The organism is Shewanella sp. BC20 (assembly GCF_003129585.1).
Taxonomy (GTDB): Bacteria; Pseudomonadota; Gammaproteobacteria; order Enterobacterales; family Shewanellaceae; genus Shewanella; species Shewanella seohaensis.
In genome coordinates, this window is record NZ_NHRI01000006.1 from 1 (window position 1) to 115,343 (window position 115,343).

The window sequence follows — 115,343 nt, forward strand, 5'->3', positions numbered from 1 at the left end:
TTCAGTAAATTTCCTTACCTACGTAAGAATAAACTTTGGGGAAATCATTTTTGGCAGAGAGGATACTTCGTCGATTCGATTGGAATTAACGAGGAAATAATCCGTAGATACGTTAGGCATCAAGAGAGAGTAGAGAGGCAAGAGCAGGGTCAACTTGCTCTTGAATAAAGGCCACCTTTTAGGGGGTTAAAACAAAGCCACCTTCTTCAGAAGGTGGATTCTTTACATGGGGAATTTAATTAGGGCGTGTTGACGTTTCAGGGTTATTTTTGCAGCTATGTGGCTGGCTTTTATGCAAGGCAAAGTCCGTGCAGTGTAGTTATTCTACATAAACGGACGATAACGCAGCAGAAACGCCAGCCAAACGCTGCCCGAAGGGTTCGTCTAGCAAGCTCGTTCTCTTTGTCACTCGTCATTTGAGTAGAATAACTACACATCATTCCTCGTTTCGCGAGCACGTGCTTGCCAGAACGAACAAAATCTAATCTCGAAACGTCAACACGCCCTAGTGAATTAACAAAATTGTGTCAGTAAATCGTTCACAAACATGTGACCTTTACTGGTTAATTGCCAATGTTCAGCCGATTCGGTCAGTAAACCCCGTTGTTTGGCCTTTTCCATTCCCTCTTTCAACGTATCTCGGTGTAAACCAGTTCTGTCTTCAAACTCTTGCTTAGGAATAGGCGTCATTAAGCGCAGACGATTCATCAAGTATTCGAGGGCGCGATCTTCTTCGGCGACCTCACTCTGCTCGAAGTGATAGTTGTCGGCAGCTAAATAACCCTTAGGGTGTTTGATTTTGACCGTGCGGATAATGCGATTTTCTTCGGGCAAGGTCACTTTGCCATGGGCACCGCAGCCTATGCCTAAATAATCGCCAAACTGCCAATAGTTAAGGTTATGCCTGCATTGATAGCCGGGTTTGGCATAGGCCGAGATTTCATACTGCTCATAACCGAGTGCCGCTAACTTTTGTTGCCCTTGTTCGTAGATCTGCCAGAGATCTTCATCGTCGGGTAGTTGCGGCGGTTTTGAGTGGAACAGGGTATTGGGCTCAATCGTCAGTTGATACCAAGACAAATGCGGCGGATTGAGCGCCGCCGCGGTATCGATATCCGCCATGGCCTCAGCAAAACTTTGATTCGGAAGTCCGTGCATCAAATCCAAGTTAAAACTTAAATAACCCGCTTGGCTGGCTTTTTGGGCGGCGGTTTGGGCTTCGTTTTGATCGTGGATCCGCCCCAGCAGATTGAGCTTATCCTTAGAGAAACTCTGTACTCCAATGGATAACCGGGTGACCCCTGCGGCGCGGTAGGCACTAAAGTCATCGTGCTCTAGGGTGCCTGGGTTGGCCTCCATGGTGATTTCAATATCGTCACTAAAGGGAATTAGTGCATTGGCACCATCCAATATCCGTTTGATTTGATTGGCATCAAACAGAGACGGTGTTCCACCACCAATAAAAATAGTGTGTAGCTTACGGCCTTGTACTAAGTGCAAGTCTTGGCGTAAGTCAGCTAGCAGCGCATCCACATAGGCCTGCTGGGGTAATTCGCCATTTTGTCCATGGGAGTTAAAGTCGCAGTAAGGACATTTTTGTACACACCAGGGGATATGGATGTACAAGCTCAACGGCGGCAGGGTTAACTGAGGTGACACATTCACTGACATTATTGGGCGTTCCCGTCGGTAAATACGCCTTTTTCCTGCATGGCAGCAATCAGTTGCACTAAAGCTTTACCACGGTGACTCAAGGCATTTTTCTCGTCACTGCTCATTTGGGCTGCGCTGCAATCATGGTGTTCTGGAATAAAAATCGGATCGTAACCATGGCCGTTGTCACCCCGTTGCACGAAATCGATTTGGCCTTCCCAAGAGGCTTGGCAAATGATGGGCGTTGGGTCCTTGGCATGGCGCATATAGACTAAAACACATTGGAATCTGGCCGTACGCGGCGCAGGATTATCCTTTAATGTGTCTAAGAGCTTTAACACATTGTCTTGATCCTTGGCATTTTCCCCCGCATAGCGCGCAGAGTAGATGCCCGGCGCGCCTTGGAGTAAATCGACTTCTAATCCCGAGTCATCGGCAATGGCGGCAAGTCCAGTAATTTGCGCTGCATGTCTGGCTTTGATAATGGCGTTTTCGACAAAGGTGGTGCCCGTTTCGGCCACTTCGCTAACGTTAAATTGGCTTTGTGGCAGCACTTTTACGCCATAGGCGGCGAGCATTTGATCGAATTCGGCAAGTTTACCTTTATTGCCACTGGCGAGGACGATTTGTTGCATGGAATACCTATTGGATTGGGCGCTCTTGTCTGTGTGTCACTGAGAGTGAACATTGAGCGATGTCATTGGACTGTATGCGGCAATGATACCCAAGCTGAGCGGTAAAGGACAGAAAAAGGCAGGGCGATACTTGGTATCGCCCTGCCTTATGAGGTTGAGATTATTCGACGTAGAATTTTTGCTTAAACTGCAGATTGGTGTTGAGTTGGTTGCCGTGTTTGATGGCGATGTTGAAATTGATCTCTTGATCGTCGCGGTAAGGAACTTCGGCGATGTAGTAAATAGCCTTACCCTCACGGATCTCTCTAAATTTCAAATCGATACGCGCATCGAGTAGGTTATTGGCCACGCCAGTGATTTCAACGGGCACTGCGGGCGAGCCTTCTTCACTCATATCTAATACGGCAATGTTAATGATGCCTCTGTAGCTACTGCGTTCGATGCCATAGGATTTTGCTATGCTCGGGGTTAAAAAGGTGCTGCCCAGCGCCATGTAATGAATGTCGAAATTACCGACGGTTTCTTTTTGCTCGGCATTAGCGACGCCACACAGGCTTGCGGTCAAGGCGAGCATAATAAGGAGATTACGTAACATGATGTTGTACCTTCATATGAGGGATTACTTGAGTATAGGTCGCGGGAAGGAGACTTCCAACGGTGCGTTTATTCGAGCAATGTCGCGATTTCTGCCGGAACGTTTTTGGGCGCGCTAATCCGTACTTGCTTATGACGTCCTAATTCGCCCTTAAGGATGTGAACATCGCTTTTCGGGACTTTAAAGGCCTTGGCTAAATACTTGCTTAAATGGGCATTGGCCTTGCCATCGATAGGCGGGGCGGTAATGGCGACTTTTAACTCATCACCGTGTAGCCCGACTATCTGATCGCGACTCGCTTTTGGTTGAATATACAAATTAAGCAGCAAGTCGCCTTGCTGCATAATGACTGCGCTCATTAAATCACGGCCCAAAATGGTACGTATTGCGCCAATAGCATGTTGATAAAGTTCATGCCAATAATCACCAACATCACCGACAAATCTAAACCACCAATGGGCGGAATGATACGGCGCACTGGTGCCAAAATGGGCTCTGTCAGTTGACCCATGATCATCACAATGGGGTTATAGCCTTGATTGAACCAGCTTAAGATGGCGCGAATGAGCAGCATCCAGAAGAGCAAAACGCCCGCCTGTTTGATTACAGTGACAAGCGCAAACACAAAGAACAGCACGATATCAATGCCACCACCGGCGATAAGGCTTAACAGCAGTACTTTGGCCATCACGACTAATAGGGCGAGTACAAATGAAGAAGTATCGAATCTTCCCATTGAAGGAATTAATCGACGCATAGGCGCGATCAACGGGTGAGTGGCTTTGACCACAAACTGGCTGAAGGGATTATAAAAATCGGCACGGGCCAAGGGGAGCCAGATCCGTAATATCACCACCATCAAATACAAATCGAAGAGTGTGCTGATTAAAAAGGTTAATGCATTCATCGAGATTTCTGCCTATATGAGTCCGATTAAAAACGCCCGCGTTAAAAGTGAGTCATCCAGCAATTGCTAGATCAAAAAGTGTTAGCCATTTCCTCTGCACGTTTGATGCAGTTTTCCATAGCATTTTTGACCACACCACGAAGATCCGCCGCTTCGAATGTGGCGATGGCTTGCGCCGTTGTGCCGCCCTTCGAGGTGACATTCTCCCGTAAATTACCCAACGTAAGCTCGGGATTTTGCTTTGCCATCATAGCAGCACCGAGGGCCGCTTGCTGTACTAAGCTTCTGGCTTTGGCTTCATCCATGCCCATTTGCTTGCCGGCATCAATCATAGATTCCATCAGCAGGAAGAAATAGGCCGGAGAACTACCCGCAAGGGCAATGACTTGATTAATGTCAGATTCCTCATTCACCCACACAATTTCACCACCGCTAGACATCAAGCGTTCGGTAATGGCTTGTTGGGCATCAGAGAGGTGCTGCGGGGCGTAGAGTCCCGTCATACCGACACCGATTTGCATTGGGGTGTTTGGCATAGTGCGAACTAGTGTGATGGGCTGTGCTAAATACTGGTTGTAGCGCTCTGCTTTAATCCCCGCTGCAATGGTAATGACCAGCTTGTTAGACATATCAATGCCTTGCAGTGCTTGGCAGACTTGTTCCATCAACTGTGGCTTAACGGATAATACGATGACATCGGCATCTTGGGCGGCGCTAACATTGTCTTGGGATACACGCACACCAAAGTCGGCGGCGAGGGCATCGAGTTTACCTTGGCTAGGGTTGGTGGCTTGCACTAGTGCAGCAGGATAACCGCTACGAATTAAGCCGCTGATAATACTGCGGGTCATATTGCCCGCACCGATAAAGCAGATTTTTTGTTGACTCATGTGTACCCCATAATGTCTGGCCTAGGCTGAGTGGATAACATTCAGCATTAATATCATTGAATTAGCGTTATTAGGCCGGATAAAAATTTCTATTTAATGTTCTCTAACAGTATTTGGGCTTTAGCCTCTAAAAACAAGGCTAAAGCCGATATTGCTGACTCGCCTTTGGCTATCTCTGTGATTTCCCTTAGCATCAATCGTACAGATGGATTAACCCGTAACGACTAATTGCGGGTCGTCTCTTTTGCGCCATAATCCCGTTCACCAAAAATTGCGCTGCCGATACGCACCATGGTTGATCCGCACTCAATAGCGATGTCTAAATCATTACTCATGCCCATAGAAAGCGTATCGACAGCGGGATAATGCTGCTTTAGCGTATCGAATAACTGTTTAAGCTCGCTGAGTTCGCGGCTTTGCTGCGCAGTGTCATTGGTGGCGCTGGGAATTGCCATTAAACCCCGCAGTTGTAAATGGGGTAATTGGCTGATGCTATGGGCCAGCGGTAGCATTTGCTCGGCATCGATACCGGATTTAGTGTATTCATCACTGATATTGATTTGAATACACACATTGAGCGGCGCAAGGTGTGCTGGGCGCTGTTCATTGAGACGCTGGGCAATTTTCTCCCGCGAGAGGGTGTGCATCCAGTCGAAGTGCTGGGCGACTAAGGCAGTTTTATTGGATTGCAGTGGCCCAATAAAATGCCATTCAATATCAGGGTGTGTGCCCTTTAGCGTCTCAATCTTTGTCACACCTTCTTGAACATAGTTCTCGCCAAAGCAACGCTGGCCCGCATCATAGGCTGCTATAATATCTTCAATGGGTTTAGTCTTACTGACGGCAAGTAAGCGAATACTGTGAGGTAGGCGTGCGCATTTTTGCGCCGCTTGCGCGATCCTGCACTGGGCGACTGCGAGTCTGTCTGCTATTGTTGTCATGATGTAATTATCTGGTTGCAAGGATATCCCAAACTATGGAAATCACTGAGTTATTAGCCTTTAGTGTAAAACACAAAGCCTCGGATCTACACCTCTCTGCAGGGATATCTCCCATGATCCGTGTCGACGGTGAAGTGAGAAAAATTAACCTGCCCGCGCTCGATCATCAGGGTGTACACAGCCTTGTGTACGACATTATGAATGATAAACAGCGTAAGGACTTTGAAGAGCATTTAGAAATCGACTTTTCGTTCGAAGTCCCTAATTTAGCGCGTTTCCGTGTGAACGCCTTTAACCAATCCCGCGGCGCTGCGGCGGTGTTTCGTACCATTCCCAGCGAAATTTTGTCGCTCGAACAGTTAGGGGCGCCAGAGATTTTTAAGAAAATTTCCAGCTTTCCCCGCGGCTTAGTGCTTGTTACTGGACCTACAGGTTCGGGTAAGAGTACCACACTTGCGGCCATGGTGGATTACATCAATGAGAACCGCCACGACCATATCTTAACCATTGAAGATCCTATCGAATTCGTTCACCAGAATAAGCAATGTTTGATTAACCAACGGGAAGTGCATCGTCATACCCACAGCTTTAACGCGGCGCTGCGTAGTGCACTGCGTGAAGACCCTGACGTTATCCTCGTGGGTGAGATGCGCGACCTCGAAACCATTCGTCTGGCGATGACGGCGGCCGAAACGGGTCACTTAGTCTTTGGTACCTTGCACACCACCTCGGCGGCTAAGACCATCGACCGTGTGGTTGACGTTTTCCCTGCTGGTGAAAAGGACATGGTGCGTACCATGTTATCTGAATCATTACAGGCGGTTATTTCGCAAACCCTGATTAAGAAAATCGGTGGCGGCCGTGTGGCTGCCCACGAAATCATGATGGGTACTCCCGCTATTCGTAACCTTATCCGTGAAGATAAAGTGGCGCAGATGTACTCAGCCATTCAAACGGGGATGGCCCATGGCATGCAAACGCTCGAACAGTGTCTGCAAAACTTAGTGAACCGTGGTCTCATCACCCGTGAGGATGCCATGGCGAAGAGCTCAAACAAACAAGCGACGTTTTAAGGATTTATGATGGATGTCCGTCCGTTTTTAAAAGTCATGGTGGAGCGTAAAGCCTCGGACTTGTTTATTACCGCAGGTTTTCCGCCGAGCGCCAAAATCGATGGTGAGTTACGCCCGTTAGCCGAGAGTGCCTTTACGCCCGCGCAGTCTTTGGATTTTGTCGAGTCCGTAATGACTGAAGCGCAAAAGAAGGAGTTTCACACGACTCGCGAGTGTAACTTTGCTTTTGCGGTTAAGGATTTAGGTCGTTTCCGCGTCAGCGCATTCTGGCAGCGTGAATCTCCGGGATGCGTAATGCGCCGGATTGAAACCAAGATCCCTGAGGTAGAAGACTTAAAACTGCCACCGATTTTAAAAGATCTGGTGATGAGTAAACGTGGTCTTATCATCATGGTTGGGGGAACGGGAACCGGTAAGTCAACCTCCTTGGCGGCGTTAGTAGGTTATCGTAATGCCCATGCCCGTGGTCACATCCTCACCATTGAAGACCCGGTGGAATTTGTGCACGACCATCGCAAAAGCATCATCACTCAACGTGAAGTGGGTATAGATACAGAATCTTTTGATGCGGCGCTGAAGAGTTCGCTGCGTCAGGCGCCCGATGTGATTTTGATTGGTGAGATCCGTACTCAAGAAACGATGGAGTTTGCGCTTTCTTTCGCCGAAACGGGTCACCTCTGTATGGCGACACTGCACGCGAACAACGCTAACCAAGCGTTAGATCGGATCATGCACTTAGTGCCTGAGAGTAAACACCAGCAGTTGCTATTCGACTTGTCACTCAACCTGCGCGGCATTGTGGCGCAGCAACTGGTGCCTAAAGTCGATGGCACAGGACGACGGGCGGCGATTGAAGTCTTAATCAATACGCCACGTGTCGCGAGTTTGATTGCTAAAAACGAGCTGCATTTGCTCAAAGAGACCATGGCCAAATCGAATGAACAGGGCATGCAGACCTTCGACCAAGCCTTGCTGCAACTCTATATCGATGGGGAAATCAGCTATGCCGATGCGCTTCACCATGCTGACTCGCCAAACGACTTACGTTTAATGATCAAACTGCAAAATAAAGAGCCTACCAGTTCAAGCTTTATGGAAGGCGTGACCTTGGATATGGATTAATCCTGTCTGCGGTGATGTTAAAGCAGCTCCCTTGAGCTGCTTTTTTTATCGCTTAAGCCAATCGATAACTCGCTGTAGCTTTTATTTTTTTATTCAATATGATCTCTATATTAGTGAGTGACGTAATAGAAAATAACGAGTTAGCCAATCTTGGCGCGCCCAATGAGAAGGACATTATGATAAAACTCCCCTTAGTTATCTTTGCTAGCCTGTTAAGCACTAGCGCATTTGCGGCAACTTGCCCGAGTTATCTTGATGTTGAAGTGCGTAAATTGCACTCGGATGAGAAGATTAATCTGTGTGAATTGACTCAGGGCAAGCCAGTGTTACTGGTCAACACCGCGAGTAACTGTGGTTACACTCCGCAATTTAAGGCCCTCGAAGCGCTTCATAAAGAATACAAAGACAAAGGCTTAGTGGTGATTGGTTTCCCTTCCGATGACTTTTTTCAAGAAGAAAATGATGAAAAAGACACGGCTAAGGTGTGCTACATCAACTATGGTGTTACCTTCACTATGCTCGCGACATCGCCCGTGCGAGGCAGCGATGCTAACAGTGTATTCAAATACTTAGGAGATAAAGCTGGCTCGCCTAAGTGGAATTTCTACAAGTATGTCGTCAGTGGCGATGGCAATACTGTGCAGCAGTTTAATTCTAAGGTGAAACCCGATAGTGCCGAGCTTAAGCAGGCAATAGAATCAGTGCTTTAATGCCCAATTTATTCATTTTACTTATGTTAAGAGGCTACTTTGGCTAGGTTTTCAGGATTATCAAAAGAGATGGGTCACGCAAAGCGTGGCAAAGTGGGTGTGTTGCTACTTAACCTTGGCACACCCGATGCGCCAACGGCATCGGCGGTGAGGCGTTACCTTGCGGAGTTTTTATCCGACCCTCGGGTGGTCGAAATTCCAAAACTCCTGTGGATGCTAATTTTACATGGCATAGTGCTGCGCGTTCGCCCAGCCAAGTCTGCGGCGCTCTATCAGAAGGTCTGGACTGAAGCGGGTTCACCACTGATGGATATCAGCTTGCGCCAAACCGCTAAATTATCAGAAAAATTAACGGCCGATGGACATCAAGTATCAGTACATTTAGCCATGCGTTATGGCAATCCTTCTGTGGCGAGCACCTTACAAACGATGCATCAACAGGGGATTGATAAGCTGGTGGTGTTACCGCTCTATCCGCAATATGCGGCGCCGACAACCGGCTCGGCTTTTGACGCTATTGCAAGGGAATTAACCCAGTGGCGCTATCTACCATCGTTGCATTTTATTCACACGTATCATGATAACCCCGACTTTATTACCGCATTGGTGAACTCAATTCGTGCCGACTTTGAGCAACAGGGTAAGCCGCAAAAGTTAGTGCTTTCTTACCATGGTATGCCGGAGCGTAATCTGCACTTAGGCGATCCTTATTATTGCTTTTGCATGAAGACCACCCGTCTGGTGGCCGAGCAATTAGGGCTTACAGCGGATGAGTTTGTGATGACTTTCCAATCTCGCTTTGGTAAGGCTAAATGGTTACAACCTTATACGGATGCAACCATGCAGGCGTTACCAAGCGAAGGTGTACGTGACGTGGCGATTGTGTGCCCAGCGTTTAGTGCAGATTGCTTAGAGACCTTAGAAGAGATCGTGGGTGAGAATGGCCATATCTTTGCTAATGCTGGCGGGGAGAAGTTCCGTTACATTCCGGCACTGAACGATAATGATGACCATATCAGCATGATGGCTAACTTGGTTAAACCTTACCTGTAAGGTTTATAAGTGCAGAAATAAAAAAGGATAGCTTAGGCTATCCTTTTGTTTTTATGATTTATTATTCACCGAAATGATTTTCAAAATAGCTTTCGACAATCAATACGGCTGACACTGCATCGACTTGACCTTTGGTGAGGGCTTTAAAGCCGCCGAGTTCAAATAGCCGAGCTTTTGCATCTGTGGTGGTCAGTCTTTCATCCTGAGTGACAATTTTGACCCCAAACTTAGCGTTCAGTCGGTTGGCGAACTTTCTCGCCCTGTGGGTCATTTCCTGCTCTGTGCCATCCATATTAAGTGGTAAACCTACGACGACTAAATCGGGTTGCCACTCTTTAATGAGTTTGCCGATTTCATCCCAATTGGGGATTCCATCGACGGCTTTAAGGGATAGCAGTGGTGTGGCGCTGGCGGTGATTTGTTGCCCTATGGCGACACCAATACTTTTTGTCCCAAAATCAAAACCTAAAACGGTTTTTGCGTTCATCTGTATATTCACTCGTCACAATAAAATCGGCTAGGCGTGGCCCGCCTGTGATGACAATTGCCAAGCATCAAATCCGAGCGCGCGGCTCGCTTGTTGCCATCGTTCCTCGTGCTTGATATCGAAGAGCAAGGTCTGATCGGCAGGGATAGTCAGCCATGAGTTATCGGCCAGTTCTTGCTCCAGCTGGTTTTTGCTCCAACCCGCATAACCTAATGCCACAATAAATTTTTCTGGCGAGCGTTCGCTGCCAATCGCCGTTAATACATCCCTTGAGGTGGTGAGCATGAGGCCAGAGCTTAATTCTGTACTGTTGGCCCAATAAGGCTGGGATGTATGCAGGACAAAGCCTCTATCTTGCGAAACGGGGCCACCCATTAACACCTGCGCGCCCAGTGCCAGATCGGTCGACACTTGCTCAGCCGGTAAATCCATCTGCTCGAGCAATGAGTTTACTTCAATGCCCAGCGGTTTATTAATCACGAGCCCCATGGCGCCTTTTTCATCGTGCTCACATAGATAGATGACGGTGCGCTCAAAAAAAGTGTCATCGAGCGACGGCATGGCGATTAAAAAATGGTTCTGCAAACTCTCCATTAAATGCTCCGTTCAGCCCACAGGCGTTGACCAATAGATTAAATCCAGCGGCTTAGGCTGGTGGCGTATCAACCGCCGGCTAATTTGACTTTGTAGTTTTGTTTTTCGAGCAGTAGTTTTAGTTGCTCACGATTGTCGGTTTGCACTTCGATAGTGAAATCTTTGACTGTGCCACCACAACCACATTGTTTTTTAAGGGTTTGTGCCAGTGCTTTTAAGCCCGCTTCATCAAGCCCTAGGCCTGAAATGACCGAGACACCTTTACCTTTGCGGCCTTTGCTATCTCTGTGGATACGTACGATCCCATCGGATGCTGGGATAGCTTTGGCTTCTGGCTCGGCAGTAATGCGGCCCTTATCTGTGCTGTACACTAAGGAAACGTTGGGATCTACTCTCATAAGTCATCTTTTATCTGAATATATGCCGCTTAAGTTTACCAAACTCAACGTCTTTCGGGGAGGTAAAAAAAGGCCACTGACAGAGACTGAAAGTGGCCGAAGGTCAATGCTAGCTCTTTGCAGGGAAGTAGCATGTTTAAAAAGCAGACTTAGAGATGCTGCAATACCATAGCGATTAATGCCAATGCGGTTAGTAGGGCGCAGGGCATGATAAAACGATGCAATTTAGGCAGGGCGATTAAGCAAGCGGTGGCAACAAACCCAAAGGCGGCAACCGTGGTGTAATTCACCCCGTTCGACACAGTCTCAAAGACGAGCCAACTCAATACGACTAAAGGTAAAAACAGCAGCATCATGGGGAGATGAGGTGTGAGCTTACTGTTATGGGGATCGGCTGAGACTTTTTGCGGTGCGAACCAGAAAATCGCCGATGCCACAATCAATGCGCTAATGAACCAGTACATGTTATTTATCCCTTAATCGCTTTAAGTGATAATCATTATCATTTAAAGTGATTGCTGAAGTCAAGCTGAATAACACACTGCTTTTTCATCATATTGAGTTGTAGAACCGTCCATTGCTCTGTAAGCTAAATTTATTTTCGGCTTATTTGTGTTCGATAAGAACGACCAAGGAAATCATCATGAAAAATATAATTGTAGGTTTAGCCGTACTGGCACTGAGTGCCTGTAGTTCGCTGAAGTCGGGTTGGGATTTTGACCCTAGCGCCAATTTTACTCAGTACAAGACCTATGCGTGGGTCGCACAAAAGACCGATGCTTCGGGTTATCACCTCGATGGTTTAATGGATCAGCGCGTGCGAGATGCGGTGAACTCTCAGCTTTCATCTAAGGGCATGACCTTGGTCGATGCGAAAGATGCCGATGTATTAGTGAACTATCTGACCAAAATCGATAAGAAGATTAATGTCGATACCTTCAATACCAATTTTGGCTATAACCCTTACTATGGCCCAGGTTGGGGCTGGGGCGGTAACATGCAAACCCAGACCACAGTCAGAGAATACGAAGTTGGCACCCTGATCATTGATTTAGTTGATAATAAAACAGCTAAGTTAATTTGGCGTGGCTCAGTAGCTGATACTATCCGTGATAAAAATACTCCTTCGGAAAGAGTACAGCTGATCAACGAAGCGGTAGGCAGCGTGATGGCGAATTTCCCGCCAAAGCCTGAAAACAAATAATTTACTTTTAGTCTAAAAAAGCGGCCTTTTGGCCGCTTTTTTGTGGCCAAAATTTAGGCTTGATTGACGTTAAGATGAGTTTTCTGCAAATTTATATATTTTAATTGATTTTGCTTTATTAAAACTTATCAAAAAATAAGCTTAATGGAAAACGGGGAATAGCTCGTTCTTGGTTAATGTATTGTTATTGAAGGGTTGTAGCGTTACGTGATATTGAAAAGTAGAAATGACTAATGCACAAATACTACCAATAGATTAAATATTCTAATGACAAAATTTAAATAATCTCATTATCCAGTCCGTGGATTATCAGGCAAAATCCGTTCTTTATGCATGGGTAATAAGTAGTTTAAATGCAAGAAGCGCAATTTATCGGATTATTATGGCTGATTGGAATTTTGGCCGAGGCCATGACTGGGGCATTAGCGGCTGGCCGTAAACAGATGGACTTATTCGGCGTGGTTATTATTGGCTGCGCGACGGCGATTGGTGGTGGCACCCTAAGAGACATGCTGCTTGGAAATTACCCTTTGATTTGGGTCGAAAATGTCCATTATCTGATCGCGATTGCATTTGCCTCTTTGTTAACGGTTGCGATTGCGCCAGTGATGCGTTACCTGTCTAAATTATTTTTGGCAATTGATGCCTTGGGTTTAGCCGTATTCTCGATTGTTGGCGCACAAAAAACGCTAATGTTAGGGTTTAGTCCAACGATTGCTGTGGTGATGGGACTCGTCACTGGGGTATTTGGTGGGGTGATCCGCGATATTCTCTGTAACCAAGTGCCTTTGATTTTTAAGAAAGAACTCTATGCGGTGATTTCACTCTTTACCGCAGGCTTATATATCACGCTCAACGCCTATCAATTGGCGGAGTGGATAAACCTAGTGGTCTGTTTAACGCTGGGCTTTAGCTTGCGAATGTTAGCACTGCGTTACCATTGGTCTATGCCGACTTTCGATTATCAAGCCAATGGCGACCAACATACGCACTAATAAAAATGGGGCATTAAATGCCCCATTTTTATGCTTACTGCTGTGCTTGAATGGTTTTTAACGCTTCAAGCGCGGCGTCGTAATTGGGATGTTCGGAAATATTGGGGACTAGCTCCTGGTACTTAAGCTGACCTTCGGCATCAATAATAAAGATGGCTCGAGCGAGTAAGCCGTAATCCTCAATCAATAAGCCATATTTCTCGCCAAAATCACGCCACACTGAGTCGGAGAGGACTTTGATTTTGTCGACATTCTCGACCTTACAGAAACGTTTTTGAGCGAAGGGCAAATCTGTACTGATGGTCAGCATGACAACATCATCGGAGAAGTGACTGACTTCACTGTTAAAGCGCTTTGTTTGCAGCGCACAGACACCAGTATCTAAACTAGGTACGGCGCTGATCAGTACAGTTTTGCCTTTAAAGTCACTTAAACTAATAGGCGTAAATTGTTCGTCGACAACTTTAAATCGTGGCGCCATTTGCTCAAGCTTAGGTAATTTCCCTGCGAGAGTGACAGTCTTGTCGCCCATCATCACTTGGGGTTTATCATTGGCGATAGCGGTGGGGCTGAGAACCATTAAACTAAAAACACAGCCAGCGGCTAGAAACGAAACATACTTTTGCATTTTCTCTCCCGTACTCAGGTATGTTGTGCACATAGGCTTAAGGTACGACAAAACCTAAACTATCACCATAAAAAAGGCCGGTAATTACCGGCCTTTTAATATGCTTGCTGATTATTTGCTCTCTGGCAATTGCTTCACATGAATATCCATTTGTGGGAATGGAATTTCAATGTTTGCTGCATCGAGTGCATTTTTGATCTGTTCTAAAATTTGGAAACGCGCTGTCCAGTAATCGGCGGTTTTAACCCAAGGACGAACCACAAAGTTGATTGAAGAATTCGCCAATTCAGAAAGGCCTACAGTGTAACCAGGCTCTTTCAGTACGTATTGGTTGTTATCTAAAATCTCTGTTAATACTTTTTTGGTTTGAGCGATATCCGCAGAATAAGACACGCCAATCACTAAATCGATGCGACGATTTTCAGAGGCTGAGTAGTTTGTGATAGTGCCATTCATGATTGAAGAGTTTGGCGCCACAATTACTTTATTATCAGGGGTGCGTAATTTGGTTGAGAAAATGGTGATTTCATCAACAGTACCGGCAATACCTGCTGCTTCAATATAATCACCTACGCGGCATGGGCGGAATAGCACCATTAATACGCCTGAGGCAAAGTTAGACAGAGAACCTTGCAGTGCTAAACCTACGGCTAAACCTGCGGCACCGATAACAGCGACTAGAGAGGCTGTTTGTACGCCAATTTGGCCTAAGGTGGCGATAATGGTGAACACAAACACCACTGCCCAAGCTAAGTTAGCCACAAAAGACACCACAGTTGGGTCAATCTTGCGACTGTTAAGCAACTTGCGCACTAACTTTTGTGCGACGCCAGAAAAATATTTACCGACGAAGAAAATAATGAGGGCAAATAAGATTTTTAAGCCATAGGTCATGACTAAATCTGGCGCCTGCTTTAATAAACCTTCGAGGTTATCCATTAAATTACTCCCTAAAAATACGCTAACAAAACTAGTTATTATTGACGATAAATTGTACTCGTCGATTTAATCTGCGACCTTCGCTGGAATGATTATCCGCAACCGGTTCAGATATACCTTTACCGACAACGGTAAAGCGATTTGGATTGAAGCCGTAGTCTTCAACCAAAATACGTTTCACATTTTGAGCCCGTCGTAGTGATAACTGATAATTAAACTCTGGTGTACCGACAATATCCGTATGTCCCACTAAAGTTAATCGAGTCTCAGTATTCGCGTCTAAAAAAGCTTTCACTAAGGCTAAAGCTTTCCATTGCGATAAATCTACTTCGGCGATAGCAAACTCAAAATACACAATCGCGGTCTCAATATTATGACAATCAGCGGCTGAATAAGTACTGGGGTCATTGAGATCACATTGAATACTGCTGGATTTTACTTCGGCTTGGTAAACACAGCCATTGGCCATCACTGTGGTGTTTGCTGGTGTGTTAGGACAGGCATCCTTAATATCGGGAACACCGTCTTGATCTGTATCTTGCCATGCATACGCGGGTAACATCTGGCTTAAGCTCAGCGCTAAACACGTTAATTTAATCCATTGCATTACGGATATATTCACCACAAATCACCTTGTATTTTATCTTGGATAGTTAAAACCACTAAGAGATTTGCATTGCATTAGCATGAGCATCTTAGTCGGGTATTCTATCTTTTTATCGGCCTAACGCCAAGTTTTGCCCGTTATTTGATGCAAATCAATTGCATCAGCATAGATAACATCGGCTCCTTGTTGATTTTATCGGCAGACATAAAGGCAAACTATACAAATTTTTCCTTTGAGGCTAGAGTCGCACTTACGCGATGAATATCCGCGTCGGGGATAGGCAGAAGAAGTCGAGGGCAAGATGATAGATTTACGCAGTGATACCGTGACCCAGCCAACAGAGGCGATGCGCTTAGCCATGTCAAGGGCTGAAGTGGGTGATGATGTTTATGGTGATGATCCGACCGTTAACAGCTTGCAAGACATGGCCGCCGAGATGTTCGGCTTTGAGAGTGCGCTGTTTACGGCATCTGGCACTCAGGCCAATTTGCTTGCACTGATGGTCCATTGTGAGCGTGGGGATGAATACCTCTGCGGCCAGCAGGCCCATAACTATAAATTTGAGGGCGGCGGCGCGGCGGTACTCGGCAGCATTCAGCCGCAACCGTTGACCAATCAACTGGACGGCACTATCGCCCTGACCGATATTGAAGCGGCGATTAAACCCGATGATATTCACTTCGCGCGCACGCGCTTATTGAGCCTAGAAAACACTATCGGGGGTAAAGTATTACCCCAGACTTACCTAGCTAATGCGCAGGCGCTGGCATTTCAGCGTGGTTTAAAAATTCACTTAGATGGTGCTCGGGTTGCTAATGCTGCCGTGGCGCAGGGGATTGGGATTGCCGATATTGCGGGGCATTTTGATTCTGTCTCCATCTGTTTGTCCAAGGGATTGTGTGCGCCTGTTGGCTCACTGCTCCTAGGCGATGAGCGCTTAATTAAAAAGGCCACGCGCTGGCGTAAAATGCTGGGCGGTGGTATGCGTCAGGCGGGGATTTTAGCGGCGGCGGGTAAATTAGCACTCACAGAGCAGGTTGAGCGATTAGGCGAAGACCATGAAAATGCGGCGTATCTTGCCCAGCAATTGAGTCAGTTGAGTGAGTTTGAAATCGATTTGGCCGCCGTACAAACCAATATGGTGTTTGCAAACCTCGCGCCCCATGTCGATGAGAAAGCCCTAGCTAAGCGTTGCCGTGAGGCGGGGATCCTCATCAGCCCTAGCCGTACTCTGCGCTTTGTGACCCATAAAGATGTCTCGCGTCAGGACATTGATAAAGTGCTGCAAGTGTTTAAATTACATTTGCAGGCATAACCGGCGTGACGCCCAAGTGAAAGCTTGGGCTTTTTTATACCTCTGGCTTGCTATATCGTGGATTTTAAAATCAAAAGTCGAATTGTGAGCCAGATGCTAGGCGAATTTTTTTAAGCCTATCTATACTAAAAACAATAAGTTCACATCATTGAGGTCATGCTGGGTTGAAACCTAACAATAATACTAATAAAGGGGTCGATTATTGGACAAAACGGATCAGTGAATTGGAAATGCCAGCGCTCTGTTCCACCGTCCAAACGTTAGAAAAGCTTGCCAAGGATGACGTGTCGTCTCTCGCCTTACTCGGGCGAAGCGTGATGCACGATAACGCCCTCACATCCCGCATCTTACGGGTTGCCAATAGCGCGATTTACCATAAGGGTAGTACCCAAATTTCGACCGTGAGCCGAGCAGCGATAGTGCTAGGGTTTGATGCTGTGCGTAATATCTGCATCACGGCCCAGCTATTATCGAGCCTTTTAGAGAGTAAGAATCTCGCCCCCGCAGTTTATCAACGCCTCATTAAATTAATGGCGAAGGCATTTCAAGCCGCCATGTTAGCGCGGATGATGCTCAGTGATTACGATGAGGATATTCAGGAAGAAGCCTTTATTGCGTCTTTGCTTTACCACATTGGTGAGAGTGCATTTTGGAGTATCGGCGGCGAGTTTACCGAAATCTTAGACAACCAACTCAGTGCCAGTGAAACCCCGGCCGAAGAGCGTAGCGTCATTCGTGAAGCTTTGGGCACCTCATTTTCGCAGCTGACGCAGAGTATTGCGCGCCACTGGGGCTTAGGGGAGTTATTGATCCAAGCAGTGAATTATCCTGACGATCAACGCCCTGAAATTCGCTCTATTTTTCTTGCCGATAAGCTTTGTGAAATTCTCTCCCAAGAGGTGATAGATAAAACCGAGTTGGATAAGCGTATCAGCCAAGCCGCGCATTTTACTGGGCTGGATGAGAAAGAATTAACCCTGAGAATGCAGCGCTGCACCAAGGCGACCCATAAATTAGCCGAAGCCTATGGCGCCAAGGTGTTGATTGACTATCTGCCTGATCCTAAACGCATCAATAAGCTTGAGCCCAGCGTCCCTGAGGTAGAGTTGCCCGTGTTTGAGGCCAACTTGAATGTGCAATTGGCTAAGCTGCGTGAACTCACCGCCTTTGCAATCAACAAAGCCGATTTTAATCAAATCATGCAAACCGTGCTCGAGGGGATTTTAGAAGGAGTTGGTGTGGACCGCTGCGGAGTTTTGCTCTTATCTCCGAGCCGTAAACAGCTGCAACCGAGGATCATGCTCGGCCGAGACGCCGAGGAAATGAAGCAGCAGTTTATTATCGAGCTGAGTGATAGGAAGGGGCTATTTCCGCAGGCGATGGAACACAAGGAATGCCAGTGGGTGGATAACCCCAATGCCAAAAAATGGCTAGAACAATGCAAAGAACTTAAGACTCAGTTGCCTGAGTCGGGTTTTTTGATGGCGCCGCTCTTAGTGGATAATAAAGTGATCGGTTTTTATTATGCCGATAGGGGGCCTTCACAACGAAGCTTTAGCGAAGTGGATTTTCAAGCCTTTATCCACTTCTCGCAGCTGGCCAATGTATGTTTTACCGTGTCGCTAAAATAGTGACTTACTGAGCGTTTTTAATTTCAGCGGTAATGTGTTTGGCGATTGCATTGGGGATGGGAAAGCTCAAATGATATTGGGCAATTTTCCATTCCCCATTGGTCCTGATTAAGGTGCCAGTACCGCGACTCACGCCATAACTTGGGCTGTTGAGCAGTTCATCGAACAGGATAACATCACCATGCTGTACTAAATGGCGGCGAGTTAAATCGTAGCGCCAACCTTTGGTTGGGCGCGAATAGCGTTCAAACTCGGCCATGCCCCAGCGCTCAGTCGCATCGGTTCCAATAAAAATACCATCCAGACGATAGAGGGCAAAATACTTGTCCCAATCGGCACTGCTCGAATATTGATTCAATTTATTCAGCACTTCGGCGGCCGCCTGCTCATCGGTCAGCGTTATTGCGGCTTGTTCGTTGGCAATGGCCGTTTGTGGATGAAAGCATAGGGCGCCAAGCATGAATACGCTGGCGCTGAACAGGGCAAGACGTTGGCGAGTGCGTGTCGAATGGGCGCGCTGCTCGGCGCGAGTGGAGATTGTCATCGAAAATTCCTTATCGTTATGGTTATTAGGCTAATCGCTATGTTGATTCGGTCAATGCCAGTTTATCGGATCGAGTTGATAAAAATGGCTCAACTCTCGATAAAGTGCCGGATGTTCAAGATTAAGCGCTTCTGGCTTTTCAAAAAAGACCTCGGTGACTACGGCAAAAAACTCCGCAGGATTGGTGGCACCATAGTAATTAAACAGTGACGGGCGGCCAAGGGCGGCAGCTTGCACTAACTCATTAAAGGCCTGACTGAATACGCTCGACCACGACAGGTAATCTTGGCGGTGTTGTAAAATCGGCGCGCCATTGGCGTGACCATCTTCTTGATCTAATTGATGGGCAAACTCGTGGATCACTACGTTGTTGCCATCATGGGGATTGGCTGCGCCCTCAAGGGTGTTCTTCCACGACAGTATCACTTGGCCCTGCTCCCAAGATTCCCCCGCCAGCACATTTCGTTGCTCCCAAATCAAACCCGCGGGATCTTGGCGCTGGCTGTCGACAATAAAGGCATCGGGATACACCAATATCTGCCTAAGATTGGGGTAAAAGTCGGTGTTGCGATTTAGCAAAAGCAGGCAAGCTTGGGCGGCGATAGTGACGCGAATTTCATCGGTTATTTGCAAATCGTCGCAGCCAACGAATCGTTTCTCATCCAAAAAAACTTGAATGTGACGCTTGAGTTGTAGTTGAAGATCCGCGGGTAAGGCGTGGAAGTAGGGCAATCTCTTTTTCAAAATCGTTCGCCAAGCCTTAGGAAAGGCGCTGGCCATCACGCGCTTACGGTGGAGCGTCTTGCGCCAGCGGCTCGACGCCAGCCAAGCGATTGCACCGAGACCAAGCATTAGGGTAATGAAAACGGCGAGCATGACTTCCTCAGTGCAATATTTTCCTTAGGTATATTAGCTAATGGGGATTCAGTGAGGCGAACTCAATGCTTTGGCTAAAAATAAATCGATACAGCGAGTTATTAATTACCAAACTCTGGATGTCGTAGTGCTTCGGTGCGATTGCGTCCGGCTTGTTTGGCCTGATATAGGGCTTCGTCCGCATCGGAGATGATTTTATTGGCATCGAGTGACTGTGGCGGTTGCCAGCAGGCGACCCCTAAGCTGATGGTCACCACGCCTGAGTGGGATGAGCTTTGGTGGGGAATGGCCAATTCCATGATGGTTTCGCGCAGTCGCTCGGCAATTCTATAAGCGTCTTCACAGTGGCTCGAGGGCAGTAACAAGGTAAATTCTTCCCCACCGTAGCGGGCAAGGATATCTGTTGGGCGTTGCAGAATCGATTTGGCAGCATTGACGACCTGCTTTAAACACTGATCGCCAACGACGTGGCCATATTTGTCATTAAATTCTTTAAAGTTATCAATATCAAACATCACTATGCTGAGTGGCATATTGTGATCGTTGGCGTAATTCAACTCCTTGTTAATTTGGCTGTCGAGATAACGGCGGTTATAACAGCCCGTTAAGCCATCGGTTTCGGCCATTGCTTTGACTTGCGCGGCGTAGGTTTTTAGGGTCTCTAGCGAGCTGACCATTTGTTGCAGCTCTAAGTTATCGGTAATCGGCATTTCGGTATCGAGTTTTTCATTGGCGATGGCATTCATCGCATCCCGTGTGGCGATCACAGGTTTGATAATTCCCTTGGCGATAAAGTGCCAGCTGATCAGCCAGATAAAGAAGCAATACACTATCCCACCACAAAAAATCAGGATCACGAAGGCAGTGCTGTCGCTCTTGAGGTTAGTGCTTGCCACTTGGATTTCATCTTCTACATGGTTGACTAACACTTGGGTGAAGCTGGCGATTTCCCGCGCGGCATTGGCTTGATAGCCAAAATGCGCATTAGCGATGTGGGTGCTTTTTAAGGCGTTGCGTGATAGTTCAAACAGGTTGTCATTACCCACCATATTTTGCTTTATTTGAGATAACCAGTTGAGATACAGCGTATTATCCTGCGGTATCGAGGCTGCGACGGCCTCCATTTTGAGGAAAAGACGCATGGCATCCCGTTGCAGGCGGTTGAGTCCTATGGTGGTTTGGGTGTTTTTAACTTCATCCAGCAGCACAAACAGGTGTTCACCCTGATGCAAATAATCAGAGATTTTTTGATGCTCATTGAGATTATGGGTTATTCCCGTGAGATTTTTTTGGGCGATAAGCTGGCTATTGAGCTCGTGGCTTGAGTCGAGCTGCGCCTGCATCTCAATGGAAAAGGCCGATGACATTCCCGCGAGGTTTGCCTGAATATTTTGTGCCTGTAATTTGGCCTGTAACGCGCTGTCGGTCAGGGTGTCGAGCAAGGGCAGTTGTTGCTGAAAATACAGCTGAGTGTCAATTGTCCTATTTAATGCCTCATGGATATTGGCCGTATTTTCAAGACTTAACAGCACTTTAGTATCTTGCAGCAATTGTTCCCATTGATGGGTCAACTCTTGCAGTAAGCTGAGCCGCTGCTGCTCGGTATCGTAGTGATTCAGTTCGGTGGTGATAATTTGCAGTCTTTCGCTGTTTTTTGCCAATTGCAGCGCTGTGGTGACTTTGACGACATCGCTGTTGACCAATTGCTCTATTTTGGTTCTTAACTGTTGTGACAATAGGATGGCGATAATGCCATTGAGCAGCGCCATGCCTAGGATGAAATATAAGGCTAGCGTGATTTTATGTTTAAGACTGGTGAGCCGTTTCGAGTTCATTTGTTTTTCTTATCAATTGCAGGCACTTCCCCATAGGTATTCTGCAGGTATTTAATTTTGTTACTTAACTCAATAAAAATATCGGTACTGTTTGCTTCGTGTCGGCTTGCGGCATAGCAAGCATGGCTTAGCTCGGGATAAATCTGCCCCATAGCTGTAGTGGTAAAGTGTCCTACTTCCAATACTTTAGTTGACCAAAACAAGTTTGCTACGTGGCTTGCCTCAAAGGCGCCGGCAATGGCTCTTTTTGAGGCTTGTTTAAATTCGGGGGCTGTGACGACATCCATGCGACAGGGATTACCGCCTCCTAGAGCATAGGCATATTGGGCTTCATAGGTGCCCATGTATTTGAGTAACCAATAGGCGGCTTGTGGATTTTTACTGTCGTAGCTCACCGCAAAAGCGTAGGCGCCGTTATAGGGCATGCCGCCAGGCACTTGGGCCACGCCAAGTCGAGCGCCTGGTATGTTCGCTTCGACTTTAAAGGAGGCGGACCATAGGTTGTTGTAAGCAAAGGGCCAAATCGCCACTTGTCCCGTTGCCATTGCATTGGCTGCTTCGTTGAAGGCAAATTTATCATCTGCTGGAATGGCGTAAGGCATCAGTTTTCGATAGATAGCGCTCGCCTTTATCGCCTCTTGGTTGATTGCAGGCACTTCGAAGTGGGTGATCTGCTTTTGCGGATTGTAGACGGGCCACATCCAAGCGCCCCCTAAGCTCCAAATGATGCTCGAAAATTCATCGTTAATATGGGGCTTATTGCCAGACATTAACGCGAGACCATAAAAGTTATGACTTAGCGGTTTATCGGCGAGGAGTTCACCTGCTTTTCGGGTAAAAAACGCGGCTTGGTCCTGCAATTGGTCGAAGTTAGTCGCGGGTTTTAGCGGATAACCAAAGCGCTGCTGAAACTGCGTTTGTTCGGTTTTATTCTCAAATAAATCAGCGCGGTAATGACTCCCCATCACGTAGTTGTTGTAGGGAATAGCGTGTAACTCACCGTGATAGGACAAAATATTCAGCAAGGATGGGTAATATGGTTCGAGATAGCTTTCCATCGCTTTCTCGCCGTCGGGATCGTAGAGTTTTGCGAGTTCTAATAGGGGGACGGTATAGCCATTGGCGGCCCACTCTTTTGCCCAGCCGGCCTCCATGGTTAGCAGATCATATTTTCCTTCACCTTGCAGCAATGCATGGGTCTGTAGTTCGAACATGCCTTCCAGCTCGGTACTGACCACATTGACTTTAACGCCGGTTTTTTCGGTGAACTTGGGTAACATTTCCTGCGTTAGGTAGTCAGTCCAAAAGCCTTTTTCGGCGACTAAGGTGATGGGCGTTTTGTTCGTGAGGGGGGGAATTTGTGCCAAGGAAAATTCCGCTAAGGCAGGTGCTGCTAGCGTGAAACCCAGTCCGACAAGTAGGAGTGACAAAGGTTTTAACAAGAATAACCCCTCGGATACAAGTGTTAACATGCTAATAAGTAGCATTAATCATCTCGACTGTACAATAAGGATAGGCTTGATAAAAAACTATGTCTTAATTTTTGTAGGGTTTTGAGGCGAAAAAAAACGGTGATCGAATTAACTTGGATCACCGAAAAAGGTTGGGAGATGGCGCGATACTAAGATTTTTTTATTTGCTGCTCGCGCATCTGCCGCAAGGCGGTGGGCAAGGCATAATGTTGTTCAATTAAAAAACGGATCAATTTCGATTTGGATATGTCACTTTCTTCAGAGAGCTTGGCTAAATGGCTGATCGCCTCTTCACTGAGGGAGAACGTCGCTTTTCGGTAATGTGGGCGCTCCTCTTCAATACTCGCATCGAGCTGTCTGGTTGCCGTTTGTGGTCGATGTAACGTCACTACATTGGAAGAATCCAGCGTGACTTCGACTTGGGCTTCTTTGACTAAATCGACCGCAACGGCAGAGCCCGTGCTCGGAAGGCGAGTCTCTCCCATAGCATAAAGGGTTGCGGCATCAATAAACTCATCGAGGGAGAGGGGCTGCGCGCCACCCCTAGATGGCATAGCGTTTTTCTTGAGGTCGCTGAGTCCCATATTGTCCTCTCAGGTGATTTGGCTGAGGTTGATTGATAGCACTGCGTGGTGCGGCCATAGAGGTGTTTGGCCTGAGTAACGCCGTTAACGAGGCGGCGCAGTCAACCTGAAACATTTCGCAGGCAATGGCGCGGATTTCGTTGGCAGCCTTACCGCTAGGCTCAATCTCCATCACGGATAATCCCGATTCTTCGCTATCATCATAGATGTTACGGCTGTAGGTGACCGCATCTAACACATTGATATCGTATGTTTTACAGACTTCTTTTGCCTCTAAAATACGGTTCGCTTGATTCGGCAGGTTAGGGCATTGAGTGATAACGAAAGAGGCATGTAATTTGGGGTTAATCATCTTACAGGTGGCGACGATATCATCCATATGGCTCACGGTTTTTAAGTCGCGGCGTTTTGGTCGCAGCGGCATCAAGATATGCGAAGCCACCGACATGGTCGCCCTTAATGCGAGGTTATCCTGTCCACCACAATCTACGAGAATGAAGTCGTAGTGTTGCTCTAAACTCAGCAAGTCATTACGGATTTTGCCATAAAGTTGCACACAGTTGATGCTAGCAAGTTTTGGATTGTTGTTTCTGGCTTGGATCCAATCGGATGTGGTGCGTTGTGGATCGCAATCCACCATGATGACAGAGGCACCACATTCAGTGGTGAGAAATACTGCGATATTTTGTGCGAGGCAACTCTTACCGCTGCCGCCTTTTTCGCCGCCGACTAACACTATCATGACGAATTCCTCAATGCTTAGGGTATCACTTGGGCGGCTGTTATAAGTGTCGAGCTTTTACCGCACCTTGTTGTCATAAATGAATGTAAACCCTATGTTAATTGAGGTCAATTAGCTGATTTTTGACGTTTTTTTATAAAATGTCGAGCGATTATTATTTGACGTTACAGTGGCGTGTGCCGTTTATTTGACTCTTATATCGAGCAAAGGTAAATAAGGTTAATCTGTGGTTAATTGTATGATTTAAAATGTTTTTGTTATTCTTTTGGGCGTATTTAAGTCAGCGTGACGACTTGAGTCGAGTGCAACGATTGCCTCAGTCTTAATTCTTATATTTCTTTTGTGAATATAATTTTAGATATTTATTCTTAAATATTATTGAAACCTTGTTGTTTGCTTTATGATTTTCAGTCGAAAGTTGTCTTGTCTCTGTTCTGTATGTCATCAAATTGCCACCTAATTCAGTTAGGATTTTCCTATTATGCCGTCTAATCACCTTGATTTTTCTACCATTCGTGAAGGGATGCCAAAATGGATATTAAAATGCTTATGCCTATTGAATTTGAGTTGGTCGAATCTGCACCTTTATTTCATGAGCTGCTGAATCTACGCGATGCTGCGGGGCATCCCTCTATCGGTGTGGAAATGGGGGAGGGTCATCCGTTACAGCCTTTATATTGGGTGTCGATTCGGGTGACGGGGGAACAAGAGAAAAACTCGCCGTCAATCATCGCGACCAGTTGCGTGTATGGCGATAAGGCTAACCATTTGGCGATTGAGGACTTTATTGTTTTACCTGAATATCGTCATTTAGGCTTGGCCAGCATCATGTTAGAGCGGGTGATGACTTATATTGATGAACATGCCGCCCCCGGCACCTGTGTCAGCATCAATGTGCATGGCGAAGAGGAGCGACTCTGCGGCGATTATGGTTTTGTCTATTCTCCCTGCGCCAACCTTGGGCCGAACATGCGTAAAATCTATTCTTAATCTCTATTTCCTGACTCAGGGTAAGTGGATGACTTATCCTGAGTGCGCTTGCCGGGTACTTGCAGGATAATAGTCATATTGTTTTGCATCACAAGTCACTTAGCTTGCAGTATGACTTCATGATTAAATCACTCGTTAACTTTAGGCATTTTTCCGTCAATAGCGTAGCATCCACCTATGAGTGTGTTTTTTGTTTGAAGTGGTAATGCAATGGATCAACAACAGCTTATCGATGCCGTAAATCAGGTGATGCCTTTTGGTAAATATGCCGGTCGCCGCTTACTCGAATTGCCCGAACCCTATCTAGTGTGGTTTCATCAACAGGGTTTTCCAAAGGGAAAGTTAGGTGAGCAGTTAGCGCTGATTTATGAGGTCAAACTCAACGGCCTTGAGGGCATGTTAAAACCGCTATTGAAATGAGTTCCCTACTGAGCGATAAAAATCCTACTTTTGCGATAAGTGTTGTATTTCGTGATAGAGATTGGCGATTTATTACCTATGGCATGTTTTAATGCCGCATATTAGTAAAACACAAGGAACAAAAGGCATGATGGCAAAATTGGTAAAATTAGCGGCTGTAGCAACTTTAGCGTTAGGTATGTCAAGTGTTTGGGCACAGGGCGTCGTTCATGAAGGTACTGTGGTTGATACCATGAATGGTGGCGGCTACACCTATGTTCAAATTAAAGAAGCTGACAACACGTTTTGGGCCGCTGGCCCAGAAGCTGAAGTCAAGAAAGGCGACAAAGTGGCCGTGGTTGAGCAAATGTGGATGAATCAATTCACCAGCAAAACCTTAAACCGCACCTTCGACAAGCTGTTGTTTGTTGGTCAAATCGAGAAGAAATAATCGGTGTCTTAGCAACATTCATGTTGCGATGAGTTCCTAAACCGCCTCGCCTTGTTCGAGGCGGTTTTGTTTACAGCGGCAAAGCTTTTCTTATCGCGTTGATGCTATCGCTCGAATCTAAATCGCGGCAGAATATAGCGATTATTTACACTCTTGGTTGATTACTCGTGTCCGCTGCCAATTCAATCGAAAAGCCAGTCGAAGTCGTCCCCTATCAACGCCGTTATGCGCGTGCGGTGAGTGAACTCTTTCATCAGTGCGTGCATCAAATACAACATGAGCGTTATAACGCCGCGCAACTTAAGGCTTGGTCGCAGGCACCCCGTTCGAGTCAACATTGGCATTTACGCTTAAGTCGTTCCCAAGCATGGATTATTTTGGTGACAGATGCCGTGGGCTTATCTAAGATTTGTGCAGGTTTTATCAATGTCGAAACGGATTTTCACCATAGAGGATATATAGATAGCCTCTATATTCATCCCGATTGGCAACGGCAGGGGCTGGGGGAGCGAGCTTATCGACAGCTAGAACTGTGGGCGAGGGAGCAGGGGTATAGTCAATTGAGTGCCGATGCGTCTTATCTTTCCCGCGGGCTGTTTATTAAACTCGGATTTGTCCAACAGCAGCGCAGCTATCAACAAAAACTGGGCCAGGTATTGCCGAGTTTTTATATGACTAAAAAACTGTAACTGAATGGGAATACACTGCTTATGTGCCCATTGGTCATGATTAACCCATAGGAGTGGACTCCAATGCAGATACGCTTATTTTCTCCTGTGGACGTGGCACAGGTGGCGGCGGTATTTAACGCCAGTGTGATGGAGGGCGCGCAGGAATATTACTCGCTTACCGAACGTTTAGCTTGGGCGCAAAACCAAGGTGAGGCGCGAAGTGATGCTTACTGGCTGGCTAAGTTAGAAGACACCACCACTTGGGTTGCACTTGAAGACGATAAGCTAGTCGGCTTTATCAGTTTAAGGTTGTGCCCCGATAAAGAGCTTGATTGCTTAGTCGGCGAAGTTGATTGTCTGTTTGTTCATCCTGAATATGGTCGTGCAGGTGTAGCGACACATTTATACTTGGCTCTACTCGAAGAGGCCAAAAGCCTTAATCTTAAACGGCTTACTGTTGAAGCTTCCTATCAGGCGCGCCCTTTCTTTGAGAAACAGGGCTTTAATTGCATTCGCCGTAATGAACTACGTCGCTATCTGACCGCCGAAGATCAACAAAACGACAGGGCGCAGGTGTTAGTAAACTTTAGTTTGATTATGTCCTTATCATAGGTTCGCGCTCGAAGAGGCAGCTCTTTTCTGGCCATAGGATGAGTAATAAAAAACCGCCTCGTTTCCTTGGCGGTTTTTTATTGATCACAATATTCATCAGGCTAAGTCAAACACCAGTGCGGTGACTGGGCTGTCAGTGGTGCTAAATCTAACCACTTCTTCGGCGGTGATATGTGCGCCATCCCCAGGGGTGAGCACTTGGTCATTGACCTTAAGCGTGCCTTCCACCAGTTGCACATAGAGCTGACGCTGTGGCTTAAGCTGCGGCATATTCACTTGCTCTTGCGGTGCCAGCATAAGGCGATACAGGGTCGCATCCTGCTGTACTTTCAAGGTGCCATTTTCACCCGTTGGGGTGACCACGGCGGTCAGCGCCGAGGTTTGCTCGAAGGCCTTTTGCTGATAACACGCATCAATGCCTAGGGTGTCTGGTTGGATCCAGATCTGCAAAAAGTGCAGAGACTCAGTGTTTGATGCATTAAACTCGCTGTGATAAATCCCTTTACCCGCAGACATTAACTGAAACTCACCCGCTGGTAGGGTCTTAACATTACCGAAGCTGTCCTTATGGGCAATGGTGCCTGAAATCACATAACTGATGATTTCCATATCTTTATGGCCATGGGTTTCAAACCCTGCGCCCGGCGCAACTCTGTCATCATTAATGACTCGTAGGGAAGACACGCCCATATGCTGCGGATCGTAGTAGCTTGCAAACGAGAAGGTATGTTGGCTCTTTAACCAGCCTAAATTTGCCTGCCCACGGTCCTGCGCTTTACGTATACGGATCATCATTTCCTCCTTATTTTAAGCGTGCAGCTAACAGGTTGTCGGCACTGAGTTTACCCGCACCTGACACGGCCAGAGACACAGTGGCGGCTAACAGGGCTAAACCAAATTCATAACCGTTATTGCTGAGGAACAGACCGTTACCAATGTGGACCGAGAAAATCGCGACCACCATAGTAAAGGACAATACCAGTGCTGTTGGGCGAGTCAGTAAACCGATAATGATCAGCAAGCCACCAAAGAATTCGCTCGAGCCCGCCATCAGCGCCATTAAGTAGCCAGGGGTTAAGCCGATGGAGGCCATCCATTGTCCTGTGCCTTCTAGCCCGTAGCCACCAAACCAGCCGAAGAGCTTTTGCGAGCCGTGGGCCATGAGGATGATCCCGATAGGAATACGCAGGGCCAATGGGGCGAAACTTGGGGCAGAGGTTAGTAATTTTGTGATAAGTGTTTTCATGGGATGTTCCTTAATTCAAATTTTTTAACTATGTCGTTAATGGGTTAGTCGGTGGAGGCTTAGCGTTAATCTCTCCATTGGTTTAAAGTCTAGTCTTGACCTGATGGAAAGAAAATCGGAACATTTTCAAAGTCTATTTCAAAAAATTTGAATAAGAGGTGGCTATGTTACCTGTGATGAGCCTAGATGGCTTGATAGTACTCGATACTATTGATAAGAAAGGTAGTTTTTCGGCAGCAGCCGAATCCTTATTCCGGGTGCCATCGGCGCTGACCTACACAGTGCAGAAATTAGAGAGCGACTTAGGGGTAAAATTATTTGAACGTAAGGGCCAGCGTGCCGAATTGACCTTAGTTGGCCAGCTAGTATTACGCCAAGGGCGGGAGATTTTAGCCGCCACAGCCAGGCTTGAGGAGGCGGTTAGGCAACTCGAAACGGGCTGGGAGTCGGCATTAACCTTAGCCATAGATACTGTGGTGCCCGATTTACCACTGCTTAAACTGATTGCTGAATTTACCGAGTTAGGTAAACAGGTGACCATCAATATCACCGAGGAGTCATTGGGTGGCGGTTGGGATGCGCTGTATTCGGGCCGCGCCGATATTGCCATTGGGGTCACGGGGGAGTTACCTAAGGGGCAATATCACTTAGTCGAAATCGGCATGCTTGAATTCGTGTTTGCCCTTGCGCCTCACCATCCCTTGGCACAGTTTGACCATCCCATCCCGACCGAAGCCCTGTTGCAATTTCCCTCCGTGGTGGTGGCCGACAGCTCAACGGCGCTTGCGCAGCGCTCCAGTGGGTTGTTTGATAGTCGCCAAGTTATTCGCGTGCCGAACATGCAGACCAAGATTAAAGCGCAGCAACTCGGACTGGGGGTGGGTTATCTTCCCAAACATTTGATCCGCGAAGAACTCGCTTCTGGCGCATTAGTCGCGTGCAAGGTTGAGATCCCAAGACCGGCGCAGCCAGTGTTTCTCGCGTGGCGCAAGGGGAATCAAGGCAAAGCGCAGGCGTGGTTTGCCGAACGTTTACCCCATTGCGACTGGTTGTTTTAGTAGATGTTAAGCGTGCGTTTTGGTACTGGATTGAGTGAATCACAGTACTTAACCTTTCGGCTAAGTACTGTGATTAATTAAGAGGATAGAGCTTTGACGCAAATCCCTGACACAGGGCGCTTACACTGAGCGCTTTACATGGCTGGTGTAATGCACATGGGGGGAGAGCAAATCCGCTAAATTGGGGTTGGGCGCCCGATTGAGGAAGCGAATAAAAGCCTGTGGTAGGGTGAGTGTCTCAATCGACTCCTGCCAGCGCGCCTGTAACAGTGGGTGATAACCTTCTTTCCCCGCGGCGGTATAGGAGGTAGAAACACCCACATAGAGCGCATCGGGCTGCACTGGATACCAGAGTGATAAGCCGTCCTGCTGCATCATTTCAAGCTTGAACAAACGTTCCCCTAATGGGCGTCTACCATCGTAGTAATAACGTAATCCATAGGTATAGGGGAAGCTGCCCGCACCCGTGCCGCGCACACTGTTGTTTGTCGCGGCGTTAATTGCCGACTCCAGCGCTTGGTATAAATACTGGCCTTGGATTTCGTATTTGACTAATGGCAATTCGAAGGGCAGCAATTGCCCCAACACATCGGCGAGGGTGAGCCTGCCTTGGGCGACCGATTGCCTTACTCCACCCGCGTTATGCAGGGCAAAGTGGATGCGGGGATCTTCAAGCTTGGCCTCTTGGAACATACTGCGGCTCACCCAAGGGGCGATTTCGCTGCCATGGGGTAATGCCTTAGATGGCAGTCTGGTATGCACTAGATTCTTAGGTACAAGGGCTAAGACTTTGTTTTCCATCTCGGCAATCGCGGGGCGATAGATATCGTGGATCACGCCATGAATATCTTCATCGGCATCATCCCACAATACATAGGGATGCTCATTAAAGCGTTGCTGCACCGCTTGATAGTCGGTGTCATCCACTTGCTCACTCGAACTCAACATAAACTGTTTATCGAGCATAAAGTAGTTGCCACCCTTTAGGTTTATCGCGCGGCCCGCTGCATCAAATTCAATCTCGGCCAAGCCTAAGGTTTCGGCATATTTCCCCGCATGCACGATAGGAGTGCCATTGACCATTTCACCATAGGGAATATTGCTTAACCCCAAGGCGCTAAAATCGCCCTGCAAGGTATGGGTATGGCCGCCGACGATAAGACTGATGCCATCGACTTGTTCGGCAAGCCTTTTATCCTGATCTAAGCCTAAGTGACTCAGCACAATAATGTGCTTGATGCCTTTGGCATGCAGATGCTCGACGGTGCGCGCCGTGGTCGCAATCGCATCGACAAAGTGGGTATCGGGATCGGGTCTGGCGATGTCTTTCATCTGATCCAGAGTAATGCCGATGACGGCGAGCTTTTTGTCGTAGAAAGGCTTTTCGAGGTAGCTGGCAAGCTGAGTATTTTCATCATAGGCCAGAATATTCGCCACAGTACGTAGGTTAGCCGGCTTGCGAATATCCTCTTGGCTCAAGTCCATATTGCCCGCTAGCAGCGGGAAATCGATTTGCTTAGCAAATTCGGCGAGCCGCGCATTGCCTTCATCAATATCGTGATTACCAATCACCATGGCATCGGGTGCGAGTAAATTCAGCAGATGGGCGTTGGCCTTACCCTTAAAATGGCTGAAATACAGCGTGCCTTGGAAACTGTCGCCACCATGCAAAAATAAAAATGGCATTTGGCTTTGTGCGGCGCGGTCACGTGCCTGACTAATCTGATACCCCAGACGTGCATAGCCACCGCTGTGACTGGTGATATCTAAGGCTTTAAGCCCTAGATTGAGGGAAAATTGTACGCGGCTGGGCTCAAAATTCGAATGGGTATCGTTGATGTGCGCGAGTGAGAGTGTGTATCCCTGTGTCATAACCTACCTCTTTTACGGCGGGAGATTATAACCTTCTCCCCAAAAACAAGAAAGGGAGCCAAGCTCCCTTTACTTTAACAATGACTAAATAATGTCATTAACCCGAGCGTGCCTCGTCATCTTCGGCGGCGGCTTCGAAGTCGCCATCATCGGAGAGACGAATGCCTTTTTGCTTCATGCGCTTGGTCCAGAGTTTACGGGCCAATTGCTGCATGTCGGTCGCAGGATCATTCACATCGACAATCTCTAAGCCAAGTAGCGATTCGATAATGTCTTCTTGGGTCACAATACCTTGGCTACTGCCGTATTCGTCAACCACCATCGCAATTTGTGTATTGCGTTTAATCATCCGCTCGAATAACGGCAGGATTTTAGCCGTTTCGGGCACCACAAATAGGCTGCGCTTGAGTTCACCAATCGGTGCGTTCGGGCTGTAACGTTCAGCCAGTAAGACATCGGTACGGGTGATGTAACCGATAATGTCGTCGTGGTCCTGATCGTATACTGGAATACGGGTAAAAGGTTTGTCGCGATATTCTTGTACAAACTCATTTTGCGTCAGCGAAACGGGTAACGAGAACATCACGGTACGCGGCGTCATAATCGCCGTCACAGGCACGTCACGCACCTTGAGCATTTGGGTCAAAATTTTAGACTCTTGCTCGTCTAACTCACCGGATTCGTGACCAATCTTGGCCATGGCGCTCATTTCTTGGCGAATGTACTGACCTTCTTCCCCTTTACCTAGCAGGCGAGTCACCTGTTGCGACATCCAAATCAGCGGCTTAGTGACACGCTTCATCCAAGTGATGGCAATCGACACACTCGGGGCTAAACGGCGCCAGTGATTGGCTCCCACAGATTTCGGAATAATCTCTGAGAAGAATAGGATGATAAAAGTTAACACTCCGGAGAACACGCCGAGCATGTCATCACCAAAAACCTTGGCCGCTTGCGCACCGGCAACGGCGGCACCCACAGTGTGGGCAATGGTGTTTAGGGTCAAAATAGACACGAGAGGCGCTTCGATGTTTTCTTTTAGTTTACGCAACCGGGCGGCTGCGGCACTGTCAGTTTGTTCGAGCGAGGCGATATAACTAGGGGTAACCGAAAGCAACACTGCTTCGAATACACTGCACAGAAAAGAAACTCCGACAGCGACAAGCACTATAATGATGAGGGTTAACATATAGGTGGTATTACAACTCCATAATTTAGGCCAACATTGACCCACGCCGATTCTAGCATAGGAGTGTGGAGTTGCTGGCTAAAATTTTTCTGCGTCTGTATAATTCGCCGCCCTGTTGCAGGTTTTGGTGTTGAGGTTAGTCCTATGAGTGAAAAAAAGATCAATTTATTAGACCTTGATCGTAAGGCGATGCGCGCATTATTTGCGGATCTGGGTGAGAAGCCTTTCCGTGCCGATCAGCTGATGAAATGGATCTATCATTTCGGTGTCAGTGACTTCGAAGAAATGACTAACATCAACAAAGTGTTACGCCAAAAGCTGGCGGCGCGCTGTGAGATTGTTGCGCCTGAAATTTCAAGCTATCAAAAATCCACCGATGGCACCATTAAGTTCGCCATCCATGTCGGCGAAGGCCAAGAAGTCGAAACCGTGTATATTCCTGAAGATGACCGCGCCACTCTGTGTGTGTCATCTCAAGTGGGCTGCGCCCTCGAATGTACTTTCTGCTCGACTGCGCAGCAAGGCTTTAACCGCAACTTAACTGTCTCTGAAATCGTCGGCCAAATTTGGCGTGTTTCCCATTTCTTAGGCTTCGCTAAAGAAACCGGCGAGCGCCCAATCACCAACGTGGTGATGATGGGCATGGGTGAACCGCTGCTGAACCTTGCCAACGTGATCCCTGCGATGGATATCATGCTGGACGATTTCGGCTTTAGCCTGTCAAAACGCCGTGTGACCCTGTCAACGTCGGGCGTTGTGCCAGCATTAGATAAACTCGGTGATGCCCTCGATGTGGCGCTCGCCGTGAGTATCCACGCGCCAAACGATGAATTGCGCGATATTCTGGTTCCGGTGAATAAAAAGTATCCATTGCAAGAGTTCCTTGCGGGGATCCGCCGCTACATCGCTAAATCTAACGCTAACCGTGGCCGCGTGACTGTGGAGTATGTGATGCTCGATCACATCAACGACAGCACTGAACAAGCCCATGAATTAGCACAATTAATGAAGGATACGCCCTGCAAGGTTAACCTTATCCCATTCAATCCATACCCAGGTTCGCCCTATGGTCGTTCATCGAACTCGCGCATCGACCGTTTTTCTAAGGTATTGATGGAATATGGCTTAACTGTGATTGTACGCAAAACCCGTGGTGATGATATTGACGCGGCCTGTGGCCAGTTAGCGGGGGATATTCGCGATCGAACCAAGCGTTTAGCAAAAAAACGCATGCAAGAAAATCAGATTTCGGTCACAATGAATTAACTCTTTGTTTGCACAGATTTATAGGCTTGCCCATGAAGCATGGATTGTCAGGGTTTTCATTAGCAATTGCCCTGTCATTATTAGTGACAGGATGCGTAACTGAGCGTACCTATTCAGGGACTGATATTCCCGTGTCGGAGCGAAAACTCGATAAAGTCGCCGCCGCACGGGAGCGTATGCAGCTCGGTTTAACCTACCTTAATCGAGGTAACTCGGAACAAGCCAAATACAATCTTGATAAAGCAGTTGAATATGCACCAGAGCTCGAAGATGTGCATGTGGCCATGGCCTATTACTATCAAACCGTTGGCGATTTAGTACGTACCGAACAGGCGTATCAAGACGCTATCAATACTAAGGACGCCTCTGGCGATTCCATGAATAACTTTGGGGTGTTTTTGTGCCAACAAAAGCAATACGAAAAAGCTGAAAAAATGTTTTTGGCCGCGATAGAAATGCCCAAATATACGCGTACCGCGTCCAGTTATGAGAACTTAGGCATTTGCAGCCGAGACGCGGGACAAACAGAAAAGGCACGACAGTATTTTCAGATGGCGTTAAAGTATGACCCGAGACGCTCGGTGTCTTTACTGGAGCTGGCTGAGCTTGGGATGGATAAAGGTGATTATGTCGATGCGCAAAACCAATTAGCGCGTTATCACCAAGTGGCAGCCCAGACTCCAGAAAGTTTAACGCTCGGAATAAAAATTGAGCAGGCGTTGAATGATGATGCTGCTATGAAGCGATTTGGCATTTTATTGCTCGCCAAATTCCCAGCATCGCCTCAAGCCAAGCAATACAGAGTTAATTTGCATCAATGAAAGATAACGAAATAAACGCGTCAGTAGAACCAGTTGCAGCGAGTGAAGCTGAATCGACGCCTGATGTAACGCTCGGCACTGTACTCAGAACGGCTCGTGAGCAGATGGGCTTAAGCATTGCGGATACCGCGGTGAAATTACATCTGCGCCCAGGGATTGTTGAAAATCTCGAAGCCGACGATTTTTCCAATATTTCTTCTTCGACTTATGTTCGCGGATACGTCAAAAACTATGCGCGCATGCTGGGGGTGGACAACGCCCTGATTGAGGCATGCCTCGCGCGGCAGGTACCGTTAGTGACGCAGCCTGCCATGCAAAGCTTTTCCCGCAAGACGACCTATCAAGCTCGTGACACTAAATTAAAGTGGCTGAGCTTTTTTATTGTCATCGTGTTACTGGGCTTGTTCGTCCTATGGTGGATGCAAAGAACGACACTAGTGACTCATGTCGATATTTCAAAACCAACCGCTGAAGAGTTAGCCGCGGCGAATCAAACTTTACCGGGCGATGTGCTGCTGACGGAAACCGACGCGAGCCAGCGCTTAAGCGAGATTGCGGTCAATGGCTCTATGGCGACCGATGGTCCGGTAAAAGATACCGACGAGAGCACTATCGACCCTAATATGAACGATTCGGCAGCGATGGAAGCGGAGCAGACGCCTGCTGCCAATTCGGCTATGAATGCGAGCGAATCTAACACTGCGTCGGATTTGGTTGCGAGCAATGCCGTTGCGGTTCCAAGCGCGACACAAAACGTAGCGGCTAATACCGCGCCAGTGCAGAACCAAACTGCATCGAATGTGCCAGCAACTAATACAGCAGTAACCAATACAGCTTCGACTGCGCAAGCCATGCCAGTGGTAGCTGGGCAGTCGAGCATTACTATTGAGCTCACGGGCGATTGCTGGATCAACATAGTCGATGCCAAGGGCAAAGCGATTGTTGACGGCGTCCGTGGTGCTGGTGCGAATATTCAAGCCAGTGGTGTGCCTCCGTTTAAAGTTATCTTAGGTGCTCCCACTGTCGTGTCCACGTTTACGGTCGATGGTAAAGCCATCAGCCTTGCTGAATTTCCTAAGGGTCGTGTTGCGCGTTTGACTATCCCACAGGTTTAAGTCTGGCGCCTGACGCAGAGTACCGAAAAGAGCGTATTGAGTATGTATAACGAAACACCCATAAAGAGACGTCCTTCAACCCGCATTTATGTGGGCAATGTGCCGATTGGTGATGGTGCGCCGATTGCCGTACAGTCGATGACTAACACTAAGACCACAGATGTTGAGGCAACTGTTGCCCAAATCCGTGCCCTAGAAAAAGTGGGTGCCGATATCGTGCGTGTCTCAGTGCCGACCATGGACGCCGCTGAAGCCTTTAAAGTGATTAAGCAATCAGTATCTGTGCCGTTAGTTGCCGATATCCACTTCGATTACCGTATCGCCCTGAAAGTGGCCGAATATGGTGTGGACTGTTTGCGTATCAACCCTGGCAATATCGGTAACGAAGAGCGTATCCGCAGTGTGGTGGAGTGCGCCCGCGATAAAAACATCCCTATTCGTATTGGGGTGAACGGCGGTTCATTAGAAAAAGATCTGATGGACAAATACAAAGAGCCGACGCCGGAAGCCTTACTCGAATCGGCTATGCGCCATGTGGACATTCTTGACCGTTTGAACTTCGACCAATTTAAGGTCAGCGTAAAAGCCTCCGATGTGTTCTTAGCGGTAGAATCCTATCGTTTATTGGCTAAGCAAATTCGCCAGCCATTGCATTTAGGTATTACCGAAGCGGGTGGCGCCCGTGCCGGTGCGGTGAAATCAGCCGTCGGCTTAGGCATGCTGCTTGCCGAGGGCATTGGTGATACGCTGCGTATTTCGTTAGCGGCCGATCCGGTGGAAGAAATTAAAGTTGGCTTTGATATCCTAAAGTCACTGCGTATCCGTAGTCGTGGCATTAACTTTATTGCGTGTCCTTCTTGCTCGCGCCAAGAGTTTGATGTGATCAGCACGGTAAATGAATTAGAGCGCCGCCTCGAAGATGTGACGACTGCGATGGATGTGTCTATCATCGGCTGTGTGGTCAATGGCCCAGGCGAAGCCTTAGTGTCACACATCGGCTTAACGGGTGGACATCGTAAGAGTGGTTACTACGATGAAGGCGAGCGTCAAAAAGAGCGTTTCGACAATGATAACCTAGTCGATTCCCTCGAAGCGAAAATTCGCGCTAAGGCGAGCCAAATGGCTAACCGCATCCAAGTGAAAGACACGACTGAGTAACAGACACAGCCGAATCAACCCATAGGTTAAGCGTTATAAAACACTCAAGCCTTGAGCTAGACCCCGAAACCGACGTGGTCATTTTACGTTTAGTGTTGAACAGCCTATAATGCCTGACATTTTTTATTAATTTAGCGAAAATCGGACGAGTCGATACAGTGGCAAAACAGATCCAAGCGATTCGCGGAATGAACGACATTCTGCCAACTCAAAGTCCTCTATGGCAAAAAGTGGAAGCGGTACTACGTGCGAGCGTGGCTGCTTATGGTTACAGTGAGATCCGCACTCCAATAGTGGAAAATACCGATCTTTTTAAACGCTCTATCGGTGAAGTGACTGATATTGTTGAAAAAGAAATGTATACCTTCGAGGACCGTAACGGTGACAGTTTAACCCTACGTCCTGAAGGCACCGCCTCAACCGTGCGTGCGGGTAATGAGCATGGTCTGCTCTATAACCAAGAACAACGCCTGTGGTACATGGGCCCAATGTTCCGCCACGAACGTCCGCAAAAAGGTCGTTATCGCCAATTCCACCAGTTTGGTGTGGAAGTCTACGGCATTGGTAGCGCCGATATCGACGCTGAAGTGTTGATGTTATCGGCCCGTCTATGGGAAAAACTCGGCATTAGCGAGCATGTGACGCTTGAGCTGAACACCTTAGGTGACCCCGCTGAGCGCGCCGCTTACCGTGAAGCCTTGATTGCCTTCTTAGAGCAACACAAAGACAAATTAGACGAGGATAGCCAGCGCCGTATGTACAGCAATCCACTGCGCGTACTGGACTCAAAAGATCCTCAAGTGCAAAGCATTTTAGCTGATGCGCCTGCGCTGATGGATTACTTAGGTGAAGAATCTTCACAACATTTTGCACAATTGCGTGAACTCCTCGACGCAGTTGGCATCCAATACCGAGTTAACCCGCGCCTAGTCCGTGGTTTGGATTACTATAATCGCACGGTTTTTGAATGGGTTACCAATAGCTTAGGCTCTCAAGGCACTGTACTTGCGGGCGGTCGCTACGATGGTTTAGTCGCTCAATTGGGCGGTAAAGATACGCCTGCCGTCGGTTTTGCGATGGGATTAGAGCGTATCGTTCTGCTGCTTGAAACCTTAGAGCTGACCCAAGATATCCCCGCGGCTGTTGATGTGTATGTCGCTGCGATGGGGGATAGCTGCTTGGTTGAAGCCATTAAAGTGGCGCAGGAGTTACGCTCAACCTTACCGACACTGCGTGTTATGAGCCACTGCGGCGGCGGTAACTTCAAGAAGCAAATTAAGCGTGCCGATAAAAGCGGCGCACAAGTAGCCTTACTCATCGGTGAAGAAGAACTCGCCGAAGGTGTGGTTACCGTTAAATATTTACGCAATGACAACGAACAACAACGGGTCGCTCGAAATGCACTAAGCGCATTTTTAGCTGAACTTACCAAATAAGGGGACGTGCGCGTGGAAATTTATAGCACAGAAGAACAACAAGTTGATGCTATCAAGCAGTTCTGGAAAGATTATGGAACCTCGATTGTTATCGGGGCGGTCGTTGGTTTAGGCGGCCTGTACGGTTGGAACTATTACTCCGACATGAAAATCGTGAAGGCCGAAGAAGCATCACAGGCTTTCCAAACCTTAACCACCAAATCAAGTGACGAAGCGGCCATGCTGGCTGGCGTTGCTGAGTTTTCCAAAAATCACGACCAAAAGGGCTATCAAGCACTGCTGGATCTGATCGTTGCGAAAACCGCGGTTGAAGCGAAAGATTTTGCTAAGGCCGAAGAAGCACTGAAGAAAGTGATTGCCGCTAAGCCTGGTGCTGGATTAGATACAGTGGCAACACTGCGTTTAGCACGCATTCAAGCAGAGCAAGGCCAAATCGGCACTGCGCTGGCGACCTTAGATCAAGTGACGGATAAAGCTTTCTTAGCACAACGTGAAGAACTCAAAGGCGATTTCTTTGTACGCCAAGGCGAAGCGGATAAAGCGAAAACCGCTTACCAAGCGGCAATGGACAATGGCGGTGTTGTGACCAGCCCTGCACTTAAAATCAAACTTGATAACCTAAATCAAGCATAAGGGATCCCTTGATGAAGTCTTGGTGCAAGAACCTGCTAGCCGCTGGGTTAAGCCTAGCCATGTTATCCGCCTGTTCTTCTAGCGATGTAGAAGAAGAACCGGTAAGTGAGTTAACTGCGATTCAGGCGACAGTGTTTCCTGAAGTAAGTTGGAGCGCCTCTGTAGGTGATGGTGTAGGTGATTATTACTCTCGCCTCACTCCTGCAGTTCGTTACGGTAAAATTTTTGCAGCCGACCGTTACGGCGAAGTCGTGGCCTTTGATGAAGCCACGGGTGAGCGCGTTTGGAAAAAAGATTTTAGTGAAGAGTTTCGTGATAATGCCTTAGCCAAAAATAAGGGCGCACGCTTAGCTGCAGGTGTTACTGCCGCGCGCAATAAAATCTTTGTCGGTGGTGAGAGTGGTCTATTGGCCGCGCTGAATGCCGAAGATGGTCAAGTGCTGTGGCATGTCGTGGCTGGGGGCGAGTTACTCTCTAAGCCAACCGTTGCTGACGATGTGGTGGTGGTGAGCACGAGCTCTGGCGCGCTCGAAGCCTTTAACGTCGATACGGGCGCTAAGCTGTGGGCCTATGAGATGCAGTTGCCTAATCTGACCTTACGTGGCACAGGTTCTGCGGCCTATGAGGCGGGTGGTTTCTTTATCGGGACCGCCGATGGCAAAGTCGCCGTTGTGGTGAAAAACAACGGTCAAGCTGCATGGGAACAAGCGATTTATAATCCAACTGGCGGCAATGAGTTTACTCGTATGGCCGATGTGGATATGACGCCGCTGATCTTAGGTGACAACCTTTATGCGGTGAGCTACAACGGTAACTTGGTGTCGATGGAACTGCGTACCGGGCGTGTGATTTGGACGCGTAAGTACTCAAGCTTCAATGAACTAGCGTCTGCCGGTTTAAGCTTATTCCTAGTCGATGATCACAGCCGTATCTACTCTGTGGACAGACGTAACGGCCTAGAATTGTGGAGCAACTCTGAGCTGGCGAACCGTACACTCACGTCACCAGCCGTATATCGCGACTATCTGGTTGTGGGCGATTTTGAAGGTTATCTGCACTTTATCGACCGCAGCACAGGCAGTATTGTCGGTCGTATCCAAGTGGACAGCTCTGGATTATTCAGCCAGCCATTAGTGGTGGATGATAAAATCTACGTGCAAGGTCGCAGCGGAAAGTTAGCTGTTGTAACACTTCCTTAGTTAAAAGTGTTATCCTTGTAGAGCCCCTGGAAGTGTGTTCCGGGGGCTTTTTATTGAAAAGTTTTTTAGAGGCAAAATCATGATCCCTGTAGTGGCCCTTGTTGGTCGGCCGAACGTCGGTAAATCCACTTTATTTAACCGCCTTACGCGTACGCGTGATGCGCTGGTTGCTGACTTTCCTGGCCTAACACGTGACCGTAAATATGGTCGAGCATTCCTATCCGGCTATGAGTTTATCGTGGTGGATACCGGCGGTATCGACGGCACCGAAGAGGGGATCGAAACTAAGATGGCCGAGCAGTCCCTTGCCGCTATCGAAGAAGCCGATGTTGTCTTATTTATGACCGATGCGCGCGCGGGCTTAACCGCCGCAGATTTATCTATCGCTCAGCATTTACGTAGCCGCCAAAAAACCACTTTCGTGGTGGCTAACAAGATTGACGGTATCGATGCCGATTCTGCCTGCGCCGAGTTTTGGTCGTTAGGTTTAGGTGAAGTCTATCAAATGGCTGCTGCCCAAGGTCGCGGCGTGACCAACATGATTGAGTACGCCTTAACCCCTTATGCCGAAGCGATGGGGATTGAACGCCAAGGCGAAGAGGAAGAAGTTGACGAGCGTCAGTACACCGAAGAAGAAGCCGAAGCCGAGCAGAAGCGTCTGCAGGATTTACCGATTAAGCTTGCGATTATCGGTAAGCCTAACGTAGGTAAATCGACGCTGACTAACCGTATCTTAGGTGAAGAGCGTGTGGTGGTTTACGACGAGCCGGGCACTACCCGCGACAGTATTTACATTCCGATGGAACGCGATGGCCGCGAATACGTGATTATCGATACAGCTGGTGTGCGTCGCCGCAGTAAAGTCCATGAGGTGATTGAAAAATTCTCGGTGATCAAAACCCTAAAAGCGGTAGAAGATGCCAACGTTGTGCTGTTGATCATTGATGCCCGTGAAGGGATTGCCGAGCAGGATTTAGGTCTATTAGGTTTTGCCTTGAACGCGGGCCGCGCCTTAGTCATCGCCGTCAACAAGTGGGACGGTATCGATCAGGGCATTAAAGACCGGGTTAAGAGTGAACTCGACCGCCGCTTAGGCTTTATCGACTTTGCTCGCATTCACTTTATTTCGGCGCTACATGGTACGGGCGTTGGCCATCTGTTTGAGTCGATTGAAGAAGCTTACGACAGTGCGACTCGCCGCGTGAGCACCTCTATGCTGACCCGCATTATGCAAATGTCGCAGGATGACCATCAGCCGCCATTGGTGAACGGTCGCCGTGTGAAACTGAAATACGCCCACGCTGGTGGTTATAACCCGCCAATCGTGGTAATTCACGGTAACCAAGTCAGCAAGCTACCGGATTCTTACAAGCGCTACATGATGAACTACTTCCGTCGTTCATTGAAAGTGGTCGGTACGCCAATTCAGCTACGTTTCCAAGAGGGTGATAACCCGTTTGAAAACAAGGTCGAAAAGCTGACTATGAGCCAAGAGCGTCGCCGTAAGCGCGCCCTGAGCCATATTAAAGATCGCAAGACAAAGTAAATCTGCGCTATTGGCTTAAGCGGAACATAAAAAAAGGAACCCTAGGGTTCCTTTTTTGTTGGCGCATTTTAGGCCGCAATCATAAGTCTTGTATCGATAAAATGCTTTATGGTTATGGGCTTAGACGTTGAGTCTTAAGGCTATTGAGTCTTAGCTTTCATCGGTTATTTGCGTTACGGTCGACTGCACCTGCCCATTGAGTAGGCGAGTGTTTATCCTATCGCCAACACTCAGCTGGGCGGCATTGTCTATGACTTGATGATTTGCATCTGTGGTGATGCTGTAACCCCGGCTCAAGGTGGCTAATGGACTGACCGTTTCCAATTGATGGGCGGCGTATTTGATCCGCTGCTCGCTTTGGTTGAGGCTATCCTGCATAGCGTCTTGTAAGCGCGTCGCTAAATAGCTCAATCGATTGGTCTCGAGAGCAAGTTTGTGCTTTGGCGACTGCTGCTCGAGGCGATTTGCCAGTTGCTGCTGACGGCGACTTAAGCCGTGCAATTTGTTAGACAACGCGGCTTCGAGTCTTAATTGCATTTCATCGAAACGCTGCTCAAATTGTTGCAAGGTGCGCTTAGGATCTAAGCGTTGCAGTCTGTGTTCGAGCAAACTTAAACGTCTTTCCTGCTTGAGTTGATAGTGGCTCGCGCTCTGTTTGAGGCGCGAGAGTACTGTGGCTAAGCGTTGGCTCTTATTGTCGCTATCCTGAGACAGTAGCTCTGCGCCCGCAGAGGGCGTCGGGGCGCGAACGTCGGCCACATAGTCACTGATGGTGGTGTCGACTTCATGGCCTACGGCACTGACAACGGGTAGGGCGCTGTTGTAAATAGTATGGGCGAGCGCTTCACTATTAAAACACCATAAATCTTCGAGTGAGCCGCCGCCGCGGGTGAGCAGTAATACATCGACCTCGAGCCGTTGGTTGGCGATATTGATGGCTTGGCAGATATTGAGATCCGCGCTCTCACCTTGTACCTGAGTGGGATAAATAATCACTTCGATAGAAGGGTCGCGGCGGGCAAGCACATGCAACACATCGCGGATCGCCGCGCCCGTGGGGGAAGTGATGACCCCAATACGTTGAATATTTTTCGGTAATTGACGTTTAGTGTCGGCAGCAAATAATCCCTGCGCCGCGAGCTTCATTTTGAGCGCTTCAAATTGTTGCGCCAGTAAGCCATCCCCTGCGGGGAGCATAGATTCAATCAATAATTGATAGTCGCCCCTAGGCTCGTACACGCTGATGGCGCCTTTCACCAGTACCTGTTGACCATTCACTGGTTTAAAGCTCACGCTTTGATTGCGCCCCTTAAACATAGCGCAGCGAATTTGTGAATAATGATCCTTAAGGGTTAAATACCAATGGCCCGAACTGGGGGCTGAAAAGTTGGAAATTTCACCATTTAGCCAGACTTTTCCCAGTTGTCCCTCGAGAATTTGCCTGACTTCACCATTGAGGCGTGAGACGGTATAAATATTATTTTTAGGGACTTGCATGTGTTTTCTCGTGCAAATGGGATTTTTTCACTATTTTCCATTTACCGCTCCCCAGATGCAAGGTATAATCCCGCCGCAATATTTCACCTCTAAAATCCTACTCAACTGGGGAGATGTTGCCTATGCTACGTTTAATTAAAGAAGCGCTAACCTTTGACGATGTGTTACTTGTTCCTGCGCATTCGACTGTACTCCCAAACACCGCCATCCTTAAAACTCGCCTGACCAATACCATTGAATTGAATATTCCGCTTGTGTCTGCCGCTATGGACACTGTGACCGAAGCGCGTCTTGCTATCGCAATGGCACAGGAGGGTGGCTTAGGTTTTATTCATAAAAACATGAGCATAGAAAAGCAGGCCGAAGAAGTTCGTAAAGTAAAAATTTACGAAGCGGGTGTGGTGCAACAACCTGTGACGGTAACGCCTTCAACTACGCTGGCGGATCTTAAAGTGCTGACCGCGAAGAATGGTTTTGCGGGTTACCCTGTGGTAAACGAAGCCAATGAATTGGTGGGTATCATCACTGGCCGTGACGTACGTTTCGTGACTGACTGGAGCAAAACCGTAGAAGAAGTGATGACGCCAAAAGCGCGTTTAGTCACTGTTGCGGAAGGCACTAAGTTAGATGAAGTGCAAAAATTAATGCACTCAAACCGTATCGAAAAAGTGTTAGTTGTCGACGATAACTTCAAGCTGAAAGGCTTAATCACAGTAAAAGACTTCGAAAAAGCTGAGCGTAAGCCGAATGCCTGTAAAGACGAATTAGGTCGTTTACGTGTGGGCGCCGCCGTAGGTGCTGGTGCGGGTAACGAAGAGCGTGTCGATGCGCTGGTTAAAGCCGGTGTTGATGTGCTGCTGATCGATTCTTCTCACGGCCACTCTGAAGGCGTGTTGCAACGTATCCGTGAAACCCGCGCTAAATACCCAGAACTGCAAATCATCGGTGGTAACGTGGCAACAGCTGAAGGCGCATTAGCCCTAGTTGAAGCCGGCGTTAACGCGGTTAAAGTGGGTATTGGCCCTGGCTCTATCTGTACCACTCGTATCGTGACAGGTGTGGGCGTGCCACAAATTACCGCAGTATCTGACGCTGCCGAAGCCGTAAAAGGTTTAGGGATCCCTGTTATCGCCGACGGCGGTGTACGTTTCTCCGGTGACTTAGCCAAAGCCTTAGCCGCAGGTGCATCATGCATCATGGCGGGTTCAATGTTTGCGGGTACCGACGAAGCGCCGGGCGAAACCGAACTCTACCAAGGCCGTGCCTATAAGTCATACCGCGGTATGGGTTCTTTAGGCGCCATGTCTCAAGGTTCTTCTGACCGTTATTTCCAATCTGACAATGCTGCCGACAAGCTAGTGCCAGAAGGCATCGAAGGCCGTGTACCTTACAAAGGCAAGCTTAAGGAAATCATCCATCAACATATGGGCGGTCTGCGCTCATGCATGGGCTTAACAGGCTGTGCGACGATCCAAGAACTGAACGAAAAAGCGCAGTTTGTGAAAGTAACGTCTGCGGGCATGGGCGAGTCCCACGTTCACGATGTGACTATCACTAAAGAAGCGCCAAACTACCGTTCAGGTGCGTAAACGTGTGTGATAACGGGGCGGCGATAAGCCGCCCCGTTATTAAGATTTGTATGCCCTCAAGATTGAACCTCGTAGTCTTGAGCTAAGTTAAAACAATAGATGAGATAAAGGTTATCCATGAGCGATATTCATGAGCATAAGATACTGATCCTCGACTTTGGATCTCAGTACACCCAGCTAATTGCCCGTCGTATCCGTGAAATTGGTGTTTACTGTGAGTTATGGGCGTGGGATGTGACCGAAGCCCAAATCCGTGAGTTTGCCCCTAACGGGATTATCCTCGCTGGCGGCCCAGAAAGTGTGACTGCCGACAACTCTCCCCGCGCACCTGAATATGTGTTCAATGCTGGCGTCCCCGTTCTAGGGATCTGCTACGGCATGCAAACCATGTCGGAGCAGCTGGGCGGTAAAGTGATTCAAGGCGTGGGCGAAGGCGAATTCGGCTACGCTCAAATCGAAATGTTAGCGCAATCGGCCCTGTTTAAAGATATCGAAGACGCAGTCAGTGCCGATGGCAAATCTCTGCTCGATGTGTGGATGAGCCATGGCGATAAAGTTTCGGCTATCCCAGAAGGTTTTGTGGCTGTTGCTAAAACGGACACTTGCCCATTTGCGGCCATGTCTTGTGAGGAAAAACGTTTCTACGGCGTGCAGTTCCACCCTGAAGTAACCCATACCCGCCAAGGCATGCGTATGCTGTCGCACTTTGCCTTAGATATCTGCGGCTGTGCGGCCAACTGGAAACCTTCTTCAATCATCGAAGACGCTATCGAACGCTTGAAAAAGCAAGTAGGCGACGATGAAGTGATTTTAGGTCTGTCTGGTGGTGTGGATTCATCGGTAGTGGCCATGCTGCTGCACCGCGCAATTGGCAAAAAACTGACCTGCGTATTTGTTGATAACGGCTTACTGCGTTTAAACGAAGCGAAGCAAGTCATGGAAATGTTTGGTGACCATTTTGGTCTGAACATTGTTCACGTCGATGCGGAAAACCGCTTCCTTGACGCGCTGAAAGGCGAAGCCGATCCAGAAGCGAAACGTAAAATCATCGGCCGTGTATTCGTTGAAATCTTCGACGAAGAAGCCAAGAAATGCGTTAACGCTAAATGGTTAGCCCAAGGCACCATCTACCCAGACGTGATTGAATCCGCTGGCAGCGCCACAGGTAAAGCCCATGTGATTAAGTCGCACCATAACGTTGGCGGTCTGCCAGACGATATGGAGTTAGGTCTGGTTGAGCCACTACGCGAACTCTTTAAAGACGAAGTGCGTAAGATTGGTCTTGAGCTAGGTCTGCCATACAACATGCTTTACCGCCACCCGTTCCCAGGCCCAGGTTTAGGCGTGCGTGTACTGGGCGAAGTGAAGAAAGAATACTGTGATTTGCTGCGCCGCGCCGATGCGATTTTCATCGAAGAGCTGCACAAAGCTGATCTTTATAATAAAGTCAGCCAAGCCTTTACCGTGTTCTTACCCGTTCGCTCTGTCGGTGTGATGGGCGATGGCCGTAAATACGATTGGGTGGTGTCACTGCGCGCCGTTGAAACCATCGACTTTATGACCGCTCACTGGGCGCACTTGCCATACGATTTCTTAGGCCGCGTATCAAACCGCATCATTAACGAAGTCGATGGCATTTCCCGCGTGGTTTACGATATTTCAGGTAAGCCACCTGCAACTATCGAGTGGGAATAATCCCCTGTCTTGATGACATGATGCATTAACGAAAAGGCGCCAAGTGCGCCTTTTTTATTGGTTATGGGTATAATTGCCCACATTGTTGATTAAAGAGAATCCTTAAGTGGAGCAGACAAAACTTAACCTCAAAATCCTGCATGCGAAGACGCTTAGCTCGGATGAACTTGGCTCTGATGAACTTGGTTGTGATGAAGCTAGTGGTAATGTGCTAATTGGCGAGCCAACTTATCTCAATCAAGCTAGTCTCAATCAAGCGGATATTGAACAAGCTCGAGTCGATGAACATTGGATGCGTGTTGCGATGGGCATGGCGGAAAAGGCCGAGGCGGCGGGTGAAGTACCAGTGGGGGCGGTTTTAGTCAAAGAGGGTCAGCAAATTGCCACCGGGTACAACTTGTCTATCAGTGAGCACGACCCTTGTGCCCATGCTGAAATTCAGTGTTTGCGAGCGGCGGGGCAGACGATCGAAAACTATCGACTCCTCGATACCACTCTTTACGTTACTCTTGAGCCTTGTGCGATGTGCGCCGGAGCTATGGTGCATAGCCGGATTGCCCGCGTGGTATTTGGGGCAAGGGATGAGAAGACGGGCGCCGCAGGAACCGTGCTTAACCTCTTGCAGCATCCAGCCTTTAATCATCAAGTTGAGGTGGCGTCTGGGGTGTTAGCGCAGGACTGTGCTGACCAACTGAGCCGCTTTTTTAAGCGTCGCAGGGAGGAAAAGAAGGCTTTAAAACAGGCTCAAAAGGCGCAGCAGGGGACGCTATCCTAAGGTGTTTTGGGACTCGCTTAAGCGTTAGTCTTGGGCTTGGAGAAACGTAAAAAACAGTTTGTGTCGATTCAGCACCCGGCGATGGCGAATTTTCAGTGTGGTGCGACGGCGTGATGCGCTGTTATTGATGGTTTTTCTTCTCATATAGACCCCGTTTTCAATCTTGTTATTGTCTAGGTTAAGGCTATTTTGCTTTGGTTAACGGCTGTGGGTTAACGCGCAATGATGATTATATTGACCTGTCACTATGACAGTATCAGCAGAGATCTCAGGCGGCAATCCCCCTCGATGCATCTGCTCTATAAAGCAGCGTTTTTAGCCCAAAGCGAGCTCACTTTAGCCTGTGTTGGCTTAATCGAAGATTAAAATCGTGGTTTGATGGCCGTAAAAAAGCAAGGCTGCGGCGTAAGTCAAGTTATTGAGGGGGAAGCGGTTAGGGCTATTTCGGTTTATCTGGGCTGAGGGTGCCGGGCACTGGCGCTGGGCCATCTTCCGAGGCGAGGTCGCTCGGCTCTTCCTCATCGCTATTTTGTTGTTTAGATTGATTATCGACCCAGACTAAGGTGTCGTAATAGCGGCGAATGCTGTCGACGTAATGCACGGCTTCGCTACCACGGGCATAGCCATAGCGGGTCTTTTGGTAATATTTACGCTTTTGCAGCAGTGGCAATACCTTTTTAAGATCCCGCCAGGCGTTGGGATTCAGCTCCATGGACTCGGCGAGTTTACGGGCATCTTCCACATGGGCATAACCGATATTGTAAGAGGCCAGCGCAAACCACATACGTTGACTCTCGGGGATAGACTCGGGCAGACGGTTTATCATATCCCGTAAATAAGCGGCGCCGCCGCGAATACTCTCTTCCGCATCGAGGCGGTTCGTAATGCCAATTTCTTTGGCGGTCGGCTGCGTGAGCATCATCATGCCGCGCACCCCTGTCGGCGAGCGGGCATTAGGATTCCAATGGGATTCTTGATAACTGGTCGCGGCTAATTTACGCCAATCTAAGTCACCTGCGTGGGTTTCGAAAAGCTGACGATAACGGGGTAATACGGTTTCGATGGCGCGTAGGAAGGCGCGGGTATCGATATAGTCGAAACGCTTAACGTGACCAAAGTACTTTTCGTTTAAGTGATCGAGTGTACCGGCGAGTTTTTCTTGGTGCCAAAACGCCAATAACTGACTCATCAAGCCGTCACTCTGAGTGGGTGGCAGTAACCAAACCACATCAAGCTTTTCTTCTAGCACGAGTCCTGAACGCAGATCTGGTAAATAACGGCGGTTAATCTGCACGCTGCTCGAGTCGGCGATGGTGTAGTCGATTTCCTTGTTGGCGATCATCGCTAGCAGCTCTTCGCAGTCTTTATCTGTGACTTGATCCCACACCAGCGTCGGATGGCGCTTCTGTAATTGCGTCAAGGTTTCCACAAAAGAAGAGTCGGCAATGACGGTAATTTTGCCTTTTAAATCTGTGATGTCTTTGGGTGTTGGCATGCCTTCACGGTAAACCAGTACTTGATTGACGCGATACAGCGGTGGGCCTAAACGGAATTGTTCACGCCGCGCAGGGGTTTCTGTCATCCCCGCGGCAATGATATCAATCTCGTTTTTTTTCAATGCTTCATAGAGTTCGGCGCGATTTGTGTAGGGCACCATTTTTAAGGGCACATCGAGATACTCGGCAAACAGCACCGCCATATCGTAATCGAAGCCGCTGTTGCCTTGGCCCGAGGTCATATAAATTTGCGGGCCATAAAGGGTGCCGACCCTTAATTCGGTGAGTTTATGGGGGACATATTCTGTTTCTTCCACGGTCACTTGCTGACACGCCGTCAGTAAGAAACCTAAGATAATCGCGAACAGAAATCGAGTCATTAAACACACTTTATTAAATAAAATCAAAATGATGAACAGTAGAAGGTCAGTGAGGTAACAAGGATAAACGGGCTGACATTGCTGTGATTATATCCGTTTGTCGCCAATTACGTAAAAAAATCGTACCGCATGGAATACGAAGGAGGGGAAAGGGCCGCTTTTTATCTTAATAGGAAACACTGTTTTACGTAAGGTCACAGGTGATTTGTGACAGACATTTCCTTATAATAGCGCCATCTCTGACCCCTGCAATTATAAATATAAGGTGAATTGACGTGATGGAGATCATCCGCGGAGCCCCAGCACTCTCGACGTTTAGAGTGCAAAAGCTAATGGAGGCCTGCGTAAACGCTGCGCTTCCGGTACGCCAAATCTATGCTGAGTATGTTCATTTAGCGGATTTGAGCGAGTTGCTTGAGACCAATGAGCGTGAGCAACTTGAAAAAATTCTCACCTATGGACCAGCTATCGAAGCCCATACCCCCCAAGGTTCACTCCTGTTTGTTACTCCCCGCCCCGGCACAATTTCCCCATGGTCTTCTAAAGCCACTGATATCGCCCACAATTGTGGTTTAGGTAAAGTGAAGCGCTTAGAGCGTGGTGTTGCCTATTATGTGGAGTCAGACACTTTGACTGTCGAGCAGCAACAAACCCTCAAAGGGTTATTGCACGACCGTATGGTTGAAGTGGTTCTGGACGATTTTGCTAAGGCCGATGTGCTGTTTAAGCGCACTGAACCTGCGCCTTTCAAGAGTGTGAACGTATTGGCTGAAGGTCGCCGTGCACTTGAAGTGGCCAACGTCGAAATGGGTCTGGCGCTCGCCGAAGATGAAATCGATTATCTAGTCGAAAACTTTGTGCGTTTGAACCGCAATCCAAACGATATTGAACTGATGATGTTTGCTCAGGCTAACTCTGAGCACTGCCGTCACAAGATTTTTAACGCAGATTGGACAATTGATGGGCAGGCGCAGCCTAAGTCTCTGTTCAAAATGATTAAAAACACCTTTGAAACCACACCAGACCACGTGTTATCTGCCTATAAAGATAACGCCGCAGTGATGGAAGGTTCGGTTGCGGGACGTTTCTTCCCCGATCCAAACGGTGTTTACAGCTATCACACTGAACCAATGCACGTACTGATGAAAGTGGAAACCCACAACCATCCTACGGCAATTAGCCCATATCCAGGTGCGGCGACGGGTTCAGGTGGTGAGATCCGCGACGAAGGTGCAACCGGTCGTGGCTCTAAACCTAAAGCGGGTTTAACTGGCTTTAGCGTATCGAATTTAAAAATCCCAGGTTTTGTACAACCATGGGAAGGTAGCTACGGTAAGCCTGATCGTATCGTCAGTGCGCTGGACATCATGACCGAAGGCCCACTTGGCGGCGCGGCGTTTAACAACGAGTTTGGTCGTCCAGCCCTGTTAGGTTACTTCCGTACCTATGAGCAAGAAGTCTCTAGCCACAACGGCGTAGAAGTCCGTGGTTATCACAAGCCCATCATGTTAGCCGGTGGTTTAGGTAACATCCGCGAAGAGCACGTACAAAAAGGCGAAATCACCGTGGGTGCTAAGCTGATCGTACTCGGTGGCCCTGCGATGAACATCGGTCTGGGCGGCGGCGCAGCCTCTTCTATGGCGTCGGGTCAATCGAGCGAAGATTTAGACTTTGCGTCGGTTCAGCGTGAAAACCCAGAAATGGAACGCCGCTGTCAAGAAGTGATCGACCGCTGCTGGCAATTAGGCGATAAAAACCCAATCCAATTTATCCACGACGTGGGCGCGGGTGGTTTATCTAACGCTTTCCCTGAGTTAGTTAACGATGGCGGCCGTGGTGGTATCTTCAATCTGCGCAACGTGCCATCGGACGAGCCGGGCATGAGCCCGCTGGAGATCTGGTGTAACGAATCGCAGGAGCGTTATGTGCTTTCGGTTGCTGCCGAAGATCTGCCTTTATTTACGGCGATTTGTGAGCGTGAGCGCGCACCGTTTGCGGTAGTGGGCGAGGCAACGCAAGAGCAGCATTTAACCCTAGCTGACAGCCATTTCGATAACAATCCTATCGATTTACCACTCGAGGTGTTATTAGGTAAAGCACCTAAGATGAGCCGTAATGTGGTATCCGCTAAGGCAGTTTCACCTGCACTTGAGCAAAGCAACATCGATGTGAAAGAAGCGGTTAAACGCATTCTTAGCCTGCCAACCGTGGCGGACAAAACCTTCCTGATCACCATTGGTGACCGTACGGTAACGGGCTTAGTGAACCGTGACCAAATGGTTGGCCCATGGCAAGTCCCCGTGGCTGATTGCGCGGTAACGGCGGCAAGCTTTGATACCTATGCCGGTGAAGCCATGTCTATGGGTGAACGTACGCCGCTGGCTCTGCTCGATTTTGGCGCCTCTGCCCGTATGGCGGTGGCCGAATCGATTATGAACATCGCGGGTGCGGATATTGGTTCGTTCAAACGTATCAAACTGTCGGCTAACTGGATGTCTGCCGCGGGTCACCCTGGTGAAGATGCGGGTCTTTATGAAGCGGTTAAGGCCGTGGGTGAAGAGCTGTGTCCAGAACTGAGCCTGACCATTCCTGTCGGTAAAGACTCCATGTCGATGAAAACCGCATGGCAGCAAGACGGCGCGAACAAAACCGTGACGGCACCAATGTCGCTGGTCATTTCTGCCTTCGGTGTGGTGCAGGATATCCGTAACACGGTAACGCCTGAGCTTCGCAGTGATAAAGGCGAAACCTCGCTGTTATTAGTCGACTTAGGCGCTGGCAAAAATCGTTTAGGCGGTTCTTGTTTGGCACAGGTTTACGGTGAGTTAGGCGATATCGCGCCAGACTTAGACGACGCAGCTCTGTTACGTGGTTTCTTCGAAACCATGCAAAAGCTGGTGGCGAAGAAGTCGGTTATTGCATACCACGACCGCAGTGACGGTGGTTTATTCACGACGTTAGTGGAAATGGCCTTTGCCGGTAACACGGGTCTTGCTATCGACTTAAGTGCACTGCAAGGTACTGACGTTGAACGTCTATTCAATGAAGAACTCGGTGGCGTACTGCAAGTGAGCCGCGCTGATGCCGAGCTTATCGCTGCGCAATTCGCCCAAGCAGGCGTACCTTGCCACATGATTGGTACTCTGGCGAATGACCAACGCGTAACCATTAAAGATGGTGCGCGTGAAGTGTTCAGCGAGACACGTGTTGCACTGCGTACCTTATGGTCTGAAACCACTTACCGTATGCAAGCGCTGCGTGATAACCCAGCCTGTGCATTAGAAGAGTTTAAGCTCAAGCAGGATGAAACCGACTTAGGTTTAACGGTTAACTTAAGCTTCGATCCAAGTGAAGACGTTGCTGCGCCGTACATCCTCAAAGGTGCTGCACCTAAGATGGCTATTTTGCGTGAGCAAGGCGTTAACTCCCATGTGGAAATGGCGGCCGCGTTTGACCGCGCAGGTTTTGAGAGCCGTGACGTGCATATGTCTGACATTCTGTCAGGCCGCATTAGCCTCGAAGAGTTCCAAGGTCTGGTGGCCTGTGGTGGCTTCTCTTACGGTGACGTATTAGGTGCGGGTGAAGGTTGGGCTAAGTCTATCCTGTTCAACGCCCGTGCTCGCGATGAGTTCTCACGCTTCTTCGAGCGCGACTCAAGCTTTGCCCTCGGTGTGTGTAACGGTTGCCAAATGCTGTCTAACCTGAAGGAAATCATCCCTGGTAGCGAGCACTGGCCACGTTTCGTGCGTAACCGCTCTGAACGTTTCGAAGCGCGTTTCAGCTTAGTTGAAGTGCAACAAAGTCCATCACTGTTCTTCCAAGGTATGGCGGGTTCACGTATGCCTATCGCCGTGTCCCACGGCGAAGGACATGCAGAGTTTGCTAGTGCGCAGGCGTTGGCCTTAGCTGAGGCTTCTGGCACTATCGCGCTGCGTTTTGTGAATGGTAAAGGTGAAATTGCCACCCAATACCCACAAAACCCGAACGGTTCGCCAAACGGTTTAACCGGTATCTGTACTACCGATGGCCGTGTGACACTGATGATGCCACACCCTGAGCGTGTATTTAGAACGGTTGCAAACTCTTGGCACCCAGATAACTGGGGTGAAGACAGCCCATGGATGCGTATGTTCCGCAATGCGCGAGTTAACTTAGGCTAAGGTTTTTATTGAGAAAACCACGACTTAAGTGAGCAAAAAAAGGAGCGAAATTTTTCGCTCCTTTTTTATATATAAAACGCATCTTTAAAAAAGATAAGGTATTTTAAGATCTTAGTCTTATATTTGTTAAACCTAATAAAATGAAGTTCAATAATATCAATCTTAAAGACTAAATACCCCTTAATAAGTAGTTCACACAAGTGAAACAAAACTGACTTGCTTTAATTTAGTCACTGTACTTGCCCGTATTCTCGAGACATAAAAGCAAAAAGCCCCCAACTCATCGAGAAGGGGGCTCGTTTTGCGCTAACAAAACTTCAAATCAAATCAGTATTATTTCAGAGTAAGCGGTGAACGATTACAGCTCACGAGCTGTATAAAGTTCAACAAAAACACGCTTATAGCTGTTAACCAGACGTTCAAATAAGTTTGTCATATCTCTTTCTCCACACCAAAGTTAGACCTATGTGCGCGGAGTTGGGCTTGCCTGGGGCGCTTCACCAGTCACATCAAACCGTCTCCTTAACACAGGAGATATATTAACCAGCTTAAGCCGTATTCTCAAACGAGAAAAAATACATTTTATCATTAGTAAAACTAATTCATTTAAGTTTTAAATTATTCTGATTTTATATTTAACTATATTAAAAATGTTTATTTTTAATGGTTTAATTATTTTATTGATGATGAAGTAGATGGTGTTTTATTAGTGTAAATATTGTTTTAAATTTGTTTTTAGTGATTTTTACTGCTTATCCATTGGATTTTTGCTCAAGTTGGTAAAAACTAACTTTTTAATTCAGTTTAGTATGTTCTCTACCCCATAATTATGACTCTGTCAATAGTGGGTAAAAGTGAAGTGTGTGCCCCGTTGCAAAACCCATCTAAAGCCCTGAGTTTGATTGATTTGAATCAAAGGCGGGTGGTATAAAATACTCACAAATGAAAGCGATTAAATATCTTAACTATCTGATATTTATATCGATGGGATCATTTGTAGGATTGGGTGGTGAGGTGAAAGTCTCAAAGCCGAGCGATAGTGTGACTAGGGTCTCAGTATGCGAGGGAAAAGGGGATTTTTAAGCCTTGCTGCTTCGATGTAATGAAAAAGATGAAATTTAACGGTTTATACTGAATTCAGCTATAAACACAAAATGAAAACTCACTATCCTACAAAGGCACTTGCTACGAATGGCTCAAGTAGTCGTAGCAATTGGACGCACCACGTAAGGAGTCACCGATGATTGTTGAAGAGGTTGTTGAGCTATCACGGTTGCAGTTTGCGCTGACAGCCATGTATCACTTCCTGTTTGTTCCCTTAACCTTGGGGTTGGCATTTTTGCTGGCTATCATGGAATCACTCTATGTGATGACTGATAAACAAATTTATAAAGATATGACTAAGTTCTGGGGTAAGTTGTTTGGTATCAACTTTGCCTTGGGTGTTTCAACGGGTTTAGCGATGGAATTCCAGTTTGGTACTAACTGGTCTTATTATTCGCACTATGTGGGTGACATCTTTGGTGCACCACTGGCCATTGAAGGATTAATGGCGTTCTTCTTAGAATCGACCTTCGTGGGTATGTTCTTCTTCGGTTGGGATCGTTTCTCTAAGCGTCAACACTTAGCGACAACCTGGTTGGTAGCCTTTGGTTCCAACTTCTCCGCATTGTGGATTCTGGTGGCAAACGGTTGGATGCAAAACCCTGTGGGTAGCGTGTTCAATTACGAAACCATGCGTATGGAAATGACCAGCTTTGCTGATGTTATCTTCAACCCTGTTGCACAGGTGAAGTTTGTTCACACTGTGGCTTCTGGCTATGTGACTGGCGCAATGTTCGTATTAGCGATCAGCTCTTACTACATTCTGAAGAAACGTGACTTACCTTTTGCACGTCGTTCATTTGCAATTGCAGCCAGCTTTGGTATGGCGTCTATCCTGTCTGTTATCGTTCTGGGTGACGAATCAGGCTATAAAGTGGGTGAAGCGCAGCGCGTTAAGTTAGCGGCAATTGAAGCTGAGTGGCATACAGAGCCTGCTCCTGCAGCCTTTACTGCAGTTGGTTTCCCAAATCAAGAAACCATGCACACCGATTTCGCGGTTAAGATCCCTTACGCTATGGGTATCGTGGCAACACGTTCTTTAGATGAAGAAGTGACAGGTCTACGTGACCTAGTGGCTGAACACGAAGTACGTATCCGCAACGGGATGAAAGCTTACGAGATGCTGGTGAAACTGCGCGCTGGTGATAAGTCTCCAGAGTTACGTGAAGCGTTCGAAGCGGCGAAAGTTGACTTAGGTTACGGCTTACTGCTGAAGCGTTACACCGACAATGTTGTAGATGCGACTGAAGAGCAAATCAAAGCGGCAGCGAAGGATTCTATCCCGAATGTGGCACCGATTTTCTGGAGCTTCCGTGTGATGGTTGGCTTAGGCTTTGTGATGTTGTTTGTGTTCGCGGCGGCCTTCTGGCAAAGCACACGTCATCAGATCGAAGAGAAGAAATGGGTACTTAAAGCAGCACTCTTTAGCTTGCCATTACCTTGGATTGCTATTGAGTGTGGTTGGTTTGTGGCTGAATATGGCCGTCAACCTTGGACCATCTCTGAGGTGCTGCCGACCTTTATGTCTGCTTCGAGTTTAACGACTGGGGATCTGTGGTTCAGTATTATTTCGATTTCACTGTTCTACACTGTGCTGCTGGTGATCGAGATATTCTTGATGCTTAAGTTTGCCCGTCTTGGCCCTAGCAGTTTAAAGACTGGTCGTTATCACTTCGAGAAACTAGAAGCCTAAGCAGAGGATTTCATTATGTTTGATTATGAAATATTGAGAGTTATCTGGTGGGCTCTGATCGGCGTACTGTTCATCGGATTTGCGGTCACTGACGGTTTTGACATGGGCGTGGGTGCACTTTTACCGATTATCGGTAAAGACGATACCGAGCGCCGTATTATGGTCAACACCATTGCTCCCCATTGGGACGGTAACCAAGTATGGTTAATCACCGCAGGTGGTGCCTTGTTTGCGGCATGGCCTATGGTGTATGCAGTGTCTTTCTCTGGCTTCTATGTGGCCATGATGTTAGTGCTGTTTGCCTTGTACACTCGTCCTGTAGGATTTGACTATCGCTCTAAGATTGAAAATCCAAAATGGCGTAAGTCGTGGGACTGGGCGTTGTTCTGTGGTGGCTTTATTCCACCGCTGATCATCGGTGTGGCCTTCGGTAACTTACTCCAAGGTGTGCCATTTAATTTCGATGAGTTCCTGCGTGCGACTTATCACGGTGGTTTATTTGGCCTGTTGAATCCATTCGGTTTACTGGCGGGCTTAGTGAGCGTGAGCATGTTTATGATGCAAGGCGCTGCTTGGTTACAAATGAAGACCGACGGTGAGCTGCGTGTACGTGCCGCGAATGCGACTCAGCTATGTGCACTGTTAGTGGCAGTATTATTTGCCGCTGCGGGTGTGTGGTTAGCTAATGGTATTGATGGTTATGTTATCACTTCAACCCTTGACCACCATGCACTGTCTAACCCAACGCTGAAAACCGTTGCGGTTGAGTCTGGCGCTTGGTTAGCCAACTACGATAAGTATCCTATTACTATGCTGTTCCCAGTATTAGGTGTGGCATTACCACTGCTGGTTATCCTAGTGAGCCGCTTAAATCGTTCAGGTTTTGCGTTCTTATTTAGCTCGCTGACTGTGGCTATGGTGATCTTAACTTGTGGTGCAGCAATGTTCCCATTCGTTATGCCATCTTCATTAGATCCTAACGTGAGCTTAACCATGTGGGATGCGACTGCGAGTGAAATGACATTAACTGTGATGACTTGGGCGGCGATTATCTTCGTTCCAATCGTGTTAAGTTACACTGTATGGACTTACTTCAAGATGTTTGGCCGCTTAAACCGCAAACATATTGAAGATAACAAAGCCTCACTCTATTAGAATTAAGGAGCATCTACTATGTGGTATTTCACGTGGATATTAGGGGTTTTGTTAGCCTGTTCTTTTGGTGTGATCAACGCCCTGTGGCTTGAAAACACGGAGAACATGGACCGCTCAAGCGATGACGCTGAGTAATAGCTAACCTCCTATAGCTGAACCCTTTAAAACCCCGCAACAGCGGGGTTTTTTATTACCACGTGATTAAGCTTAAGGGATTCGCTAAGGTGGCTTGATTTGCTGAAATATGTTGTGCCATAACAAGCAACAATCAGGAAGCAAGAAGAAAGACGTTAGCTACGTGTTTACATAAGAAACACGGCTCAATTTGATTTTGCTGCGCTGCATCGATATGCCTCACAGCTTATTAAAGCGTTAGTTCAAGTTTATCTGAAAGCTTATGCTCAATTGCCAAAGCCAAAGCCAAAGCCAAAGCCAAAGCCAAAGCCAAAGCCAAAGCCAAAGCCAAAGCCAAAGCCAAAGCCAAAGCCAAAGCCAAAGCCAAAGCCAAAGCCAAAGCCAGCAGGTTGCAAGAAGTAATAACGTGATAGGCGTTTCGCGAGGTTTACCTTGCAGTTTTGCTGCATGGATTTAGCAATGTCGACTTAACTGAATAGATGTAACTTAAGTAGAAAAGTAAAAAAATACCGCCCTAGTGGGCGGCATCTTAACAAAGCAATGGTTTGACTTAGGCTTTAAATTGGCAGATTTGTTGTTTAAGCGCGACGGCGAGGGAGGATAGATCATTCGCCGAGTTCACTGTTTCGGCCGCTCTGTGCTCACCTTCATTAGCCAGTTCGCTTATCTGGTGCAGATTATGGGTGATCTCTTGGGCAACGCTGCTTTGCTGCTCTGTCGCCGAGGCAATATTGCGTGAGCTAATCGCCAGTTCGCCAATTCTGCGGGTGATTTCCTCCAGCTGCTTGCCGGTTTCTTCCCCTTGATTAGCCGATGCAATACCCAGCTGGTGGCTCTGCGCCATTTGGCTGGTGGTCGTTTTCACTTGAGATTGCAGCTTATCAATGGTTTGCGAAATTTCCAAAATGGAAGATTGTGTCCGCTGGGCTAAGGTTCGCACCTCATCGGCGACCACGGCAAAGCCTCGGCCCTGTTCTCCTGCGCGGGCCGCTTCAATGGCCGCGTTGAGTGCGAGCAGGTTGGTTTGTTCGGCAATACTGTTAATCACCTCGGTGACTTTACTGATGGCTTCACTCTCTTGGCTGACTTTTTCGACGGCCTGATGGCTACTACTGAGCTGTTGGCTTAGTTTCAACAGATCCTGTACCACTTGGGTTTGTTGCTGTTGGCCTTCTTTGGCAGCGATATCCACTTGCTGGCTCTGGTTCGCGCCATCTTGAGCGTGGTTGGCGACATCGCGGATGGAGGTGGACATTTCTTCAATCGCGGTGGCGATTTGATCCGTTTGTTGCATCAATGCCTGGGCTTCTTCACCGTTTTGCTTAGCAATCCGCTGTGCTTTAGAGGCTTGCTGTTCAATGCTTTGCACCGAGGCTTGCAGTGCACTGATTAATTGCCGCAATTCCGATGACATGGTCGACACGCTGGTGGTGATCTTGTCGACTTCGTTTTGACTATCGTAGGCCGATGGTGGAAGTGGATGACTAAAGTCCCCCGTCCCGAGGATTTCCATATGGCGCTGCAGCGCATGCAAAGGCTTGAGTGAGCGGATTAGCACAAAGGATAGCAGTACGGTAATAAGTACAATACCCGTGACCGCCACTATGGCGTTGATGGTGAGTAGCAGTAGGCTCTCTTCATTTAATTCGTTTGCATTCACTTGGCCAATCAACATCCAATTCCACCCATTCACCGTTTGGGTGTAGGCAAACATAGGTTGGTTTTTACTGTTGGTGTAGCGAAACTCCGATTGATCCTGTGTGGCTTGGCTAAGGGTTAATCCATCGAGCATGGACTCAGTTACTGGCTCGCCCGCATTAAATTTGGGATTGGCGACCAACACATTGTCGGCTTTGCGCATCAGCAGGAAGCTACCGGTTTCTTCTAGGGTGATTTTATTTACCGCGGCTTGTAACTGTGTGAGGGATTGAGTGATTTCAAAGCCGATATATAAGATCCCAATCACTTGCCCTTGGGCATCCTTAATTGGGCGATAGACTGTCATGTAGTCTTTACCGAAGAGTTTGGCGTAGCCTTCGTAAACTTCACCTTTGATAAGCGTTGGATAACCGGGATGGGTTTTACCGAGGAAAGTACCTAGGGCACGGCTACCATCGGCCTTTTTTAACGAGGTCGCAATCCGGACAAAGTCATCTCCATCACGCACAAACACAGTCGCGGTTCCGCCTGTGAGGTTGGCAAAGCGGTCAACTTTACTCTTTGACGAGTTAATTTGTTCTTTTTCATGTAGTAACGCAGGTGTGCTGACGCCGAGCACATTCACGGTTTTATCTGGGCGACTAAATTGGCCAGGGTACATTTCCTTAAAGACATCGGCATTGCGTCTTGCTAGTTGCAGCAAGCTATCGTATTGCAGCTCAAGCATGTCGGAGACGGCGTGCATCTCGGCTTTCATGGCACTGATGCCTTTATCTTCGAGCACGTTTGACGCGGATTTGTAGGAGAGGGTACTCAGTATGCAGAAAATGATCAGGGTAAGGATAAAAGCGAGGGCACCAATCTGTTTCGCAATAGGCCAATTTTTATAGTTCATTGTACGATCCTATAGGGTAAAGGTTAACGCTAATGTAACCGAACTTTTACGTCGTGGTCTTGATATGGGTCTAAGATTTTCTATTATTTATAAATAGTTCGCTCACAGATACCAGTGTAGACCAGTCTTTACTTTAGTCGATAGAAATATACATTTGAGTGGTAGGAAGAGTGGCGTAAGGCGAGCGTTGAGGGACTAAACGGAAGTATCCCTATGGTTTACTGCGATTGAGTTGATACCAGAAACAAGGAGTGACACTATGCTAGGCGAAAATCACGCATTGATTTATGAGTTCCCAGATTTTGTCGAACATATTCAAAAGCTTAAAATGAGTAATGCCATTTTTGCCACTATGGCGGAGCGCTACCATGAGCTAGACCATAAAATCCGCGCCCTTGAATTAACTAAAGTGCCCACCGATGATGAGCACTTTGTTGCCTTAAAATTAGAACGACTCCATCTTAAAGATAAGTTATATCAATACCTTGTTCATGATGCGATTTGAGACGATAACGCCGGTGTCGGAGCCGTACTGCGCGTTTTCATCAGTAACAGATACATGGTTGGTACCCAGACGAGCGACAGTAACGTCGTGAGTAACGTCCCGCCGGCAATTGCGATGGCAAAGGGAGGCCAGAAGCCACCACCTGCAATAATAAGCGGAATAAACCCGCCGACCGTGGTGATAGTGGTCGAACTGATATGACGACCGCAGCTGCTGACCGTGGTGATGATCACCTCTTTATCACCCGCACGGGCATTGTCGGTATCTTCCAGCTCGGCCAAAATCACAATCGCCGCGTTAATCGCAAGCCCCATTAGGCCGAGTAGGGCGATGATGACTGGAAAGCCAAAGGGATAACCAAACACATACACCGCAAGCAACCCAAGCCCCGCCGACTGTAATGCGCTCAGTAAAATAATCGCTGTAAGCCTAAAGGAGTTAAAGGACAAGACGACCGTGGCCAGCAGCAGGGTAACGACCAAAATCAGATTGGAGAGCAGATTGCCGACCGCCTCATTGCGTTTAGCGCTTTCGCCGCCGATTTCTATTCGATAACCCGCTGGGAGCGAAATCGCCGCGACTTTATCTTTCACATCGTTTAATACTTGAGCGGGCAATACACCACTGACGATATAGGCTTCAATCGTGTTGACGCGTTGGCCATTACGCCTAGGGATCGCCCCGCGACTGACTTGCACCTCATTGTGGGACAGCGCAGATAAGGGCACGGCTGTGCCTGAGGGGGTAACTAGCTGAATTTCTGAGAGGCGACTGGCTTGCTCGCGGCTGGTGTCGCCCAAACGCACTCGAATCGGCAAAGACTCGGTCTGTTCGAGTACACTGCCGCCGATAACGCCCGTCGTCGCCATTTGAACTTGTCTGGCGATATCCGTCAGGGTTAATCCACTGATCAAACTCGCATCTTCGTTCACTTGTAGCCACACCTTAGGAGCGCCGGCGCTCAACGTTGCGCGGGTATGAAGCACATCGGGCGTGGCGGCTAAGATATTGCGCACTTCATCGCCGAGTGAGCGTAAGGTTTCAAGGTTAGGGCCAAATATCATTAACTCGACCGGCGCATTAAAGGGCGGGCCTTGCTCAAGTTTACGCACTAACACCTGTGCTTCGGGAAAGGCCTTATCTAAGGTTTGCTGTAACGCTGGGATGAGGGCGTTAGCGCGCTCAAAGTCACTGGCTTTCACCATGGCCTGAGCATAGTTGGTGGCTCCCTGTTGGCGCTGAGTTAAGTTGTAATAAAATGAAGGCGTATTGCCACCCACAACCCAATCGACTTGAGTGATGCCCTCGATTTGATGCAATTGCTTATCCATCAACTGTACTTGGTTTAAGGTGTTTTCGAGGCTGACATGGGGCGCGAGATACAGCTCAATTTGGAACATATCCCGATCCGACGGCGGGAAAAACTGCTCAGTCATTTTGCCGGAGGCATAAAAACCTAGCAGGGGAATTATCCCGATAAACGTAGCGCTCAGTAGTGGGCGATTTAACGCAAATCTTAGGCTTGCTTGAAAGTAACCACTTACTAAAGGCACATTGATGCCATGTTGGTACCAGACAGGATGTTTACCTTCGAGGCTAAAGCGTCCCGCAAGGCCCGCAATCAAAGTATGGGAAATCACATAGGAACCCAGCAGGGCAAACATCACCGACATGGCGATGCCACCAACAAATTCCCCCGCTGCACCCGGCATCAGCACGATAGGGGCGAAGGCTAAAATGGTGGTAATGGTTGACCCGGCTAAGGGTAGCCAGAGGTGATGTAAGGTTTCACTTACCGCGCTTAAGCGACTCATCCCCTGTTGGCGACGCTGGGCGATGGCATCGACGATCACAATGGCATTGTCCACCATGATCCCAAGGGCGACGACTAGGCCTGTGACCGACATTTGATGAATGGGTAGGCCGATATATTTCATACAGGCCAAGGTGAAGAGGGCGGTCAGGGGGAGTGACAGGGCAACGATAATCGCGTTTCTTAAGCCTAAGGTCAGCAGTAAGACCGCCAGAATAATCACAAACCCTTGTAATAGGTTGACGATTAATCCGCCGAGACGTTCGCTGGTGTAGCTGTTTTGCTCAAACAGCCATTGCACTTTGATATTGGCTGGCAGCTCCTGATTGAACTCATCGACCAAGTGTTTGACTTGTCCTTGCCAGATATCGACGCGGGTATTGTTGAGCATGCGCGCTGCAACAAACACGCCCTGCTCGCCATCGACTAGGGCGATGCTGTCAGCGGGGGTTTTAGGTTGACGGCTGATGTGGGCTATATCCCCTAAACGAATAATTTGTCCCTGCGCATCCACTTTGAGTGGCACTTGGCGAATACGGCTTTGGGAATCGAGCTCACCCGAGACTTCGACGAGGGCGCGAAAGTGATTGTTATTGATCTCGCCCGCGGCAATTTTACTGTCGGCGCTGCTTAAGATTTTCGCTATGGTTCCCGGCGTTAATTGCAACTGGCTCATCTTATAGCCATCGAGCTGGACCAGGATTTCCTCCTCGGGCGCGCCGTAGAGTTTAACGAAGTCGGTGCCGGATAAGAGCCTGAGCCTGCTCTGTAATTCCTTGGCGTAGCGGTTGAGCATATCCACCCGTGGTTGACTGCTATCGTTCCACACTAGGCTTAAAATAGCGGTGTAAGCGTAACCGACTTGATCGTCTAAGGTCGGTGTTTGTATGCCATCGGGGAGGGTGTTTCTGGCATCGGCTAATAGATCCCGCGCCCTAGACCAGACAGGATCTGTGTCAGTAACGGTATCTTTAAGCTCCAATTGGATCACCGAAATACCGGGTCTTGAGGTGGATTGAATAAGCTTAATTTCCTCAAGGCGACGTAATTGATTCTCTAATACTTCGGTGACAAGCGCCTCGACCCGCTCGGCTGAGGCGCCAGGATAAGGAGTGATGACAGACGCAAATCGGTTGGTGATGTGTGGATCTTCGGTGCGTGGCAAACTGGACATAGCGCCAAATCCCGCGACCAGCAGTAGGGCGATCACTAGGCTGACTAAGCGACCATTTTCGACGAAGGCTTTAATCATGATTACCTCGTCGACGCGATGGAAGAAACGGCTTGACCCACCACTAACTTATGTAAGCCTTGGGTCACATACTGTTCGTCGGCCTTAATCGCGCCTTGAATGTAGGCCATATCTTGAGTGGTGTAGAGGATATCGACATCGCGACGCTCTATCTGAGTTGAAACGCTATCGGTTGTTGAATGTGAAGGCGGCGAGGTTACATAGATATTCCAGCGGCCGCGGATCCCATCGATAAGTGCCGATACAGGCACCCAATAGCCCGCTTGCTCGACGGTTTGTTGTTGATGCAAATAGGCGATTTCACCGTTGATCACATTGGCATGTTCCGGCAGGCTGATTCGCAGCTGAAGAGTGCGACTAATGGGGTTTACCTCGGCACTGATCCCGGCAATCTTGGCGGTAAATTGCTGATTATGCACGCTCACTGTCACATTCTGCCCATTGACGAATTGCTGGGCGACCGCGACTGGGACACCGATATAGGCTTCGGTATTCACACTGCCGACTAAGGTAAACACTGGGCTGCCTGCGGCGACCACTTCCCCTAGATTGTGTTGCCGCTGGCTGATAATGCCATCGAAGGGCGCAAGTAGCTGTGATTTATCGCGTTTTAGTTGGTTTGCCCGCTGTGAGGCCAATAATCGGTTTTTGGCGGCTTCGAGACTCGCCAGTTGTGTACGGTTCTCGTCGAGTAACTGCTCTGAGACATAACCCGATTTTTTAAGCTCAAGATTTCGGTTGAGGGTGCTGGTGGCAAGGTCAACATCGGCTTGGGTTTGCGCAAGGCTAGCTTGGATCTCCTGATGCTCTGCATCGAGCAAACGGGTATCGAGCTTGGCCAATACTTGCCCTTGCGTCACCTTAGCGCCGCTATCGACAGTTAGCTCACTCAGCTTACCCGATAGTTCGAAGCCGACACCCGTGGTATTGCCGGCGCGGATCGTGCCAGTGAATACTTGCTCACTCTGATAGCTAGTCGACAAGCGCAGTGGCGCCGTCGTCACGGTTTGCAATTGCGTGGCGTTGGCATGCTCTGTCACTTCCTTTTGACAGGCCGTTAAGGCGGTGACGGCAATCACGCAAAGGTAAAATGCACGCCAAGAACGTCGGGCTGCTCGATCCATTTGAATCCTTCCGTTGTAAGCTTAAAGTTAAGTTTATGTAACTAGACTTGTTAGTCTAGTTGTGCGGAACTAGACTGTCTAGTCTATTTTATGCTTAACTAATACGAATTAATTATGTTGCTACCTTGAGTGAAGATATGACTCTGTCCTCTGATATTCCGATGAGCCGCAGTGAACAAAAGAAACAGCAAGTGCTTGTTGCGGCCATTGACTTGTTCTGCCGCCAGGGATTTCCCCATACCAGTATGGATGAAGTGGCGAAGCAGGCGGGCGTGTCCAAACAAACGGTGTACTCCCACTACGGCAGTAAAGATGATTTGTTTGTGGCGGCGATTGAATCCAAATGCGTTGGCCACAACTTAAATGCCGACTTACTCAGCGATCCAAGTCAACCTGAAGCCACCCTCACCGAATTTGCGCTGCAATTTGGTGAGATGATTGTTAGCCCTGAGGCGATTACCGTATTTAAAGCCTGTGTGGCGCAATCGGAGAGCCACCCAGAAGTGTCGCGATTGTTTTTTGAGGCGGGGCCACAGCATATGCTTGCGATGCTGACAAAATATTTAATCGCCGTAGAGGCGCTTGGGTTATATCGCTTTCCACAACCGCATCATTGTGCGGTACGTTTATGTTTAATGCTGTTTGGCGAATTAAAACTCAGGTTAGAGTTGGGGCTTGAAACCGAGCCTTTATTGGGGGAGCGTGAGCAGTATATTCGGGGTTGTGCCGAGATGTTTTTGAAAGCCTACCGAGTGTAACGGCGTTAAGCGGTTAGTATCAGTTTGTATCTTCTTCGAAAAGAGTGAACTTTTGTTTCAAATCGAGCGTATTATTCGCGACAAATTACTCACAGTAACGCAAGGAGCAGGCGTGACTAAATCACTTGATTCTCGAGTCAGCATAAAGCCCAGCCTAATGTATATAGGATTGGGATTAATGCCTTTTTTAAGTTATGCCGTGTCCGCGGCTGAGGCGCGTCAACAAGCGCAATATAAACCGTTTAAGTTGAGCGTATCGCAGATTAGTACCCAGAGTGCATCGGTTGCCAATGGCGATACAGAGTTGCAGCGGGACAGCTTATTACTCAACGCCAGTGTCAATATTCCTCTGGATAAACAATGGTCTATTGGAATGCGTGTCGGTTACGATAGGCTTGATTACGATTGGCGCAATATCCGTTTAACGGGGGCGAATAACGCCGCAGGCCTGTTTAGTGATGCGGGTGAAACCTGGGAAAATATCGACCGTTACCGCGCGGGCCTATCCCTTAGCTATCGGATGGATAAGCATTGGTCCTTTATGTTGTCGCCACAACTTCAATATGCCTATGCCGATACCGCATCGGCGAGCCATGCGCAAAGTTATGGTGTGGTTGCGTCGGCCATGTATGCCTTCGAGTCGGGCAATATGCTCGGTTTTGGCGTTGCGTATTTAAACGATATCGATGAAGTGCGCACTATGCCTTATCTGGCGGTGAGTTGGCAGATTAATGAGCGTTGGCGGTTAGCTAACCCCTTCCAAGCGGGATTTAGTGGCCCTGCGGGTTTGGAGCTGAGTTATCAAGTGAGCCCTGCATGGAATGTCGGCTTTGGTAATTCACGTCGCACCGAGCGATTTTTAGTCGCCGATAAGGATACCGTGGTAGAGACTAACGAGTGGGTGAGTTATCTGCGTGCCGGTTGGCAAGCTACGCCGGCCATTGCGCTGAACCTTTACGCGGGTTACTACTTCAATGGTGAATTGGAAGTCACCCATCAAGCGGCACTCGATATGGATAACCAAGGCGCTGCCGCCTTGGATCTCGAGTTCCGATTTTAATTACTGGCCCAGCATGGCCTCTTTGAGGCTCTTCTGGGCTGGTTTTTCCCCTAGCCAAATTTTGAGTAAGGCCTGGCGGAACATTTCCCCTTCAATCGTGGCTTGTTCTTGACCATTTTTATAGGCGGTCACGCCACGGCTTTTGTTGGCGACCAAGGTGAATTGGTCGCCTTCTTTGATTTCATCCTTAAATAGCGCCATAAAGGCGTCAATTTGTGGCTGAATGTCGGTCGTATTATCGGCGGTCGCGTGCTCAAAACCTTCGGTTATCGCATCACGCATTTTCTCGGAAGTAATCATTCCTGACGTAATATTGAGGCGAATCGCCGCAACCGGGGCATTGATCACCTCTGTCATGGTTTTGCTCGGGGTGGGGACATACAGACTACCCACATACAAATCCATAAAGAACTTGCTGCGAACACCAACGCCATTCAATTGCAGCGTCTGAGCGTCGAGCGTGATGGTATCGGCGACTTGGACACCAGAGACTTCTTTGGCTTGGGCGAATAGTGGAAAAAGCAAAGCGGTAGTTAGTGTCAGGGTTGAGAGTAACTTCATCATACACCTCATATTTTTTTAGTTATGGTCGTTGAGCGTAACCATGGGATTAACGGCTCAAACGAAGATTATCTGTTGATTGCCAAGCGATACTAATCGAAACCAAAGAGGAGCGATAGCCTAATCTGTGCAAGCTATCGCTTAGGAGGTAAATCAAGTTGGGCTGCTTTCTTTTGAGGGACAGCTTAAAAAAGTAAAAAGTCGGAATTATTGGTTTGAGCCATTCGACTTATTGGTAGACGTGGTTAGCCACGAACACCTAATTTATATTGGCCATTTTGTTCAAACATCACCGCTTGTTTTTGTTTAGGGGAGATCAGAATTGGGCCATCATCGAAAAACAGAAAGCACTTCCAGTTGCGGACAAAGACATCCCAACGAGTCTCAATCACTTGATATTTTTCGTAGCAAAAAAAGACCTGAGTATCGTCTGGCCACTGGATAAACTCGGCCAACATCTCGGGTAGGCTATTATCTTCACTGTCCCACGCACTCTGCCAATGATCCGTTTTGACCCATGCGTTGGCTTTAGCGGCCCAATCCCCTTTAGTAAACTGTTCGGCGCGGCTACTTTTATTGCTAATCCACTGATTCCAAACCAGCATGGCGCTTTTGTCTGTCAGCGGCAGAATGCCAGTCTTGTCATCATCGCTCACAGGCAAGTCTTTATGGTTAAAAATCCACTTTCGGCGATAGGTATCTAAAGGTATATAGGTATGAGCCAAAAAAGCTGTCCTCGGTATATTACGGATTATTCAGGATGAGTGGGTTACGCGAGGTAAGTATACTTTTTTGAGAAAAATTAGGAAATGAAGCCGTTAAATCTAACTCTAACTTTACACTATCTGGTCTCTCCACAGGGACTCGAACCCCGATCGGCCGCTTAGGAGGCGGCTGCTCTATCCTGTTGAGCTATGAAGAGACGCAAGTGATTATACTGGTTTTATCTTTGATTAAAAGGCTTATGATTTAGTTGGTTAAATCTTAAGCGCGATGTCGTTTATCTGTACATTGTAAGCTGCATTTTGGTCAACGAGGACCGCGGTTGCACTTTCTTCGCTGACTTGTTCGATTTTTACCGTTGCTCGGCTCTTGGTGGCGACGGCACGCATTTCGTTGAGTCTATCGGGTAAGTTTTGTTGTAACACGACCTGGAATTTATCGCCAACTCGAATGCCGTGTTTGCGACCCAAGTTAAGGATAATTCTATCGCCTTGACGGCTGACGACTTGTCCTAATAGTGGTCTGCAATTGAGCGTGTTGTCTATATCTCGAGTTGCTTCTTGCATGATTTGGCTGATATTTCTGCCATAGGATGAACGCCAAAATCGGTCACTATTAGGGGCTATGATGGCCTGTTCTTCAAACTCCCACGGGGCAGAGGTACTGTAGGTTTTGCTCCATACTTCCTCGCCGCTAATGCCGTGATAGAGACTGAGTTTAAATTGGAATTGTCTGAGTGGCGCTTCATCCCACCATCCCATAAAGGTAGATTGCACAGGCTCTGTCGATATATCGATGATTTGTGGCAATAAAATATATTGGCTATCGGTGATTTCGCTCAACCAGCTTGGGAGTCGATAGCCACGGATATCGACCAATTCTTGTGCGATATCAAGCCGTTCTTTGGCATGGATATGGCTAAAACCAGTAGATGAGTAGCCATCAATACTATTACCCAGTTTCTCGGAGATGACTTCTTCAAATCCCGATAATTGTCCGTAGCGTAACTGTGCTCGGTCTTTTATTTGCGCTTGGGGAATTAAGATGGCGGCCTTTAATTGGCCTGCCGGGCATTGCTGGGTTGGGTCATCATTGAGATCGAGCCTGAGGGATACATAGATTTTATTGCCTTGAATACGCTCGCTCACCAATTGAATGCTAATCGCCTGGGCATAACGATTAATCGCAAAGCTGTTTTGCGTTAAGTTGCCGTTAGTCGTTTGTTGCTCGCTGGTGATTTGGATACCGGTACTGAGCGTGGCATAACTCACCGCTTGATTGATGGCTTCTTCACGTGCTTGGGCGATGTTGCCATTGGTGATCACCGCTTCTCCACTGGCCTCGACCCATTCGGCGTTTGCCGGTGCAGCAAATAGCAGTAGGCTGCTGATTATGAGCAAGTTCTTTCTTAGTATGTTCATCAATAAGCCCTTAACTAAAATTGCTGGGATGAGTCAGTTTACTGGCAGTGCTTTATGGCTCTAAGCAAATTGTGTGCCTGATTTATCGTGGTAAAGGGATAAAGTTATCAATAGATTTGTCGATAATCTGAAGAGTTCATGAAGAGCAATATTTTGACTTGGTCTAATACTTGCTTGCTTTATGGCAAAGATTGCGGCTCCCACTGGGCCACATTGATACTGATGACGAGGTTACTCCTATGCTTAAGCGTGCATTCATTCCTCTGGCACTGTTAGTGCTGGTTGGGTGTGCGACTAAACCCGTGGCACCGCCCAAACCTAGCTTAGCTGACGGCAATGGTTTGCCGCCTACGGCGACAATTAATCATCTAGCACTGCGCATTGTGACTGAGTTAGTCAAGCAGAATGATGCCTTGCGTCCCGACCAACCTATCGTTGTTGCCACGCCCGTGTTAGTGGGGAATTTGAGTAGCACCAATGCGCTGGCGCAGCAGCTCCAGCAAGGGCTAATGACGTCTTTGCATAGCTTTATGTTTAATGTGGTGGATTTGAATTTAGGTGATGGGCTGAATGTGACGGCTGATGGCGATTTTATTTTGACGCGCGATTGGCAAAAGCTTTCGACCAACTTACCCATTGACCATGTTGTGGTATCGACTATGAGCCCCACGACCAATGGCATGGCAATCAACACTCGGATTGTCACCCTGAGTAATAATCGCGTGGTCTCAGCCTCTCAAACTTATGTGACCCAAAAAGAGTTGAGCAATTACATGCTGCCTTCTGAGCAAGTTATCTCTCAGGATGGGATTTTATATCGCCAGTCGAGCCCTGGTATGAATGAAGTGCGAGTGCTAGGAGATGGAAAATGAAACGCTACCTATTCATTGTTGCGGCGCTCCTACTAACAGGGTGTGCTGCCAAAGATAAATATGTTCAGTGGGAAGATGTACCGCCAAGCAGTTTTCCTAAGCTGACGGCCATAGGTTATGCCCCGCTAGCGACTCAACCGGCTAAAGAGCAGTCCCAACGAGTATTGATGGCGATGCAGGCCTCAAAAATCGTGGCTTATCGTGAACTTGCTGAACAAGTGTATGGACAAAAGATCACCGCCAATAGCAGTGTCAGTGATTGGATGCTGACAGATGACAATGTTAAAGCTTCTGTGACTGGGGTGATCCGCGGCGCGAGAGTGGTAAAAAGCTACCCGGCAGGGGATCATTATGTCACTGAGTTGGAGCTTGATTTTGCCAAGGTATGGCAAATTTACCAACAGCAGAGCCGCCCACAGAGAATTAAAGACGTTACCTATTTTTAGCACTAGGGCAGGGTGATTACTAGTCCTTGCTTTACCAATAAACAAAAGCAGCACTCAGTTTTGTTTTAGCGCGGCTTTTTTTATATCCCGTTTACTATTTACTGCTCGACTTATGCTTTTAAATCATTGCCTAAGCTAGAAAGGGTCGAGGTTCTGCCTTTATCGTTATAGGTCAGAGTAGTCGCATTTCGGCTCGCCTGTAAGGCTTGGGCAAAACGGTTTAGACTCGCCAAATTCATCTCGATGAGACTGGCATTTTGAGCGTTAAGATCCTTACATTCGGCAAGAGCCTCTTTTACGGCGGCCATTTTATGGGATAGTTCTACTTGCGAGGTGAGTAAGGATTTATCGCTGTGATTGGCCAGTAAGTCATCGTTGGCCTTGAGTTCTTGCAGGCATGTTGATTTTTGCTCCGCAAGCGATAAAAGCAAATCGGCGTTTTGGTCAACCAAAGCGCCTTTTTCCTTAAGAATAATCTGTTTAAGAACAGCCAAATGGGCGTGTTGTTGATCTACCAGTTTAGCTATTTCTGTCATAGTTACTCTTTATTGAGGTCATTCAATTCAGCTTCGAAGCTGGCAATGTTGGCCGCCAACTTTTCGGGATCAATTTTATAGCGACCTTCGGCAATCGCTTGCTTAATTTCAGCGACTTTCTTTTGGTCGACTTCAGGTAGGCTGGCCATTTTGGTTTGAGCTCCTTGAAGCTGTTGAGCTTGAGCCGTAATGACAACTGAGTCACCTTTTTGTTGAGTCGATTTAGCCGCAACCTGAGTCGATTGCTCGCTTTCGCTGCTCTTTTTAGTACTGTTTGAACGGACTTGTGCGGCCGCTCCGGCGTTAAATTTGCTAATATCAATTGCCATGTTAGGCTCCAGCGTCGTGTATACGGGATTTCTTAACTGGGGTATCGGCAGCCCATCGAAAAGCTTTAGCTTATTTTACATTCTAACTTCGACTTCGCCAATGGCTGTGACTATAGCATCTAGTTCCTTGTTTGAGCTGCTATTTTTGACTCTAATTTGGTCACCAATATTACCATCTTGTAATGCTTCACCCACGGTTTTTAGCACAAAATTACTGGAACGGACATAAATCGACACTGAATCATTCTTACAGACAAAGCAAAGGTTGTTGGCAAAAATGGGAAAATTTTTGGCGACACGGCGTTTAACCCGCACGCCTGAAAGTTGGCTGGTATCGCTAAATTGCATTCCGCGTAAACTATTTTGATCAATATAACGGATTTCAACCTGAGTTGGACTGATTAACTCCCCTGGCGCCAGTGTTTCGCTGGCGACCACCACAGGGAACAGGATATCAACACGTACCGACATAAAAATCTGCCAAGGGTAGGCTAAATCCGATGTGTCACAGCTGACTTTTACGGTGTTGTTGCGGCTGATTTCCCTATCCGATGCTAGTTCAACTTTTATTGGGGACGCACATTGTGCTGGTAATAGTCGGTTGTCGATAGGTTGGGGAGCGATTTCCACTTTGGCATTCGCCGGCACTGAAATCTTTTCATTAATAAGGGCTTTAGCTAACTCTGATATCGCCGATACGCTAGGTACCTCGGGAGCTGCATTGGCCGCCGAGGTGAGAAATAATGCGATAACACATAAAAAATATACTAAATTTACTTTCATAATGAAGAGACTAGCTTGTAACGCCAGAATGCACCTATACTTTTATCAAACGTGAAACTGTCCTGTGTCGTTAAGGCCAAAATTTCGTGTCAGAAGTTTGACTCAGTTTCAACTATGGTTATGGATAACAAGACGCAAGCAATTAATATGCCTATACTCAAACGAGTTTTAGGGCCGTACATAAACAGAACAAGGCAGAGTTATGTCGAGTATTCTTGATTCAGTCAACAAACGCACCCAACTCGTAGGTCAAAACCGACTAGAACTATTGCTATTTAAGTTGAATGGTCGTCAGCGATTTGGGATTAACGTATTCAAAGTGAAAGAGGTTTTGCAGTGTCCGCCATTAACGGCCTTGCCTAAACTTAACCCCTACGTCAAAGGGGTGGCACATATTCGCGGAACGACTATTTCAGTGATCGATTTAAGTGCCGCAACTGGTGGACGTCCGCTCGCGAGTACCGAAAATTGCTTTATTATCATTTCAGAATATAACCGTAGCGTGCAAGGTTTCTTGGTCAGTTCAGTTGAACGTATCATCAACATGAATTGGGAAGCTATTATGCCGCCACCGCAAGGTGCTGGCCGTTATTCCTATTTGACGGCGGTGACTGAAATTGAAGGCGAGTTAGTCGAAATTCTCGATGTTGAAAAGATTCTTGATGAAATCTCCCCAGTAAAAACCGCGATCAGTGAAGAAGTGAATGAGCAGCTCACTATCGATAGAAGTCAGCATTATCACATTATGGTGATTGATGATTCGGCTGTGGCTCGTAAGCAGATTATTCGCGCGTTGGAATCATTAAACTTACAGATTGATACGGCAAAAGATGGCCGCGAGGCATTGGACAAGTTAAAGGCGATTGCTGGTGAAATGAACAATGTCGCCGAAGAAATCCCATTGATTATTTCCGATATCGAAATGCCTGAAATGGATGGTTATACCTTAACGGCAGAAATCCGCGACGATCCAAAGCTTAAGCATATTAAGGTCGTTTTACATACTTCACTCAGCGGCGTGTTCAACCAGGCCATGGTACAAAAAGTAGGCGCCAACGACTTTATCGCGAAATTCAATCCCGATGAATTAGCGGCAGCAGTGAACAAGCATTTAAGTTTGTAGTGAAAGTGTGGGTTAGTGCCTAGTAGCGCTTTACGCTATAATCTAGCCCTTATTACATGATTGTTGGCACTTATTTGGGTGCTTGCTATAGGATCTAGGACGTGAATGTGCCTGACAAATCACTCGCTGAAGCCGAATATAATCAATTTAGGTTGTTCCTAGAACAACACAGCGGCATCGTACTGGGGGAAAATAAACAATACCTAGTACGTAGCCGTCTTGCTCCTTTGATGGGCAAATATAATCTGCCTTCGTTATCCGATGTGGTAAAACATTCGATGAAGCCCACGGAGCGAGCCTTACGGGCAGAAGTGATCGACGCCATGACAACCAATGAAACCTTATGGTTTCGTGACCGTTATCCGTTTGAGTTGCTTAATAATGTTTTGTTACCTGAATACAGTAAGTTGGGGCGTCCATTAAAAATATGGTCCGCTGCCTGCTCGTCTGGCCAAGAGCCTTATTCGTTGGCAATGACTATCTTAGAATATCAACAGAAGAAGCCGGGAGCTTTGCCGGGCGGCGCCTCGATTCAAGCAACCGATCTTTCGCCTTCGATGCTGGAACGTTGTAAAAATGCCGAATACGATAGTTTGGCGTTAGCGCGTGGCTTATCCGAGGAGCGTAAGCGCCAGTTTTTTGATGCTTTGCCCTCTGGTAACATGCGAGTTAAGGATAACGTTAAGCGTTTAGTCAATTTTCGCGCCCATAACTTACTTGAGAGTTACACCTTACTTGGCAAGTTCGACATTATCTTCTGTCGAAATGTGCTGATCTATTTTGCCCCAGAGGCAAAAGCAAAAATTTTGCGGCAATTCGCTGCCGCTTTAAATCCGAAGGGTATACTCTTTCTCGGCGCGTCAGAGTCGATTGCGGGTCTGACGGATGAATTTGATATGGTTCGTTGCAACCCTGGTATCTATTACCAGAAAAAGACTTAATGCTCTGATATTAAATAAAAATTACCGACATTAGTCGGTAATTTTTTACTCCGCCAAACCCCATTTCTACACATTTCTGATAGTTTCTGTTTTTTGGCACATGAATTGCTTTGTTCCCGTGAGAGTCACGATGGAGGCAATTTTATGGCGATTAATTTTGATAAGGCACTAGGTGTGCACCAATTCACTTTGGGGATACGTGCCGAGCGTGCCGAAGTGATTTCAAGCAACATCGCAAACGCCGATACGCCACATTATAAAGCCCGTGACGTCGATTTTTCTGCGGCCTTAAATATTGCGAAGACCCAGCAACAGCAACGCAATAGCCTTGAGATGACAGGCGATGAGCAGCATTTTGGCCTCGCACAGTTAACGGGACAATACGTGAAGTTCCGTGTGCCAAATCAGCCAGATACTGGAGATGGCAATACAGTGGATATTCAACAGGAACAGTCGGCATTTATGCAAAATGCGCTCGAATATCAAATGTCTCTGGGATTTTTGGACAGTAAGTTTAGCGGCATGAAAAAAGCGCTGAGAGGGGATTAATCATGAGTTTGTTTAGCATTTTTGATGTGGCTGGCTCTGGTATGTCAGCCCAGTCCGTGCGACTCAATACCACGGCGAGTAACATCGCTAACGCCGATTCTGTTTCTAGCAGTATTGATAAAACTTACCGCTCACGTCATCCCATTTTTGAAGCTGAAATGGCGAAAGCGCAGAGCCAACAGCAAGCTTCTCAAGGTGTTGCAGTAAAAGGCATCGTTGAGAGCGATAAACCCCTATTAAAAGAGTATTCGCCCGATCACCCGATGGCGGATGCGGATGGTTTTATTTATAAGCCGAATGTGAATGTCATGGAAGAAATGGCGGATATGATTTCTGCCTCTCGCTCATATCAGATGAATGTTCAAGTCGCTGAAGCCGCAAAATCTATGCTGCAACAAACACTTGGGATGGGTAAATAACATGCGCGATTTAGGAGGTAAGCAGTGAGCCTCATTAACCAACTTAGCCAGAATACGGCTCAGACGACTCAAACGAAGAGCCAATCGAATACGGTAGCGACTAATACCACGAACACAACGAGTACATCAACCGGCAATCCATTTTTAGATGGGATCCGTTTGCCCAGCGAATCTGTTGTGCCAGAAGCCAAAGGTAAGCAGCTGACTCAAGAAGATTTTTTCTCATTACTCAGTCAGCAGTTGTCGATGCAGGATCCGTTTAAGCCTGTCGATAACGACCAGATGATTGCGCAAATGGCATCCTTTTCTACCGTGGATGGTATTTCAAAGCTCAATGATGAGATTGTTAATTTAAACAGCGTGATGACATCGAGTCAGGCGCTGCAAGCATCGGGATTAGTTGGACGTAAGGTATTGATCCCAACCGATACCGGCAATGTGTCAGCCGAAAGCCCCACCCTGAGTGGCGTGGTGAGTACGCCGGATAAAATTCCTGTGATTAACGTGCGTGTACTGGATGATAAAAATCAAGTTGTTAGCACCTTTAACATCGATGGCAGTGCTGGCGGCAATATCCCTGTGACATGGGATGGTTTAAATAAAAATGGTGATCCTGTCGGTGCCGGTAATTACACCATTAAGGCCAGCGGTCTTGTCGATGGTAAATCTCAAGAGCTTGCCGTTTCGACCTATGCCCACGTGACCAGTGTTTCTTTGGGCACAGCAAGCACTGGGGCGATTCTGAATCTTCGCGGTGGTGCAGGTATTAAGCTCTCTGATGTACTTGCGGTATCAGAAACCTAATTTGTCAGTATTGAGTTGGACTCGGGTCCTTAATTGAATTGAGTGAAATGTAGAGGTGAATTATGTCGTTTAACATTGCATTGAGTGGCATTTCTGCTGCACAGAAAGACTTAAACACTACCGCGAACAACATCGCGAATGCTAACACCATTGGCTTTAAAGAATCGCGTGCTGAATTTGCGGATGTTTACGCTAATTCAATTTTCTCTAACTCTAAAACCGCCGTCGGTGGTGGTGTGGCAACGAGCCAAGTGGCGCAGCAATTCCACCAAGGTAGTTTGCAGCTGACCAATAACTCCTTGGATTTAGCGATTAAAGGAGGTGGTTTCTTTGTAACCTCATCGGAAATAGGCACTTTAGACCATCAGTTTACCCGCGCAGGTGCATTCAAAGTCGATAAAAATAATTATATGGTTGATTCTGCAGGTAATTACCTGCAAACCTTCCCAGTTGATAAAGACGGTAACTCAACATCGGTCAGTTTAACGACGGCAAAACCTGTGCAAATTCCTGATACAGCCGGTAGTCCAGTTAAGACTGATAACATCACAATGCAGATGAACTTAAATTCTAAGCAAAGTGCTCTGGATCCTGCAGCTTTTGACCCGTTGGATTCCAAAACCTATAACAGTGTGACCTCTCTGACGATTTATGACTCCCTCGGTGAGCCACATATTATGACCACCTATTTCGTGAAGCCAACGAATGGCTCTTATAATGGTGAAAACAACTGGGTTGCCTACTACGCAATTGATGGTAAGCAAGTGGATGTGTCTGGCCCCGCAGGGACTTATCAAACGGATACCAATGGTGATGGTACGCCAGATACACCTGCAACAGCCCAAACCACAGGCGGTTGGAAAGGTTCGGTATTAAAATTTAACGAAGTGGGTGTTTATACTGGTAGCGACCCTGCTGTCATAGCTACAGAACCCTTAGGGGTTGCTGGTGCGGGCGTGTTAGGCCCTGGTGCCGATGGTACTCAAGCTGTAACTATTAAGTTCAATGCGCCAACTCAGTTTTCGGCTCCATTTGCGGCAACCGAATTAACGCAGGACGGTACGACTGTTGGGCGTTTAACCAACGTCGAAATCGGTGAAGATGGTTTGATCACCGCCAGCTACTCTAACGGTTCAACCGTGGCATTAGCTCGTGTTGCTTTAGTTCGTTTTGCCAACGAGCAAGGTTTAACTCAAGTGGGTAACACCTCATGGAAAGCCAGCCTTGAGTCGGGTCCAGCGCTCGCGGGTGAACCCAACAGTGGTACCTTCGGTAGCATCAGTTCTTCGGCATTAGAGCAGTCCAACATTGACTTAACGACTGAGCTGGTGGATTTGATTTCGGCGCAACGTAACTTCCAGGCTAACTCACGTACCCTCGAAGTGAACAACACTCTGCAACAAACTGTACTGCAAATTCGTTAAGCTGATTCACTCCTTCTCTAAGTGTTGCCGATGGCGGCAACACTTAGCCTCTTTTGGCGTTGTTGCCATTTCCTCATAATCTTCTCCCAATTTATCAGTAAATTAGCCACGATTTTTATTGGCATGATGCTTGCTTTGCTATTGTCAGGTTGAAAATTTGACGGAGCAGTCTGTGGACAAATTCCTCTACATATCCATGAGCGGAGCTAAGCAAAACATGAATGAGTTGGCATTGCGTGCCAACAACTTAGCTAACGCCAATACCGATGGATTTAAGTCGGACATGGCGCAAGCCAGATCGATGCAAGCCTTTGGTGAAGGATTGCCATCGAGGGTTTTTGCCATGGTGGAAACACCCTCCGCCAATTTTCAAGCTGGCCCCATCAAAACCACTGGGCGGGATCTTGACGTTGCCATTAAAGGTGATGGTTGGTTCGCTGTTCAGGCAAAGGATGGCAGTGAGGCCTATACCCGTTCAGGGAGTCTCAGTTTTGACTCGACAGGGCTATTGCATAACGACCGAGGTAATCCTGTGATGGGTGATGCGGGACCGATTGTGTTACCGCTGCCGATTGAAAAAGTCACCATCTCACAGGATGGCATTATCTCGGTACGTCCTCAGGGCGCGACAACGGAAGTGGTTGAAGAGGTAGGGCGATTAAAGCTGGTTAATCCTGGCAACGCACAAATGATGCGCGGTGAGGATGGACTGTTCCGTTTGGTATCGGGTAATCCGGCGCCAACCGATCCAAACGTGTTTGTTGAGAGTGGGGCTGTAGAGGGCAGTAACGTCAATCCAGTGGATGAGATGGTGTCCTTAATCGACCTACAGCGACAATTTGAATTGCAAGTGAAGATGATGAAAACCGCGGAAGAAAATGACCGCGCTTCATCTTCATTAATGCGGATTAGTTAGGAGATAAATTATGCATCCAGCGTTATGGATTAGTAAAACTGGCTTAGACGCACAGCAAACCGATATTGCGGTGATTTCAAACAACGTCGCGAACGCCAGCACCGTCGGCTACAAAAAGAGCCGCGCAGTCTTTGAAGACTTACTCTATCAAACCGTTAACCAAGCGGGGGGCATTAGTGCCTCAAACACTAAGTTACCCAATGGGTTAAATATTGGTGCGGGTACCAAAGTGGTGGCCACTCAAAAAATGTTTACCCAAGGCAATATGTTGACCACGGATAACTCACTCGATCTGATGATTGAAGGCCCTGGCTTTTTCGAAGTACAGCTACCCGATGGCACCACAGCCTATACCCGTAATGGTCAATTTACCTTAGATGATACTGGGCAAATTGTAACGCCAGGTTCGGGTTACGTACTGCAACCTGCAATCACGATTCCCGATGATGCGACCAGCATTACCGTGTCTGCCGAAGGGGAAGTCTCGGTGAAAACACCGGGCACGGCGGAAAACCAAGTCGTGGGGCAGCTCAGCATGTCCGATTTTATTAACCCATCGGGTTTAGATCCTATGGGACAAAACCTATACACCGAAACTGGTGCCAGTGGTACGCCTATCCAAGGCACTGCATCACTCGATGGTATGGGGGCGATTCGTCAAGGCGCGTTAGAAACTTCTAACGTAAACGTGACCGAAGAGCTGGTGAATCTTATTGAAAGTCAGCGGATCTACGAAATGAACTCTAAAGTGATTTCGGCGGTGGATCAGATGCTGGCGTATGTGAATCAGAATTTATAGAGGCACATTATCATGGCTAGATATTTTATATTGGCCGCAGCGCTCTTGCTTACGGCATGTAGCTCCACCTCCAAGAAGCCGATTGCAGATGATCCTTTCTATGCACCGGTATACCCCGAAGCGCCGCCAACCAAAATTGCCGCAACGGGATCCATTTACCAAGATAGCCAAGCGGCCAGTCTCTATTCGGATATTCGCGCCCATAAAGTGGGTGACATCATCACAATCGTGTTGAAGGAAGCGACTCAGGCGAAAAAGAGTGCGGGTAATCAGATCAAAAAAGGCTCTGATATGTCGCTCGACCCTATTTATGCCGGTGGTAGCAATGTGTCGATTGGCGGGGTTCCCCTCGATCTGCGTTACAAAGACAGCATGAACACTAAGCGGGAATCCGATGCCGATCAAAGCAATAGCTTAGATGGCAGTATCTCCGCGAACGTGATGCAAGTACTCAATAACGGCAACTTAGTCGTACGCGGTGAAAAATGGATCTCCATTAATAACGGCGATGAGTTTATCCGAGTGACCGGCATAGTGCGTTCACAGGATATCAAACCTGACAACACTATCGATTCAACCCGTATGGCCAATGCGCGTATTCAATACAGCGGTACTGGTACCTTCGCCGATGCGCAAAAGGTGGGCTGGTTAAGCCAGTTCTTTATGAGCGATTGGTGGCCCTTCTAAGGAGTCGTATCATGAAATTGAAACTGATTTTAGCGGTTGCCATGCTGGCGTTTTCACTTCCTAGCCAAGCAGAGCGCATTAAAGATATTGCCAATGTTCAAGGGGTTCGTAGTAACCAATTGATTGGTTACGGCTTAGTCGTCGGTTTACCGGGCACGGGTGAGAAGACCCGTTATACCGAGCAGACCTTTACCACCATGCTGAAAAACTTTGGGATTAACTTGCCCGATAATTTCAGACCCAAAATTAAGAACGTGGCCGTGGTAGCAGTGCATGCGGACATGCCGGCCTTTATCAAACCTGGTCAAGAATTGGATGTCACAGTATCAAGCCTAGGTGAAGCGAAAAGCTTACGTGGCGGTACCTTATTGCAAACCTTCCTTAAAGGGGTTGATGGGAATGTGTACGCGATTGCGCAGGGCAGTTTAGTGGTCAGCGGCTTTAGCGCCGATGGCTTGGATGGCTCTAAAGTCATTCAAAATACGCCAACTGTGGGTCGTATTCCTAACGGTGCGATCGTTGAACGTAGCGTAGCAACGCCATTTTCGACTGGCGATTATTTGACGTTTAACCTACGCCGCTCGGACTTTTCCACTGCGCAGCGTATGGCCGATGCAATCAATGACTTGCTTGGCCCCGATATGGCGCGGCCATTGGATGCGACCTCTGTGCAGGTCAGCGCTCCAAGGGATGTGTCACAACGGGTGTCCTTTTTAGCCACACTCGAGAATATCGAAGTGGAGCCTGCTGATGAGTCAGCCAAAGTGATCGTGAACTCCCGTACTGGCACGATTGTGGTTGGGCAAAACGTCAAGTTATTGCCAGCCGCGGTGACACATGGTGGCTTGACGGTAACTATTGCCGAAGCGACTCAGGTATCCCAACCTAATGCGTTAGCGAATGGTCAAACGACGGTGACCAGCAACAGCACAATCAACGCGAGCGAAAGCAATCGCCGGATGTTTATGTTCAATCCTGGCACAACCTTAGATGAGTTAGTGCGTGCCGTAAACTTGGTGGGCGCGGCCCCTTCAGATGTACTTGCTATCCTTGAAGCGTTAAAAGTGGCAGGTGCTTTGCATGGTGAACTTATCATCATCTAATTTCTGTCGGGAAAATCATGGAAAAGCTTTCAAGTTCATCACATTTTCTTGATCTGGGCGGGCTCGACTCCCTGCGCGCCCAGGCTCAGAAAGATGAGAAGGGCGCCTTGAAAAAAGTCGCCCAACAATTTGAAGGCGTTTTTGTGCAAATGCTGATGAAGAGCATGCGTGATGCCAACGCAGTGTTTGAATCCGACAGCCCACTCAACAGCCAATACACTAAATTTTATGAGCAAATGCGGGACCAGCAGTTATCCGTCGATTTATCGGATAAAGGTGTGCTGGGCCTTGCAGATATGATGGTGCAGCAATTATCCCCCGAGTCGAGTCAGTTTACGCCCGCATCTGTGCTGCGAAATGACGGTGGCATGAAGCTGCAACATGATGCGAAAGCCTTCAATATTCCAGCTCAAGCAACCTCGGCAGCTGAAACTCAAACTGCGGCTGCGCCAGTTGTTGCCTCGCAAGGCGTGCCTGCCTCGATTGCGCGCCCAAGTGTTGACTTGGATAACGGCGATGGCGTGATGTCCTCCTTAGATATTGATAGGCCTGAGCGCTTGCTGGCCATAGATACGCCAAAGCCCGCTTGGTCAGAGCAACCCTTATCGCCAATCGAACCTGTGATCAGCGGCCAAATCTTGCCGACGGCGGCATTTAGGGAAACACAAAAGACCCTCAAGTTTGGTAGTCGGGAAGAGTTTTTGGCGACGCTTTATCCTCATGCAGAAAAAGCCGCCAAAGCCCTTGGCACTCAACCCGAAGTGCTCTTGGCACAGTCAGCCCTTGAGACGGGCTGGGGTCAAAAAATTGTCCGTGGCAATAATGGCGCGCCAAGCCATAACCTGTTCAATATTAAAGCCGACCGTCGCTGGCAAGGTGATAAGGCTAACGTGAGTACCTTGGAATTTGAGCAGGGTATTGCCGTTAGACAAAAAGCCGATTTTAGGGTGTATGCCGATTTCGAGCACAGTTTTAACGATTTTGTTTCCTTTATTGCTGAGGGTGAGCGTTATCAGGCGGCGAAGAAAGTCGCGGCATCACCGACTCAGTTTATTCGAGCATTACAGGATGCTGGCTATGCCACCGATCCTAAATATGCTGAAAAAGTCATTAAAGTCATGCAGTCCATCAGCGAAGAGCTGAAATCGATACTGCCAGGAGAAGACAAATGATCATTCTTCATAGGATGTTAGTGTTGGGGAGTATCGGCTGATGGCTATCGATCTATTAAATATTGCCCGTACAGGCGTGCTCGCATCCCAGTCACAACTGGGGGTGACCAGTAATAACATCGCCAATGCCAACACCGCGGGTTATCACAGACAAGTGGCGACGCAAACCACGTTAGATTCACAACGTCTTGGTAATAGCTTCTATGGCACAGGTACTTATGTCTCTGATGTTAAGCGTATATACAACGACTATGCTGCACGCGAATTGCGGATTGGCCAAACCACGCTGAGTGCGGCCGAAGCGAGCTACGGCAAGTTGAGCGAGCTTGATCAAGTCTTCTCGCAAATCGGCAAAATAGTGCCACAGAGCTTGAACGATTTGTTTTCAGGGCTAAATAGTTTGGCGGACTTGCCTGCAGACCTAGGCATTCGCAGCTCGACCTTAAACGATGCCAAGCAATTGGCGAACAGCTTGAACCAGATGCAGTCGACGCTGAACGGACAGCTGACTCAAACCAATGATCAAATCACGGGTATGACGAAGCGCATCAATGAGATCAGCACTGAACTTGCCAATCTTAACCTCGAGTTGATGAAGTCGCCCAACCAAGATGCCATGTTACTGGACAAGCAAGATGCATTAGTACAAGAGCTGAGTCAGTACGCGCAGGTGAATGTGATCCCCTTAGAAAACGGGGCCAAAAGTATCATGCTCGGCGGCGCAATTATGCTGGTTTCGGGTGAAGTCCCCATGTCGGTCAGCACTGCGACGGGCGACCCTTTCCCGAATGAACTGCAGTTGATGTCGAGCATTGGCTCCCAAAGTGTACGTGTCGACCCTAGCAAGTTAGGCGGTCAGCTCGGTGCCTTGTTTGACTATCGTGAACAAACCTTAGTGCCTGCTGGGTTAGAACTCGATCAACTGGCCCTTGGAGTTGCCGATAACTTTAACAAGTTACAGGCGCAAGGATTCGATCTTAATGGCCAAGTGGGCGCCGATATCTTTAAGGATATCAACGATCCACTGATGTCTATTGGCCGTGTGGCTGGATTTTCCGGCAACACAGGTAATGCGACCTTAGGTGTCAATATTGACGATACGAGCGCTTTATCGGGTGGCTCCTACGAGCTGTCTTTTACGGCGCCTGCCACCTATGAACTCAGAGACTCGCAAACCGGCACTATCACACCGCTCACCTTAAACGGCACTAAGCTCGAAGGCGGCGCGGGATTCTCTATTGATATTAAAGCCGGCGCCATGGCCTCTGGGGATAGATTCGCGATTCGTCCAACCGCGGGAGCGGCGAATGGTATTGAAGTGGTGATGACAGATCCCAAAGGCATTGCCGCCGCTGCGCCCAAAATCACCCCAGATGCAGCGAACTCAGGCAATACTCAAGTGAAGGTAACGCAAATTACCAACCGCAGTGCGGCAAACTTCCCAACAACGGGGAGCGAGCTCACCATTCAATTGGATACCACGGCCGTGCCGCCAACCTATGAAGCCTTCGATGCCAATGGTACATCCCTTGGCGCACCAGCGGCATATACGCCACCCAGCATTAGTGCGTTTGGCTTTACCTTTGAAGTCGATAGCAGTGCGGCGGCCGCAGGCGACAAATTCACCTTCGATTTATCCTTTGCCGAAGGGGATAACACTAACGCCTTGGCAATGGCCAAACTCAGTGAAACCAAAGTGATGAATGGCGGCAAATCGACGCTTGCCGATGTGTTTGAACAGACCAAGCAAGATATCGGCAGTCAAACCAAAGCGGCCGAAGTTCGAGTTGGGGCGGCTGATGCGATTTATCAACAGGCTTACGCCAGAGTAGAGAGCGAATCAGGGGTGAACTTAGATGAAGAAGCGGCAAACCTGATGCGTTTCCAACAGGCTTACCAAGCGTCTGCACGGATCATGTCAACCGCCCAGCAAATTTTTGACACCCTACTGACCTCAGTGCGTTAGGAGAAGTGACGATGAGACTATCAAGTGCGCAGCTCTTTAATCAAAGCATTAGTAGTGTGCTGCAAAAACAAACGGCTACGAGCAAGATTCTGGATCAGCTCAGCAGCGGCAAAAAGGTCAATACCTCAGGTGATGACCCTGTTGCGGCTTTAGGTATCGATAACCTGAATCAACGCAATGCCTTAGTCGATCAATTTATGAAGAATATCGACTATGCCACCAATCATCTTCAACAAACTGAAAGTCAGTTAGGCCAAGCGGATACCTTAATATCCAGTATGAAAGATTTGATGCTACAGGGTTCAAACGGCAGCCTAACATCTGAGGAGCGGCAAACTATTGCCGATGATTTGCGCAAGAGCCTTGACCAGTTATTGACGATTGCCAATACCAAAGATGAATCGGGCAATTATTTGTTTGCGGGTAACAAGACTGATACTTTGCCATTCCAATTTGATGCCAATAGCAAAATTGTCTATCAAGGTGATTCTGGTGTCCACAGTGCCATAATCGCATCAGGTATACAGCTTAATACCAATGTTGCCGGAGATACCGCATTCATCAAATCCCCCAATGCAATGGGCGATTATAGCGTCAATTATTCGTCATCCCAGCAAGGGGAGTTCAGTGTTACCAGTGCAAAGCTTGACGGTGTAACGCCTTCTCTTTCCGACTATAAGATTAATTTTTTAGATGATGGTGCGGGTGGTATTAATGTGGAAGTCACTGATACTGCTACCCCTGCGAATGTGATTTCAGCCGCAGCCCCTTTTGACCCCTCAACATCAATCAATTTTGACGGCGTTAAGCTAAGCATTGAAGGTGAGCCAAAGATTGGTGACAGCTTCACCCTTCACCAAGAAGCTGAAGTGAGTATTTTCGATACCTTTAGTAAGGCTATCGATCTATTTGAAAATGGTGCTGAAGTACAAACTCCTTCAGGTCAATCAGAGTTGGCACAGTTATTGAATAATGTTCAGAGTGGTGTCAAACAAATCAGTCAGCAACAAGGCTTAGCAGGCAACAGTTTAAAAGTACTGGAAAAATATACTGATAAGCATACTGATGAAAAGTTGATCAACACCTCGGCGTTATCCAAGTTGGAGGATGTCGACTATGCCACTGCGATTACTGAATTTGAAAAGCAACAACTTGCGCTCAATGCGGTATCCAGTGTGTTTAGTAAAGTGGGCTCAGTATCGTTGTTTGACTATATCTAGAGCCCGCCTCGCCCAAAACAATAGAGTGCGCCACTTTTGTAAAAGTGTCTCTGAGTTTAATAGGGCAGGTTTTAGATATGGGTAATTAAACCAACGCTTAAGCATTTTAAGCAATATTAAAGTGTACTAAGCAAACCAATATTCTTGGAAAGTAACAAGATTTAGCCAGGCTTCCACGTCTTGGCACCCAACTTAGAAGAGGAATGTAACATGGCTATTACTGTTAATACCAATGTGACCTCACTGAAGTCACAGAAAAACTTAAACGGCGCCAACAACGCCTTGCAAACCTCCATGGAGCGTCTGTCATCTGGCCTGCGTATTAACAGTGCCAAAGACGATGCCGCTGGTCTGCAAATTTCTAACCGTTTGACCAGTCAAATCAATGGTCTGGATGTCGCACAACGTAATGCTAATGATGGTATCTCTATTGCGCAAACCGCTGAAGGTGCGATGCAAACCTCTACCGACATTCTGCAACGTATGCGTGATCTATCATTGCAGTCAGCTAACGGCTCAAACTCAACAGAAGACCGTGCAGCTATGCAAAAAGAACTTTCTGCATTGCAAACAGAGTTGACCCGTATCGCTGATACCACGTCTTTTGGTGGGCAAAAATTACTTGATGGTACTTACGGTACGCAAAAATTCCAAGTCGGCGCAAACGCCAATGAGACCATTTCGGTATCCTTGATGGATGTCGCTGCAAACAAGATTGGTAATAATTCAATTAGCGGTGCAGGTACCAAATTTGGGGTTGAAGCGGCAACAGTATTGACTCAGGGAACGACTGCTGATGCAGCATTTACTGTTAACGGTAAAGTTGTTGCGATTGCTGGAGGTGATAACGCTGCAACCGTTGCAACAAATATCAACAAGTCTGGTGCAGGTGTAAAAGCGGAAGCATCAGTCACGACTACCCTGTCGGGTTTAAGTGCGGCTGATACTGGTACGTTTTCTGTTGTTAACGCTGATGGCAGTAAAGATAGCTACGATTTGTCTAAGTATAAGGGCGATGCGAAAACTCTTGCTACCGATTTAGGTAAAGCGGGTTATGACGTGAGTTATGATGATAGTACTAGCACTATTTCTCTGACTGCGAAAGGCGTAGCTGGTGTCGAAATTGCGGGTTACGGCGGTGGTACCACTGCGAAATTAGGTGGTCAAGCTGCGGGTGCAGCAAACGCGAGTAAAACGGCATCGCTGACATTATCATCATCTGAAAAATTCAGTGTAAAAGGTACTACAGCGAATGAATTACTCGGCGGTGGTGTTGTGGCAGCAGGTGGTAGTTCAACACTAAATGCGGTGAGTACGATTGATATCAATACTGCGAAAGGTGCTCAGGATGCGCTGGCAGTGATTGACGCTGCCATTGCAGGTATTGATAGTAGCCGTTCTGACTTGGGTGCTGTACAGAACCGTATGAGCTTTACTATCAACAACTTAAATAATATTTCGACTAACGTATCAGATGCCAGAAGCCGAATTCAAGATGTGGACTTTGCGAAAGAAACTGCCACTATGACCAAACAGCAAATTCTGTCACAAACCTCATCTGCGATGTTGGCGCAGGCGAACCAACTTCCTCAAGTGGCATTATCACTACTCGGTGGTTAATCGTTCGTACTATAGTGATACTCTCGTTACTACTTGAGTTTTATATTAAGCTAAAAATGCCGATTCTTATCGGCATTTTAATTTTCTGATTTTTAAATAAATTTCTCGATTTTGAAGAAATTTCAAAAAAGTGGCTAAAGTTCGTCCCTCCTTTGCCGTTACAGTAAATGTAACAAGTTAAGCTTCGCCTGGCTGAACAGCTCAGGCAGTTGTCTACCAGGTAATATGAGGAACCAATATCATGGCAATTACTGTTAATACCAACGTGACCTCGCTGAGCTCACAAAAGAACTTGAACAGCGCCAACAGCGCATTAAAAACCTCCATGGAGCGTCTATCATCTGGTCTGCGTATTAACAGTGCCAAAGACGATGCCGCTGGTTTGCAAATTTCTAACCGTTTGACCAGTCAGATCAACGGTCTTGATGTTGCCCAACGTAACGCCAACGACGGTATCTCTATTTCGCAAACCGCAGAAGGTGCGATGCAAACTTCTACCGACATTCTGCAGCGTATGCGTGATCTATCATTACAATCTGCTAACGGCTCAAACTCAACTGAAGACCGTGCTGCAATGCAAAAAGAAATTTCATCTCTGCAGACTGAATTGACTCGTATCGCAGATACAACCTCTTTCGGTGGTCAAAAATTACTTGATGGTACTTATGGTACGCAAAAATTCCAAGTTGGTTCTAATGCCAATGAAACCATCTCTATTTCTCTAGGTGACGTTTCATCTAACAAGATTGGTAATAACGCAATTAGCGGTGCTGGCACCAAATTTGGGGTTGAAGCGGCAACAGTTTTGACACAAGGCACTACAGCTGACGCAGCATTTGCTGTTAATGGTAAAGTTGTTGCGATTGCTGGAGGTGATAACGCTGCAACCGTTGCAACAAATATCAACAAGTCAGGTGCAGGTGTAAAAGCTGAAGCATCAGTCACGACTACTCTGTCAGGTTTAAGTGCTGCTGATACAGGTACCTTCTCTGTTGTTAACGCCGATGGCAGTAAAGATAGCTACGATTTGTCTAAGTATAAGGGCGATGCGAAAACTCTTGCTACCGATTTAGGTAAAGCGGGTTATGACGTGAGTTATGATGATAGTACTAGCACTATCTCTTTGACTGCGAAAGGCGTAGCTGGTGTTGAAATTGCGGGTTACGGCGGTGGTACCACTGCGAAATTAGGTGGTCAAGCTGCGGGTGCTGCAAACGCAAGCAAAACTTCATCACTGACATTATCATCATCTGAAAAATTCAGTGTAAAAGGTACTACAGCGAATGAATTACTGGGCGGTGGCGTAGCAGCCGCTGGTGGTAGCTCTACATTGAAGGCAGTGAGTACAATTGACATCAATACCGCACAAGGTGCTCAGGATGCGCTGGCAGTGATTGACGCTGCAATTGCAGGTATTGATGGTCAACGTGCGGATTTAGGTGCGGTACAAAACCGTATGAACTTTACAATCAATAACCTGAGTAATATTTCTACTAACGTGTCAGATGCTCGTAGCCGAGTACAAGATGTGGACTTTGCGAAAGAAACTGCCACTATGACCAAACAGCAGATTCTGTCACAAACCTCATCTGCGATGCTGGCACAGGCGAACCAACTTCCTCAAGTGGCCTTGTCACTGCTGTAAGCGAAGTAAAGGTTTTCGTTTGACTGGGCAGAGGGAGGGCAGTTTTGCTCTCCCTTTATTGTTTTAGTGTTACCGCATCTGTTGTATGGCCGATGCAAAATATAGGAAACACGATATGAGTGACGTAACATTAAATGCAGGCCTTGGACTGCAATCGGTAGTGAATGCGGCAACCAAATCGGCTATCCCTCCACAACAGATAGTTGTTGATGCAGCTACAAACGTTAAAAATGGTGTAAATTTTGCTTTAAATTCCGATGTTGTCAATGCGTTGGCAGATACAGCTAATGTAGATCAACAAGAAGAACAAACATCTCTGACTCAAGTTGCAAGTTCATTGACTGAAACCATGTCAATGATGAAAAAAGGGCTAGAGTTTAAAGTTGATGAGCTTGAAGGTTTACCAGTCGTGAGTGTCGTGGATGTGAACTCTGGTGAACTGATCCGCCAAATTCCTTCAGAAGAGGCTTTGGCATTGGCTGAAAAGATGTCGGAAATTGCTGGCGTATTGATGAAAACAGAGGCCTAAGTCAATAAAGACTCAGAGGCAGGGGAGGTTAACATGGCGGGTTTAACTGCAAGCGGTATTGGTTCAGGGCTTGATATTGGTGGCATAGTCTCAGCTTTGGTAAACGCTGAAAAGGCTCCCAAAGAGGCGCAATTCAATAAGACCGAAGGCCTTGTTAATACTCAAATCTCGGCTCTAGGCGCATTAAAAAGCAGTATTTCTGATTTTTTGGATAAATTGAAGCCATTGTCTGAAGCTAAAACCTTTACTGGGTTTACTTCTAAGTTATCTAAAAGCGACTATTTGTCGGCCAAGACTGATTCCGATGCAGTTGCAGGCAGTTATAACTTAGTGGTTGAGCAGCTCGCTCAAAGTCAGAAAGTAGGCTCGGCTAACGTCACAGATGTCACAGCGCCCATTGGTAGTGGCTCTTTGGCAATTGATGTCGCTGGAAAAAGCTTCTCCATCGATGTTGCGAGCGGTGATTCACTTCAGGATATTGTAAAAAAAATCAATAAGGCTGACGACAATGTTGGGGTAACGGCCACCATCATCAACAGTGATGCTGGACCGCAGATGGTGTTGACATCCAATAAAACGGGCACAGCAAATCAAATCCAAGTGACAGCAAACGATGATACAGGTACTGCCCTTGCGGATACCTTCACCATGACTGAGGTGCAGGGTGCCAAGGATGCAATTCTGTATGTGGATGGCCTCAAGGTGACATCAAATTCTAATGAGGTTAAGGATGCAATACAGGGCGTGACTTTGACTCTTAAAGATGCCGATGTCGATAAATCTACCACATTGACAATTGAGCAAGATAAGGCTTCTGCAACCAAAGCCATAAAGGAGTTTGTTGAATCTTATAACACCATGACAAGCACAGTGAAGGGAATGTCGGGTTATGATCCTAAAACTAAACAGGTGGGAATATTCCAAGGTGACTCTCTTATTCGTAGCTTGCAAAGCCAGTTTCGAGGGGTGATCTCTTCCTCTTATGGCGATGGTATGGCGCTAGCAAACCTAGGCATTAAAACCACACGTGATGGAACCTTGGAGCTGGATGAGGATACCTTAAAAAAAGCTCTTGAGAATGATATAAGTGCAGTGGCCGACTTCTTTACCACAGAGGGAACCGGATTTGCTGCCAAAATGACTAGTGTGGGTGAAGCATATACTCAATCAGGGGGATTGCTTGATAGCCGTGATGAAACATTGGATAACCGACTTTCCCGTCTAGGGGATGAAAGAGCAGCTTTTGCGTTGAAAATGAAAGCCTATGAAGCTCGGCTTACCAAGCAGTTTAATGCTATGGATTTGATGGTTGGCCAGCTTAATTCGCAAGGTAGCACTATTCAGGCTCGTATCGATTCGTTACCTGGATTAGTCTCAAATAAGAAATAATATTGAGTGACCCACATGTCTGAATCAATAAATGCTCATGCTGAGCTGCAGTTAGTAAACAAGTTAGTGCATGAAACATTATCACATTTGGATACAGTTGCAGGTAATCTTGATGAGTCAGAAGAATTGGCAAGTATCCTGCAAGAACTGATAAACAGGCGTCAAGAATTGTTACTACAATGGCTGCCTGACACAACTCAAGATGATGTTACGTTACTTACTGAACAGCAAAAGCTAAGTCTGACATTCGAGCAATGTGTTGCTAATGTTAGGCAGCAGTACGCCAATGAGTTAGCACTCAGAAAAAGTAACACTTCAAAAGTAAATTTGTATAAAACTTTGGATGCAAACAGGTAGGTAGTTATGAGAGGCTCACTCCAGTCTTATCGTAAAGTTTCCCTCGAGAGTCAGATCGCAGATGCTTCTCCACACAGAATTACTCAGATGTTGTTTAATGGGGCATTAGAGCGGATTGCTCAATCAAAAATTGCAATGGAGCAATGTGATATCGCTAGCAAAGGCTTATTGATTGGTAAGGCTATCGGTATTATTCTCGGGCTGAAAAACACACTAGTGATGGATGCGGGTGGCGATATTGCCACTAATTTAGCCAATCTTTACGATTTTATGGTGCAACGTTTGACTGATGCGAATGTGCAGAATGACCCTGTTGCATTAGATGATGTTGCAGGATTACTGCGCGAAATCAAAGAAGCGTGGGATGCAATTCCTGCGGATAAACACAATATCACTTCTCATACATAAGCTCGTTAATTGTGTTATAGATCAACAGGAAAAAGGACGCACTGAGTGCGTCTTTTTTTTGGCTTTCGTCAATTTATTGACATAATTGACTAGAATCATGGGATAAATGAACTAAAATCAATTCAGTTTGGCATAATCCGCATTCGAAGCTTGCTTCTCGACTGCTGATAATACAATATTCATCACAGTAGTGATGGTGGCACAGATTGTTACATTGAATTTGTTAAGCTTTTACAGCAACTAATCATAAATAATTAATGCGAATTGATACCTAATTAGCGCTTTACGGCCTACTGAATGATGCAAACAGATCAACGAATTTTACTTGTCGGAACCCCATCAGAGCGCTTAAGTCGCCTGTGTTGCATTTTTGAATTTTTAGGTGAGCAGATTGAAATCATCTCCACCGAAAAGTTGAGCTCTTGTCTTCAAGATACCCGTTATCGTGCCTTAGTGCTGACAACAGACAATATGTCTGTTGAGGCATTGAAATCACTCGCTAATCAGTACCCGTGGCAACCTATTTTATTGTTTGGCAACGTCGGTGATCTGCAAGTATCGAATGTGCTTGGTCAAATCGAAGAGCCATTAAACTATCCGCAACTCACTGAACTGCTGCATTTTTGCCAAGTGTATGGCCAGGTTAAACGGCCGCAAGTGCCAACCAGTGCGAATCAAACCAAACTATTCCGTAGTTTAGTGGGCCGCAGTGAAGGTATTGCCAATGTTCGCCATTTGATTAGCCAAGTTGCGACTTCAGATGCGACGGTATTAGTGTTAGGACAGTCGGGAACTGGTAAGGAAGTCGTCGCTCGTAACATTCATTACTTGTCTGAACGCCGTGATGGTCCTTTTATTCCGGTTAACTGTGGTGCGATTCCGCCAGAACTACTTGAAAGCGAATTATTTGGTCATGAGAAGGGCTCTTTTACGGGAGCTATTAGCTCGCGTAAAGGCCGTTTTGAGCTCGCAGAAGGTGGCACACTGTTTCTCGATGAAATTGGCGATATGCCTTTGCAGATGCAGGTAAAACTGCTGCGTGTGCTGCAGGAGCGCGTGTTCGAGCGTGTCGGTGGCACTAAGACGATCAATGCTGATGTGCGTGTTGTCGCTGCAACCCACAGAGATCTCGAAAGCATGATCACCAGCAACGAGTTCCGTGAAGATCTTTATTACCGCCTCAACGTTTTTCCGATTGAGATGCCTGCGCTAAGCGACCGCAAGGATGACGTTCCTCTACTGTTGCAAGAGCTGGTAAGCCGAGTCTATAACGAGGGACGTGGCAAAGTTCGCTTTACCCAACGTGCGATTGAATCGTTAAAAGAGCACGCTTGGTCGGGTAACGTGCGTGAATTGTCGAACTTGGTTGAGCGTTTAACGATTTTATATCCTGGCGGTTTAGTCGATGTGAATGACTTGCCTATCAAGTATCGCCATATTGATGTGCCAGAATACAGCATCGAACTCAGTGAGGAACAACAGGAGCGTGATGCGCTGGCATCCATCTTCACCAGTGAAGAGCCGGTTGAAATTCCTGAAACCCGTTTCCCAAGTGAATTACCGCCGGAAGGGGTCAACCTTAAGGATCTGCTGGCTGAGCTTGAAATCGACATGATCCGTCAAGCGTTAGAGCAGCAGGATAACGTTGTTGCGCGCGCGGCAGAAATGCTCGGTATTCGTCGTACTACTTTGGTTGAAAAAATGCGTAAGTACGGAATGACGAAAGAATAGTCATATTCACGTTGTTTATCCTATTGTTTTACCTATCTAAATTCATTTCTTAATTTGGCATAGAATCTGCAAACACTCCGTCAGAAGCAATTTTTTGACGGAGTGACTATGTCAGCCCATCCACTAGCGCAACTTGAAACATTCAAGCACACTAGCAAACAATGGAACCAACTGCGTGAGGCCGCCAATATGTCCAATCGGATGGAGCATATTTTACAGGCTATGCCCTCTGGCGTGGTGATTTTGAACGGTGACGGTATTGTCACCGATGCAAACCCTGTTGCCGTGGAATTGCTAGAGCAGCCGTTATGCGGCGCCCGCTGGATTGATGTGATCCATACGGCGTTTGCGCCACAGGACGATGATGGTCATGAAGTCTCATTACGCAATGGCCGCCGAGTCAAATTTGCGATAACCCCATTAACGCCAGAACCGGGCCAATTAATTGTGCTGACGGATCTGACCGAAACTCGTCTACTGCAAAAGAATCTTTCCCATCTGCAGCGTCTGTCAGCCCTCGGCAAAATGGTCGCGACGCTGGCGCATCAGGTGCGTACGCCACTGTCGGCTGCACTACTCTATGCTGCGAATCTGGCCAGTCCCAAATTATCTGAATCTGCTAAGGCAAAATTTCAGCAGAAGTTAGTGGATAGACTTAATGAGCTTGAACGCCAAGTTAACGATATGCTGCTGATGGCCAAAGGACGGCAGGATGAATTGGGTGAGTTAGTTAACCTTGATGAGGTGATCAATACTGTCATGGCGAACTGTGAGCCGATTGTGGCTCAGCGCGGCGCAGCATTGACAGTTACTAATGCGTCCCACGGTTTAATGCTGGCGAATGTGAACGCGCTCAGTTCAGCCGTGAATAATCTGGTGATGAATAGCCTTGAAGCTGGGGCAACGCAGATCCAAATCGTCGCCAATGATATCGGCGAGCAGTTAGCTCTCAATGTGGTCGACAATGGCAAAGGGCTGGATGCCAAGATGCAACAAAAAGTGTTGGAGCCGTTCTTTACTACCAAAGCGCAAGGAACGGGTCTAGGCTTAGCCGTCGTACAGTCCGTGGTTCGCAATCATGGCGGACAAATCCAATTGAGTTGTATGCCCAATAAAGGTTGTACCGTGTCGCTAACCTTCCCGCAGGCGAAATCGGCTGCTGTATTGCCGCTGGAGAAACCCTATGTCTGAAGCCAAATTACTCTTAGTCGAAGACGATGCGTCCCTGCGTGAGGCTTTGCTCGATACCTTAATGTTGGCGCAATACGACTGCATCGATGTGGCCTCCGGCGAGGAAGCCATTATCGCATTGAAGCAACATCAGTTTGACTTAGTGATCAGCGATGTGCAGATGCAGGGCATTGGCGGCTTAGGATTATTGAACTACTTACAGCAGCATCACCCCAAGCTGCCAGTGTTGCTGATGACGGCATATGCCACCATCGGTAGTGCTGTCAGTGCAATTAAATTGGGCGCCGTCGATTATTTGGCTAAACCCTTTGCTCCAGAGGTGTTGCTCAACCAAGTTTCCCGCTATTTACCGCTCAAACAAAATAGCGATCAACCTGTGGTTGCCGATGAAAAAAGTCTTGCACTCTTGTCTCTGGCACAGCGGGTGGCGGCATCCGATGCCTCCGTGATGATCCTTGGACCAAGCGGCTCGGGTAAAGAAGTGCTAGCCCGTTATATTCATCAACATAGTAGCCGTGCCGACCAAGCGTTTGTGGCCATCAATTGTGCGGCCATCCCCGAGAATATGCTTGAGGCGACCTTATTTGGTTATGAAAAGGGCGCCTTTACAGGGGCTTATCAGGCATGCCCTGGTAAATTTGAACAGGCGCAGGGCGGCACCTTATTACTCGATGAAATTTCTGAGATGGATTTGGGACTGCAGGCCAAACTGCTGCGTGTGCTGCAAGAGCGCGAAGTGGAGCGTTTAGGCGGTCGCAAAACCATTAAGTTAGATGTTCGGGTGCTTGCCACTTCGAATCGGGATTTAAAGGCCGTGGTTGCCGCAGGGCAATTCCGGGAAGATCTCTATTATCGCATTAACGTGTTTCCACTGACTTGGCCTGCACTGAATCAACGCCCTGCGGATATTTTGCCCTTAGCTCGGCATTTACTCGCTAAACACGCCAAGGCGCTAAATGTGCTTGATTTGCCTGAGTTTGATGAAGCAGCTTGTCGTCGTTTACTCAGTCACCGCTGGCCGGGTAATGTGCGCGAGTTGGATAACGTTGTCCAACGCGCGTTAATTTTACGTGCTGGGGCTGTGATTACCGCCAACGATATTATTATCGATGCCCAAGATGTGCCTCTGTCATCCGATGACACCGAATACGCCAACGAGCCGGAAGGTTTAGGTGAAGAGTTAAAGGCGCAGGAGCATGTGATCATTCTCGAAACCTTAGCGCAATGCCAAGGTAGTCGTAAGCTGGTTGCCGAGAAACTCGGGATCAGCGCGCGCACCTTAAGATACAAGATGGCCAGAATGCGCGATATGGGGATTCAATTGCCCAACTAAGTTGTGTTTTGTACCTTGTCTAAAGCCATTGCCACTGGGGTCACCCTTTGGCAATTTCATATTTGACGACTCCCTCAATTCTTTTTAACACGGCTGAGTGAAAACTTGGCCGTGCTTTTGCATATTCTGTTTATCTAGAGAGTTTAATCGTCAATAACTCGACGATGGGGAGCACGACATGCAAATTGGCGCGAATTCATTACTGCAAGAAATGCAGTCACTTCAAGGTGAGATCAAACCCTCATTTGGGATTTCACCCAATAATATTGTGCAGCAAGTGAATAACACCAGCGGTGCTGACTTTGGGCAACTTCTCTCCCAAGCCATTGGTAATGTTAGCGGTTTGCAGTCAACCTCATCGAATCTCGCGACTAGGCTCGAAATGGGTGACACGACAGTGAGTCTTTCTGATACTGTTATCGCCCGCGAAAAGGCCAGTGTTGCCTTTGAAGCCACAGTCCAAGTGCGTAATAAGCTCGTTGAAGCTTATAAAGAAATAATGAGCATGCCTGTTTAGGCCTTGAATAACGCAATTAGCAGGTACGAATCGTGAGCACAGAAATGATTGTCGGATCAAACGCCGGCGCAGTGGACCAAGGGGTCCAACAGGAAAATAAATCCGGCGTGCTGGGGAGTCTCGGTGGCGTCGATATGATGCGTCAAATCACCATGATTTTAGCCCTCGCCATTTGTTTGGCGTTAGCCGTGTTCGTCATGATCTGGGCACAGGAACCTGAGTACCGTCCATTGGGTAAAATGGAAACTCAGGAAATGGTGCAAGTGCTCGACGTGCTTGATAAAAATAAGATCAAGTATCAAATCGATGTTGACGTCGTGAAGGTGCCCGAGGACAAATACCAAGAAGTTAAAATGATGCTGAGCCGTGCGGGTATTGATAGTGCCGCCGCCTCAAACAAAGACTTCCTCACCCAAGACAGTGGTTTTGGCGTGAGCCAAAGAATGGAGCAGGCTCGCCTTAAGCATAGCCAAGAGGAAAACCTCGCCCGCGCAATTGAACAACTGCAAAGTGTTAGTCGCGCTAAAGTGATTTTAGCGTTACCTAAAGAAAACGTATTTGCACGTAATACCGCGCAACCAAGTGCGACCGTTGTGATTAACACTCGCCGTGGCGGTTTAGGCCAAGGAGAGGTCGATGCGATTGTGGATATCGTTGCTTCCGCCGTTCAGGGCTTAGAGCCATCTCGCGTTACCGTCACAGATTCTAACGGCCGTTTACTGAACTCTGGCAGCCAAGATGGCATCTCTGCCAGGGCGCGCCGTGAGCTTGAGTTGGTTCAACAAAAAGAAGCCGAATACCGCACCAAGATTGATTCGATTCTCTCACCCATCCTTGGCCCAGATAATTTCACCTCCCAAGTGGATGTGAGCATGGATTTTACCGCGGTCGAGCAAACCGCTAAGCGTTTTAACCCTGACTTACCGTCGCTACGTAGCGAAATGACGGTTGAGAATAATTCGACAGGCGGTTCAACTGGCGGTATTCCTGGCGCGTTGTCGAACCAACCGCCGATGGAATCGAATATTCCTCAGGATGCGACCAAGGCGACAGAAAGCGTGACGGCAGGTAATTCGCACCGCGAAGCGACCCGTAATTTTGAGTTAGATACCACTATCAGCCATACCCGTCAGCAAATTGGCGTAGTGCGTCGCGTGAGTGTGTCAGTAGCTGTGGACTTTAAACCTGGCGCTGCGGGTGAGAATGGTCAAGTGGCGCGCGTTGCCCGCACCGAGCAAGAGCTCACCAATATCCGCCGTTTGCTGGAAGGCGCGGTAGGCTTTAGCGCGCAGCGTGGTGATGTTTTAGAGGTGGTCACTGTTCCCTTTATGGATCAATTGGTTGAAGATGTACCTGCGCCTGAGCTTTGGGAACAACCTTGGTTCTGGCGTGCCGTTAAGTTAGGTATCGGTGCCTTAGTTATCTTAGTGCTGATCCTTGCCGTGGTGCGTCCAATGCTGAAACGCTTAATCTATCCAGACAGTGTGAACATGCCTGAGGATTCAAGATTGGGTAATGAGCTGGCCGAGATTGAGGATCAATACGCTGCCGACACCTTAGGGATGCTCAATACCAAAGAAGCAGAGTATAGTTATGCCGACGATGGCTCAATTCTTATCCCTAATCTGCATAAAGATGATGATATGATTAAAGCTATCCGTGCGCTTGTGGCCAATGAGCCCGAGCTTTCAACCCAAGTCGTGAAAAACTGGTTACAAGACAATGGCTGAGAATAAATCAAAAGACGCCGCTGAAACCTCAAGTTTCAATATTAAGGATCTCAGTGGCATCGAAAAAACGGCGATTTTACTGTTAAGTTTGAGTGAAGCCGATGCCGCCTCTATTTTAAAGCACTTAGAACCTAAACAAGTGCAAAAGGTCGGTATGGCGATGGCGGCCATGGAAGACTTTGGGCAGGAAAAAGTCATCGGGGTGCATAAGCTGTTTCTCGATGATATTCAAAAGTATTCTTCCATTGGCTTTAACAGCGAAGAGTTCGTTCGTAAGGCGTTAACCGCGGCTCTAGGTGAAGACAAAGCTGGTAATTTGATTGAACAAATTATCATGGGCAGCGGCGCCAAAGGTTTGGATTCCCTTAAATGGATGGATGCGCGCCAAGTCGCGACTATCATCCAAAACGAACATCCACAGATCCAAACCATTGTTTTATCGTATTTAGAGCCAGATCAAGCGGCGGAAATTTTCGGCCAATTCCCTGAGAATACCCGCTTAGACTTAATGATGCGTATTGCTAACCTTGAAGAAGTGCAACCTGCGGCATTGCAGGAATTAAACGACATCATGGAGAAACAATTCGCCGGTCAAGGCGGCGCGCAAGCAGCGAAGATGGGCGGCCTAAAGGCGGCGGCCAACATTATGAACTACCTCGATACGGGGGTCGAAAGCCAGTTGATGGAAACCATGCGCGAAACCGACGAGGAAATGGCGCAGCAAATCCAAGACTTAATGTTCGTATTCGAAAACCTTATCGATGTGGACGACCGTGGTATTCAAACCTTGCTGCGTGAAGTGCAGCAGGATGTATTGATGAAGGCACTGAAAGGCACCGACGATCAGCTCAAAGACAAAATTTTGGGCAATATGTCAAAACGGGCCGCCGAGTTACTGCGTGACGATTTAGAGGCCATGGGCCCAATCCGGATCAGCGAAGTGGAAATCGCTCAAAAAGAAATTCTGTCAATTGCGCGTCGTTTAAGTGACAGCGGTGAAATCATGTTAGGCGGCGGTGGCGGCGATGAGTTCCTCTAATCGGAGTGACAATAGCGACAATAAATTGTCCCATCGGGTGGTGAGCGACTCGGAGATTGAGTTCAGCCATTGGCAATTACCCGATGTCACTGAAACCGAAGAGGCGAGTATTTCTAACCTGTTTGGTTATTCTGCCCAGCAGCATGCGCCTAAGGCGGTGGCAGCCGAAACTATTGCGCCGCCAACGATGGCTGAAATTGAAGATATTCGTGCTCAAGCCGAAGAAGAAGGCTTTAACGAAGGTAAGACGCAAGGGTATGCCGAAGGGCTAGAACAAGGCAGACTAGAGGGGCTGGAGCAAGGACATACCGAGGGCCTAGCCCAAGGCCATGAGCAAGGGCTCGAGGCAGGGCTTGCCGAAGCTAAAACCTTAATCCAACGCTTTGAAGGGCTGCTAAGTCAATTTGAAAAGCCTTTGCAATTACTCGATGGCGATATTGAGCATTCCTTAATGACACTCACTATGGCGTTGGCTAAATCTGTGATTGGTCATGAACTTAAAACTCATCCAGAACAAATCCTGTCGGCGCTACGTTTAGGGGTCGAATCTCTGCCAATCAAGGAGCAAAGCGTCAGTATTCGTATGCACCCCGATGATGTTGCCTTGGTGGAACAGTTATATACCAGTACTCAATTGAACCGTAACCAATGGCAATTAGAGGCCGATCCTAGCTTAACGGTGGGGGATTGTATTATCAGCAGCCAACGCTCGCTGGTGGACTTAACCCTGTCCTCGCGCATCGATGCGGTGTTTGAGTCCTTACGTAATCAACAGTCCCATTTGAGTCATCAGCAGCAACAACGCCAAGCGGCTCTCGATGAGGAAAACGCCGCAAAACGGGTATCGAGTGCAGAGCTAGGTGACGAGGCGCAGAGCACCGAGTCCCTGAGTACAGAGTCGCAAGCTGATGGAGAGCAAGATGCAAAGTCGCCGCCATCAACTGCTGAATAAACTGAATCATTGCATCGATAAAGTCCCGCCGTTTCGAGCTATCGCCAGTGGTCAATTGGTGCGCGTGGTTGGTTTAACCTTAGAGGCTAGTGGTTGTCGTGCGCCCGTGGGGAGCCTGTGCTCAATCGAAACCATGGCAGGAGAGTTGATTGCCGAAGTCGTCGGTTTTGACGATGAACTGCTGTATCTTATGCCGATTGAGGAATTACGCGGCGTGTTACCCGGCGCCCGTGTCGTCCCCTTAGGTGAGCAGGCGGGGCTGAGTGTGGGCTTATCCCTATTGGGACGTGTACTCGATGGCAATGGTGTGCCTTTAGATGGTCTTGGCGCGTTATCGACCGATCAGCAGGCGCCAAGGCACAGTAACGCCATCAACCCACTTTCTCGCCGTGCGATCACTGAACCTCTCGATGTGGGTGTGCGTGCCATCAATGCCATGCTAACCGTTGGTAAGGGTCAACGTATGGGCCTATTTGCGGGCTCGGGTGTGGGTAAGAGTGTGCTGTTAGGGATGATGACCCGGGGCACGACAGCTGACATCATTGTGGTGGGGCTGGTGGGTGAACGTGGCCGTGAAGTAAAAGAATTTATTGAAGAAATCCTCGGTGAAAAGGGCAGAGCACGCTCTGTTGTGGTGGCGGCGCCCGCCGATACCTCGCCGCTAATGCGCCTTCGCGCCTGTGAAACCTCGACTCGTATCGCTGAGTATTTTCGTGATTTAGGCTATAACGTATTGTTATTAATGGATAGTCTGACTCGTTATGCTCAAGCGCAGCGGGAAATTGCTCTGGCCGTAGGGGAGCCGCCGGCGACTAAAGGTTATCCGCCTTCGGTATTTGCTAAATTGCCACGCTTGGTTGAACGGGCGGGTAATGGCGGCCCTGGTCAAGGTTCCATCACCGCATTTTATACTGTGCTGACCGAGGGCGACGATCAACAGGATCCGATTGCCGATGCATCTCGGGCGATCCTCGATGGCCATATTGTGCTTTCACGCTCGCTGGCCGATTCTGGGCATTATCCTGCAATAGATATTGAGGCTTCGATCAGCCGTGTGGCCCCAATGGTGATTTCGAACGAGCACTTAGAGGCCATGCGCCGCGTCAAGCAGACTTATTCCCTCTATCAACAGAATAAGGATCTGATTTCGATTGGCGCCTATGCCCAAGGTAGCGACCCGCGAATCGATAACGCTATACGCCTGCAACCTGCGATGAATGCCTTCTTACGGCAGACGATGCGTGATGCCTTTAGTTTTGCCGATAGCCAAGTCATGCTTGGGCAACTCGCGGCGCAATGTAAATAATCGAGACTGTTATGGCGAATGCCGATCCCCTCTTACTGGTGTTGAAATTAGCCCTCGATGCAGAGGAGCAGGCCGCACTGCTGCTAAAGTCGGCGCAACTAGAGTGTCAAAAGCGCCAAAATCAGTTGGATGCACTCAACAATTATCGCTTGGACTATATGAAGCAGATGCAGTCTCAGCAGGGACAAGCCATCAGTGCTAGCCATTATCACCAATTCCACCGTTTTATTCGGCAAATCGATGAGGCCATTGCCCAACAAAATCGTGTGGTCGCCGATGGTGAGAAGCAGAAAAACTATCGTCAGCAGCATTGGCTCGACAAGCAAAAGAAACGTAAGGCGGTTGAATTGCTCTTAGATAAGAAAGAAAAAAAACGCCAAGCACTTGAGTTGAAAAAAGAGCAAAAGATGACCGATGAATTTGCTTCTCAGCAGTTTTTTCGCCGCAATAAACCCTAACCCAAGCTCGCCATTGCGTGTGTAAGTTGTTTCTTCGACATGTAACCCTCACTTATTGGCACTTTATTTGCTTGCTTTATGCCAGAGATGGCCAAAGCCGCATAAATTGACGTTTGCCCTACTTTTTTATGTCTTCGGGTGAACGTTTAGGAGCTGATATGCAACAAATGAACAATATCCTATTAGCGTCAAGCGCGAAAAATAGCGCTAGCTCAAGTAAAGCATTGACTCAAGATACTAATAGTGAAGACTTTTCTGCAGCGTTGGCTTCAGTCACATCCGTATTATCCCCCTCGACTAAAACCCCTGTGTCTCAGGATGTGGCCGTCAAAACAGTCAAAGCGGAAGCCAGCACTGACGATACCAATACCGATGATGACGCCGATATCAACTTGATTTTCGCCCAGATTGGTATGGCAAATGAGATGAAGAAAGCGGCAGCGCCGGGCGAGTCTTTGCCGCTTGAGACCGATATTGCGGCAACTGAAGATGCCGATACCGACTCATCCTCGTTATTGGTCGATGCTCAATCTCAGACCGACAGCTCTATTATTGACGGCACTTTTTCCGATGAAATGGCTAAGTTCGCTCAGCCTACCAACACAAGCCTTGGTAATACAAAAGTGGATGTGAGTACTGAATCACCAGACTCTGAACCAGTTGCCTCACAGGCGGCCGGACAAAATACTGTGCAAATCACCGCACAGCTATTACAACAGCAAGCCTCACAACAGAACGCGGCTGATGTCGATGCGGCCGTGACTGTAGCGGAAACTGATACTCAAGGCACCTCAGTTGATGATCCGCATTTGATTGATGATGCAGCACTACTTACAGGTCTGCGCAGCGAAAAGTTCGTTAAACCGCCCGAGAATCATATTTTACCCATCGAGGGTGAGCCCGTGTTGGGGGGAAAAGAGCTTGGTACCACAGACATTGGCGCTAAGGCGATAAATGTGTCGACGCAGCCAGCAGATAAAGTTCTTGCACCCCAAAGTATGATGTCCCAAGTCGTTGATAATCAAACACCAATTAAAGCGGCTAATGCCTCTGCGAGTGATGTATTAACGACGAATGCGGCCACAGCCGCGAATACTAACGATCTTAATACCTTAGGCACTAATGTAGCGACTAATGTCTCAGCTGCCACCGCCATCGATCCGAGCCTTACTGCCGACAACCCATCTCGCGCCGAGATTTCAGCAGGCTTTTTGCTAAAAGACGCTAAGTTAGCGGTTACTCTCGATGCGCAGCAAGATAGCCAAGTTGCTGCTTTAAGTTCTGGCAGTGAAGAGACGGGCAGCGAGTTTAAGCCAGTGGAATTTAAAGCGGTATCTTCACTGCATTCTTTGGCAACGCCGGCAACCCAGCGTCAAGATATTCCTCAAGTACAGCTTTCCTTGCGCCAAGGTGTAGAAACTCAAAACCAAATGCAGGAGATGATCCAGCGCTTCTCGCCTGTGATGAAGCAGCAATTAGTGACTATGGTGAGTCAAGGGATCCAACAGGCGGAAATCCGTTTAGATCCGCCAGAACTTGGGCATATGTTGGTTAAAGTACAAGTACATGGCGACCAGACACAAGTGCAGTTCCATGTCACACAATCGCAAACCCGCGATGTTGTAGAGCAAGCCATTCCTCGCCTACGTGAATTATTACAGGAGCAGGGAATGCAATTGGCCGACAGTCATGTTTCTCAAGGGGACCAAGGTCAACGCCGCGAAGGGGGATTTGGTGAAGCGGGTGGTTCGAGCGGTGGAAATGTGGATGATTTCTCGGCAGAAGAGCTAGATTTAGGTTTAAATCAAGCAACTAGTTTAAATTCAGGTATAGATTATTACGCTTAAGAAGGTAACCTATAGTAATAAAGCGGATTATGCGCCAAGCCCTGATCCCATTCCCGAATTTAGCCAATTAAAGAGTACAGAAAATGGCCAAGGAAGAATCATTAGAACTTGAAAGCACCGAAGCGCCTAAAAGTAAGAAGAAGTTTATTTTTATCGGTGCGGGCGTGTTTGCAGCCCTGTTGATTGGGGGCGCCCTGTGGTTTTTCCTCGGTAGCAGTGATGAGGCGCCCGAAGCTGCCGCCGAAGGTGCTACAGCAACGGAGGCGACCACTCCTGCCGCCGATGCGGCAATGGCGGCCTATGTGCCAATGCCACGGCCCTTTTTATTTAACCTCCCAGGGCCTGACCGTGCTCGTCTCGTTGAAATTAAAGTGCAACTGATGGTCAGAGGCCAAGACGATGATGTGTTGACCCAAAAGCATATTCCGTTGATTGAAGATGCGCTGTTAACCACCTTTAGTGGCGCCGATGTGCAAAAGTTAAGTACACAGGCGGGTAAAGATGAATTGCGACAATTAGCACTGCTGAGCGTACAAAATACCTTGCAATCTGTGACCGGACGTAAAGTGGTTGAGAAAGTACTCTTCACCGGTTTTGTAATGCAATAACCTTTTATCTTCAGCACCTTAAAGAGGCGAAGACAATACTGTGAGTGATTTATTAAGCCAAGACGAAATTGATGCGCTCTTACACGGAGTCGATGACGTCGAAGAGGATAATGAGCTTGATGCCGCTGGGCTGGAAGCTCGCTCCTACGACTTTTCCTCTCAAGACCGTATTGTGCGTGGCCGTATGCCCACGCTCGAGATTGTGAATGAGCGTTTTGCCCGTCACCTACGGATCAGCATGTTCAACATGATGCGTCGTGCGGCCGAAGTGTCGATTAACGGCGTGCAAATGCTGAAATTTGGTGAGTACGTACACACCTTGTTCGTCCCGACTAGCTTGAATATGGTGCGTTTCAATCCCTTAAAAGGCACGGCACTGATCACCATGGAAGCGCGTTTAGTGTTTATTCTGGTGGACAACTTTTTTGGTGGCGATGGCCGGTTCCATGCCAAGATTGAAGGGCGGGAATTTACCCCAACTGAGCGTCGTATTGTGCAGTTATTGCTTAAGATTATCTTTGAAGACTATAAAGATGCTTGGGCGCCCGTGATGGACGTGGAGTTTGATTATTTAGACTCCGAAGTCAACCCCGCGATGGCCAACATCGTCAGCCCCACTGAAGTGGTGGTGATTAACTCCTTCCACATCGAAGTGGATGGCGGCGGCGGTGACTTCCATATCACTATGCCTTATTCGATGATTGAACCTATCCGTGAACTGCTTGACGCGGGTGTGCAGAGTGATAAACAAGACACCGACATGCGTTGGTCACAGGCGCTGCATGACGAAATTATGGATGTGAAAGTCGGATTTGATGCCAGTGTGGTTGAGCATGAACTCACACTCAAAGATGTCATGAACTTCAAGGCTGGGGATATTATTCCGATCGAACTGCCTGAATACATTATGATGAAAATCGAAGACTTACCGACGTATCGCTGTAAAATGGGGCGTTCACGCGATAATCTAGCACTTAAAATTTACGAAAAAATCCCACGTCCTGAAACGGTCAAATCCGAACTGCAATTAGTGACACGTAAAGGCAAAGCCAGAGACATATCCGAATTATAAAGGTGAAGTGAGATGAGTACAGATGATGATTGGGCAGCAGCCATGGCCGAACAGGCATTGGAAGAGGCTAATGCCATTGACCTTGACGAGTTGGTAGACGACTCGCAGCCAATCAGTAAGGCTGAAGCCGCCAAACTAGACACTATTTTAGATATCCCTGTGACGATTTCGATGGAAGTTGGTCGCAGCTATATCAGCATTCGTAACCTACTGCAGCTGAACCAAGGTTCAGTGGTGGAGTTAGATAGGGTGGCGGGTGAGCCGCTAGATGTGATGGTCAATGGCACACTTATCGCCCATGGCGAAGTGGTTGTGGTTAACGATAAGTTTGGTATTCGACTAACGGATGTGATCAGTCAAACTGAGCGGATTAAAAAGCTTAAGTAATTCATCGATTAAGAAAAAGTTTGAAGGAGCGAGATGAGCACATCGGTCATTCTCAGTCTAGTGTCAGCGACTCAGGCGAGTGCTGCTGGCATTGCCAACGAAAGTGCCGCGACAGCAACGAAAGTGGCTGAACCCTCGCAAATGGCCGCCGCAGCGAGCATGCTAGGCGGTCTTATTTTAGTGTTATTGCTTATCTTCGCCTTAGCGTACCTGCTGCGGCGATTTAATTTAGTGCAGGCGAATCACAGCGTGCTGAAAACCCTCGCTGTCACATCGCTTGGGCAAAAGGAGCGTTTGGTGTTAGTTCAGGTCGGTGAACAACAGTATTTATTGGGTGTTAGCGGACAACAGGTTAATTTAATCGATAAATTAGCTGAACCAATCCAAATTGAGTCCGTTTCCTTTGCGGACAAGCTACGGCAGGCGAAATTAAAACAATGATGAAGTACATACTCAGCTTGATTGGGGTTAGTACCCTGTTGTTTGCCGCATCGGTAGGCGCGGCCGATGGTGTATTGCCGGCGGTAACCGTAAAAACCGCTGCCGATGGTTCGACCGAATATTCGGTGACCATGCAGATCCTATTGCTAATGACTTCGCTGAGCTTTATTCCTGCGATGGTCATTATGTTGACTTCCTTTACCCGCATCATAGTGGTGCTCTCGATTTTGCGCCAAGCCATTGGTTTACAACAGACACCTTCTAACCAAGTCTTAATTGGCATGAGCCTGTTTATGACCTTTTTCATTATGGCGCCAGTGTTCGACAAAATTTATGACCAAGGCGTCAAGCCTTATATTGATGAGCAGCTCACGCTGCAACAGGCTTTCGATAAGGGCAAAGAGCCATTACGGGCATTTATGTTAGGGCAGGTGCGTACCACAGATCTGAAAACCTTTATCGATATCTCGGGGTATCAAAACATTAATTCCCCAGAAGAAGCGCCAATGAGTGTTCTGGTGCCAGCTTTTATTACCAGCGAACTGAAAACTGCCTTTCAAATTGGGTTTATGTTGTTTGTGCCATTTTTAGTGCTCGACCTTGTGGTTGCCAGTATCTTGATGGCCATGGGTATGATGATGCTCTCGCCGATGATTGTTTCTTTACCCTTTAAGATCATGTTGTTTGTGCTTGTCGATGGTTGGGGCCTAGTGATGGGCACTTTAGCCAATAGCTTTGGTTAGACGAGCGGAGATTCGCGATGACGCCAGAAGCCCTAATCGATATTTTCCGTGAGGCCTTAGCCGTGATTGTTATGATGGTTTCGGCCATCGTGCTGCCGGGCTTGGGTATTGGCCTCATTGTGGCCGTGTTCCAAGCCGCGACCTCAATTAACGAACAGACTTTAAGTTTTTTGCCTCGACTGATAGTGACCTTACTAGCCTTGATGGTTATGGGACACTGGTTAGTGCAAACCCTCATGGATTTCTTTATCGAAATGGTTAACCGCATTCCCCAAGTGGTGGGTTAAGTCCATGGAGCTGCTGCTCGACACCTTAATGCAAACTATCGCCTCTTACATGTGGCCATTGTTTCGCGTGACCAGCATGTTGATGGTCATGGTGGTGTTTGGTGCTACGACAACCCCGACTCGAGTCCGTTTACTCTTAGCGGTGGCGATCACTCTGGCCATTGCGCCAGTATTACCGCCCGTTAAGGATGCGGAGCTCTTTTCCTTAAGTGCTGTTTTTATTACCGCTCAGCAAATTATTATTGGTGTCGCCATGGGCTTTGTAACCCAAATGGTGATGCAAACCTTTGTGTTAACGGGTCAGATCATCGGTATGCAAACCAGCTTAGGTTTTGCCTCTATGGTTGATCCGGGCTCAGGCCAACAAACGCCTGTGATAGGCAACTTCTTTTTGTTACTCGCGACGTTGATTTTTCTCGCCGTCGATGGACATCTGTTGATGATCCGAATGTTAGTCGCCAGTTTTGAGACCTTACCGATTTCGAATCAAGGGTTAAGTTTGACGAGTTATCGCGCGCTAGCGGAATGGGGCTCCTATATGTTTGGCGCGGCATTGACCATGTCGCTCTCGGCGATTATTGCCTTGCTACTGGTTAACTTATCCTTTGGGGTAATGACTCGCGCCGCGCCGCAGCTGAACATTTTCTCGATAGGTTTCCCAATCACTATGATTGGTGGACTGCTCATTTTATGGTTAACCTTGACCCCTGTAATGGCCCATTTCGAAGAGGTTTGGGCGTCGGCACAGCTTTTGCTCTGTGATATTTTGGGGCTTCAGTGTCAAGCCGACGGCATACTTTAACCGGATAGGAACGCGTAATGGCTGAAGAAAGTAGCGGCGAACGCAGCGAGGAACCCACCGGGAGGCGCCTCGAACAGGCGCGAGAAAAAGGGCAGGTAGCCCGCTCAAAAGAGTTAGGTACAGCGACCGTGTTACTCTCGGCGGCAACAGGTTTGTATATGCTCGGGCCTGGGATTGCGAAGGCGCTGTCCAATGTGTTTGAGCGCGTCTTTACCATGGATCGTGCTGCGATTTTCGATACGAACCAGATGTTTAATGTATGGGGCGTCGTGGGAAGCGAGATTGGCTGGCCGTTACTCAAGATTATGCTACTGATTGTCGTGGTGGCATTTATCGGTAACGTATCCCTTGGCGGGATGAATTTCTCCACCCAAGCCATGATGCCTAAAGCCAGCAAAATGAGCCCGATTGCGGGCTTTAAACGGATGTTTGGTGTGCAGGCCTTGGTTGAATTAACCAAAGGGATTGCTAAGTTTTCTGTGGTAGCCATCGCGGCTTATTTACTACTCAGTCATTATTTTAACGACATTCTACTCCTGTCAGCCGATCATCTCCCCGGTAACGTCCATCATGCGCTGGATTTGTTAGTGTGGATGTTTATTCTGCTTTGCTCCTCCGTCTTAGTCATCGTGGTGATCGATGTGCCGTTTCAGATCTGGAACCACAACAAACAGCTGAAAATGACTAAGCAGGAAGTGAAAGACGAGTATAAAGACACCGAAGGTAAACCTGAGGTCAAAGGACGTGTACGCCAAATGCAGCGTGAGTTAGCGCAGCGACGCATGATGGCCGAAGTCCCCAATGCGGATGTGATTGTGGTGAACCCTGAACATTATGCGGTGGCCATTAAATACGATGTGAAGCGCTCTGCAGCGCCCTTTGTTATCGCTAAAGGAGTGGATGAAGTCGCGTTTAAAATCCGCGAAGTGGCAAGGGCACATAACATTGCGATTGTCTCAGCACCACCGCTGGCGCGGGCAATTTATCACACCACTAAGCTTGAGCAGCAGATCCCTGAGGGCCTATTTACCGCGGTGGCACAAGTGCTGGCTTATGTGTTCCAGTTACGCCAGTACCAAAAAGGTCGTGGTCGTAAACCTATTCCAATCCCTGCTAATCAACCCATTCCTGACGAACTGAAACACTAGTTAAGTGTTAGGTTAACGCAGAGATAGTTCACAGAGATAAAACCACTACTTGAAGTGCTAGCGGTTGGCGCGTTTTTTGCTTTCAGACTGTTATACGTCAAAGTTTAGGTATCTGTGAATGGATGTTAAAGCCTCCCTAGGCCAAGTAAAACAGTTGAAACTGAGCTCTTTCAAGGGCATAGGTACGCCAATGCTAGTGCTTGCGGCATTGGCTATGATTGTATTGCCTATTCCGCCGTTTCTACTCGACGTTTTATTCTCTTTTAACATTGCCTTGGCTTTGATTGTTCTTCTTGTCGCGATTTATACCGACAGACCCTTAGACTTTGCTGCTTTTCCAACGGTTTTATTAGTCGCGACACTGCTGCGACTCGCGCTTAACGTGGCATCGACCCGTGTAGTATTACTCGAAGGTCACAATGGTGGTGACGCCGCCGGTAAGGTGATTGAGGCCTTCGGCTCTGTGGTCATTGGCGGTAACTATGCCGTGGGTCTAGTCGTATTTATCATCTTGATTATTATCAACTTTGCCGTTGTGACTAAAGGTGCTGGCCGTATTGCCGAGGTGAGTGCTCGCTTTACCTTAGATGCGATGCCCGGTAAGCAAATGGCCATCGATGCCGACTTGAACGCAGGTATTATTAATCAGGATCAAGCCAGAACCAGACGCGCCGAGGTGACCCGCGAAGCCGACTTCTATGGCGCAATGGACGGTGCATCTAAGTTTGTGAAGGGTGATGCGATTGCCGGTATCATGATCTTAGTTATCAACATTCTCGGTGGGTTTATTATCGGGATTGTGCAGCACGGTTTGACATTCTCCCAAGCCGTTGAAATTTATACCCTGTTAACCATTGGTGACGGTCTCGTCGCGCAAATTCCTGGTCTATTACTGTCAATCGCTGCGGCGTTGATGGTGACCCGTCAAAATGAATCTGGCGATATGGGCCAGATGCTGATCAGTCAGATGTTTGACAGTCACAAGTCGCTCAGTATTGCGGCTGGTGTACTCTTTGTCATGGGTATTGTGCCTGGCATGCCACATATGGCGTTTTTAAGCTTTGCCGTGATCACAGCTGGTGCGGCTTACTTTATCTTCAAACGTAATGAAGCCAAACGTGCCAAAGCCCTTGAGCAAGTCAAAACGGGCCCAACGGAAAGAGCCGAAAGAGAACCCAAAGAACTTAGCTGGGACGATGTACACCATGTTGACACTATCGGTCTGGAAGTGGGTTATCGTTTGATCCCATTAGTCGATAAGGGCCAAGGTGGTGAATTACTTAGCCGGATCAAAGGGGTACGTAAAAAACTTTCTCAAGAGCTAGGCTTCTTGGTACCTGCGGTGCATATTCGTGACAACCTCGATTTATCACCTAATGCCTACCGTATCTCGTTAATGGGTGTGGTGGTTGGAGAGGCGGATATTCGCCATGACTGCGAACTCGCCATCAACCCAGGCCAAGTTTATGGCAAGCTCGATGGTATCGAAACGCGTGATCCAGCCTTTGGTCTCGAAGCCGTGTGGATTGCCCCTGAGCTGCGTGAACATGCACAAACCTTAGGTTATACCGTGGTGGATGCCGCGACAGTGGTGGCAACCCATATCAGCCAAATATTGACAAATAACGCGGCGAAACTCTTAGGTTACGAAGAAGTGCAACAACTGATGGATATGCTTGCCAAGCATTCGCCTAAGCTGGTGGATGGCTTTATTCCTGATGTGATGCCGCTCGGAAATGTCGTAAAAGTGATGCAAAACCTATTAAATGAAGGAGTTTCTGTCAGAGACTTGCGTACCATAGTGCAAACTTTGTTAGAATACGGCACTAAGAGTAACGATACTGAAGTGTTAACGGCGGCAGTGCGTATCGCATTGAAGCGCATGATAGTTCAAGAGATCTCGGGTCCTGAACTTGAAATACCTGTCATAACTTTGGCGCCAGAGTTGGAACAGATGTTGCATCAATCAATGCAAGCAACCGGTGGCGATGGCCCAAATATCGAACCAGGTCTTGCAGAGCGTATGCAGCAATCCTTAGCGGATGCCGCTCAAAAGCAAGAGATGGTTGGTCAGCCCGCTATTTTGCTAACGTCAGGTATGTTACGTGCGACACTGTCTCGCTTTGTTAAATATACTATTCCTAATCTCAGAGTGATTTCTTACCAAGAAATCCCCGATGAAAAGCAAATACGCATAGTGTCTGCCGTCGGCCAGTAGAGGACGCATAAGTGAAGATTAAACGTTTTTTTGCCAAAGACATGCGTGCTGCACTGGCCCAAGTGAAGGACACGCTCGGCTCCGATGCCGTGATTATGTCGAATAAAAAGGTAAATGGCGGCATTGAGATTGTGGCCGCCGTTGACTACGACGAGCCGAAAGCGAAGGCGCCAGCAGCTGCACCGACTTTTATGGATGTGAGTGATGACTTAGTTTCGCTCGGTGCTAAAGCGCCGATTCGCGCTGAAACTAAGTTAAAACCCTCGGCGCCAGCGGACTCTCTCCAAGCATTGCTCGAGAAGCAACAAAGCCGTTTAAATCAACAGCTCACCCATCAACAGCAAGACGCCGAACTGCCTGCGTGGGCACAAGGTCTACAAGCTCCCGCCGCGCCAAAAGCTGAGCGCCGAGATATGGGACAGGCTTTCGATAAGAAGCCGCAGGTTTCACAGAAGCAAAATGCGGATATTGAAGCGATGCGTGATGAGTTAGCATCCTTACGCAATTTGCTTACTCATCAAGTGTCTGCGCTGATGACTGAACACAAAAAACGTATCGACCCTGTGGGTGCGATGCTGGAGTCAAAGTTACTGGAAGCGGAGTTTTCGCCTGCTGTTGCGAACAAGTTAGCGGCGCTTAGTCAACACTATACCCCGGCAGAATTAGTTCGTGCCTTGCCACAAAGTCTAGCTAATATGCTTGATAATCAAGGCGATGATATCGTTAAGCAAGGTGGCGTTGTAGCGCTGGTTGGCCCAACGGGTGTAGGCAAAACCACTTCTTTAGCGAAATTAGCGGCTCGTTTCGCCGCCCATCATGGTGCGGATCAAGTCGCCTTGATCACGACAGATCATTATCGTATTGGCGCCTATGAGCAATTGGCCACCTATGGCAAAATTATGGGATGCCCAGTTAAGCAAGCCCATGATCTTGCTGAGCTAGAGCAAATACTGTATCAGTTCAGAAATCGCAAGCTAGTATTGATAGATACCGCAGGAATGGGCCAACGAGATATGCGGCTTTACCAGCAACTTGATAATTTAACTGCAAATAGCAGAATACCTATCCGCAGTTATCTGGTACTGTCTGCCACAGGACAGCGCCGTGTGCTACAGGATGCTGTAAATCACTTTAAACGCATTCCATTATCTGGTGTTGTACTCACCAAACTCGATGAGTCCGTGTCGTTAGCGGGTGCATTAAGTGTGTTGATCCAAAGTGGGTTGCCATTAAGTTATGTTACGGATGGGCAGCGAGTGCCCGAAGATATGAAAGTTGCCGATACTTTGCTGCTCGCAGAGCAGGCGTTAGCGGCCTTAGAAAACACTGAACAACAATCGTTACCAGACACAGCGTGGTCAGATAATATGACCTGTGCATTTGAGTAGAGTTATGACCCTGGATCAAGCAAGTGGTTTACGTATGATGAATCAACCCTATAACGAAAAAGTGAAAGTAATCGCGGTTACGGGTGGTAAAGGTGGCGTGGGTAAAACCAGCGTGTCTATCAATACCGCAGTAGCATTAGCCGAAAAGGGCAAGCGTGTCTTAGTGCTTGATGCCGACTTAGGCTTAGCAAACGTCGATGTCATGTTAGGGATCCGTGCTGAACGTAACCTTTCCCATGTACTCTCTGGCGATGCTGAGCTGGATGATATTATCGTCCGCGGTCCTAAGGGCATAGGCATTGTCCCTGCGACCTCAGGAACTCAAGGCATGGTAGAGTTGAGCCCTGCGCAACATGCGGGCTTAATTCGTGCTTTCAGTGAGATGCGTACCCAGTTTGATATCCTCATCGTGGATACTGCCGCGGGGATTTCTGACATGGTACTCAGTTTCTCACGCGCGTCACAGGATGTGTTGGTGGTTGTTTGTGACGAGCCAACCTCTATCACTGACGCCTATGCGTTAATCAAAATTCTCAGCCGTGAACACGGCGTTTTCCGCTTTAAAATTGTTGCGAATATGGTGCGCAGTTTGCGCGAAGGTATGGAATTGTTTGCTAAACTCAGTAAAGTGACCGACAGATTCTTGGACGTGGCACTTGAACTGGTTGCGACCATTCCGTTTGATGAAAACCTTCGCAAATCAGTGCGTAAACAAAAGTTAGTGGTTGAGGCTTACCCTAAGTCTCCAGCTGCGATTGCGTACCATGGCCTAGCGAATAAAATTATGAGCTGGCCAGTACCACAGCAACCTGGTGGGCATTTGGAGTTTTTCGTTGAGCGTTTAGTTCAGCGACCAGATTTTCAAGAGGAAAAAACGAGTGAATAAAGCCGCAGCGTATACTTGTTTAGACAGTAAAACGTCAATCGTTGAACAGTATGCACCGTTGGTCAAAAGAATTGCACATCACTTGCTCGCCAGATTACCTGCCTCAGTGCAGCTCGATGACTTGCTTCAAGCGGGGATGATGGGGTTATTAGAAGCATCATCCAAGTTTGATGGTGGCAAAGGTGCAAAGTTTGAAACCTTCGCCGGCATACGGATCCGTGGCGCCATGTTGGATGAGATCCGTCGTGGCGACTGGGTTCCCCGTTCCGTTCATCGTAATAATCGTCGAGTTGCTCAAGCCATTGATGAGTTAGAGCAAGTGTTGGGTCGTGATGCACGCGACACAGAAATTGCAGAAAAACTTGATATGACGCTCGATGAGTACCATCATATTCTTAACGATGTTTCTGTTGGTAAAATCATAGGGATAGAAGACTTAGGCGTATCGCAGGATATACTCACTTCAAGCGATAATGTCAGTGATGGTACATTTGAAGCGTTAGCAGAAACCCAGTTTCATTCAGCACTAGTTGAGGCGATAAAATTATTGCCCGAAAGAGATGCGCTAGTGCTATCGTTATACTACGATGAAGCATTGAATTTAAAAGAAATTGGCGCCATTCTTGAGGTAAGTGAATCGCGAGTTAGCCAGATATTAAGTCAGGCAATGTTGCGGCTCAAAGGCAAACTCAAGCATTGGACATAAGTATAATTATTTATTGAGCACAGAATGTCAGCTCACCGGAGGAAACCTTGGACAAGAATATGAAGATTCTCATCGTTGATGACTTTTCGACAATGAGACGTATCATCAAGAACTTGTTGCGAGACTTGGGGTTTAATAATACCCAAGAAGCAGACGACGGCTCAACTGCGCTGCCTATGTTACAAAAGGGCGACTTTGATTTTGTCGTGACAGACTGGAACATGCCAGGTATGCAGGGTATTGATTTGCTAAAGGCTATTCGGGCAGACGATTCCCTAAAGCATTTACCTGTATTAATGGTTACCGCTGAAGCAAAACGTGAACAAATTATTGCTGCCGCACAAGCCGGTGTTAACGGCTATGTGGTTAAACCTTTTACCGCAGCAACACTTAAAGAGAAGTTAGATAAAATATTCGAACGACTCGCTTAAGCAGGGATGAGCTATGAAGTCACATACATCAGGGCTCATTACGCTCGAGAAGGCTCAGCGTTTAGTTGAACTATTAAGCGCAAATGAACAAGCTCAAGCAGATGATTTATTTAGGGAACTCGCGGCTCCACTTCAACGGGAGCTTTTTGATGAAGTTGGTAAATTAACAAGACAACTTCACAGCGCATTAATGGATTTCCAAGTTGATAATCGTTTAGCAGAACTTGCAAATACCGAAATTCCCGATGCTAAGGAACGGCTTAGTTACGTCATTGACATGACCGAGCAAGCAGCGAATAAAACCATGGATGCGGTAGAGGAGTGCTTGCCACTCGCGAATGCATTAACGGCGAATATTCAGCAAGTGATGCCTTCTTGGGACAAATTGATGCGCCGTGAAATCGCTCTGAGCGATTTTAAAGCGCTTTGCCACAATGTGCAGCATTTGATGTCACGTAGCGAATTGGATTCCAATCGCTTACGCGAATTGCTCAACCAGATTTTGATGGCGCAGGATTTTCAGGACCTGACTGGACAAATGAT

Annotated in this window: 115 protein-coding genes and 1 tRNA gene (1 of these 116 running past the window's edge); 79 read left to right on the forward strand and 37 right to left on the reverse strand. The window is 47.8% G+C overall.

Annotated elements, in window-relative coordinates:
- Window positions 1-168 (forward strand): transposase (locus CBX96_RS07960; protein WP_181382167.1); only part of this gene is annotated, 168 nt, incomplete at its 5' end.
- A 345-nt stretch (window positions 169-513) separates the two neighbouring features.
- On the opposite strand, the gene hemW is transcribed toward CBX96_RS07960, so the two are convergent.
- From hemW to proC, 6 genes are all read right to left on the reverse strand, one after another.
- Window positions 514-1,671 carry a radical SAM family heme chaperone HemW gene (gene hemW, locus CBX96_RS07970; protein ID WP_086904532.1) on the reverse strand — a complete coding sequence of 386 codons (1,158 nt, stop codon included), beginning with the start codon at window positions 1,669-1,671 and terminating at the stop codon, window positions 514-516.
- Window positions 1,671-2,288, reverse strand: a complete 618-nt coding sequence (gene rdgB / locus CBX96_RS07975) for an RdgB/HAM1 family non-canonical purine NTP pyrophosphatase (RefSeq protein WP_011625625.1) — start codon at window positions 2,286-2,288, stop codon at window positions 1,671-1,673. The genes hemW and rdgB overlap by 1 nt, the downstream gene beginning before the upstream one ends.
- 160 nt (window positions 2,289-2,448) lie before the next feature.
- Window positions 2,449-2,883 carry a DUF4426 domain-containing protein gene (locus CBX96_RS07980; protein WP_011621977.1) on the reverse strand — a complete coding sequence of 145 codons (435 nt, stop codon included), beginning with the start codon at window positions 2,881-2,883 and terminating at the stop codon, window positions 2,449-2,451.
- A 68-nt stretch (window positions 2,884-2,951) separates the two neighbouring features.
- The gene (yggU, locus tag CBX96_RS07985) at window positions 2,952-3,242 is read right to left on the reverse strand and encodes a DUF167 family protein YggU (protein WP_011621978.1); all 291 of its coding nucleotides are present in this window, start codon (window positions 3,240-3,242) and stop codon (window positions 2,952-2,954) included.
- Window positions 3,242-3,790 carry a YggT family protein gene (locus tag CBX96_RS07990; RefSeq protein ID WP_109286320.1) on the reverse strand — a complete coding sequence of 183 codons (549 nt, stop codon included), beginning with the start codon at window positions 3,788-3,790 and terminating at the stop codon, window positions 3,242-3,244. The genes yggU and CBX96_RS07990 overlap by 1 nt, the downstream gene beginning before the upstream one ends.
- 71 nt (window positions 3,791-3,861) lie before the next feature.
- Complete coding sequence (gene proC / locus CBX96_RS07995; protein WP_109286321.1) at window positions 3,862-4,680, reverse strand: pyrroline-5-carboxylate reductase; 819 nt, start codon at window positions 4,678-4,680, stop codon at window positions 3,862-3,864.
- 96 nt (window positions 4,681-4,776) lie between these two features.
- Between proC and CBX96_RS21675 the strand changes: the two genes are divergently transcribed.
- Window positions 4,777-4,908, forward strand: coding sequence for a hypothetical protein (locus CBX96_RS21675; protein ID WP_258294302.1), 132 nt, complete (start codon window positions 4,777-4,779; stop codon window positions 4,906-4,908).
- Here CBX96_RS21675 and CBX96_RS08000 read toward each other — a convergent pair.
- Window positions 4,905-5,621 (reverse strand): YggS family pyridoxal phosphate-dependent enzyme, encoded by a 717-nt coding sequence (locus tag CBX96_RS08000; protein ID WP_109286439.1) that lies wholly within the window; start codon window positions 5,619-5,621, stop codon window positions 4,905-4,907. The two genes, CBX96_RS21675 and CBX96_RS08000, sit on opposite strands and share 4 nt — an antisense overlap.
- Window positions 5,622-5,656: 35 nt before the next feature.
- Between CBX96_RS08000 and CBX96_RS08005 the strand changes: the two genes are divergently transcribed.
- The 4 genes from CBX96_RS08005 to hemH all read left to right on the forward strand — a co-directional run bounded on the left by CBX96_RS08005 (window position 5,657) and on the right by hemH (window position 9,579).
- A complete protein-coding gene (locus CBX96_RS08005) occupies window positions 5,657-6,694 on the forward strand; it encodes a type IV pilus twitching motility protein PilT (protein WP_011621982.1) in 1,038 nt (345 codons plus the stop codon).
- A 9-nt stretch (window positions 6,695-6,703) separates the two neighbouring features.
- A complete protein-coding gene (locus tag CBX96_RS08010) occupies window positions 6,704-7,816 on the forward strand; it encodes a PilT/PilU family type 4a pilus ATPase (protein ID WP_011621983.1) in 1,113 nt (370 codons plus the stop codon).
- A 176-nt stretch (window positions 7,817-7,992) separates the two neighbouring features.
- Window positions 7,993-8,526, forward strand: coding sequence for a glutathione peroxidase (locus CBX96_RS08015; RefSeq protein WP_041416777.1), 534 nt, complete (start codon window positions 7,993-7,995; stop codon window positions 8,524-8,526).
- Between the two features lie 69 nt (window positions 8,527-8,595).
- Window positions 8,596-9,579, forward strand: a complete 984-nt coding sequence (gene hemH / locus CBX96_RS08020; RefSeq protein WP_109286322.1) for a ferrochelatase — start codon at window positions 8,596-8,598, stop codon at window positions 9,577-9,579.
- 61 nt (window positions 9,580-9,640) lie between these two features.
- Here hemH and ruvX read toward each other — a convergent pair whose 3' ends face one another.
- The 4 genes from ruvX to CBX96_RS08040 form a co-directional block, all read right to left on the reverse strand.
- Window positions 9,641-10,066 (reverse strand): Holliday junction resolvase RuvX, encoded by a 426-nt coding sequence (gene ruvX, locus CBX96_RS08025; protein ID WP_011621986.1) that lies wholly within the window; start codon window positions 10,064-10,066, stop codon window positions 9,641-9,643.
- 30 nt (window positions 10,067-10,096) lie between these two features.
- Entirely contained in the window at window positions 10,097-10,660 is a 564-nt protein-coding gene (locus CBX96_RS08030; RefSeq protein ID WP_109286323.1) for a YqgE/AlgH family protein, read from the reverse strand.
- Between the two features lie 68 nt (window positions 10,661-10,728).
- A complete protein-coding gene (gene yciH / locus CBX96_RS08035; RefSeq protein WP_011625632.1) occupies window positions 10,729-11,058 on the reverse strand; it encodes a stress response translation initiation inhibitor YciH in 330 nt (109 codons plus the stop codon).
- A gap of 149 nt (window positions 11,059-11,207) precedes the next feature.
- Entirely contained in the window at window positions 11,208-11,522 is a 315-nt protein-coding gene (locus CBX96_RS08040) for a hypothetical protein (RefSeq protein WP_088212065.1), read from the reverse strand.
- A 179-nt stretch (window positions 11,523-11,701) separates the two neighbouring features.
- On the opposite strand from CBX96_RS08040, the gene CBX96_RS08045 reads away from it, so the two are divergent.
- Both CBX96_RS08045 and CBX96_RS08050 read left to right on the forward strand, forming a co-directional pair.
- A complete protein-coding gene (locus CBX96_RS08045) occupies window positions 11,702-12,262 on the forward strand; it encodes a DUF4136 domain-containing protein (protein WP_011621990.1) in 561 nt (186 codons plus the stop codon).
- Window positions 12,263-12,615: 353 nt separating this feature from the next.
- Window positions 12,616-13,257 (forward strand): trimeric intracellular cation channel family protein, encoded by a 642-nt coding sequence (locus CBX96_RS08050; RefSeq protein ID WP_011621991.1) that lies wholly within the window; start codon window positions 12,616-12,618, stop codon window positions 13,255-13,257.
- 34 nt (window positions 13,258-13,291) lie between these two features.
- On the opposite strand, the gene tpx is transcribed toward CBX96_RS08050, so the two are convergent.
- The 3 genes from tpx to CBX96_RS08065 form a co-directional block, all read right to left on the reverse strand.
- Window positions 13,292-13,885: a thiol peroxidase gene (tpx, locus tag CBX96_RS08055; RefSeq protein WP_109286324.1), complete on the reverse strand. Its 594-nt coding sequence runs from the start codon at window positions 13,883-13,885 to the stop codon at window positions 13,292-13,294.
- A gap of 111 nt (window positions 13,886-13,996) precedes the next feature.
- Complete coding sequence (locus CBX96_RS08060) at window positions 13,997-14,824, reverse strand: mechanosensitive ion channel family protein (RefSeq protein ID WP_086904764.1); 828 nt, start codon at window positions 14,822-14,824, stop codon at window positions 13,997-13,999.
- A gap of 31 nt (window positions 14,825-14,855) precedes the next feature.
- A complete protein-coding gene (locus tag CBX96_RS08065; protein WP_011716292.1) occupies window positions 14,856-15,431 on the reverse strand; it encodes an OmpA family protein in 576 nt (191 codons plus the stop codon).
- Window positions 15,432-15,732: 301 nt separating this feature from the next.
- Here CBX96_RS08065 and ltaE point away from each other — a divergent pair, with 301 nt between their 5' ends.
- Window positions 15,733-16,746, forward strand: a complete 1,014-nt coding sequence (gene ltaE, locus CBX96_RS08070; protein WP_109286326.1) for a low-specificity L-threonine aldolase — start codon at window positions 15,733-15,735, stop codon at window positions 16,744-16,746.
- A gap of 164 nt (window positions 16,747-16,910) precedes the next feature.
- Window positions 16,911-18,377, forward strand: a complete 1,467-nt coding sequence (locus tag CBX96_RS08075) for an HDOD domain-containing protein (protein WP_109286327.1) — start codon at window positions 16,911-16,913, stop codon at window positions 18,375-18,377.
- 4 nt (window positions 18,378-18,381) lie between these two features.
- Here CBX96_RS08075 and CBX96_RS08080 read toward each other — a convergent pair whose 3' ends face one another.
- The 6 genes from CBX96_RS08080 to CBX96_RS08105 form a co-directional block, all read right to left on the reverse strand.
- A complete protein-coding gene (locus CBX96_RS08080; protein ID WP_109286328.1) occupies window positions 18,382-18,921 on the reverse strand; it encodes a nuclear transport factor 2 family protein in 540 nt (179 codons plus the stop codon).
- A gap of 51 nt (window positions 18,922-18,972) precedes the next feature.
- On the reverse strand, window positions 18,973-19,797 hold the full coding sequence (locus CBX96_RS08085; RefSeq protein WP_109286329.1) for a zinc-dependent peptidase: 825 nt from the start codon (window positions 19,795-19,797) through the stop codon (window positions 18,973-18,975).
- A 101-nt stretch (window positions 19,798-19,898) separates the two neighbouring features.
- A complete protein-coding gene (locus CBX96_RS08090; RefSeq protein WP_109286330.1) occupies window positions 19,899-21,632 on the reverse strand; it encodes a diguanylate cyclase in 1,734 nt (577 codons plus the stop codon).
- Window positions 21,629-23,119: an ABC transporter substrate-binding protein gene (locus CBX96_RS08095; RefSeq protein ID WP_181382168.1), complete on the reverse strand. Its 1,491-nt coding sequence runs from the start codon at window positions 23,117-23,119 to the stop codon at window positions 21,629-21,631. The genes CBX96_RS08090 and CBX96_RS08095 overlap by 4 nt, the downstream gene beginning before the upstream one ends.
- A 134-nt stretch (window positions 23,120-23,253) precedes the next feature.
- Complete coding sequence (locus tag CBX96_RS08100; protein WP_181382169.1) at window positions 23,254-23,688, reverse strand: CopG family transcriptional regulator; 435 nt, start codon at window positions 23,686-23,688, stop codon at window positions 23,254-23,256.
- Entirely contained in the window at window positions 23,648-24,430 is a 783-nt protein-coding gene (locus tag CBX96_RS08105; RefSeq protein WP_109286332.1) for an AAA family ATPase, read from the reverse strand. Before CBX96_RS08105 ends, CBX96_RS08100 begins: the two co-directional genes overlap by 41 nt.
- Window positions 24,431-24,961: 531 nt before the next feature.
- Between CBX96_RS08105 and CBX96_RS08110 the strand changes: the two genes are divergently transcribed.
- The 5 genes from CBX96_RS08110 to CBX96_RS08130 all read left to right on the forward strand — a co-directional run bounded on the left by CBX96_RS08110 (window position 24,962) and on the right by CBX96_RS08130 (window position 27,553).
- Complete coding sequence (locus CBX96_RS08110; RefSeq protein ID WP_011716301.1) at window positions 24,962-25,420, forward strand: GNAT family N-acetyltransferase; 459 nt, start codon at window positions 24,962-24,964, stop codon at window positions 25,418-25,420.
- A gap of 210 nt (window positions 25,421-25,630) precedes the next feature.
- Window positions 25,631-25,840, forward strand: a complete 210-nt coding sequence (locus tag CBX96_RS08115; RefSeq protein WP_011622004.1) for a DUF3820 family protein — start codon at window positions 25,631-25,633, stop codon at window positions 25,838-25,840.
- Between the two features lie 127 nt (window positions 25,841-25,967).
- Window positions 25,968-26,270, forward strand: a complete 303-nt coding sequence (locus tag CBX96_RS08120; RefSeq protein WP_109286333.1) for an NrfJ — start codon at window positions 25,968-25,970, stop codon at window positions 26,268-26,270.
- A gap of 167 nt (window positions 26,271-26,437) precedes the next feature.
- Window positions 26,438-26,959 carry a GNAT family N-acetyltransferase gene (locus tag CBX96_RS08125; protein ID WP_109286334.1) on the forward strand — a complete coding sequence of 174 codons (522 nt, stop codon included), beginning with the start codon at window positions 26,438-26,440 and terminating at the stop codon, window positions 26,957-26,959.
- 63 nt (window positions 26,960-27,022) lie between these two features.
- Complete coding sequence (locus CBX96_RS08130) at window positions 27,023-27,553, forward strand: GNAT family N-acetyltransferase (RefSeq protein ID WP_109286335.1); 531 nt, start codon at window positions 27,023-27,025, stop codon at window positions 27,551-27,553.
- Between the two features lie 96 nt (window positions 27,554-27,649).
- Here CBX96_RS08130 and CBX96_RS08135 read toward each other — a convergent pair whose 3' ends face one another.
- Both CBX96_RS08135 and CBX96_RS08140 read right to left on the reverse strand, forming a co-directional pair.
- Window positions 27,650-28,345 (reverse strand): pirin family protein, encoded by a 696-nt coding sequence (locus CBX96_RS08135; RefSeq protein WP_109286336.1) that lies wholly within the window; start codon window positions 28,343-28,345, stop codon window positions 27,650-27,652.
- 10 nt (window positions 28,346-28,355) lie between these two features.
- A complete protein-coding gene (locus CBX96_RS08140; RefSeq protein WP_109286337.1) occupies window positions 28,356-28,799 on the reverse strand; it encodes a DoxX family protein in 444 nt (147 codons plus the stop codon).
- Between the two features lie 164 nt (window positions 28,800-28,963).
- On the opposite strand from CBX96_RS08140, the gene CBX96_RS08145 reads away from it, so the two are divergent.
- A complete protein-coding gene (locus CBX96_RS08145) occupies window positions 28,964-29,857 on the forward strand; it encodes a LysR substrate-binding domain-containing protein (RefSeq protein ID WP_109286338.1) in 894 nt (297 codons plus the stop codon).
- Between the two features lie 120 nt (window positions 29,858-29,977).
- Here CBX96_RS08145 and CBX96_RS08150 read toward each other — a convergent pair whose 3' ends face one another.
- Window positions 29,978-31,729: a bifunctional UDP-sugar hydrolase/5'-nucleotidase gene (locus CBX96_RS08150; RefSeq protein WP_109286339.1), complete on the reverse strand. Its 1,752-nt coding sequence runs from the start codon at window positions 31,727-31,729 to the stop codon at window positions 29,978-29,980.
- 97 nt (window positions 31,730-31,826) lie between these two features.
- Window positions 31,827-32,918, reverse strand: a complete 1,092-nt coding sequence (locus tag CBX96_RS08155; protein WP_011622012.1) for a CNNM domain-containing protein — start codon at window positions 32,916-32,918, stop codon at window positions 31,827-31,829.
- Window positions 32,919-33,062: 144 nt separating this feature from the next.
- On the opposite strand from CBX96_RS08155, the gene CBX96_RS08160 reads away from it, so the two are divergent.
- From CBX96_RS08160 to der, 8 genes are all read left to right on the forward strand, one after another.
- Complete coding sequence (locus CBX96_RS08160; protein ID WP_011716310.1) at window positions 33,063-34,184, forward strand: bifunctional tRNA (adenosine(37)-C2)-methyltransferase TrmG/ribosomal RNA large subunit methyltransferase RlmN; 1,122 nt, start codon at window positions 33,063-33,065, stop codon at window positions 34,182-34,184.
- 32 nt (window positions 34,185-34,216) lie between these two features.
- On the forward strand, window positions 34,217-35,005 hold the full coding sequence (gene pilW / locus CBX96_RS08165) for a type IV pilus biogenesis/stability protein PilW (protein ID WP_109286340.1): 789 nt from the start codon (window positions 34,217-34,219) through the stop codon (window positions 35,003-35,005).
- Window positions 35,002-36,120 (forward strand): RodZ domain-containing protein, encoded by a 1,119-nt coding sequence (locus tag CBX96_RS08170; RefSeq protein WP_109286341.1) that lies wholly within the window; start codon window positions 35,002-35,004, stop codon window positions 36,118-36,120. Before pilW ends, CBX96_RS08170 begins: the two co-directional genes overlap by 4 nt.
- Before the next feature lie 42 nt (window positions 36,121-36,162).
- Window positions 36,163-37,278 carry a flavodoxin-dependent (E)-4-hydroxy-3-methylbut-2-enyl-diphosphate synthase gene (gene ispG / locus CBX96_RS08175; protein WP_011622016.1) on the forward strand — a complete coding sequence of 372 codons (1,116 nt, stop codon included), beginning with the start codon at window positions 36,163-36,165 and terminating at the stop codon, window positions 37,276-37,278.
- Between the two features lie 158 nt (window positions 37,279-37,436).
- Window positions 37,437-38,714 carry a histidine--tRNA ligase gene (hisS, locus tag CBX96_RS08180; protein ID WP_011716313.1) on the forward strand — a complete coding sequence of 426 codons (1,278 nt, stop codon included), beginning with the start codon at window positions 37,437-37,439 and terminating at the stop codon, window positions 38,712-38,714.
- Window positions 38,715-38,726: 12 nt separating this feature from the next.
- Window positions 38,727-39,347, forward strand: a complete 621-nt coding sequence (locus CBX96_RS08185) for a tetratricopeptide repeat protein (protein ID WP_011716314.1) — start codon at window positions 38,727-38,729, stop codon at window positions 39,345-39,347.
- Window positions 39,348-39,358: 11 nt separating this feature from the next.
- Window positions 39,359-40,546, forward strand: a complete 1,188-nt coding sequence (bamB, locus tag CBX96_RS08190) for an outer membrane protein assembly factor BamB (protein ID WP_086904454.1) — start codon at window positions 39,359-39,361, stop codon at window positions 40,544-40,546.
- A 79-nt stretch (window positions 40,547-40,625) separates the two neighbouring features.
- Complete coding sequence (der, locus tag CBX96_RS08195) at window positions 40,626-42,092, forward strand: ribosome biogenesis GTPase Der (protein ID WP_011622020.1); 1,467 nt, start codon at window positions 40,626-40,628, stop codon at window positions 42,090-42,092.
- 150 nt (window positions 42,093-42,242) lie between these two features.
- Here der and xseA read toward each other — a convergent pair whose 3' ends face one another.
- Window positions 42,243-43,589 (reverse strand): exodeoxyribonuclease VII large subunit, encoded by a 1,347-nt coding sequence (gene xseA / locus CBX96_RS08200; RefSeq protein ID WP_109286342.1) that lies wholly within the window; start codon window positions 43,587-43,589, stop codon window positions 42,243-42,245.
- Between the two features lie 122 nt (window positions 43,590-43,711).
- On the opposite strand from xseA, the gene guaB reads away from it, so the two are divergent.
- The 3 genes from guaB (at window position 43,712) to tadA (ending at window position 47,648) form a co-directional block, all read left to right on the forward strand.
- Window positions 43,712-45,178: an IMP dehydrogenase gene (guaB, locus tag CBX96_RS08205; RefSeq protein WP_011716317.1), complete on the forward strand. Its 1,467-nt coding sequence runs from the start codon at window positions 43,712-43,714 to the stop codon at window positions 45,176-45,178.
- 117 nt (window positions 45,179-45,295) lie between these two features.
- Window positions 45,296-46,873, forward strand: coding sequence for a glutamine-hydrolyzing GMP synthase (gene guaA / locus CBX96_RS08210; RefSeq protein ID WP_109286343.1), 1,578 nt, complete (start codon window positions 45,296-45,298; stop codon window positions 46,871-46,873).
- Window positions 46,874-47,135: 262 nt separating this feature from the next.
- Complete coding sequence (gene tadA, locus CBX96_RS08215; protein WP_258294365.1) at window positions 47,136-47,648, forward strand: tRNA adenosine(34) deaminase TadA; 513 nt, start codon at window positions 47,136-47,138, stop codon at window positions 47,646-47,648.
- Between the two features lie 439 nt (window positions 47,649-48,087).
- On the opposite strand, the gene mltF is transcribed toward tadA, so the two are convergent.
- Window positions 48,088-49,524 carry a membrane-bound lytic murein transglycosylase MltF gene (gene mltF, locus CBX96_RS08220; protein ID WP_109286345.1) on the reverse strand — a complete coding sequence of 479 codons (1,437 nt, stop codon included), beginning with the start codon at window positions 49,522-49,524 and terminating at the stop codon, window positions 48,088-48,090.
- A 278-nt stretch (window positions 49,525-49,802) separates the two neighbouring features.
- On the opposite strand from mltF, the gene purL reads away from it, so the two are divergent.
- The 4 genes from purL to cydX all read left to right on the forward strand — a co-directional run bounded on the left by purL (window position 49,803) and on the right by cydX (window position 57,771).
- On the forward strand, window positions 49,803-53,684 hold the full coding sequence (gene purL, locus CBX96_RS08225; protein WP_109286346.1) for a phosphoribosylformylglycinamidine synthase: 3,882 nt from the start codon (window positions 49,803-49,805) through the stop codon (window positions 53,682-53,684).
- Window positions 53,685-54,924: 1,240 nt separating this feature from the next.
- Window positions 54,925-56,481: a cytochrome ubiquinol oxidase subunit I gene (locus CBX96_RS08230; protein ID WP_109286347.1), complete on the forward strand. Its 1,557-nt coding sequence runs from the start codon at window positions 54,925-54,927 to the stop codon at window positions 56,479-56,481.
- 15 nt (window positions 56,482-56,496) lie between these two features.
- The gene (gene cydB / locus CBX96_RS08235; protein WP_011622028.1) at window positions 56,497-57,636 is read left to right on the forward strand and encodes a cytochrome d ubiquinol oxidase subunit II; all 1,140 of its coding nucleotides are present in this window, start codon (window positions 56,497-56,499) and stop codon (window positions 57,634-57,636) included.
- Between the two features lie 18 nt (window positions 57,637-57,654).
- Window positions 57,655-57,771 (forward strand): cytochrome bd-I oxidase subunit CydX, encoded by a 117-nt coding sequence (gene cydX, locus CBX96_RS08240; protein WP_011622029.1) that lies wholly within the window; start codon window positions 57,655-57,657, stop codon window positions 57,769-57,771.
- 266 nt (window positions 57,772-58,037) lie between these two features.
- Here the strand turns inward: cydX and CBX96_RS08245 are convergent, their stop codons facing one another.
- On the reverse strand, window positions 58,038-58,220 hold the full coding sequence (locus CBX96_RS08245; RefSeq protein WP_109286348.1) for a hypothetical protein: 183 nt from the start codon (window positions 58,218-58,220) through the stop codon (window positions 58,038-58,040).
- Window positions 58,221-58,321: 101 nt separating this feature from the next.
- Window positions 58,322-60,325, reverse strand: coding sequence for a methyl-accepting chemotaxis protein (locus tag CBX96_RS08250; RefSeq protein ID WP_109286349.1), 2,004 nt, complete (start codon window positions 60,323-60,325; stop codon window positions 58,322-58,324).
- A 259-nt stretch (window positions 60,326-60,584) separates the two neighbouring features.
- Here CBX96_RS08250 and CBX96_RS08255 point away from each other — a divergent pair, with 259 nt between their 5' ends.
- A complete protein-coding gene (locus tag CBX96_RS08255; protein WP_109286350.1) occupies window positions 60,585-60,830 on the forward strand; it encodes a YdcH family protein in 246 nt (81 codons plus the stop codon).
- On the opposite strand, the gene CBX96_RS08260 is transcribed toward CBX96_RS08255, so the two are convergent.
- The gene (locus tag CBX96_RS08260; RefSeq protein WP_109286351.1) at window positions 60,815-63,895 is read right to left on the reverse strand and encodes an efflux RND transporter permease subunit; all 3,081 of its coding nucleotides are present in this window, start codon (window positions 63,893-63,895) and stop codon (window positions 60,815-60,817) included. The genes CBX96_RS08255 and CBX96_RS08260 overlap by 16 nt on opposite strands.
- A 2-nt stretch (window positions 63,896-63,897) precedes the next feature.
- Window positions 63,898-65,019 carry an efflux RND transporter periplasmic adaptor subunit gene (locus tag CBX96_RS08265; protein WP_109286352.1) on the reverse strand — a complete coding sequence of 374 codons (1,122 nt, stop codon included), beginning with the start codon at window positions 65,017-65,019 and terminating at the stop codon, window positions 63,898-63,900.
- Between the two features lie 137 nt (window positions 65,020-65,156).
- On the opposite strand from CBX96_RS08265, the gene CBX96_RS08270 reads away from it, so the two are divergent.
- Window positions 65,157-65,777, forward strand: a complete 621-nt coding sequence (locus CBX96_RS08270; protein ID WP_109286353.1) for a TetR/AcrR family transcriptional regulator — start codon at window positions 65,157-65,159, stop codon at window positions 65,775-65,777.
- A gap of 178 nt (window positions 65,778-65,955) precedes the next feature.
- Window positions 65,956-66,837, forward strand: coding sequence for a DUF6268 family outer membrane beta-barrel protein (locus tag CBX96_RS08275; RefSeq protein ID WP_375136845.1), 882 nt, complete (start codon window positions 65,956-65,958; stop codon window positions 66,835-66,837).
- Here CBX96_RS08275 and CBX96_RS08280 read toward each other — a convergent pair whose 3' ends face one another.
- From CBX96_RS08280 to CBX96_RS08295, 4 genes are all read right to left on the reverse strand, one after another.
- Complete coding sequence (locus CBX96_RS08280; RefSeq protein WP_109286354.1) at window positions 66,838-67,398, reverse strand: chalcone isomerase family protein; 561 nt, start codon at window positions 67,396-67,398, stop codon at window positions 66,838-66,840.
- Between the two features lie 245 nt (window positions 67,399-67,643).
- Window positions 67,644-68,123: a DUF2947 domain-containing protein gene (locus CBX96_RS08285; protein WP_109286355.1), complete on the reverse strand. Its 480-nt coding sequence runs from the start codon at window positions 68,121-68,123 to the stop codon at window positions 67,644-67,646.
- Between the two features lie 121 nt (window positions 68,124-68,244).
- Window positions 68,245-68,320 (reverse strand) — tRNA-Arg (locus tag CBX96_RS08290).
- A gap of 55 nt (window positions 68,321-68,375) precedes the next feature.
- Window positions 68,376-69,542, reverse strand: coding sequence for a flagellar assembly protein FlgT (locus CBX96_RS08295; RefSeq protein ID WP_109286356.1), 1,167 nt, complete (start codon window positions 69,540-69,542; stop codon window positions 68,376-68,378).
- Window positions 69,543-69,781: 239 nt separating this feature from the next.
- Here CBX96_RS08295 and CBX96_RS08300 point away from each other — a divergent pair, with 239 nt between their 5' ends.
- Together CBX96_RS08300 and CBX96_RS08305 are read left to right on the forward strand one after the other, a co-directional pair.
- A complete protein-coding gene (locus CBX96_RS08300; RefSeq protein ID WP_109286357.1) occupies window positions 69,782-70,414 on the forward strand; it encodes a FlgO family outer membrane protein in 633 nt (210 codons plus the stop codon).
- Window positions 70,411-70,860 (forward strand): LPP20 family lipoprotein, encoded by a 450-nt coding sequence (locus CBX96_RS08305; RefSeq protein WP_011625672.1) that lies wholly within the window; start codon window positions 70,411-70,413, stop codon window positions 70,858-70,860. Before CBX96_RS08300 ends, CBX96_RS08305 begins: the two co-directional genes overlap by 4 nt.
- Before the next feature lie 110 nt (window positions 70,861-70,970).
- On the opposite strand, the gene CBX96_RS08310 is transcribed toward CBX96_RS08305, so the two are convergent.
- The 3 genes from CBX96_RS08310 to flgA form a co-directional block, all read right to left on the reverse strand.
- Window positions 70,971-71,396 (reverse strand): flagella synthesis protein FlgN, encoded by a 426-nt coding sequence (locus tag CBX96_RS08310; RefSeq protein WP_011622042.1) that lies wholly within the window; start codon window positions 71,394-71,396, stop codon window positions 70,971-70,973.
- Window positions 71,397-71,398: 2 nt separating this feature from the next.
- Entirely contained in the window at window positions 71,399-71,725 is a 327-nt protein-coding gene (flgM, locus tag CBX96_RS08315; RefSeq protein WP_011622043.1) for a flagellar biosynthesis anti-sigma factor FlgM, read from the reverse strand.
- 75 nt (window positions 71,726-71,800) lie between these two features.
- Entirely contained in the window at window positions 71,801-72,508 is a 708-nt protein-coding gene (gene flgA / locus CBX96_RS08320; protein ID WP_109286358.1) for a flagellar basal body P-ring formation chaperone FlgA, read from the reverse strand.
- Window positions 72,509-72,710: 202 nt separating this feature from the next.
- Between flgA and CBX96_RS08325 the strand changes: the two genes are divergently transcribed.
- From CBX96_RS08325 to CBX96_RS08535, 43 genes are all read left to right on the forward strand, one after another.
- On the forward strand, window positions 72,711-73,631 hold the full coding sequence (locus tag CBX96_RS08325; protein WP_011716393.1) for a chemotaxis protein CheV: 921 nt from the start codon (window positions 72,711-72,713) through the stop codon (window positions 73,629-73,631).
- Window positions 73,632-73,732: 101 nt separating this feature from the next.
- Entirely contained in the window at window positions 73,733-74,572 is an 840-nt protein-coding gene (locus CBX96_RS08330) for a protein-glutamate O-methyltransferase CheR (RefSeq protein WP_011716394.1), read from the forward strand.
- A gap of 144 nt (window positions 74,573-74,716) precedes the next feature.
- Window positions 74,717-75,121: a flagellar basal body rod protein FlgB gene (gene flgB, locus CBX96_RS08335; protein ID WP_011716395.1), complete on the forward strand. Its 405-nt coding sequence runs from the start codon at window positions 74,717-74,719 to the stop codon at window positions 75,119-75,121.
- Window positions 75,122-75,123: 2 nt separating this feature from the next.
- A complete protein-coding gene (gene flgC / locus CBX96_RS08340; protein WP_011622048.1) occupies window positions 75,124-75,540 on the forward strand; it encodes a flagellar basal body rod protein FlgC in 417 nt (138 codons plus the stop codon).
- A gap of 24 nt (window positions 75,541-75,564) precedes the next feature.
- Window positions 75,565-76,344, forward strand: a complete 780-nt coding sequence (gene flgD / locus CBX96_RS08345; protein ID WP_109286359.1) for a flagellar hook assembly protein FlgD — start codon at window positions 75,565-75,567, stop codon at window positions 76,342-76,344.
- Between the two features lie 62 nt (window positions 76,345-76,406).
- A complete protein-coding gene (flgE, locus tag CBX96_RS08350; RefSeq protein ID WP_109286360.1) occupies window positions 76,407-77,768 on the forward strand; it encodes a flagellar hook protein FlgE in 1,362 nt (453 codons plus the stop codon).
- Window positions 77,769-77,940: 172 nt separating this feature from the next.
- A complete protein-coding gene (gene flgF / locus CBX96_RS08355) occupies window positions 77,941-78,684 on the forward strand; it encodes a flagellar basal-body rod protein FlgF (RefSeq protein WP_109286361.1) in 744 nt (247 codons plus the stop codon).
- Window positions 78,685-78,694: 10 nt separating this feature from the next.
- Complete coding sequence (gene flgG / locus CBX96_RS08360; RefSeq protein WP_011622052.1) at window positions 78,695-79,483, forward strand: flagellar basal-body rod protein FlgG; 789 nt, start codon at window positions 78,695-78,697, stop codon at window positions 79,481-79,483.
- A gap of 12 nt (window positions 79,484-79,495) precedes the next feature.
- Complete coding sequence (flgH, locus tag CBX96_RS08365) at window positions 79,496-80,170, forward strand: flagellar basal body L-ring protein FlgH (RefSeq protein ID WP_109286362.1); 675 nt, start codon at window positions 79,496-79,498, stop codon at window positions 80,168-80,170.
- An 11-nt stretch (window positions 80,171-80,181) separates the two neighbouring features.
- A complete protein-coding gene (locus CBX96_RS08370) occupies window positions 80,182-81,273 on the forward strand; it encodes a flagellar basal body P-ring protein FlgI (protein WP_011622054.1) in 1,092 nt (363 codons plus the stop codon).
- Window positions 81,274-81,290: 17 nt separating this feature from the next.
- Window positions 81,291-82,445 carry a flagellar assembly peptidoglycan hydrolase FlgJ gene (gene flgJ / locus CBX96_RS08375; protein ID WP_109286363.1) on the forward strand — a complete coding sequence of 385 codons (1,155 nt, stop codon included), beginning with the start codon at window positions 81,291-81,293 and terminating at the stop codon, window positions 82,443-82,445.
- A 40-nt stretch (window positions 82,446-82,485) separates the two neighbouring features.
- A complete protein-coding gene (flgK, locus tag CBX96_RS08380; protein ID WP_109286364.1) occupies window positions 82,486-84,411 on the forward strand; it encodes a flagellar hook-associated protein FlgK in 1,926 nt (641 codons plus the stop codon).
- Between the two features lie 11 nt (window positions 84,412-84,422).
- On the forward strand, window positions 84,423-85,631 hold the full coding sequence (gene flgL / locus CBX96_RS08385) for a flagellar hook-associated protein FlgL (protein ID WP_109286365.1): 1,209 nt from the start codon (window positions 84,423-84,425) through the stop codon (window positions 85,629-85,631).
- A gap of 210 nt (window positions 85,632-85,841) precedes the next feature.
- A complete protein-coding gene (locus CBX96_RS08390) occupies window positions 85,842-87,251 on the forward strand; it encodes a flagellin (protein WP_109286366.1) in 1,410 nt (469 codons plus the stop codon).
- 241 nt (window positions 87,252-87,492) lie between these two features.
- Entirely contained in the window at window positions 87,493-88,896 is a 1,404-nt protein-coding gene (locus CBX96_RS08395) for a flagellin (RefSeq protein ID WP_109286367.1), read from the forward strand.
- Between the two features lie 115 nt (window positions 88,897-89,011).
- Complete coding sequence (locus CBX96_RS08400; protein ID WP_109286368.1) at window positions 89,012-89,425, forward strand: flagellar protein FlaG; 414 nt, start codon at window positions 89,012-89,014, stop codon at window positions 89,423-89,425.
- 33 nt (window positions 89,426-89,458) lie between these two features.
- On the forward strand, window positions 89,459-90,814 hold the full coding sequence (fliD, locus tag CBX96_RS08405; RefSeq protein ID WP_037420321.1) for a flagellar filament capping protein FliD: 1,356 nt from the start codon (window positions 89,459-89,461) through the stop codon (window positions 90,812-90,814).
- A gap of 15 nt (window positions 90,815-90,829) precedes the next feature.
- Window positions 90,830-91,171 carry a hypothetical protein gene (locus CBX96_RS08410; protein ID WP_109286369.1) on the forward strand — a complete coding sequence of 114 codons (342 nt, stop codon included), beginning with the start codon at window positions 90,830-90,832 and terminating at the stop codon, window positions 91,169-91,171.
- Between the two features lie 6 nt (window positions 91,172-91,177).
- Window positions 91,178-91,579 carry a flagellar export chaperone FliS gene (gene fliS / locus CBX96_RS08415; protein WP_011625688.1) on the forward strand — a complete coding sequence of 134 codons (402 nt, stop codon included), beginning with the start codon at window positions 91,178-91,180 and terminating at the stop codon, window positions 91,577-91,579.
- A gap of 297 nt (window positions 91,580-91,876) precedes the next feature.
- On the forward strand, window positions 91,877-93,310 hold the full coding sequence (locus CBX96_RS08420) for a sigma-54-dependent Fis family transcriptional regulator (protein ID WP_011622065.1): 1,434 nt from the start codon (window positions 91,877-91,879) through the stop codon (window positions 93,308-93,310).
- A 108-nt stretch (window positions 93,311-93,418) separates the two neighbouring features.
- Window positions 93,419-94,501: a PAS domain-containing sensor histidine kinase gene (locus CBX96_RS08425; protein WP_109286370.1), complete on the forward strand. Its 1,083-nt coding sequence runs from the start codon at window positions 93,419-93,421 to the stop codon at window positions 94,499-94,501.
- Window positions 94,494-95,834 carry a sigma-54 dependent transcriptional regulator gene (locus CBX96_RS08430; protein WP_109286371.1) on the forward strand — a complete coding sequence of 447 codons (1,341 nt, stop codon included), beginning with the start codon at window positions 94,494-94,496 and terminating at the stop codon, window positions 95,832-95,834. Before CBX96_RS08425 ends, CBX96_RS08430 begins: the two co-directional genes overlap by 8 nt.
- Window positions 95,835-96,012: 178 nt before the next feature.
- Complete coding sequence (gene fliE / locus CBX96_RS08435) at window positions 96,013-96,351, forward strand: flagellar hook-basal body complex protein FliE (RefSeq protein ID WP_011625692.1); 339 nt, start codon at window positions 96,013-96,015, stop codon at window positions 96,349-96,351.
- A 44-nt stretch (window positions 96,352-96,395) separates the two neighbouring features.
- Window positions 96,396-98,081: a flagellar basal-body MS-ring/collar protein FliF gene (gene fliF / locus CBX96_RS08440; protein WP_181382174.1), complete on the forward strand. Its 1,686-nt coding sequence runs from the start codon at window positions 96,396-96,398 to the stop codon at window positions 98,079-98,081.
- Window positions 98,074-99,120: a flagellar motor switch protein FliG gene (gene fliG / locus CBX96_RS08445; protein WP_109286372.1), complete on the forward strand. Its 1,047-nt coding sequence runs from the start codon at window positions 98,074-98,076 to the stop codon at window positions 99,118-99,120. Before fliF ends, fliG begins: the two co-directional genes overlap by 8 nt.
- On the forward strand, window positions 99,107-100,072 hold the full coding sequence (fliH, locus tag CBX96_RS08450) for a flagellar assembly protein FliH (RefSeq protein ID WP_109286373.1): 966 nt from the start codon (window positions 99,107-99,109) through the stop codon (window positions 100,070-100,072). The genes fliG and fliH overlap by 14 nt, the downstream gene beginning before the upstream one ends.
- Window positions 100,041-101,378, forward strand: coding sequence for a flagellar protein export ATPase FliI (gene fliI, locus CBX96_RS08455; protein WP_109286374.1), 1,338 nt, complete (start codon window positions 100,041-100,043; stop codon window positions 101,376-101,378). Before fliH ends, fliI begins: the two co-directional genes overlap by 32 nt.
- A gap of 11 nt (window positions 101,379-101,389) precedes the next feature.
- Entirely contained in the window at window positions 101,390-101,836 is a 447-nt protein-coding gene (gene fliJ, locus CBX96_RS08460) for a flagellar export protein FliJ (RefSeq protein WP_109286375.1), read from the forward strand.
- A gap of 158 nt (window positions 101,837-101,994) precedes the next feature.
- Window positions 101,995-103,683 carry a flagellar hook-length control protein FliK gene (locus CBX96_RS08465; RefSeq protein WP_109286376.1) on the forward strand — a complete coding sequence of 563 codons (1,689 nt, stop codon included), beginning with the start codon at window positions 101,995-101,997 and terminating at the stop codon, window positions 103,681-103,683.
- Window positions 103,684-103,766: 83 nt separating this feature from the next.
- Window positions 103,767-104,291 carry a flagellar basal body-associated protein FliL gene (gene fliL, locus CBX96_RS08470; RefSeq protein WP_109286377.1) on the forward strand — a complete coding sequence of 175 codons (525 nt, stop codon included), beginning with the start codon at window positions 103,767-103,769 and terminating at the stop codon, window positions 104,289-104,291.
- 40 nt (window positions 104,292-104,331) lie between these two features.
- The gene (gene fliM, locus CBX96_RS08475; RefSeq protein WP_109286378.1) at window positions 104,332-105,363 is read left to right on the forward strand and encodes a flagellar motor switch protein FliM; all 1,032 of its coding nucleotides are present in this window, start codon (window positions 104,332-104,334) and stop codon (window positions 105,361-105,363) included.
- 12 nt (window positions 105,364-105,375) lie between these two features.
- Entirely contained in the window at window positions 105,376-105,750 is a 375-nt protein-coding gene (gene fliN / locus CBX96_RS08480) for a flagellar motor switch protein FliN (protein ID WP_011622077.1), read from the forward strand.
- Between the two features lie 33 nt (window positions 105,751-105,783).
- Window positions 105,784-106,191, forward strand: a complete 408-nt coding sequence (gene fliO / locus CBX96_RS08485; protein WP_109286379.1) for a flagellar biosynthetic protein FliO — start codon at window positions 105,784-105,786, stop codon at window positions 106,189-106,191.
- Window positions 106,188-106,934, forward strand: coding sequence for a flagellar type III secretion system pore protein FliP (gene fliP / locus CBX96_RS08490; protein ID WP_089068186.1), 747 nt, complete (start codon window positions 106,188-106,190; stop codon window positions 106,932-106,934). Before fliO ends, fliP begins: the two co-directional genes overlap by 4 nt.
- Window positions 106,935-106,951: 17 nt before the next feature.
- Entirely contained in the window at window positions 106,952-107,221 is a 270-nt protein-coding gene (gene fliQ / locus CBX96_RS08495) for a flagellar biosynthesis protein FliQ (RefSeq protein WP_011622080.1), read from the forward strand.
- Between the two features lie 4 nt (window positions 107,222-107,225).
- Window positions 107,226-108,023: a flagellar biosynthetic protein FliR gene (fliR, locus tag CBX96_RS08500; protein ID WP_089068185.1), complete on the forward strand. Its 798-nt coding sequence runs from the start codon at window positions 107,226-107,228 to the stop codon at window positions 108,021-108,023.
- Between the two features lie 17 nt (window positions 108,024-108,040).
- Window positions 108,041-109,171 (forward strand): flagellar biosynthesis protein FlhB, encoded by a 1,131-nt coding sequence (gene flhB / locus CBX96_RS08505; RefSeq protein WP_011622082.1) that lies wholly within the window; start codon window positions 108,041-108,043, stop codon window positions 109,169-109,171.
- Between the two features lie 118 nt (window positions 109,172-109,289).
- The gene (gene flhA, locus CBX96_RS08510; protein ID WP_011716429.1) at window positions 109,290-111,389 is read left to right on the forward strand and encodes a flagellar biosynthesis protein FlhA; all 2,100 of its coding nucleotides are present in this window, start codon (window positions 109,290-109,292) and stop codon (window positions 111,387-111,389) included.
- Between the two features lie 11 nt (window positions 111,390-111,400).
- Window positions 111,401-112,777, forward strand: coding sequence for a flagellar biosynthesis protein FlhF (gene flhF / locus CBX96_RS08515; protein WP_109286380.1), 1,377 nt, complete (start codon window positions 111,401-111,403; stop codon window positions 112,775-112,777).
- A gap of 4 nt (window positions 112,778-112,781) precedes the next feature.
- Window positions 112,782-113,663 carry a MinD/ParA family protein gene (locus CBX96_RS08520; RefSeq protein ID WP_011622085.1) on the forward strand — a complete coding sequence of 294 codons (882 nt, stop codon included), beginning with the start codon at window positions 112,782-112,784 and terminating at the stop codon, window positions 113,661-113,663.
- On the forward strand, window positions 113,656-114,369 hold the full coding sequence (locus CBX96_RS08525; protein ID WP_109286381.1) for an RNA polymerase sigma factor FliA: 714 nt from the start codon (window positions 113,656-113,658) through the stop codon (window positions 114,367-114,369). The genes CBX96_RS08520 and CBX96_RS08525 overlap by 8 nt, the downstream gene beginning before the upstream one ends.
- 47 nt (window positions 114,370-114,416) lie before the next feature.
- Window positions 114,417-114,800 (forward strand): chemotaxis response regulator CheY, encoded by a 384-nt coding sequence (gene cheY, locus CBX96_RS08530; protein ID WP_007649667.1) that lies wholly within the window; start codon window positions 114,417-114,419, stop codon window positions 114,798-114,800.
- A gap of 13 nt (window positions 114,801-114,813) precedes the next feature.
- Window positions 114,814-115,343, forward strand: the 5' portion of a protein-coding gene (locus tag CBX96_RS08535) for a protein phosphatase CheZ (RefSeq protein ID WP_109286382.1). Its footprint extends 208 nt past the window's final position; 530 of the gene's 738 nt are visible here — the first part of the coding sequence; it begins with the start codon at window positions 114,814-114,816; its stop codon lies off the right edge, out of view.

Coding starts and splice junctions, on each gene's coding strand:
- hemW (WP_086904532.1), bottom strand. CDS start 1,671: ATGTCAGTGAATGTGTCACCTCAGTTAACCCTGCCGCCGTTGAGCTTG.
- rdgB (WP_011625625.1), bottom strand. CDS start 2,288: ATGCAACAAATCGTCCTCGCCAGTGGCAATAAAGGTAAACTTGCCGAA.
- CBX96_RS07980 (WP_011621977.1), bottom strand. CDS start 2,883: ATGTTACGTAATCTCCTTATTATGCTCGCCTTGACCGCAAGCCTGTGT.
- yggU (WP_011621978.1), bottom strand. CDS start 3,242: ATGAGCGCAGTCATTATGCAGCAAGGCGACTTGCTGCTTAATTTGTAT.
- CBX96_RS07990 (WP_109286320.1), bottom strand. CDS start 3,790: ATGAATGCATTAACCTTTTTAATCAGCACACTCTTCGATTTGTATTTG.
- proC (WP_109286321.1), bottom strand. CDS start 4,680: ATGAGTCAACAAAAAATCTGCTTTATCGGTGCGGGCAATATGACCCGC.
- CBX96_RS21675 (WP_258294302.1), top strand. CDS start 4,777: ATGTTCTCTAACAGTATTTGGGCTTTAGCCTCTAAAAACAAGGCTAAA.
- CBX96_RS08000 (WP_109286439.1), bottom strand. CDS start 5,621: ATGACAACAATAGCAGACAGACTCGCAGTCGCCCAGTGCAGGATCGCG.
- CBX96_RS08005 (WP_011621982.1), top strand. CDS start 5,657: ATGGAAATCACTGAGTTATTAGCCTTTAGTGTAAAACACAAAGCCTCG.
- CBX96_RS08010 (WP_011621983.1), top strand. CDS start 6,704: ATGGATGTCCGTCCGTTTTTAAAAGTCATGGTGGAGCGTAAAGCCTCG.
- CBX96_RS08015 (WP_041416777.1), top strand. CDS start 7,993: ATGATAAAACTCCCCTTAGTTATCTTTGCTAGCCTGTTAAGCACTAGC.
- hemH (WP_109286322.1), top strand. CDS start 8,596: ATGGGTCACGCAAAGCGTGGCAAAGTGGGTGTGTTGCTACTTAACCTT.
- ruvX (WP_011621986.1), bottom strand. CDS start 10,066: ATGAACGCAAAAACCGTTTTAGGTTTTGATTTTGGGACAAAAAGTATT.
- CBX96_RS08030 (WP_109286323.1), bottom strand. CDS start 10,660: ATGGAGAGTTTGCAGAACCATTTTTTAATCGCCATGCCGTCGCTCGAT.
- yciH (WP_011625632.1), bottom strand. CDS start 11,058: ATGAGAGTAGATCCCAACGTTTCCTTAGTGTACAGCACAGATAAGGGC.
- CBX96_RS08040 (WP_088212065.1), bottom strand. CDS start 11,522: ATGTACTGGTTCATTAGCGCATTGATTGTGGCATCGGCGATTTTCTGG.
- CBX96_RS08045 (WP_011621990.1), top strand. CDS start 11,702: ATGAAAAATATAATTGTAGGTTTAGCCGTACTGGCACTGAGTGCCTGT.
- CBX96_RS08050 (WP_011621991.1), top strand. CDS start 12,616: ATGCAAGAAGCGCAATTTATCGGATTATTATGGCTGATTGGAATTTTG.
- tpx (WP_109286324.1), bottom strand. CDS start 13,885: ATGCAAAAGTATGTTTCGTTTCTAGCCGCTGGCTGTGTTTTTAGTTTA.
- CBX96_RS08060 (WP_086904764.1), bottom strand. CDS start 14,824: ATGGATAACCTCGAAGGTTTATTAAAGCAGGCGCCAGATTTAGTCATG.
- CBX96_RS08065 (WP_011716292.1), bottom strand. CDS start 15,431: ATGCAATGGATTAAATTAACGTGTTTAGCGCTGAGCTTAAGCCAGATG.
- ltaE (WP_109286326.1), top strand. CDS start 15,733: ATGATAGATTTACGCAGTGATACCGTGACCCAGCCAACAGAGGCGATG.
- CBX96_RS08080 (WP_109286328.1), bottom strand. CDS start 18,921: ATGACAATCTCCACTCGCGCCGAGCAGCGCGCCCATTCGACACGCACT.
- CBX96_RS08085 (WP_109286329.1), bottom strand. CDS start 19,797: ATGCTCGCCGTTTTCATTACCCTAATGCTTGGTCTCGGTGCAATCGCT.
- CBX96_RS08090 (WP_109286330.1), bottom strand. CDS start 21,632: ATGAACTCGAAACGGCTCACCAGTCTTAAACATAAAATCACGCTAGCC.
- CBX96_RS08095 (WP_181382168.1), bottom strand. CDS start 23,119: ATGCTACTTATTAGCATGTTAACACTTGTATCCGAGGGGTTATTCTTG.
- CBX96_RS08100 (WP_181382169.1), bottom strand. CDS start 23,688: ATGGGACTCAGCGACCTCAAGAAAAACGCTATGCCATCTAGGGGTGGC.
- CBX96_RS08105 (WP_109286332.1), bottom strand. CDS start 24,430: ATGATAGTGTTAGTCGGCGGCGAAAAAGGCGGCAGCGGTAAGAGTTGC.
- CBX96_RS08110 (WP_011716301.1), top strand. CDS start 24,962: ATGGATATTAAAATGCTTATGCCTATTGAATTTGAGTTGGTCGAATCT.
- CBX96_RS08115 (WP_011622004.1), top strand. CDS start 25,631: ATGGATCAACAACAGCTTATCGATGCCGTAAATCAGGTGATGCCTTTT.
- CBX96_RS08120 (WP_109286333.1), top strand. CDS start 25,968: ATGATGGCAAAATTGGTAAAATTAGCGGCTGTAGCAACTTTAGCGTTA.
- CBX96_RS08130 (WP_109286335.1), top strand. CDS start 27,023: ATGCAGATACGCTTATTTTCTCCTGTGGACGTGGCACAGGTGGCGGCG.
- CBX96_RS08135 (WP_109286336.1), bottom strand. CDS start 28,345: ATGATCCGTATACGTAAAGCGCAGGACCGTGGGCAGGCAAATTTAGGC.
- CBX96_RS08140 (WP_109286337.1), bottom strand. CDS start 28,799: ATGAAAACACTTATCACAAAATTACTAACCTCTGCCCCAAGTTTCGCC.
- CBX96_RS08145 (WP_109286338.1), top strand. CDS start 28,964: ATGTTACCTGTGATGAGCCTAGATGGCTTGATAGTACTCGATACTATT.
- CBX96_RS08150 (WP_109286339.1), bottom strand. CDS start 31,729: ATGACACAGGGATACACACTCTCACTCGCGCACATCAACGATACCCAT.
- CBX96_RS08155 (WP_011622012.1), bottom strand. CDS start 32,918: ATGTTAACCCTCATCATTATAGTGCTTGTCGCTGTCGGAGTTTCTTTT.
- CBX96_RS08160 (WP_011716310.1), top strand. CDS start 33,063: ATGAGTGAAAAAAAGATCAATTTATTAGACCTTGATCGTAAGGCGATG.
- pilW (WP_109286340.1), top strand. CDS start 34,217: ATGAAGCATGGATTGTCAGGGTTTTCATTAGCAATTGCCCTGTCATTA.
- CBX96_RS08170 (WP_109286341.1), top strand. CDS start 35,002: ATGAAAGATAACGAAATAAACGCGTCAGTAGAACCAGTTGCAGCGAGT.
- ispG (WP_011622016.1), top strand. CDS start 36,163: ATGTATAACGAAACACCCATAAAGAGACGTCCTTCAACCCGCATTTAT.
- bamB (WP_086904454.1), top strand. CDS start 39,359: ATGAAGTCTTGGTGCAAGAACCTGCTAGCCGCTGGGTTAAGCCTAGCC.
- der (WP_011622020.1), top strand. CDS start 40,626: ATGATCCCTGTAGTGGCCCTTGTTGGTCGGCCGAACGTCGGTAAATCC.
- xseA (WP_109286342.1), bottom strand. CDS start 43,589: ATGCAAGTCCCTAAAAATAATATTTATACCGTCTCACGCCTCAATGGT.
- guaB (WP_011716317.1), top strand. CDS start 43,712: ATGCTACGTTTAATTAAAGAAGCGCTAACCTTTGACGATGTGTTACTT.
- guaA (WP_109286343.1), top strand. CDS start 45,296: ATGAGCGATATTCATGAGCATAAGATACTGATCCTCGACTTTGGATCT.
- mltF (WP_109286345.1), bottom strand. CDS start 49,524: ATGACTCGATTTCTGTTCGCGATTATCTTAGGTTTCTTACTGACGGCG.
- purL (WP_109286346.1), top strand. CDS start 49,803: ATGGAGATCATCCGCGGAGCCCCAGCACTCTCGACGTTTAGAGTGCAA.
- CBX96_RS08230 (WP_109286347.1), top strand. CDS start 54,925: ATGATTGTTGAAGAGGTTGTTGAGCTATCACGGTTGCAGTTTGCGCTG.
- cydB (WP_011622028.1), top strand. CDS start 56,497: ATGTTTGATTATGAAATATTGAGAGTTATCTGGTGGGCTCTGATCGGC.
- cydX (WP_011622029.1), top strand. CDS start 57,655: ATGTGGTATTTCACGTGGATATTAGGGGTTTTGTTAGCCTGTTCTTTT.
- CBX96_RS08245 (WP_109286348.1), bottom strand. CDS start 58,220: ATGCAGCAAAACTGCAAGGTAAACCTCGCGAAACGCCTATCACGTTAT.
- CBX96_RS08250 (WP_109286349.1), bottom strand. CDS start 60,325: ATGAACTATAAAAATTGGCCTATTGCGAAACAGATTGGTGCCCTCGCT.
- CBX96_RS08255 (WP_109286350.1), top strand. CDS start 60,585: ATGCTAGGCGAAAATCACGCATTGATTTATGAGTTCCCAGATTTTGTC.
- CBX96_RS08260 (WP_109286351.1), bottom strand. CDS start 63,895: ATGATTAAAGCCTTCGTCGAAAATGGTCGCTTAGTCAGCCTAGTGATC.
- CBX96_RS08265 (WP_109286352.1), bottom strand. CDS start 65,019: ATGGATCGAGCAGCCCGACGTTCTTGGCGTGCATTTTACCTTTGCGTG.
- CBX96_RS08270 (WP_109286353.1), top strand. CDS start 65,157: ATGACTCTGTCCTCTGATATTCCGATGAGCCGCAGTGAACAAAAGAAA.
- CBX96_RS08275 (WP_375136845.1), top strand. CDS start 65,956: ATGCCTTTTTTAAGTTATGCCGTGTCCGCGGCTGAGGCGCGTCAACAA.
- CBX96_RS08280 (WP_109286354.1), bottom strand. CDS start 67,398: ATGAAGTTACTCTCAACCCTGACACTAACTACCGCTTTGCTTTTTCCA.
- CBX96_RS08295 (WP_109286356.1), bottom strand. CDS start 69,542: ATGAACATACTAAGAAAGAACTTGCTCATAATCAGCAGCCTACTGCTA.
- CBX96_RS08300 (WP_109286357.1), top strand. CDS start 69,782: ATGCTTAAGCGTGCATTCATTCCTCTGGCACTGTTAGTGCTGGTTGGG.
- CBX96_RS08305 (WP_011625672.1), top strand. CDS start 70,411: ATGAAACGCTACCTATTCATTGTTGCGGCGCTCCTACTAACAGGGTGT.
- CBX96_RS08310 (WP_011622042.1), bottom strand. CDS start 71,396: ATGACAGAAATAGCTAAACTGGTAGATCAACAACACGCCCATTTGGCT.
- flgM (WP_011622043.1), bottom strand. CDS start 71,725: ATGGCAATTGATATTAGCAAATTTAACGCCGGAGCGGCCGCACAAGTC.
- flgA (WP_109286358.1), bottom strand. CDS start 72,508: ATGAAAGTAAATTTAGTATATTTTTTATGTGTTATCGCATTATTTCTC.
- CBX96_RS08325 (WP_011716393.1), top strand. CDS start 72,711: ATGTCGAGTATTCTTGATTCAGTCAACAAACGCACCCAACTCGTAGGT.
- flgB (WP_011716395.1), top strand. CDS start 74,717: ATGGCGATTAATTTTGATAAGGCACTAGGTGTGCACCAATTCACTTTG.
- flgC (WP_011622048.1), top strand. CDS start 75,124: ATGAGTTTGTTTAGCATTTTTGATGTGGCTGGCTCTGGTATGTCAGCC.
- flgE (WP_109286360.1), top strand. CDS start 76,407: ATGTCGTTTAACATTGCATTGAGTGGCATTTCTGCTGCACAGAAAGAC.
- flgG (WP_011622052.1), top strand. CDS start 78,695: ATGCATCCAGCGTTATGGATTAGTAAAACTGGCTTAGACGCACAGCAA.
- flgH (WP_109286362.1), top strand. CDS start 79,496: ATGGCTAGATATTTTATATTGGCCGCAGCGCTCTTGCTTACGGCATGT.
- CBX96_RS08370 (WP_011622054.1), top strand. CDS start 80,182: ATGAAATTGAAACTGATTTTAGCGGTTGCCATGCTGGCGTTTTCACTT.
- flgJ (WP_109286363.1), top strand. CDS start 81,291: ATGGAAAAGCTTTCAAGTTCATCACATTTTCTTGATCTGGGCGGGCTC.
- flgK (WP_109286364.1), top strand. CDS start 82,486: ATGGCTATCGATCTATTAAATATTGCCCGTACAGGCGTGCTCGCATCC.
- flgL (WP_109286365.1), top strand. CDS start 84,423: ATGAGACTATCAAGTGCGCAGCTCTTTAATCAAAGCATTAGTAGTGTG.
- CBX96_RS08390 (WP_109286366.1), top strand. CDS start 85,842: ATGGCTATTACTGTTAATACCAATGTGACCTCACTGAAGTCACAGAAA.
- CBX96_RS08395 (WP_109286367.1), top strand. CDS start 87,493: ATGGCAATTACTGTTAATACCAACGTGACCTCGCTGAGCTCACAAAAG.
- CBX96_RS08400 (WP_109286368.1), top strand. CDS start 89,012: ATGAGTGACGTAACATTAAATGCAGGCCTTGGACTGCAATCGGTAGTG.
- fliD (WP_037420321.1), top strand. CDS start 89,459: ATGGCGGGTTTAACTGCAAGCGGTATTGGTTCAGGGCTTGATATTGGT.
- CBX96_RS08410 (WP_109286369.1), top strand. CDS start 90,830: ATGTCTGAATCAATAAATGCTCATGCTGAGCTGCAGTTAGTAAACAAG.
- fliS (WP_011625688.1), top strand. CDS start 91,178: ATGAGAGGCTCACTCCAGTCTTATCGTAAAGTTTCCCTCGAGAGTCAG.
- CBX96_RS08420 (WP_011622065.1), top strand. CDS start 91,877: ATGATGCAAACAGATCAACGAATTTTACTTGTCGGAACCCCATCAGAG.
- CBX96_RS08425 (WP_109286370.1), top strand. CDS start 93,419: ATGTCAGCCCATCCACTAGCGCAACTTGAAACATTCAAGCACACTAGC.
- CBX96_RS08430 (WP_109286371.1), top strand. CDS start 94,494: ATGTCTGAAGCCAAATTACTCTTAGTCGAAGACGATGCGTCCCTGCGT.
- fliE (WP_011625692.1), top strand. CDS start 96,013: ATGCAAATTGGCGCGAATTCATTACTGCAAGAAATGCAGTCACTTCAA.
- fliF (WP_181382174.1), top strand. CDS start 96,396: ATGATTGTCGGATCAAACGCCGGCGCAGTGGACCAAGGGGTCCAACAG.
- fliG (WP_109286372.1), top strand. CDS start 98,074: ATGGCTGAGAATAAATCAAAAGACGCCGCTGAAACCTCAAGTTTCAAT.
- fliH (WP_109286373.1), top strand. CDS start 99,107: ATGAGTTCCTCTAATCGGAGTGACAATAGCGACAATAAATTGTCCCAT.
- fliI (WP_109286374.1), top strand. CDS start 100,041: ATGCAAAGTCGCCGCCATCAACTGCTGAATAAACTGAATCATTGCATC.
- fliJ (WP_109286375.1), top strand. CDS start 101,390: ATGGCGAATGCCGATCCCCTCTTACTGGTGTTGAAATTAGCCCTCGAT.
- CBX96_RS08465 (WP_109286376.1), top strand. CDS start 101,995: ATGCAACAAATGAACAATATCCTATTAGCGTCAAGCGCGAAAAATAGC.
- fliL (WP_109286377.1), top strand. CDS start 103,767: ATGGCCAAGGAAGAATCATTAGAACTTGAAAGCACCGAAGCGCCTAAA.
- fliN (WP_011622077.1), top strand. CDS start 105,376: ATGAGTACAGATGATGATTGGGCAGCAGCCATGGCCGAACAGGCATTG.
- fliO (WP_109286379.1), top strand. CDS start 105,784: ATGAGCACATCGGTCATTCTCAGTCTAGTGTCAGCGACTCAGGCGAGT.
- fliP (WP_089068186.1), top strand. CDS start 106,188: ATGATGAAGTACATACTCAGCTTGATTGGGGTTAGTACCCTGTTGTTT.
- fliQ (WP_011622080.1), top strand. CDS start 106,952: ATGACGCCAGAAGCCCTAATCGATATTTTCCGTGAGGCCTTAGCCGTG.
- fliR (WP_089068185.1), top strand. CDS start 107,226: ATGGAGCTGCTGCTCGACACCTTAATGCAAACTATCGCCTCTTACATG.
- flhB (WP_011622082.1), top strand. CDS start 108,041: ATGGCTGAAGAAAGTAGCGGCGAACGCAGCGAGGAACCCACCGGGAGG.
- flhA (WP_011716429.1), top strand. CDS start 109,290: ATGGATGTTAAAGCCTCCCTAGGCCAAGTAAAACAGTTGAAACTGAGC.
- CBX96_RS08520 (WP_011622085.1), top strand. CDS start 112,782: ATGACCCTGGATCAAGCAAGTGGTTTACGTATGATGAATCAACCCTAT.